Annotated in this window: 104 protein-coding genes and 2 tRNA genes (1 of these 106 only partly in view); 66 read left to right on the forward strand and 40 right to left on the reverse strand. The window is 66.3% G+C overall.

The annotated features are described in order from the left end of the window. The first annotated feature begins 810 nt into the window (after positions 1 to 810). The 6 genes from AC5JDC_RS01590 (at position 811) to AC5JDC_RS01615 (ending at position 5,560) form a co-directional block, all read left to right on the forward strand. Entirely contained in the window at positions 811 to 2,304 is a 1,494-nt protein-coding gene (locus AC5JDC_RS01590; protein WP_495838522.1) for a leucyl aminopeptidase, read from the forward strand. A 14-nt stretch (positions 2,305 to 2,318) separates the two neighbouring features. Next, positions 2,319 to 2,768, forward strand: coding sequence for a DNA polymerase III subunit chi (locus tag AC5JDC_RS01595; RefSeq protein WP_495838764.1), 450 nt, complete (start codon positions 2,319 to 2,321; stop codon positions 2,766 to 2,768). 43 nt (positions 2,769 to 2,811) lie between these two features. Next, positions 2,812 to 3,417, forward strand: a complete 606-nt coding sequence (locus AC5JDC_RS01600; protein ID WP_495838524.1) for a hypothetical protein — start codon at positions 2,812 to 2,814, stop codon at positions 3,415 to 3,417. Further along, complete coding sequence (locus AC5JDC_RS01605) at positions 3,414 to 4,271, forward strand: 23S rRNA (adenine(2030)-N(6))-methyltransferase RlmJ (RefSeq protein WP_495838526.1); 858 nt, start codon at positions 3,414 to 3,416, stop codon at positions 4,269 to 4,271. Before AC5JDC_RS01600 ends, AC5JDC_RS01605 begins: the two co-directional genes overlap by 4 nt. A gap of 132 nt (positions 4,272 to 4,403) precedes the next feature. After that, positions 4,404 to 4,841, forward strand: a complete 438-nt coding sequence (locus AC5JDC_RS01610; protein ID WP_495838528.1) for a hypothetical protein — start codon at positions 4,404 to 4,406, stop codon at positions 4,839 to 4,841. An 8-nt stretch (positions 4,842 to 4,849) separates the two neighbouring features. Continuing rightward, the gene (locus AC5JDC_RS01615) at positions 4,850 to 5,560 is read left to right on the forward strand and encodes a ribonuclease T2 family protein (RefSeq protein ID WP_495838530.1); all 711 of its coding nucleotides are present in this window, start codon (positions 4,850 to 4,852) and stop codon (positions 5,558 to 5,560) included. 72 nt (positions 5,561 to 5,632) lie between these two features. On the opposite strand, the gene AC5JDC_RS01620 is transcribed toward AC5JDC_RS01615, so the two are convergent. Further along, complete coding sequence (locus AC5JDC_RS01620) at positions 5,633 to 6,793, reverse strand: acyl-CoA dehydrogenase family protein (RefSeq protein ID WP_495838532.1); 1,161 nt, start codon at positions 6,791 to 6,793, stop codon at positions 5,633 to 5,635. 193 nt (positions 6,794 to 6,986) lie between these two features. On the opposite strand from AC5JDC_RS01620, the gene AC5JDC_RS01625 reads away from it, so the two are divergent. Further along, the gene (locus AC5JDC_RS01625) at positions 6,987 to 7,679 is read left to right on the forward strand and encodes a winged helix-turn-helix transcriptional regulator (protein ID WP_495838766.1); all 693 of its coding nucleotides are present in this window, start codon (positions 6,987 to 6,989) and stop codon (positions 7,677 to 7,679) included. A gap of 112 nt (positions 7,680 to 7,791) precedes the next feature. After that, the gene (locus AC5JDC_RS01630; RefSeq protein ID WP_495838534.1) at positions 7,792 to 8,388 is read left to right on the forward strand and encodes a glutathione S-transferase family protein; all 597 of its coding nucleotides are present in this window, start codon (positions 7,792 to 7,794) and stop codon (positions 8,386 to 8,388) included. 133 nt (positions 8,389 to 8,521) lie between these two features. On the opposite strand, the gene AC5JDC_RS01635 is transcribed toward AC5JDC_RS01630, so the two are convergent. After that, complete coding sequence (locus AC5JDC_RS01635; protein ID WP_106772044.1) at positions 8,522 to 9,190, reverse strand: outer membrane protein; 669 nt, start codon at positions 9,188 to 9,190, stop codon at positions 8,522 to 8,524. 378 nt (positions 9,191 to 9,568) lie between these two features. Between AC5JDC_RS01635 and AC5JDC_RS01640 the strand changes: the two genes are divergently transcribed. From AC5JDC_RS01640 to AC5JDC_RS01660, 5 genes are all read left to right on the forward strand, one after another. After that, the gene (locus tag AC5JDC_RS01640) at positions 9,569 to 10,333 is read left to right on the forward strand and encodes an SDR family oxidoreductase (RefSeq protein WP_495838536.1); all 765 of its coding nucleotides are present in this window, start codon (positions 9,569 to 9,571) and stop codon (positions 10,331 to 10,333) included. 17 nt (positions 10,334 to 10,350) lie between these two features. After that, on the forward strand, positions 10,351 to 12,411 hold the full coding sequence (uvrC, locus tag AC5JDC_RS01645) for an excinuclease ABC subunit UvrC (protein WP_495838768.1): 2,061 nt from the start codon (positions 10,351 to 10,353) through the stop codon (positions 12,409 to 12,411). Between the two features lie 100 nt (positions 12,412 to 12,511). Continuing rightward, a complete protein-coding gene (gene pgsA / locus AC5JDC_RS01650) occupies positions 12,512 to 13,108 on the forward strand; it encodes a CDP-diacylglycerol--glycerol-3-phosphate 3-phosphatidyltransferase (RefSeq protein ID WP_106772047.1) in 597 nt (198 codons plus the stop codon). Then, entirely contained in the window at positions 13,105 to 13,371 is a 267-nt protein-coding gene (gene moaD / locus AC5JDC_RS01655; RefSeq protein WP_495838539.1) for a molybdopterin converting factor subunit 1, read from the forward strand. Before pgsA ends, moaD begins: the two co-directional genes overlap by 4 nt. Positions 13,372 to 13,375: 4 nt before the next feature. Then, a complete protein-coding gene (locus tag AC5JDC_RS01660; RefSeq protein ID WP_495838541.1) occupies positions 13,376 to 13,837 on the forward strand; it encodes a molybdenum cofactor biosynthesis protein MoaE in 462 nt (153 codons plus the stop codon). A 12-nt stretch (positions 13,838 to 13,849) separates the two neighbouring features. Here the strand turns inward: AC5JDC_RS01660 and AC5JDC_RS01665 are convergent, their stop codons facing one another. From AC5JDC_RS01665 to AC5JDC_RS01675, 3 genes are all read right to left on the reverse strand, one after another. Continuing rightward, positions 13,850 to 15,343: a calcium-binding protein gene (locus AC5JDC_RS01665; RefSeq protein ID WP_495838543.1), complete on the reverse strand. Its 1,494-nt coding sequence runs from the start codon at positions 15,341 to 15,343 to the stop codon at positions 13,850 to 13,852. Positions 15,344 to 15,585: 242 nt separating this feature from the next. Next, a complete protein-coding gene (gene ndk / locus AC5JDC_RS01670; RefSeq protein WP_106772050.1) occupies positions 15,586 to 16,008 on the reverse strand; it encodes a nucleoside-diphosphate kinase in 423 nt (140 codons plus the stop codon). Between the two features lie 137 nt (positions 16,009 to 16,145). Next, complete coding sequence (locus AC5JDC_RS01675; RefSeq protein WP_495838545.1) at positions 16,146 to 16,838, reverse strand: glutathione S-transferase family protein; 693 nt, start codon at positions 16,836 to 16,838, stop codon at positions 16,146 to 16,148. 68 nt (positions 16,839 to 16,906) lie between these two features. Between AC5JDC_RS01675 and AC5JDC_RS01680 the strand changes: the two genes are divergently transcribed. Next, positions 16,907 to 17,419 (forward strand): DinB family protein, encoded by a 513-nt coding sequence (locus tag AC5JDC_RS01680; protein ID WP_106772052.1) that lies wholly within the window; start codon positions 16,907 to 16,909, stop codon positions 17,417 to 17,419. 8 nt (positions 17,420 to 17,427) lie between these two features. On the opposite strand, the gene vapC is transcribed toward AC5JDC_RS01680, so the two are convergent. Next, positions 17,428 to 17,829 carry a type II toxin-antitoxin system VapC family toxin gene (vapC, locus tag AC5JDC_RS01685; protein WP_495838548.1) on the reverse strand — a complete coding sequence of 134 codons (402 nt, stop codon included), beginning with the start codon at positions 17,827 to 17,829 and terminating at the stop codon, positions 17,428 to 17,430. Continuing rightward, positions 17,826 to 18,026: a type II toxin-antitoxin system VapB family antitoxin gene (locus tag AC5JDC_RS01690; protein ID WP_495838550.1), complete on the reverse strand. Its 201-nt coding sequence runs from the start codon at positions 18,024 to 18,026 to the stop codon at positions 17,826 to 17,828. The genes vapC and AC5JDC_RS01690 overlap by 4 nt, the downstream gene beginning before the upstream one ends. 104 nt (positions 18,027 to 18,130) lie before the next feature. Between AC5JDC_RS01690 and AC5JDC_RS01695 the strand changes: the two genes are divergently transcribed. From AC5JDC_RS01695 to AC5JDC_RS01710, 4 genes are all read left to right on the forward strand, one after another. Next, entirely contained in the window at positions 18,131 to 20,008 is a 1,878-nt protein-coding gene (locus AC5JDC_RS01695) for an ABC-F family ATP-binding cassette domain-containing protein (RefSeq protein ID WP_495838552.1), read from the forward strand. Between the two features lie 55 nt (positions 20,009 to 20,063). Next, positions 20,064 to 20,189 (forward strand): hypothetical protein, encoded by a 126-nt coding sequence (locus tag AC5JDC_RS01700; protein ID WP_495838554.1) that lies wholly within the window; start codon positions 20,064 to 20,066, stop codon positions 20,187 to 20,189. An 82-nt stretch (positions 20,190 to 20,271) separates the two neighbouring features. Beyond that, entirely contained in the window at positions 20,272 to 20,538 is a 267-nt protein-coding gene (locus AC5JDC_RS01705) for a toxin-antitoxin system HicB family antitoxin (RefSeq protein WP_495838556.1), read from the forward strand. Positions 20,539 to 20,581: 43 nt separating this feature from the next. Next, the gene (locus tag AC5JDC_RS01710) at positions 20,582 to 22,705 is read left to right on the forward strand and encodes a molybdopterin-containing oxidoreductase family protein (RefSeq protein ID WP_495838558.1); all 2,124 of its coding nucleotides are present in this window, start codon (positions 20,582 to 20,584) and stop codon (positions 22,703 to 22,705) included. 36 nt (positions 22,706 to 22,741) lie between these two features. Here the strand turns inward: AC5JDC_RS01710 and AC5JDC_RS01715 are convergent, their stop codons facing one another. The 4 genes from AC5JDC_RS01715 to purM are packed head-to-tail and all read right to left on the reverse strand — an operon-like array spanning position 22,742 to position 26,159. Beyond that, positions 22,742 to 23,257 (reverse strand): SixA phosphatase family protein, encoded by a 516-nt coding sequence (locus AC5JDC_RS01715; RefSeq protein ID WP_495838559.1) that lies wholly within the window; start codon positions 23,255 to 23,257, stop codon positions 22,742 to 22,744. A 58-nt stretch (positions 23,258 to 23,315) separates the two neighbouring features. Continuing rightward, positions 23,316 to 24,347, reverse strand: a complete 1,032-nt coding sequence (locus AC5JDC_RS01720) for a phytanoyl-CoA dioxygenase family protein (protein WP_495838561.1) — start codon at positions 24,345 to 24,347, stop codon at positions 23,316 to 23,318. 46 nt (positions 24,348 to 24,393) lie between these two features. After that, on the reverse strand, positions 24,394 to 25,098 hold the full coding sequence (gene purN / locus AC5JDC_RS01725; RefSeq protein WP_495838563.1) for a phosphoribosylglycinamide formyltransferase: 705 nt from the start codon (positions 25,096 to 25,098) through the stop codon (positions 24,394 to 24,396). Continuing rightward, on the reverse strand, positions 25,095 to 26,159 hold the full coding sequence (purM, locus tag AC5JDC_RS01730; RefSeq protein WP_495838565.1) for a phosphoribosylformylglycinamidine cyclo-ligase: 1,065 nt from the start codon (positions 26,157 to 26,159) through the stop codon (positions 25,095 to 25,097). Before purM ends, purN begins: the two co-directional genes overlap by 4 nt. Positions 26,160 to 26,309: 150 nt before the next feature. Between purM and AC5JDC_RS01735 the strand changes: the two genes are divergently transcribed. From AC5JDC_RS01735 to iolB, 7 genes are all read left to right on the forward strand, one after another. After that, entirely contained in the window at positions 26,310 to 26,867 is a 558-nt protein-coding gene (locus AC5JDC_RS01735; RefSeq protein WP_106772061.1) for a CDP-alcohol phosphatidyltransferase family protein, read from the forward strand. Next, the gene (locus tag AC5JDC_RS01740; RefSeq protein WP_495838568.1) at positions 26,839 to 28,002 is read left to right on the forward strand and encodes an AI-2E family transporter; all 1,164 of its coding nucleotides are present in this window, start codon (positions 26,839 to 26,841) and stop codon (positions 28,000 to 28,002) included. The genes AC5JDC_RS01735 and AC5JDC_RS01740 overlap by 29 nt, the downstream gene beginning before the upstream one ends. A gap of 54 nt (positions 28,003 to 28,056) precedes the next feature. Next, positions 28,057 to 28,755, forward strand: coding sequence for a DnaA regulatory inactivator HdaA (gene hdaA, locus AC5JDC_RS01745; RefSeq protein WP_495838570.1), 699 nt, complete (start codon positions 28,057 to 28,059; stop codon positions 28,753 to 28,755). Between the two features lie 442 nt (positions 28,756 to 29,197). Then, on the forward strand, positions 29,198 to 31,126 hold the full coding sequence (locus AC5JDC_RS01750; RefSeq protein ID WP_495838572.1) for a bifunctional 5-dehydro-2-deoxygluconokinase/5-dehydro-2-deoxyphosphogluconate aldolase: 1,929 nt from the start codon (positions 29,198 to 29,200) through the stop codon (positions 31,124 to 31,126). Between the two features lie 76 nt (positions 31,127 to 31,202). Then, positions 31,203 to 33,053: a 3D-(3,5/4)-trihydroxycyclohexane-1,2-dione acylhydrolase (decyclizing) gene (gene iolD / locus AC5JDC_RS01755; protein WP_495838574.1), complete on the forward strand. Its 1,851-nt coding sequence runs from the start codon at positions 31,203 to 31,205 to the stop codon at positions 33,051 to 33,053. A 96-nt stretch (positions 33,054 to 33,149) separates the two neighbouring features. Next, positions 33,150 to 33,362, forward strand: a complete 213-nt coding sequence (locus tag AC5JDC_RS01760; RefSeq protein WP_495838576.1) for a DUF3329 domain-containing protein — start codon at positions 33,150 to 33,152, stop codon at positions 33,360 to 33,362. After that, a complete protein-coding gene (iolB, locus tag AC5JDC_RS01765; protein ID WP_495838578.1) occupies positions 33,362 to 34,174 on the forward strand; it encodes a 5-deoxy-glucuronate isomerase in 813 nt (270 codons plus the stop codon). The genes AC5JDC_RS01760 and iolB overlap by 1 nt, the downstream gene beginning before the upstream one ends. A gap of 19 nt (positions 34,175 to 34,193) precedes the next feature. Here iolB and AC5JDC_RS01770 read toward each other — a convergent pair whose 3' ends face one another. Then, positions 34,194 to 34,400, reverse strand: a complete 207-nt coding sequence (locus AC5JDC_RS01770) for a hypothetical protein (protein ID WP_106772068.1) — start codon at positions 34,398 to 34,400, stop codon at positions 34,194 to 34,196. Between the two features lie 9 nt (positions 34,401 to 34,409). Beyond that, positions 34,410 to 34,670, reverse strand: coding sequence for a hypothetical protein (locus tag AC5JDC_RS01775; protein WP_106772069.1), 261 nt, complete (start codon positions 34,668 to 34,670; stop codon positions 34,410 to 34,412). Between the two features lie 102 nt (positions 34,671 to 34,772). Between AC5JDC_RS01775 and AC5JDC_RS01780 the strand changes: the two genes are divergently transcribed. Then, positions 34,773 to 34,943 carry a hypothetical protein gene (locus AC5JDC_RS01780; protein ID WP_165816040.1) on the forward strand — a complete coding sequence of 57 codons (171 nt, stop codon included), beginning with the start codon at positions 34,773 to 34,775 and terminating at the stop codon, positions 34,941 to 34,943. 45 nt (positions 34,944 to 34,988) lie between these two features. Here AC5JDC_RS01780 and AC5JDC_RS01785 read toward each other — a convergent pair. The 4 genes from AC5JDC_RS01785 to AC5JDC_RS01800 all read right to left on the reverse strand — a co-directional run bounded on the left by AC5JDC_RS01785 (position 34,989) and on the right by AC5JDC_RS01800 (position 36,146). Further along, positions 34,989 to 35,065: transfer RNA gene (locus tag AC5JDC_RS01785), tRNA-Arg, on the reverse strand. Positions 35,066 to 35,109: 44 nt separating this feature from the next. Next, complete coding sequence (locus AC5JDC_RS01790; protein ID WP_106772070.1) at positions 35,110 to 35,415, reverse strand: ETC complex I subunit; 306 nt, start codon at positions 35,413 to 35,415, stop codon at positions 35,110 to 35,112. 24 nt (positions 35,416 to 35,439) lie between these two features. Beyond that, positions 35,440 to 35,516, reverse strand: a tRNA-Pro gene (locus AC5JDC_RS01795). 405 nt (positions 35,517 to 35,921) lie between these two features. Further along, positions 35,922 to 36,146 (reverse strand): DUF6471 domain-containing protein, encoded by a 225-nt coding sequence (locus tag AC5JDC_RS01800; protein WP_495838582.1) that lies wholly within the window; start codon positions 36,144 to 36,146, stop codon positions 35,922 to 35,924. 98 nt (positions 36,147 to 36,244) lie between these two features. Between AC5JDC_RS01800 and AC5JDC_RS01805 the strand changes: the two genes are divergently transcribed. Next, on the forward strand, positions 36,245 to 36,478 hold the full coding sequence (locus AC5JDC_RS01805; protein WP_495838584.1) for a hypothetical protein: 234 nt from the start codon (positions 36,245 to 36,247) through the stop codon (positions 36,476 to 36,478). Between the two features lie 1,852 nt (positions 36,479 to 38,330). Here AC5JDC_RS01805 and AC5JDC_RS01810 read toward each other — a convergent pair. Then, entirely contained in the window at positions 38,331 to 39,092 is a 762-nt protein-coding gene (locus AC5JDC_RS01810; RefSeq protein WP_495838586.1) for a hypothetical protein, read from the reverse strand. A gap of 305 nt (positions 39,093 to 39,397) precedes the next feature. Between AC5JDC_RS01810 and hsdR the strand changes: the two genes are divergently transcribed. From hsdR to AC5JDC_RS01850, 8 genes are all read left to right on the forward strand, one after another. Next, complete coding sequence (gene hsdR / locus AC5JDC_RS01815; RefSeq protein WP_495838588.1) at positions 39,398 to 42,778, forward strand: type I restriction-modification system endonuclease; 3,381 nt, start codon at positions 39,398 to 39,400, stop codon at positions 42,776 to 42,778. Beyond that, the gene (locus tag AC5JDC_RS01820; protein WP_495838590.1) at positions 42,778 to 44,244 is read left to right on the forward strand and encodes a class I SAM-dependent DNA methyltransferase; all 1,467 of its coding nucleotides are present in this window, start codon (positions 42,778 to 42,780) and stop codon (positions 44,242 to 44,244) included. The genes hsdR and AC5JDC_RS01820 overlap by 1 nt, the downstream gene beginning before the upstream one ends. Continuing rightward, positions 44,241 to 45,686: a restriction endonuclease subunit S gene (locus AC5JDC_RS01825; RefSeq protein ID WP_495838592.1), complete on the forward strand. Its 1,446-nt coding sequence runs from the start codon at positions 44,241 to 44,243 to the stop codon at positions 45,684 to 45,686. Before AC5JDC_RS01820 ends, AC5JDC_RS01825 begins: the two co-directional genes overlap by 4 nt. Next, complete coding sequence (locus AC5JDC_RS01830) at positions 45,683 to 45,952, forward strand: winged helix-turn-helix domain-containing protein (protein ID WP_495838594.1); 270 nt, start codon at positions 45,683 to 45,685, stop codon at positions 45,950 to 45,952. The genes AC5JDC_RS01825 and AC5JDC_RS01830 overlap by 4 nt, the downstream gene beginning before the upstream one ends. Positions 45,953 to 46,671: 719 nt before the next feature. After that, complete coding sequence (locus AC5JDC_RS01835; RefSeq protein ID WP_495838596.1) at positions 46,672 to 47,163, forward strand: hypothetical protein; 492 nt, start codon at positions 46,672 to 46,674, stop codon at positions 47,161 to 47,163. 19 nt (positions 47,164 to 47,182) lie between these two features. Next, entirely contained in the window at positions 47,183 to 47,668 is a 486-nt protein-coding gene (locus tag AC5JDC_RS01840; protein WP_495838598.1) for a hypothetical protein, read from the forward strand. Between the two features lie 13 nt (positions 47,669 to 47,681). Continuing rightward, positions 47,682 to 48,911, forward strand: a complete 1,230-nt coding sequence (locus tag AC5JDC_RS01845) for an ImmA/IrrE family metallo-endopeptidase (protein ID WP_495838600.1) — start codon at positions 47,682 to 47,684, stop codon at positions 48,909 to 48,911. A gap of 3 nt (positions 48,912 to 48,914) precedes the next feature. After that, complete coding sequence (locus tag AC5JDC_RS01850) at positions 48,915 to 49,415, forward strand: DUF4411 family protein (RefSeq protein ID WP_495838602.1); 501 nt, start codon at positions 48,915 to 48,917, stop codon at positions 49,413 to 49,415. 309 nt (positions 49,416 to 49,724) lie between these two features. On the opposite strand, the gene AC5JDC_RS01855 is transcribed toward AC5JDC_RS01850, so the two are convergent. The 3 genes from AC5JDC_RS01855 to AC5JDC_RS01865 form a co-directional block, all read right to left on the reverse strand. Beyond that, positions 49,725 to 52,256, reverse strand: a complete 2,532-nt coding sequence (locus AC5JDC_RS01855) for a calcium-binding protein (protein WP_495838604.1) — start codon at positions 52,254 to 52,256, stop codon at positions 49,725 to 49,727. Then, complete coding sequence (locus AC5JDC_RS01860) at positions 52,223 to 52,816, reverse strand: hypothetical protein (protein ID WP_495838606.1); 594 nt, start codon at positions 52,814 to 52,816, stop codon at positions 52,223 to 52,225. Before AC5JDC_RS01860 ends, AC5JDC_RS01855 begins: the two co-directional genes overlap by 34 nt. A gap of 307 nt (positions 52,817 to 53,123) precedes the next feature. Further along, on the reverse strand, positions 53,124 to 54,293 hold the full coding sequence (locus AC5JDC_RS01865; protein ID WP_495838608.1) for a cystathionine beta-lyase: 1,170 nt from the start codon (positions 54,291 to 54,293) through the stop codon (positions 53,124 to 53,126). A 367-nt stretch (positions 54,294 to 54,660) separates the two neighbouring features. Between AC5JDC_RS01865 and AC5JDC_RS01870 the strand changes: the two genes are divergently transcribed. The 5 genes from AC5JDC_RS01870 (at position 54,661) to AC5JDC_RS01890 (ending at position 59,673) form a co-directional block, all read left to right on the forward strand. Beyond that, positions 54,661 to 55,689, forward strand: coding sequence for an amino acid ABC transporter substrate-binding protein (locus tag AC5JDC_RS01870; protein ID WP_495838610.1), 1,029 nt, complete (start codon positions 54,661 to 54,663; stop codon positions 55,687 to 55,689). Positions 55,690 to 55,747: 58 nt separating this feature from the next. Beyond that, complete coding sequence (locus AC5JDC_RS01875; RefSeq protein ID WP_495838612.1) at positions 55,748 to 56,938, forward strand: amino acid ABC transporter permease; 1,191 nt, start codon at positions 55,748 to 55,750, stop codon at positions 56,936 to 56,938. Then, on the forward strand, positions 56,939 to 58,096 hold the full coding sequence (locus tag AC5JDC_RS01880; protein ID WP_495838614.1) for an amino acid ABC transporter permease: 1,158 nt from the start codon (positions 56,939 to 56,941) through the stop codon (positions 58,094 to 58,096). A gap of 16 nt (positions 58,097 to 58,112) precedes the next feature. Beyond that, positions 58,113 to 58,916 (forward strand): amino acid ABC transporter ATP-binding protein, encoded by an 804-nt coding sequence (locus AC5JDC_RS01885; protein ID WP_106772075.1) that lies wholly within the window; start codon positions 58,113 to 58,115, stop codon positions 58,914 to 58,916. Positions 58,917 to 59,004: 88 nt separating this feature from the next. Then, on the forward strand, positions 59,005 to 59,673 hold the full coding sequence (locus AC5JDC_RS01890; RefSeq protein WP_495838617.1) for a TIGR02117 family protein: 669 nt from the start codon (positions 59,005 to 59,007) through the stop codon (positions 59,671 to 59,673). Positions 59,674 to 59,682: 9 nt separating this feature from the next. Here the strand turns inward: AC5JDC_RS01890 and AC5JDC_RS01895 are convergent, their stop codons facing one another. Both AC5JDC_RS01895 and AC5JDC_RS01900 read right to left on the reverse strand, forming a co-directional pair. Then, positions 59,683 to 60,909 carry an FAD-dependent monooxygenase gene (locus AC5JDC_RS01895; protein WP_495838619.1) on the reverse strand — a complete coding sequence of 409 codons (1,227 nt, stop codon included), beginning with the start codon at positions 60,907 to 60,909 and terminating at the stop codon, positions 59,683 to 59,685. 22 nt (positions 60,910 to 60,931) lie between these two features. Further along, the gene (locus AC5JDC_RS01900) at positions 60,932 to 61,180 is read right to left on the reverse strand and encodes a zinc-finger domain-containing protein (RefSeq protein ID WP_495838621.1); all 249 of its coding nucleotides are present in this window, start codon (positions 61,178 to 61,180) and stop codon (positions 60,932 to 60,934) included. Positions 61,181 to 61,330: 150 nt separating this feature from the next. Between AC5JDC_RS01900 and AC5JDC_RS01905 the strand changes: the two genes are divergently transcribed. Beyond that, the gene (locus AC5JDC_RS01905) at positions 61,331 to 63,553 is read left to right on the forward strand and encodes an RNA degradosome polyphosphate kinase (protein WP_495838623.1); all 2,223 of its coding nucleotides are present in this window, start codon (positions 61,331 to 61,333) and stop codon (positions 63,551 to 63,553) included. Continuing rightward, on the forward strand, positions 63,553 to 65,067 hold the full coding sequence (gene ppx / locus AC5JDC_RS01910) for an exopolyphosphatase (protein WP_495838625.1): 1,515 nt from the start codon (positions 63,553 to 63,555) through the stop codon (positions 65,065 to 65,067). The genes AC5JDC_RS01905 and ppx overlap by 1 nt, the downstream gene beginning before the upstream one ends. Before the next feature lie 42 nt (positions 65,068 to 65,109). Here ppx and AC5JDC_RS01915 read toward each other — a convergent pair whose 3' ends face one another. From AC5JDC_RS01915 to add, 7 genes are all read right to left on the reverse strand, one after another. Beyond that, a complete protein-coding gene (locus tag AC5JDC_RS01915; protein ID WP_133170082.1) occupies positions 65,110 to 65,349 on the reverse strand; it encodes a hypothetical protein in 240 nt (79 codons plus the stop codon). A 190-nt stretch (positions 65,350 to 65,539) separates the two neighbouring features. Next, positions 65,540 to 65,941: a DoxX family protein gene (locus AC5JDC_RS01920; protein ID WP_495838628.1), complete on the reverse strand. Its 402-nt coding sequence runs from the start codon at positions 65,939 to 65,941 to the stop codon at positions 65,540 to 65,542. 110 nt (positions 65,942 to 66,051) lie between these two features. After that, positions 66,052 to 66,987 carry an ABC transporter permease gene (locus AC5JDC_RS01925; RefSeq protein WP_495838630.1) on the reverse strand — a complete coding sequence of 312 codons (936 nt, stop codon included), beginning with the start codon at positions 66,985 to 66,987 and terminating at the stop codon, positions 66,052 to 66,054. Positions 66,988 to 66,994: 7 nt separating this feature from the next. After that, positions 66,995 to 68,047 carry an ABC transporter permease gene (locus AC5JDC_RS01930; RefSeq protein WP_495838632.1) on the reverse strand — a complete coding sequence of 351 codons (1,053 nt, stop codon included), beginning with the start codon at positions 68,045 to 68,047 and terminating at the stop codon, positions 66,995 to 66,997. Positions 68,048 to 68,049: 2 nt separating this feature from the next. Further along, the gene (locus tag AC5JDC_RS01935; RefSeq protein ID WP_495838634.1) at positions 68,050 to 69,642 is read right to left on the reverse strand and encodes an ABC transporter ATP-binding protein; all 1,593 of its coding nucleotides are present in this window, start codon (positions 69,640 to 69,642) and stop codon (positions 68,050 to 68,052) included. Between the two features lie 23 nt (positions 69,643 to 69,665). After that, positions 69,666 to 70,781, reverse strand: coding sequence for a BMP family ABC transporter substrate-binding protein (locus AC5JDC_RS01940; RefSeq protein ID WP_495838636.1), 1,116 nt, complete (start codon positions 70,779 to 70,781; stop codon positions 69,666 to 69,668). A 26-nt stretch (positions 70,782 to 70,807) separates the two neighbouring features. Then, on the reverse strand, positions 70,808 to 71,848 hold the full coding sequence (gene add / locus AC5JDC_RS01945; RefSeq protein ID WP_495838638.1) for an adenosine deaminase: 1,041 nt from the start codon (positions 71,846 to 71,848) through the stop codon (positions 70,808 to 70,810). Between the two features lie 258 nt (positions 71,849 to 72,106). Here add and AC5JDC_RS01950 point away from each other — a divergent pair, with 258 nt between their 5' ends. The 13 genes from AC5JDC_RS01950 (at position 72,107) to AC5JDC_RS02010 (ending at position 86,809) form a co-directional block, all read left to right on the forward strand. Continuing rightward, positions 72,107 to 72,382, forward strand: coding sequence for a hypothetical protein (locus AC5JDC_RS01950; protein WP_495838640.1), 276 nt, complete (start codon positions 72,107 to 72,109; stop codon positions 72,380 to 72,382). 2 nt (positions 72,383 to 72,384) lie between these two features. Next, on the forward strand, positions 72,385 to 73,098 hold the full coding sequence (locus tag AC5JDC_RS01955; RefSeq protein ID WP_495838642.1) for a Rieske 2Fe-2S domain-containing protein: 714 nt from the start codon (positions 72,385 to 72,387) through the stop codon (positions 73,096 to 73,098). After that, positions 73,098 to 73,730, forward strand: a complete 633-nt coding sequence (locus AC5JDC_RS01960) for a glutathione S-transferase family protein (protein ID WP_495838644.1) — start codon at positions 73,098 to 73,100, stop codon at positions 73,728 to 73,730. Before AC5JDC_RS01955 ends, AC5JDC_RS01960 begins: the two co-directional genes overlap by 1 nt. A 64-nt stretch (positions 73,731 to 73,794) precedes the next feature. Further along, positions 73,795 to 75,597: an adenine deaminase C-terminal domain-containing protein gene (locus tag AC5JDC_RS01965; RefSeq protein ID WP_495838646.1), complete on the forward strand. Its 1,803-nt coding sequence runs from the start codon at positions 73,795 to 73,797 to the stop codon at positions 75,595 to 75,597. Between the two features lie 3 nt (positions 75,598 to 75,600). Further along, positions 75,601 to 76,521, forward strand: a complete 921-nt coding sequence (locus AC5JDC_RS01970; RefSeq protein WP_495838648.1) for a LysR family transcriptional regulator — start codon at positions 75,601 to 75,603, stop codon at positions 76,519 to 76,521. A 110-nt stretch (positions 76,522 to 76,631) separates the two neighbouring features. Continuing rightward, positions 76,632 to 77,132 (forward strand): thiamine pyrophosphate-binding protein, encoded by a 501-nt coding sequence (locus AC5JDC_RS01975; RefSeq protein ID WP_106772090.1) that lies wholly within the window; start codon positions 76,632 to 76,634, stop codon positions 77,130 to 77,132. Next, complete coding sequence (locus tag AC5JDC_RS01980; protein WP_495838651.1) at positions 77,129 to 77,737, forward strand: thiamine pyrophosphate-dependent enzyme; 609 nt, start codon at positions 77,129 to 77,131, stop codon at positions 77,735 to 77,737. The genes AC5JDC_RS01975 and AC5JDC_RS01980 overlap by 4 nt, the downstream gene beginning before the upstream one ends. 23 nt (positions 77,738 to 77,760) lie before the next feature. After that, positions 77,761 to 79,368, forward strand: a complete 1,608-nt coding sequence (locus AC5JDC_RS01985; RefSeq protein ID WP_495838653.1) for a GMC family oxidoreductase — start codon at positions 77,761 to 77,763, stop codon at positions 79,366 to 79,368. After that, positions 79,365 to 80,762, forward strand: coding sequence for an amidohydrolase family protein (locus tag AC5JDC_RS01990; protein ID WP_495838655.1), 1,398 nt, complete (start codon positions 79,365 to 79,367; stop codon positions 80,760 to 80,762). The genes AC5JDC_RS01985 and AC5JDC_RS01990 overlap by 4 nt, the downstream gene beginning before the upstream one ends. Then, entirely contained in the window at positions 80,759 to 81,625 is an 867-nt protein-coding gene (locus AC5JDC_RS01995) for an aromatic ring-hydroxylating oxygenase subunit alpha (RefSeq protein ID WP_495838657.1), read from the forward strand. Before AC5JDC_RS01990 ends, AC5JDC_RS01995 begins: the two co-directional genes overlap by 4 nt. After that, positions 81,622 to 84,771: a molybdopterin cofactor-binding domain-containing protein gene (locus tag AC5JDC_RS02000; protein ID WP_495838659.1), complete on the forward strand. Its 3,150-nt coding sequence runs from the start codon at positions 81,622 to 81,624 to the stop codon at positions 84,769 to 84,771. Before AC5JDC_RS01995 ends, AC5JDC_RS02000 begins: the two co-directional genes overlap by 4 nt. Then, on the forward strand, positions 84,771 to 85,304 hold the full coding sequence (locus tag AC5JDC_RS02005; RefSeq protein ID WP_495838661.1) for a (2Fe-2S)-binding protein: 534 nt from the start codon (positions 84,771 to 84,773) through the stop codon (positions 85,302 to 85,304). The genes AC5JDC_RS02000 and AC5JDC_RS02005 overlap by 1 nt, the downstream gene beginning before the upstream one ends. Continuing rightward, positions 85,304 to 86,809 carry an aldehyde dehydrogenase family protein gene (locus AC5JDC_RS02010; protein WP_495838663.1) on the forward strand — a complete coding sequence of 502 codons (1,506 nt, stop codon included), beginning with the start codon at positions 85,304 to 85,306 and terminating at the stop codon, positions 86,807 to 86,809. Before AC5JDC_RS02005 ends, AC5JDC_RS02010 begins: the two co-directional genes overlap by 1 nt. An 80-nt stretch (positions 86,810 to 86,889) precedes the next feature. Here the strand turns inward: AC5JDC_RS02010 and AC5JDC_RS02015 are convergent, their stop codons facing one another. The 6 genes from AC5JDC_RS02015 to AC5JDC_RS02040 all read right to left on the reverse strand — a co-directional run bounded on the left by AC5JDC_RS02015 (position 86,890) and on the right by AC5JDC_RS02040 (position 93,994). Then, the gene (locus AC5JDC_RS02015; protein WP_495838665.1) at positions 86,890 to 87,309 is read right to left on the reverse strand and encodes a DoxX family protein; all 420 of its coding nucleotides are present in this window, start codon (positions 87,307 to 87,309) and stop codon (positions 86,890 to 86,892) included. 101 nt (positions 87,310 to 87,410) lie between these two features. Then, the gene (fumC, locus tag AC5JDC_RS02020; RefSeq protein WP_106772098.1) at positions 87,411 to 88,808 is read right to left on the reverse strand and encodes a class II fumarate hydratase; all 1,398 of its coding nucleotides are present in this window, start codon (positions 88,806 to 88,808) and stop codon (positions 87,411 to 87,413) included. Positions 88,809 to 89,182: 374 nt separating this feature from the next. After that, positions 89,183 to 90,826: a chaperonin GroEL gene (gene groL / locus AC5JDC_RS02025; RefSeq protein WP_106772099.1), complete on the reverse strand. Its 1,644-nt coding sequence runs from the start codon at positions 90,824 to 90,826 to the stop codon at positions 89,183 to 89,185. A 63-nt stretch (positions 90,827 to 90,889) separates the two neighbouring features. Beyond that, on the reverse strand, positions 90,890 to 91,186 hold the full coding sequence (groES, locus tag AC5JDC_RS02030; protein ID WP_106772100.1) for a co-chaperone GroES: 297 nt from the start codon (positions 91,184 to 91,186) through the stop codon (positions 90,890 to 90,892). 318 nt (positions 91,187 to 91,504) lie between these two features. Beyond that, complete coding sequence (locus tag AC5JDC_RS02035) at positions 91,505 to 93,376, reverse strand: pilus assembly protein TadG-related protein (RefSeq protein ID WP_495838669.1); 1,872 nt, start codon at positions 93,374 to 93,376, stop codon at positions 91,505 to 91,507. Positions 93,377 to 93,571: 195 nt separating this feature from the next. Next, complete coding sequence (locus AC5JDC_RS02040; RefSeq protein ID WP_106772101.1) at positions 93,572 to 93,994, reverse strand: hypothetical protein; 423 nt, start codon at positions 93,992 to 93,994, stop codon at positions 93,572 to 93,574. A 184-nt stretch (positions 93,995 to 94,178) separates the two neighbouring features. On the opposite strand from AC5JDC_RS02040, the gene AC5JDC_RS02045 reads away from it, so the two are divergent. From AC5JDC_RS02045 to AC5JDC_RS02055, 3 genes are all read left to right on the forward strand, one after another. Beyond that, a complete protein-coding gene (locus tag AC5JDC_RS02045; RefSeq protein ID WP_495838671.1) occupies positions 94,179 to 95,030 on the forward strand; it encodes a TIGR01459 family HAD-type hydrolase in 852 nt (283 codons plus the stop codon). A gap of 12 nt (positions 95,031 to 95,042) precedes the next feature. Continuing rightward, positions 95,043 to 96,029, forward strand: a complete 987-nt coding sequence (locus AC5JDC_RS02050) for a bifunctional riboflavin kinase/FAD synthetase (protein WP_495838673.1) — start codon at positions 95,043 to 95,045, stop codon at positions 96,027 to 96,029. A 114-nt stretch (positions 96,030 to 96,143) separates the two neighbouring features. After that, on the forward strand, positions 96,144 to 96,962 hold the full coding sequence (locus AC5JDC_RS02055) for a MipA/OmpV family protein (RefSeq protein WP_495838675.1): 819 nt from the start codon (positions 96,144 to 96,146) through the stop codon (positions 96,960 to 96,962). 24 nt (positions 96,963 to 96,986) lie between these two features. Here the strand turns inward: AC5JDC_RS02055 and AC5JDC_RS02060 are convergent, their stop codons facing one another. Both AC5JDC_RS02060 and AC5JDC_RS02065 read right to left on the reverse strand, forming a co-directional pair. Further along, entirely contained in the window at positions 96,987 to 97,421 is a 435-nt protein-coding gene (locus AC5JDC_RS02060) for an RES family NAD+ phosphorylase (RefSeq protein WP_495838677.1), read from the reverse strand. Positions 97,422 to 97,423: 2 nt separating this feature from the next. After that, positions 97,424 to 97,876 (reverse strand): Xre family toxin-antitoxin system antitoxin, encoded by a 453-nt coding sequence (locus tag AC5JDC_RS02065; RefSeq protein WP_245428378.1) that lies wholly within the window; start codon positions 97,874 to 97,876, stop codon positions 97,424 to 97,426. 290 nt (positions 97,877 to 98,166) lie between these two features. On the opposite strand from AC5JDC_RS02065, the gene ileS reads away from it, so the two are divergent. Both ileS and AC5JDC_RS02075 read left to right on the forward strand, forming a co-directional pair. After that, on the forward strand, positions 98,167 to 101,265 hold the full coding sequence (ileS, locus tag AC5JDC_RS02070) for an isoleucine--tRNA ligase (RefSeq protein ID WP_495838680.1): 3,099 nt from the start codon (positions 98,167 to 98,169) through the stop codon (positions 101,263 to 101,265). A gap of 172 nt (positions 101,266 to 101,437) precedes the next feature. Continuing rightward, positions 101,438 to 102,103 (forward strand): hypothetical protein, encoded by a 666-nt coding sequence (locus AC5JDC_RS02075; protein WP_245428379.1) that lies wholly within the window; start codon positions 101,438 to 101,440, stop codon positions 102,101 to 102,103. On the opposite strand, the gene AC5JDC_RS02080 is transcribed toward AC5JDC_RS02075, so the two are convergent. Continuing rightward, positions 102,104 to 102,556, reverse strand: coding sequence for a nucleoside deaminase (locus AC5JDC_RS02080; protein ID WP_495838682.1), 453 nt, complete (start codon positions 102,554 to 102,556; stop codon positions 102,104 to 102,106). Between the two features lie 73 nt (positions 102,557 to 102,629). Here AC5JDC_RS02080 and AC5JDC_RS02085 point away from each other — a divergent pair, with 73 nt between their 5' ends. From AC5JDC_RS02085 to AC5JDC_RS02105, 5 genes are all read left to right on the forward strand, one after another. Then, complete coding sequence (locus AC5JDC_RS02085; RefSeq protein ID WP_495838684.1) at positions 102,630 to 104,870, forward strand: pseudouridine synthase; 2,241 nt, start codon at positions 102,630 to 102,632, stop codon at positions 104,868 to 104,870. Next, a complete protein-coding gene (gene rsmD, locus AC5JDC_RS02090; protein ID WP_495838686.1) occupies positions 104,871 to 105,425 on the forward strand; it encodes a 16S rRNA (guanine(966)-N(2))-methyltransferase RsmD in 555 nt (184 codons plus the stop codon). Between the two features lie 97 nt (positions 105,426 to 105,522). Further along, positions 105,523 to 106,893 (forward strand): M16 family metallopeptidase, encoded by a 1,371-nt coding sequence (locus AC5JDC_RS02095; protein ID WP_495838688.1) that lies wholly within the window; start codon positions 105,523 to 105,525, stop codon positions 106,891 to 106,893. A 22-nt stretch (positions 106,894 to 106,915) separates the two neighbouring features. Continuing rightward, positions 106,916 to 108,259, forward strand: coding sequence for a M16 family metallopeptidase (locus tag AC5JDC_RS02100; protein ID WP_495838690.1), 1,344 nt, complete (start codon positions 106,916 to 106,918; stop codon positions 108,257 to 108,259). After that, positions 108,259 to 109,101, forward strand: a complete 843-nt coding sequence (locus AC5JDC_RS02105; protein WP_495838692.1) for a patatin-like phospholipase family protein — start codon at positions 108,259 to 108,261, stop codon at positions 109,099 to 109,101. Before AC5JDC_RS02100 ends, AC5JDC_RS02105 begins: the two co-directional genes overlap by 1 nt. Positions 109,102 to 109,109: 8 nt before the next feature. On the opposite strand, the gene AC5JDC_RS02110 is transcribed toward AC5JDC_RS02105, so the two are convergent. Continuing rightward, on the reverse strand, positions 109,110 to 110,540 hold the full coding sequence (locus tag AC5JDC_RS02110; protein ID WP_495838694.1) for an MATE family efflux transporter: 1,431 nt from the start codon (positions 110,538 to 110,540) through the stop codon (positions 109,110 to 109,112). 212 nt (positions 110,541 to 110,752) lie between these two features. Here AC5JDC_RS02110 and AC5JDC_RS02115 point away from each other — a divergent pair, with 212 nt between their 5' ends. Next, positions 110,753 to 111,750, forward strand: the 5' portion of a protein-coding gene (locus AC5JDC_RS02115; protein ID WP_495838696.1) for a TldD/PmbA family protein. It continues 379 nt past the right edge of the window; only the first 998 of its 1,377 coding nucleotides appear in the window; it begins with the start codon at positions 110,753 to 110,755; the stop codon falls past the right edge of the window.

The raw sequence follows: 111,750 nt of genomic DNA on the forward strand, positions 1-111,750 counted from the left end.
ATGTGAGTTGTATCGGAGCGGCAGACAGCTCTGCGTCGTCATTCCGGGGCCGCGCCGCGGAACCCGGAATCCAGAGTGCCGACGCTGCTCGAAATTCCTGGATATTTGCGAGGTTTCGCTTTTCCTTCGACACCAACGCTATGGATTCCGGGTTCCGCTGCGCGGCCCCGGATTATCATCGGCATATGCGATTTGCCCTGGCACGTAAGGGGATGGAAAAACCGCACAGTCCAGGACAAACCCTGTCTTTTCAGCCTTTTGCAGCTTTCGCGACGAAAATCCCGTCTATTTTATCCCCATCCCCTCCGCCTCCCTTATCCTTGCCGGCAGTCCCTCTTGCGGGAACGCCGATCATGACGGTGGTCTGCGGGGAGGGGCCGGTGTCCGGAAGGTAGCGGCTAACGTGGCCGCGAGGGCCGGCGCTGCTTCAGAGTTTCCAACGATCCCGCCTTTGAGCGGGACGGGGCTCCGGTATGGCCTCAGGAGCCGTCATGAGCGGGATATCGCCGGCGTCACTTAAGCCGGAGTAGCGAGTACGATCCCATGACCCGGAAATGAAGCGGCGAAGAAGCACCGGACGGGCGGCCGAAAGGTCGCATATAAAATTTAGATGAGCGATCTCGCGGCCGCCCGTCTTCCCATCGAATCCAACCCGACCGGCAAACCGGCCGGAGGGCGAGTCATGCGCGGGGGAAGCCGCATGGCCGGCCGCGGCGAGGCGCCAGGCAGCCCCTTCGGCTTGCCAAACCGGCTCAAACCGGCGAAATGTCGTTCGGGGGACCACGTCACTCGGCTGGAATTGGGGCATAGATGACTTCTCGACCGACCATCACCTTCGCCAGGTTCGCCGCTCCGAAGAAGGGTATGGCCATCGTGCTGGCCCCGGAGGCGGGCGACCTCGGTGCTGCCGCCAAGGCCTGCGATCCCGGCAACGTGCTTCCCCGCGCCTTCGCGGTTGCGGAGTTTCGCGGCCGCTTCGGCAGCGCCGTCGACGTGATCGCGCCGGAAAAATCGCCGCTCGACCGGCTGATCGCCGTCGGTGTCGGCAAGACCGCCACGCTCGTCGAATCGAGCTGGCTTCGCCTCGGCGGCACCATTGGGGCGCAGCTCAGGCGGGCGCGGGACGTGATCGTCGTGGCCGAACTGTCCGGTTTCGCCATCGGTGCGGCTGAGACCGCCGACATTGCGGCCGGCATCCTGCTCCGGAGCTACAGTTTCGACACCTACAAGACCCGCAAGGACGAGGCCGATGGCGGCGCGCCAGACAAGCCGGCGCGCATCGTCGTCCAGTGCGCCAATCCGGCGGCGGCCAGGAAGGCGTTCGTGCAGGCGGAGGCCGTGCTCGACGGCGTCCTGCTGACGCGCGACCTGGTCAACGAGCCTGCCAACGTGCTCGGGCCGGTCGAGTTCGCGGCGCGCGCCATCGAGCTGCAGACGCTCGGCGTCAAGGTCGAGGTGCTGACCGAGCGCGAGATGCGCAAGCTCGGCATGAACGCGCTGCTCGGCGTCGCCCAGGGCGCGGCGCGGCCGCCGCGGCTCATCGTCATGCACTGGAACGGCGGCAAGCCGAAGGACAAGCCGGTCGCCTTCGTCGGCAAGGGCGTCGTCTTCGATTCGGGCGGCATCTCGATCAAGCCGGCGGCGGGCATGGAGGACATGAAGGGCGACATGGCCGGCGCCGCCGCCGTCCTCGGCCTGATGCGTGCGCTGGCGTCGCGCAAGGCGAAAGCGAATGTGATCGGCATCGCCGGCTGCGTGGAGAACATGCCCGATGGCAATGCGCAGCGGCCCGGCGACATCGTCACCTCCATGTCCGGCCAGACCATCGAGGTCATCAACACCGACGCGGAGGGGCGGCTCGTGCTGGCTGATGCGCTCTGGTACTGCAACGACCGCTTCCAGCCGCGCTTCATGGTTGACCTGGCGACGCTCACCGGGGCGATCATGGTCAGCCTCGGCAATCATTATGCCGGGCTGTTCTCCAACAATGACGAACTGGCGCAGCGCCTGTTCACCGCCGGCCAGATCACCCAGGAACGCGTGTGGCGCATGCCGCTCGGCAGCGAATACGACAAGCTGATCGACACCAAGAACGCCGACATGAAGAACACCGGCGGACGCAATGGCGGCGCCATCACCGCGGCGCAGTTCCTGCAGCGCTTCGTCAAGGAAACGCCCTGGGCGCATCTCGACATCGCCGGTACCGCCATGGGCTCGCCGGCGACCGAGATCAACCAGTCCTGGGCCTCCGGCTTCGGCGTCCGCCTGCTCGACCGGCTGGTGCGCGATCACTACGAGGCTTGAAGATCGCAGCGGGCATGGCCGAGATCCTCTTCTACCACCTGACCGAATCGACGCTCGAGGACGCGCTGCCGGCGCTGCTGGAGCGGACGCTGCAGCGCGGCTGGCGTGCCGTGGTGCAGGCCGGCAGCCCCGAGCGGCGCGACAGCCTCGACAGCTATCTGTGGACCTATCGCGACGATTCCTTCCTCGCCCATGGCAGCGACCACGAACCGCATGCCGAGGCCCAGCCGGTGCTGCTGACCACCGGCCAGGACAACGGCAACCAGGCGACCGTGCGCTTCGTCGTCGACGGCGCCAGCCCGCCGCCGGCCGAAAATTACGAGCGCATGGTCTTCATGTTCGACGGCCATGACGCCGCCCAGGTCGAGGAGGCCCGCGCCCAATGGAAGACGCAGAAGGCGGCCGGCCACGCGGTGACCTACTGGCAGCAGACGCCGGACCGGCGATGGGAACGCAAGGCATGATGCCGGGCGTCCGCCGCGGGCATGGCGCGGGGGCCGCCGCGCCATGCTGATGCGCATTGCCTTCTTGCTGCTCTTCCTGATCGGCGCCGCCGTCGGCCTCGTCTATCCCTGGGCGATCCGCAATCTCGCCGGCCACGAGATCGGCACCTGGCGCGTCTACGAGGCGGGCAGTGGCTTCCGCGCGATCGATGCGCGGCTCGGCTCGACCGACGCACCGGTGAAGGCGTTCCTCGACATGAGCGCGGCCATGCCGACCGGCGCTTTGCCGGGAGGCCGCGTGCTCACCGTCACCGCCTCGACGCAAGGCCGGACGGTGCTTGCCGAAACCGTCGATCTTTCCGCGGCGGAGCGGCGGGAGGAAGCGCCGCAGGCCCTGCACCAGCGCTGGCGGCTGCCGGCCGGCACGCTTCCGGCGATCGAGGACGGCGACTACAGCTTCGTCGTCGGCCCGGGCGATGCCGAGGGCATCGATATCCGCTCCGTCGACCTGCTGCTGCTCGGCGGCGGTGGTGCCTATGACGAGCGGGCGCAGCCGGTCGGTTTCTCGATCATGGCGATCGGCTTCATCGGCTTCGTCCTGTCCTTCCGCCGCCGCGGCAAGGATGGCGGCCAGCCGCCGGCGCCGCGCTGGGGCCGCGGCGGGACGTGAACTACCGCCACGCCTTCCACGCCGGCAATTTCGCCGACGTCGTCAAGCATGCGGTGCTGGTTCGGCTGGTCGAATACCTGAAGCACAAGGAAAAGCCCTTCCGCGTCATCGACACGCATGCCGGCGTCGGCCTCTACGACCTTTCGGGCGGCGAGGCGCAAAGGACCGGCGAATGGCGGGCCGGCATCGGCAGGCTGCTCGATGCGCCCCTGCCGGGCCAGGCCGCCGCGCTGCTGGCGCCCTATCTCGACGCGGTCGCGGCAGCCAACCCGGGACGGGACCTGCGGCACTATCCCGGTTCCCCGGCGATCGTGCGCCACCTGCTGCGCCGCCAGGATCGGCTGACGGCGATCGAGCTGCACCCAGACGATGCCCGCGACCTCGCCGCGCTGTTTGCCGGCGACCACCAGGTACGCGTCATCGCGCTCGACGGCTGGCTGGCCCTCGGCGCCCATCTGCCGCCCAAGGAGAAGCGGGGCCTGGTCCTGGTCGACCCGCCCTTCGAGCTGGGCGGCGAGTTCGACCGGCTGGCGGCTGGCCTCGCCAAGGCGCACCGGCGCTGGCCGGGCGGCATGTTCGCGCTTTGGTATCCGGTCAAGGATCGTGCGGCGGTGGCGCGTTTCGCCGAGGACCTGCGCGGGGCGGGCATCCCGAGAATCCTCGACATCCGCTTCGCCGTCCGCCCGCCGTCGGCCGAGCCGCGCCTCGACGGCACCGGCATGGTCGTCGTCAATCCGCCCTATACGCTGGAGGCCGAGCTGCGCGTCCTGCTTCCCGCGCTGGAGCCGGTGCTCGCCGAGGCGCCCGGCGCCGGCTGGTCGGTGGAATGGCTGGCCGGGGAGGCGGCGTCCTGATGTCTCATCGCGGCAGGGCGCACCGCTGCGAAGCATCGGCCGAAGGTTGTCGGGTGCTTGACCCGTATCCGGCGATTGCGCCATGGTGGCCGCGGGTGGCAAAGCTCTTTCAGGACCGTTCGCGAGGGACCCATGTCGCATGTCGTCAAAACTCTGGCCGTGGCCGCGCTGGCGCTTGCCGGACTGGCATGGACGTCGGTCGCCGAGGCAGCCGATCCCGCGGTGGGCCTGTACCGGGGCGCGGGGCCCTGCGCCGACCAGCGCTACCTCAACAAGATCGCCTCCCGCTTCGACTATCAGGTCCGGCACGTGCCGAATCTTCCGGACGTCGCGATTACCGATTTCCGCGACATCTACGAGCGCCGCTACCAGCCCGAGAGCGAGGACTGGCCGATCTCGCGCCGCTATTGCGGCGCCACCGTCATTCTCTCCGACGGCCACAGCCGCAACATCTGGTACCTGATCGAGGGCCGCATGGGCTTCGTCGGCATCGGCCACAATGTCGAGTTCTGCGTGTCCGGCTTCGACCGCTGGTACGTCTATAATGGCGGCTGCCGCGTCCTGCAGTGATTCGCCCGATGCCGCGCCGGCCGGCGGGCGTGTTCTGCAGCGCCGCGGCGCTGTTCCTCGTCCTGCTGGCCGCCGGCTGCGAGCAGGAAGCCAAAGCGCCCGAGAACGGCGCGCCGGTCGCGGCGCCGGCGCAAATCCCCCAGGGAAGCGGCTTCGATTTCTACGTGCTCGCGCTGTCCTGGTCGCCGAGCTACTGCGAGGCCGAGGGCGAGAACGCCAACCGCCAGCAGTGCAATACCGGCCGGCCCTACGCCTTCGTCGTACACGGCCTGTGGCCGCAATTCGAGCGCGGCTTTCCGGCCGACTGTCCGGCCGGCGAGCGCGACGTCGCTTCCAACACGATGCGCTCGCTCTACGACCTGATGCCGTCGGCCGGCCTGATCCGGCACCAGTGGCGAAAGCACGGCAGCTGCTCCGGCCTGTCGCAGTCCGACTATTTTCGCGTGCTGCGCTCGGCGCGCGAGAAGGTGATGGTGCCGGCGGAGTTCCGTCGCCTCGACGACTACCGCACGCTGGCGCCGGGCGAGGCCGAGCAGTCGTTCCTGAAGGCCAACCCCGGACTGGCGGCCGACGGCATCGCCGTCACCTGCGACCGCCGCTACCTGCGCGAGGTTCGCATCTGCATGACCACGGACCTGCGCTTCCGCGACTGCCCCGAGGTCGACCGCCGCGCCTGCCGCGCCGGCAAGGTGGTGATGCCGCCCATGCGCGGCGGATAGGTCGGCCGCGATGCCGCGCGTGCCCGAGTCCGCGCGGCATCGCTCCATTGCCCGTCGAATGGTGGCGGACAATCAGAATATCGTCGCCACCGGCAGCCCGAGCGCCATCGCGCCGGCGTATTCGGCCTGCGGGCCGGCCTGCAGCGGATGGAAGCGCGCGCCCTGCACGTCACGAAAGCAGCGCTCCAGGCCGTTGCCACGATAGAAGCTGGCGCCGCCGGCGAGTTCCATCGCCAGATCCACGGTGCGGATCGCATTCTTCGCCACCAGCGAGCGGCCGATCATCACCTCGTTCACCGATTCGGCCGACGGCGCGTTGCGCTCGACGGTCTCGATCATCCAGCGGTGCGCGAGCTGCGCGGCCCTGAGCGTCGTGTCCATCTCGCCGGCGAGCCGCGTTGCGTGCTGCGACTGCCGCTTGCCCTTGGCCATGCCGAGGGCGATGTCGCGGGCGCTGTCGGCGACGCCAAGATAGACCGCGTAGATCAGCGGGAAGGCGATGGTGGCGATGATCTGGAACAGCGGATGCCATTCGCCGCTCTTGCGCGTCACCGCCACGCTGGCGTCGGGCACGAACAGGCCCTCGATCAGCACGTCGTTGGAGCCGGTACCGCGCATGCCGAGGCTGCGCCACGTGTCGAGGACGGTCACGCCGGGCGCCGCCATCGGCACGGGGAAGTGGATGACGGCGTCGGGCTCGCCTTCCTTGTGGACGACGGCACCGGTCATCAGCACATTGCCGGCCGCCGCGCCCGAGGTGAACACCTTTCGCGCCGAGATACGGTAGCCGCCGTCCACCTTCTCCGCCTTGCCCGAGCCGGCGATCCAGTCGGAGCCGCCGCTGGAGAGCAGGACGATACGCTCGCTGGCGACCCGCTTCAGCAGCGGCTCGACCGCGACGGCCTTCTGATGGCGCCAGCGCCAGGCGGGGATCGCCACCTGGTGGGTATGCATGGAGAAGGCGAGGGCCGTCGAGCCGCAGTGCCGGGCAAGCTCGCGCAGCATGGCGGCGAGTTCCCGAACCTCGGCGCCGCCGCCGCCAAGCTCGGCCGGCACGCCGGCTTCCACCAGCCCGGCGGCCTTCAGCGCCTGGTAGTTGTCTGCCACGAACCGGTCGTTTTCATCGACCTCGGCAGCACGCTCGGCGAAATCGGCGCCGAGCCGGCGCACCGTGTCCACCAGATCAGCTCCCCTTGTAGTTGTGACGCTTTCCTTCTGCATTGGATTGGTCATTGCCTGTTTCTCCCTTGGCGGAATGCCATTGGCCGAAGATCATACGGCCTTGGATCGAAGACAAGTTCAGGAACTGTACCAGTCGAGGGGTAAAGAAAAACGATGGCGCAGCGATGCGGCCTCGGCCACAATCAAGTTCTTGGCAGGAGAATGCTTCACCATTATTCTGCGTCGGTTGTTCGATGGAGGTTTTATGGAGGACCGTGGTGGATATGGGCAGTTCTGCCCGGTCTCGATGGCGGCCGAGATTCTGTGCGCGCGCTGGACCGTTCTGGTGATCCGCGAATTGCTGTGCGGATCGCGGCGCTTCAACGATCTCAGGCGCGGGGTTCCGCGCATGTCGCCGGCGCTGCTGTCCAAGCGGCTGAAGGAGTTGGAGAAAGCCGGCGTGATCGCAATCGTCCCGCGGGACGGCGGCGCGCCGGAATACCGGCTCACCCCGGCCGGAGAGGAACTCGAGCCCATCGTTCTATCGATGGGTTTCTGGGGCCATCGCTGGGTGGAATCGCGCCTGTCGCTGAAGAATCTCGATCCGTCGCTGTTGATGTGGGACATCCGCCGCAGGCTCAATCCGCAACCGCTTCCGCCGAAACGCTGCACGATTCAGTTTCAGTACCCCGAACTGCCGGAGGCGCAGCGCAACTGGTGGCTGGTGATCGAGAACGGCACGGTCGACCTCTGCGGCTTCGATCCGGGCTACGAGGTCAACCTGCTGGTGCGCAGCTCGCTTCACACCATGACGGCGATCTGGATGGGGATCACGCTCATCCCCTCCGCGCTTGCGTCGCGGCAGCTCGAGCTGGAAGGCGAGCGGCCGATCGCCAAGGCGATCCAGACATGGCTCGGCCTGAGCGGCTTCGCCAGCGGCCAGAGAGCCGTCGCCTGACCGGCATGGCCACTGTTCTGGCGCAGAGAAAGCCTGTTGCTGGCGCGGTTTGGCATGTTGCCTGCGGCGGTGTCGCGCAATAGCGTCCGCGACAGTCCCCTGGAGAGCCGAAATGCCGAAGGTGCTTTATTCGCCCGCGTCCCCCTACAGCGCCAAGGTGCGCATGGCGGCCGCCTATGCCGGGATACCGCTGGAAGCGGTGAAGGTGGAGACGGGGCCGCAGCCGCCCGAACTCACCTCGGTGAACCCGCTCGGCAAGATCCCCTGCCTGGTCACCGATGACGGGCAGGCGGTCTACGACAGCCGCGCCATCACCCAGCATCTCAACCGGATTTCCGGCAACGCCCTGTTTCCGCGCAACGCGGCAAAGCGGCTCGATGCGGAACTGCTGGAGGCTCTCGCCGACGGCATCTGCGACTGCGCGCTCGCGCATGTCTACGAGCGCCGCATACGCCCGGCCGAGAAGGTGCACCAGCCCTGGCTCGACCTGCAATGGTCGAAGGTCGTGCGGTCGCTCGACCTCTTGAACGGCAGGCTGCCGCGGCTCGGCAAGAAGCCGACCGCCGGCCACATCGCGCTGCGCGCCTGCCTCGGCTATCTCGACCTGCGCTTCGCCGGCCAGTGGGAGCGCGGCCGCGCCAAGCTGAAGCGCTGGGCCGCCCGCTTCGACGAGCGCTTTCCGGAGCTGAAGCCATACCTGCCGGCGTGAGCCCGGCAGGGGATGCAGTTGATTTTGGCCAGGCTGTGCTGATCCTGTCGAAAACTGGCCGCGTCCCGGTGTTTGCTCAAAGAAAAAGGCCGGGCTTGCGCCCGGCCTTTTGCAGTAACCCTGTCGGCTGCGATCAGAACTGCAGGCCGAGACCGACCTGCACGCGGTGGTCCTTGGCATCGACCTTGCCCGAACCCGTACCGGTGGAGAAATCCTCGCTGCCGTAGTCGGTGTAGCGATACTCGACGCGGCCGAACACCTTCTCGGTGATCTTGACGTCGGTGCCGACGCCGGCGGTCCAGCCAAGCTGGGTCTGCGAGTCCTTCTCCCCGCCTTCCTCGACGGACATGCGCTTGGCGGCGCCACCGGCGGTGACGTAGCCGAGCACGTCGGGAGTCAGCGTGTAGCCGAGGCGGGCGCGCAGCGAGCCGTCGACGCCGCCCTTCACCTCGGTGCCGGCATTCGAGCCCTCGACGCCGCTGTAGCCGACGTCGCCCTCGACGCCGGCGACGATGCCGCTGCCGGTGTCAACCTGATAGCCGAGGAATGCGCCGCCGACGAAGCCGTCGGTGTCGATCTTGTTGTTGTTGGTATCGTCATGCGAGCGCCCGGCAAAACCGTAGCCGGCGGTGACGCCCGCATAGGCGCCGCTCCAGCTCGCGACCGGCGCCACTTCCATGGGAACGGCCGGCTGCGGGGCTTCCTCGATGACGTCGGCGGCATTGGCTGCGCCGATGCCCACCAGGGCGGCGAGGCCGAGAGCCGCCGCGACCGGGCGCGCGAATTTGATAGATGCAGACATTCAACTTCTCCTTACCCCACAGGATACTCAGGACACTGTGGTCACGTTCAAGAAGAGCCGGCCCGAGGCGGGAGGAGACGGGCAGGACTCGACGGTCCGAATGTCGTGGGCAAATGCGGCCGCAGCGCACCCTAACTTTGATGATTCCCGGGCGCGAATGCGGCCGAAATCCGACGTGACATTCCGGCAACATGGCCTGTCAGCAGGGTCGCCGCCGCCGGCGCCTGGCCGCTTGGTGCAAGGGGTCCGTAGCCCTATATTGCGGCTGCCGGTGCGCCGGTTGAGCTGCTCGCACCGCCGGACGAGGGTGATTTCGCCACATTCCCGCCCGATGAGCGAACACCTCGTAAACGAATCTGTCTGAGCGGGAAGGTGATCTTGTCTGGAACACGGACCAACGTGCTGGTGACCGGAGGGGCGCGCCGTATCGGCCGCGCCATCGTCGAGGACCTGGCGAGGAACGGCTTCGGCGTGGCGATCCACTGCCACCGCTCGCGCGACGAAGCGGAACGTCTGGTTCAAACGATTCGCGCCGCCGGCGGCGCCGCGGCGGTGGTGACGGCCGACCTGAGCGAGCCGGATGCCGCGGCCGCCCTGGCCGGAGAGGCGGAGGACCGGCTCGGCCCTTTGTCGATCCTGGTCAACAATGCGTCGATCTTCGAGCCGGACACGGTGGCGGATTTCGACTGGGAGCTTTGGGACCGTCACTTCGCCATCCACCTCAAGGCGCCGGTCGCGCTGGCAAGGGCGTTCGCCAAGCGCCTCCCGGCGGAGGCGGAGGGGCTCGTCGTCAACGTCATCGATCAGCGTGTCCTGCACCCCAATCCGCGCTATTTCTCCTACATGCTGTCGAAGTCGGCCCTGTGGACGGCCACCATGACCATGGCGCAGGCTTTGGCGCCGCGCATCCGCGTCAATGCGATCGGTCCCGGTCCCACCTTCGCCAGCAGCCGGCAGCAGGCCGCCGACTTCGCCGCGCAGGTCGACGGGCTGATCCTCAAGCGTCCGCCGGCGCCGGCCGAGTTCGGCGCAACCGTACGCTATCTCTGGGAGGCGCGCTCGATCACCGGCCAGATGATCGCGCTGGATGGCGGCCAGCATCTTGCCTGGGAGACGCCGGACCTGGCAGGCATGACCGAATGAGTGCTCGCCAGCTAAAGATGCCGCCGATCCCGCGCAAGGACAGCGCGGCGGAGGACATTGCCGGCTACCTGCCCGACGCCGAGGCGGACGAGGAAGAGGATATTGTCGTCGAGCCCGCGCCAGCCGAAGGTCCCGATCTGCCGTTCACCGCCATCGACTGGAGCGGGCAGGCTGGAGAGGCTGCCGGCAAGGCGGGCGCCGACGTCATCCAGGCGCTGGTCAAGCGGCTGCCCAACGCGCCCGGCGTCTACCGTATGATGAACGCTGCCGGCGACGTGCTCTATGTCGGCAAGGCGCGCAGCCTGAAGAAGCGTGTCACCGCCTACGCGCAGGGCCGCTTCCACACCAACCGCATCGGCCGGATGGTGCGCGAGACCGTCACCATGGAATTCGTGGTGACGCGCACCGAGATCGAGGCGCTGCTGCTCGAAGCCAATCTGATCAAGCGCTTGCGCCCGCGCTTCAACGTGCTGTTGCGCGACGACAAGTCGTTTCCCTATATCGTCGTCACAGGCGACCATCCGGCGCCCGGCATCTTCAAGCACCGCGGCGCGCGATCGCGCAAGGGCGACTATTTCGGCCCCTTCGCCTCGGCCGGCGCTGTCGGCCGCACCATTAACGCGTTGCAGCGGGCTTTCCTGCTAAGAACCTGCACCGACTCGGTTTTCGAGACGCGCAGCCGGCCCTGCCTGCTGTTCCAGATCAAGCGCTGCTCGGGTCCGTGCACCGGCGAGATCTCGCCGGTCGACTATGCCGAACTGGTGGGCGAGGCGACGGACTTCCTGTCCGGCCGCAGCCAGAAGGTGAAGACGCAGATCGGCGCGGCCATGCAACTGGCCTCCGACGATCTCGATTTCGAGCGTGCCGCAATCTACCGCGACCGCCTCGCGGCGCTGTCGCATGTGCAGAGCCATCAGGGCATCAACCCGCAATCGGTCGAGGAGGCGGACGTCTTCGCCCTGCATCAGGAGGGCGGCCAGAACTGCATCCAGGTGTTCTTCTTCCGCACCGGCCAGAACTGGGGCAACCGCGCCTACTTCCCCAAGGCCGACCCGGCGCTGGAACCGGGCGAGGTACTGGGCTCCTTCCTCGCCCAATTCTACGACGACAAGCCCAGCCCGCGGACGATCCTGCTGGCGCAGGAGGTCGAGGAGCAGGAACTGCTCGCCGAGGCGCTGGCCACCCGGGCCGGCCACAAGGTGTTGATCGGCGTGCCGAAGCGCGGCGAGAAGAAGGACCTCGTCGACCATGCGCTGCAGAACGCGCGCGAGGCGCTGGCGCGGCGGCTGGCCGAGACGTCGACGCAGGCGCGGCTGCTGGAAGGTCTGAAGGAAACGTTCGGCCTGGAAAAGATCCCGACGCGCATCGAAGTCTACGACAACTCGCACATCATGGGCACCAACGCCGTCGGCGCCATGATCGTCGCCGGACCGGAAGGCTTCGTGAAGAACCAGTACCGGAAATTCAACATCCGATCGACCGAGATCACGCCCGGCGACGATTTCGGCATGATGCGCGAGGTCATGGAGCGCCGCTTCTCCAGACTCCTGAAGGAAGAACAGGAGAACGGCGCTTCCGCCGGCGACGACGCGTTGGCCGAGGAGAACGGCAACGGCGCCTTTCCGGCCTGGCCGGACGTCATCCTCATCGATGGCGGGCAAGGGCAGATGTCGGCGGTGCGGGGCATTCTCGACAAGCTCGGCGTCGCCGGACGCGTGACCGCCATCGGCGTCGCTAAGGGCGTCGACCGGGATGCGGGGCGGGAGCGGTTCTTCGTCGCAGGCCGCGAGTCCTTCACCTTGCCGGTGCGCGATCCCGTGCTCTATTTCGTCCAGCGGCTGCGCGACGAGGCACACCGCTTCGCCATCGGCTCGCACCGCGCGCGCCGCAAGAAGGAGATGACGAAGAACCCGCTCGACGAGATCGCCGGAATCGGCCCGGGCCGCAAACGCGCCTTGCTGATGCATTTCGGAACCGCGAAAGCGGTCAGCCGGGCGGCGATGGACGACCTGATGGCGGTCGACGGCATCTCGGAATCGGTTGCTCGCGCGGTTTACAATCATTTTCACGAGAATTGATGCGGCTTCGCCCTAATTGTGCCTTGGTCCAACCGACTTGGCCTGTTGACCCGCTGCAACACCTTCTGATTTGAGTACGCAGATGGCTACGACGGAAAAAATGGCAAAGCGCGCGTTCAACCTCCCGAACATGCTGACCTACGGGCGCATACTCGCTGTGCCGCTGGTCGTGCTGTGCTTCTTTCTGGAGGGCCGGCTGCAATCCAGCGAGTTCGCACGCTGGAGCGCTTTCCTGATCTTCATCGTGGCGAGCCTGACCGACTATCTCGACGGCTACCTCGCCCGCGCCTGGCAGCAGACCTCCAACATCGGCCGCATGCTCGATCCGATCGCCGACAAGCTGCTGGTGGCGACCTGCCTGCTGCTGCTGGCCGCCGACACCGATCATCGCGGCGGCATCGCCGGCTGGTCGCTGTGGGCGGCGATCATCATCCTGTGCCGCGAGATCCTGGTTTCGGGCCTGCGCGAATACCTGGCCGAGCTCAAGGTCAGCGTGCCGGTGACGCAACTCGCCAAGTGGAAGACCACGGTGCAGATGGTGGCGATCGCCTTCCTGCTGCTCGGGCCGGCCGGCGACAATATCGTGCCCTACTGGACGCAGACCGGTCTCGTCCTGCTCTGGGTGGCGGCCCTGCTCACCCTATATACCGGCTACGACTATTTCCGCGCCGGGCTGAAGCACATCGTCGACGAATGAGCGAGCAAACCGTTAAGCTGATCTATTTCGCCTGGGTGCGCGAGCGCATCGGCCGTTCCGAGGAGGATGTGGTCCTGCCGGCGCAGGTCCGGTCTGTGCGCGACCTGCTTGCCTGGCTGCAAGGGCGCGGCGACGAATATGCGAACGCGCTGCGCCATCCCGAGGTGATCCGCGTCGCCATCAACCAGGAGCATGTCGACCACCGCGAGGCTGTCGCCGGGGCGCGCGAGATCGCGCTGTTCCCGCCGATGACCGGAGGCTGATCCGGTGGCCGTCGAGCCGACCGTGCGCATCCAGCGCCGGGATTTCGACGCCGCCGCCGAGAGCGCGCGGCTGACGGCCGGCCGCTCCGATGTCGGTGCCGTCGTCACCTTCACCGGTCTGTGCCGCGACGAGGCGGGCACGCTCGCGGCGCTGGAGCTGGAACATTATCCCGGCATGGCCGAGGCCGAGATCGGCCGCATCGCCAGGCAGGCGGCCGAACGCTGGCCGGTCAGCGGCCTGACGGCCATCCACCGCTTCGGCCGCATCGAGCCGGGCGAGAACATCGTCCTGGTGGTCGCGGCCTCGGCGCACCGCGAGGCGGCGTTCGCGGCCGCCTCCTTCGTCATGGATTACCTGAAGACGCGCGCGCCCTTCTGGAAGAAGGAGCATCGCCGCGACGGCAGCAGCGGCGACTGGGTCGAGGCGAAGGCGGCGGATGACGCCGCCGCCTCCAGATGGAAGTGAGCCTGAGCCGGCTCAGGCGAACAGGAAATCCGAGTTCCATTCGAGCTGCCACAGCTGCAGCCCCGACAGCAGGATCGAGCCCGAGCCGACCTGCAGCAGCACGCCTTCCGACGTCTGCACCGCGCCGGCCTGCACTTGCGCGAGCGTCGCGTCGGTCCAGGTGAAGTCGATGCGGTCGGCGCCATTGCCGAAGTCGGTGATCGTATCGTGGCCGTTGCCGTAGTCGAACCGCACCAGGTCGGCGCCGGCGCCGAGCGTGAAATTGTCGTTGCCGTCGCCCAGCACGACAAAATCGTCGCCGGCACCCGCCTGGATATTGTCGTCCCCGGCTTCGCCCCACAGCACGTCGTTGCCGTCGCCGCCCTCGATATAATCGTTGCCGTTGCCGCCATAGACGATGTCGATGCCGGCCTCGCCGAATAGGCCGTCATTGCCGTCATTGCCGGACAGCGTATCGTTTCCGTCGCCGCCGAAGAGGGCATCGTTGCCGCCATCGCCGGTCAGGGCGTCGTTGCCGGCCTGGCCGAAGATCGAATCGTCGCCCAATCCGCCGGAGATGCGGTTGGCGGCCGCCGATCCGATGATCGTGTCGCGAAAATTGCTGCCGGTCACGTTCTCGATGCTGATGAAGCTGTCGCCCTGGGCGTCGCCGCCGGCGCCCGCTCCCGAGGTGAGGTTGACGTCAACGCCGGCGCTGGAAGTCGAATAGGTCGCCAGATCGGTGCCGGCGCCGCCGTTCAGCACGTCGGCGCCCTTGTCGCCGCGCAGCGTGTCGTTGCCGTCGCCGCCCAGCATGGTGTCGTTGCCCTCGCCGCCGAGGAGCTGGTCGTTGCCGGAACCGCCATCGAGCTTGTCGTGGCCGCCCAGGCCGTAGAGCTTGTCGTTGCCGGCATCGCCGACCAGCACGTTGTTGGCGGCGGAGCCGCTTATCAAATCGGCATGCGCGGAGCCGATGGCATATTCGATCGAGATCAGCTGGGCGTTGGTGCCGGTGCCGGTCGCCGTTCCGGTGGCGAGATTGACGGTGACGGCGGCCGTGTGCCCTCTGAACGAAACCGTGTCCGTGCCCGCCCCGCCATCGACGATTTCACGCGCGCCGCCGGCCGCGTTCGGGCCGGGCAGCAGCGTGTCGTTGCCGCTGCCGCCGAAGAGCTGGTCGGTGCCGTCGCCGCCGAAGAGCTTGTCGTTTCCGATGTCGCCCGTGAGTTTGTCGTCGCCGCCATATCCGTAGATGATGTCGTTGCCGGCCCTGCCGTTCAGGGTGTTGTTGAAGTCGTTGCCGTAGATCGTGTCGTCGCCGGAAAGCACGAGCGGCATGATGTTGGCCAGATTGGCGAGCAGCGTCGCCTTGGCGATCGACAGGCCGCTGACCTGGAACTGCGGAAGCGTCGAGTGAATGTAGCTCGAGGCGTAGCTGAGGGCGGTCACGTTGTTGGCCGCGTCGAGCGTGACCGAGACCTTGCTGGGCACCGTCGTCGGGCTTGACGCGGGTGCCGTGAAGGTCATTCCGCCTGGAAAGGTGGTCGTCGACCACCCCGAAAGGGAAAGCGTTTCGGGAAGAGAGCCCGCCTGGGTTTGGCTGGCCGGATTTGCAACGCCCAACTTCACGACTGCCACGACACATCTCCTGATTGAGTTCAGGAGGCTTCAGTGCAGTATCCGGATGCAGGCGGCAAGAAGATAGTAAAGATAACGTTAACGCGGAACCTCCGACGGCTCCGCGTTAACCATCGCCGTTCGGCTTGGGATCAGCCGACGATCTCGGTGTCGGAGAACCAGTAGCGGATCTCCTGCGCGGCGGTCTCCGCGCCGTCGGAGCCGTGCACGGAATTCTCGCCGATCGACAGCGCATGCACCTTGCGGATGGTGCCCTCGTCGGCATTGGCCGGGTTGGTGGCGCCCATCACTTCGCGATTCCTGGCGATGGCGTTCTCGCCCTCGAGGACCTGCACGATGGTCGGACCGGACGACATGAATTCGACGAGCTCGCCGAAGAACGGCCGCTCCTTGTGCACGGCATAAAAACCCTCCGCCTCGCGGCGGCTCATCCACACGCGCTTCGACGCGACGACGCGCAGGCCGGCCTCCTCGAGCATCTTGGTGATCGCGCCGGTGAGGTTGCGTCGGGTCGCGTCGGGTTTGATCATCGAAAACGTGCGTTCGATCGCCATGATATGTCCTTGTCAAGCGTGAAAGGGGAAGGTGGCGGTGCGTATACAGGCCGTCCGATCCCTTGCCAAGGGGCCGGTTGCCGCGCGGGGCGGGTTACCGGCCAGCTTCCGGGAGCCTGGGCCGGACGCCGAGGTTTTCAGGTTGCCGCGCTGACGCTTCGCCCGAGGCCACCATGAAGGTCGAGGCAGCGCTCGAACCAGACGGCGACCGGGTCATCCGCCAGGAGAACCTGGAACGGCGAGCTGATGCGCATCCACTGGAAGGCGCCGAAGACGATGTAGTCGGCGAAAAGCGGCGAGGCCCCGCCGATGAACGGCTGGTAGGCGAGCATGCTGTGCAGCGGCTCCAGCGTTGCGCGGAAGGCGGCGAGCCGCTCCTCCCGGTCGAGGGGAACCTCCTCCAGCCTTTTGCCGAAACGCTTCTCGCGGCTGTCGCGGAAATAGGCCTGGTCCTCCGCTGCCAGCATGGAATGGATATCGAGCAGCGCCGCCGCGCCGAGATAGGGATGAACGGTGAGTTGCGACCAGCGCTCGATGAAGCGAGCCGTTGCGATGCCGCCCGGCCCGCCGAACAGGCTCGGGCGCGTGGGATAGGTCTCTTCCAGGTAGAGCGCGATCGAAAAGGAATCAGGGACGACCTTGTCGCCGTCGCGGATCACCGGGACGGTTCTGGAGATACCACCCTCGACCGCTCCGACCCGGGTGAACGGCACGGTCCGGCGTTCGAAATCGAGTCCCTTGTGCGCCAGCGACAGCACCGTCTTCCAGCAGTGCGGGCTGAAGGGGCGCGACGTGTCGGCGCCGGCGAGTTCGTAGAGGAGGATGGTCATTGGCGGCCCGTGTCCTTGCGGATAAGAGGAGCGTGACTGTCGCCGCACCGAGCCCGGAAGGGAAGCCGATGAAGCAGCATTTCCAGATGTTCGCCGCCTACAACCGTTGGGCCAATCAGCGCGTCTACGACGCTGTGGCCGAGTTGACGGCGGAGGAGTTTTCACGCGACACCGGCGCGTTCTTCACGTCCGCCATGGGCACGCTCAACCATCTGCTCGCCACCGACCGCATCTGGATGAAGCGTTTTACCGGCGAGGGCGACGCGCCGGCCAGGCTGGACGCGATCCTGCACCGGGATTTCGCGCCGCTGCGCAAGGCGCGGATCGCCGAGGACGACCGCATCGTCGGATGGATCGCCGGCCTGGGCGAAGAGCAGTTCGCCGGCCGTTTCACCTACATCACCGCCACCGACGTGCGCACCATCTCGCAGCGGCTGGCGCCGGCGCTGGCGCATCTGTTCAACCACCAGACCCACCATCGCGGCCAGATGCACACGATCCTGACGGGCCTGGGCAAGCCGTCGCTGACGCTCGACCTCATCTATTTCCAGCGCACCGATGAGGGCAGGGCGTTTGCGTGAGACCGGGGTCACGCCGAACGATTGTAGGCCTTCAGGCCGAGTTCGGATTCCATGGCGATGAAATCGCGGTCGTTGTGCAGCAGCGGCACGTCGTTTTCGATGCACCAGGTGGCGATGACGACATCGACTGTGCCGCGAATGGTTACACCCTTCGCGCGCAGCCTGCGGTAGTTCTCGGCAGCCTTGAGCGCAATCTCCATCCCGCACAGGTCTCTGGACGGAAGGCGCAGCAGCGCTGACGCGACCAGCTTCTCTTCCCTCGCGCCCTTGATGCCTTGCAGGACTTCCGCGGCGATCAGGTCGCCGACGAGAACTTTCTTCGCCGCCAGCAGATCATCCAAAGCGAGAGTATCCGTTGAGGCGTGCTGTCTGAAGAACGCGACCCATACCGACGTATCGACGAGGATCAAAAACGGTCACGCCGCATTGCGTCGAGGTCGCCCTCCCATTCGACCTTGCCCCGCAAGCTGCGCAAAACATCGATGGCGCGCTGCTGCCTCAACTGATCGCGCACGGCGTTGTTGACGGCTTCTTTCATGGTCCTGGCGCCGGTCATGGCCATCAACTCTTTCACAGCCTTCTCGTCGATATCAATGTTCGTGCGCATGCCGGCTCTCGATGTGTATTGTCGTTGCCAGTATACACATCGCACCATATTTGTTCAACGCCCGCCTTGCCCTTGCTCCAGCCTTCGGCCAAAAGCGCCGGGCCATGCTGACCATCACCGATCTTTCGCTCCGCGTCGCCGGACGGCTCCTCCTCGATCATGCCTCGCTCTTCCTGCCGGAAGGCACGAAGGCGGGGCTGGTCGGCCGAAACGGCACGGGTAAGACCACGCTGTTCCGCGCCATCACCGGCGATCTTTCCAGCGAGACCGGTTCGATCGCGCTGCCGAAGAACACGCGCATCGGCCAGGTCGCCCAGGAGGCGCCCGGGACAGAGGAGCCGCTGATCGACATCGTGCTGTCCGCCGACAAGGAGCGCGCCGCGCTGCTGGCGGAAGAGAAGACGGCGACCGACCCGGAGCGCATCGCCGAGATCCACATCCGGCTGGCCGACATCGACGCGCATACGGCCGAGGCGCGCGCCGCTACCATTCTCGCCGGCCTCGGCTTCGACGCCGAGGCGCAGCAGCGGCCGGCCTCGTCCTTTTCCGGCGGCTGGCGCATGCGCGTGGCGCTGGCCGCGGTGTTGTTCTCGGAGCCGGATCTGCTGCTGCTCGACGAGCCGACCAACTATCTCGACCTCGAAGGCACGCTGTGGCTGGAGACCTACGTCGCCAAATATCCGCGTACGGTGCTCCTGATCAGCCACGACCGCGACCTGCTCAACCGCGCCGTCAACTCGATCGTCCATCTCGACCAGCAGAAGCTGACCTTCTGGCGCGGCGGCTACGACCAGTTTGAGCGTCAGCGTTCCGAGCAGCTCGAATTGCAGGAGAAGAGCCGCGTCAAGCAGGAGGCGCAGCGAAAGCACCTGCAGTCCTTCGTCGACCGCTTCCGCGCCAAGGCGTCGAAAGCTAGGCAGGCGCAGTCGCGCATCAAGGCGCTGGAGAAGATGAAGCCGATCGCCGCCGCGATCGACGATACGGTGCGGCCGTTCAACTTTCCCGAGCCGGTGAAGACGGTGGCCTCGCCGATCGTGGCGCTGGACGGGGTTTCGGTGGGCTATCAGCCCGGCAGCCCCATCCTGAAGAAGCTGTCGCTAAGGATCGACGCCGACGACCGCATCGCCCTGCTCGGCGCCAACGGCAACGGCAAGTCGACCTTCGCCAAGCTTCTGGCGGGGCGGCTGAAGGGGGACGCCGGCACGATGACGATCGCGCCCGGGCTGAAGGTGTCGATCTTCGCTCAGCACCAGCTCGACGACCTCAGGCCGGAAGAAAACGCCTACGAGCATGTGCGCCGCATGATGCCGGAGGCGCCGGAATCGAAGGTGCGGGCGCGCGTCGCCCAGTTCGGGCTGACGACGGAGAAGATGAACACGCCGGCCAAGGATCTGTCGGGCGGCGAGAAGGCGCGGCTCCTCATGGGGCTGTCCGCCTTCGACGGGCCGAACCTGTTCATCCTCGACGAGCCGACCAACCACCTCGACATCGACTCGCGCGAGGCGCTGATGCTGGCGCTGAACGACTTTCCCGGCGCCGTCATCCTGATTTCCCACGACCGCCACCTGATCGAGGCGACGGCCGACCGGCTGTGGCTGGTCAAGGACGGCGCGGTGAATCCCTTCGACGGCGACATGGCCGACTATCGGCAGATCGTCACCGGCGTCTCGGCCGACCGGCGCGAGAAGCGCGAGGCGGAGAAGGCGTCGAAGGCCGACCGCCGCCGCGAGGCGGCCGCGCGCCGCGCCGCCGCCGAGCCGCTGGCCAAGGAAATTCGCGCCACCGAGGCGCTGATGGACCGGCTGCGCAAGCGCATCGACCAGCTCGAGGACCGGCTCGCCGATCCGGCCGTCTACGAGAAGGACCCGACGACGGCCACCCAACTCGCCAAGGAGCGCGCGCAGCTTGCCGCGCAACTCGGGAGCCAGGAGGAGCGCTGGCTGGAGATGTCTGCGGAGTATGAGGCGGCGACGGCGGAGTAGGCGACTTTTTGTTGTATATTACCGGCTTCGGGCGGCCGACGATAAGGTCTTCCGAATGGTGGCGAGCGTACCGCTTTTCCTGAAATACGAGGCGGTTCTGACACGGCCCGAGCATTTGCTGGCGACGGGACTGAATGTCGGCGCGGTCGCGGGTTTTCTGGATTATCTGGCTGCATCGTGACCTTCAACTCTGGGCATTTTGCGCCGGCCTCGCGTTTCGGGATCGAGATAGTTACTCCAGCGGAACTGATGAGGAGACTGGCATGACCAAAGCGAACTACGCCCTGCGCCTCCAGCCTTCGCTCAAGAACGCGGCCGAGCGCGTCGCCTCGGCGGAAGGGACGAGCCTCAACCGGTTCATAAACGTGGCGGTCGCGGAAAAGCTCTCTGCGCTGGAGACCGAGGAGTTCTTCGGCAAGCGCGCCGTCCGCGGCGACCGCAAGGCGTTCCTGACGTTTCTCGATGGAGCCGGCGACGAGCCGCCGGAAGACGGGGACGTCTTTGCGCCGCAGCCCGGCAATAAGGAATAGCTGGCCCTACGCACGCCTGCAGAAAATTGCTAAGCGTCGCTTCATGAACCAGCACGCCCGCATCGCGTCAGCAAAACTCAAGATCGGCCATTCGGCCTGTCCGCACGACTGTCCGTCGACCTGCGCGCTCGACGTCGAGCTGATCGACGAGCGCACCATCGGCCGCGTCCATGGCGCCAAGGACAATTCCTACACGGCTGGCGTCATCTGCGCCAAGGTGGCGCGCTATGCAGAGCGCGTGCATCATCCCAGCCGGCTGCTGAAGCCGCTGGTGCGCGCCGGCGCCAAGGGGGAGGGCGCCTGGAAGGAAGCCAGCTGGGAGGCGGCGCTTGATCTGGTCGCCGAAAAATTCGAGGCGGCCGAGGCGAAGTTCGGCAGCGAGACCGTCTGGCCCTATTATTATGCGGGCACGATGGGGCTGGTGCAGCGCGACGGCATCCACCGGTTGCGGCACGCCAAGAAATATTCCGGCTTCTTCGACACCATCTGCACCAATCTCGCCTGGACCGGCTGGGTCATGGGCGCCGGCGCGCTGCGCGGCGCCGATCCGCGCGAGATGGCGAAGTCCGACTGTGTCGTCATTTGGGGCACCAACGCGGTGGTCACCCAGGTCAACGTGATGACCCATGCCGTGCGCGCTCGCAAGGAGCGCGGCGCCAAGATCGTGGTCGTCGACATCTACGACAATCCGACGGTGAAGCAGGCCGACATGGGCCTGATTGTCAGGCCGGGCACCGACGGCGCGCTCGCCTGCGCGGTCATGCATGTGCTGTTCCGCGACGGTCTTGCCGATCGCGCCTATCTGGAGAAATACACTGACGACGCCGGGGGGCTCGAGCAGCACCTGCGGACGAGGACGCCGGAATGGGCTTCGGCGATCACCGGGCTTTCGGCCGCCGAGATCGAGGCTTTCGCGCAACTGGTCGGCACGACGCAGAAAACCTTCTTCCGCCTCGGCTATGGTTTTGCACGCCAGCGCAACGGCTCGGTGAACATGCACGCCGCGCTGTCGGTCGCCGCCGTCACCGGCTGCTGGCAATATGAGGGCGGCGGCGCCTTCCATTCCAATTCGGGCGTGCTGAAGCTCAACACCGAGCTGCTGGACGGCGCGCGGCTGCGCGACCCGAACATCCGCTTCCTCGACCAGTCGCGCATCGGCCCGATCCTGACGGGCGCGCCGGAAGCGCTGAACGGCGGCCCACCGGTGACGGCCATGCTGATCCAGAACACCAACCCCGCCAATGTCTGCCCCGAGCAGCGGCTGGTGAAGAAGGGGTTTCTGCGCGACGACCTGTTCACCTGCGTGCACGAGCAGTTCATGACCGATACGGCAAAACTCGCCGACGTCGTGCTGCCGGCCACCATGTTCCTGGAGCACGACGACATCTACAAGGGCGGCGGCAACCAGCATGTCACGCTCGGGCCGAAACTGATCGAGCCGCCGGAAGGGCCGCGCCCCAACCATTTCGTCATCGAGGAACTGGCCAGACGGCTCGGCGTCGCGCATCTGCCGGGCTTCGGCATGACCGAGCGCGAGCACATCGAGGTGATGCTGGAAAAGAAGGGGCTGGGCACGTTCGACAGCTTCCGAGAGGAGCGCTGGGCCGACCTCCAGCCGGATTTCGAGACCGCGCATTTCCTGAAGGGTTTTGGCCACGCCGACGGAAAATTCCGGTTCCGGCCGGACTGGACCGGCACGGTCGCGCCTAACCGGCCGCCGAGGAGCATCGGCATCCAGGGCGATGTGGCGCGGCTTCCGGAATTCCCCGACCATGTCGAACTGATCGAGGTTCCGGACGCCGGGCACCCGTTCCGCCTGGCGACCTCGCCGGCGCGCTCCTTCCTCAATTCCAGCTTCACCGAGACGCCCGGTTCGCGCCAGCGCGAGGGCCGGCCGGAGCTGCTGGTCCACCCGGAGGACGCCGCGGCGCTCGGGTTCGAAGGCGGCGACCGCGTCGAGATCGGCAACCGGCGCGGCGAGGTGGTGCTGCATGCAAAGCTGTTCGACGGGGTGCGCCGCGGCGTCGTCATCGCTGAAGGCATCTGGCCGAACGACGCGCACGAGCGCGGCGAGGGCATCAACGTGCTGACCGGCGCGGACGCGCCGCCGCCCTATGGCGGTGCGGCGTTCCACGACAACCGGGTGTGGGTGCGCAAGGCGGCGTGAGGCCACGCTTGGTCGCAGTGTTCGCAGCTAAGGCCCCTAGTCCAAATCCTTCGGCCGCAGGCAATGGGTGAGCCGCGCCGTGCCGAGGCGCAGGTCTGCCCACCCTGCATCGAAGACGAGACGGGCGAGGGCGGCCGTCGGAAATTTCTCATCGAGCTGCTTCAGGGCGAGGGCGTCCGACGCGGGGGCGGCGAGCTGCTTTGCCAGATCACCTAGCCCGGGATTGTGGCCGAGCACCAGCAGCGTGCGGACCGCTCCGGCCGTCTTTCGCAGTTCGTCCAGCACCTGCTCCGCCGATGCCTCGTACAGTTCTTTGCAGAATTCGACCTGGGGCGTCTCCGGCAGCTCGGCCGCAACAAGGTCCCAGCTCTGCACGGTGCGTCGGGCAGGCGACACGAGCGCCGCGTCCGGCAGCCAGTCACGCCAGGTGAGTTCGCGCCCCATTCGAGGCGCCGCCTTGATGCCGCGCAGGGCGAGCGGCCGGTCGAAATCGTCGAGCGTGTCGTCGGCCCAGCTCGACTTCGCATGGCGAAGCAGCAGCAGCGTCTTCATGCAGCTGTCCTTTGATGCAGCGCATTTCGCTGCGTCCAGAACGAGGCACCTCGGCCGATCAGGCTCCGGAACGCTGCCACGGACTGACACGTCCGACCTTCTTCCAGATCCGCCGCGTCAGGCCCAGGCTTACGAGAAAGTCCTCCATCCACCAGCCGATCTGTAGCTTCCGCCCGTGCACGAACGGCAGCAGGGCCGTGTCCAGGAAAGTCAGCGGATTGAACGGGTTCGGCCGCATCGAGGCATAGATCTCGACACGCGTCGACGGCCGCAGCGACAGACCGCGTGCATGCAGGCCGAAGGTGTCGGCCACCACCAGCGTGTTTCCGGGGACGGCGAAGACATGCCTGCCCGGCAGTCGCAGGATCGGGAGCTGTTCGTCGGCGACGCGGAATGCGCCTCCCTTGGTGACCTTCCGAGACGCGAGCACGCTCCGGCGCTTGTGCCAGGCCTGACGCCGCTTCGTCGGCCGATGCGAGCCGGGCACGTAAGTGAACGGTCCCTGATCCGGCTCGACGCCATGGAGGAAGAACCAGGCCTTCATCGTCGGGTGGAATGTGTCCATGTGCAGCTTCGTCTGAGGGTCGGACCTGGACCCGCCTGACAGTGCGAAGATCGTCTGGATGCAGACGATCGGCTCGGCGTTGAAGCCGCCGATATAGCGGGTGAGACCGCGCCACTCGGCCGATTCGAGCAGCAGGCGCAGATGCGGCGCCCGCGCCAGGACTGCCGGCGTCACCGCGATGCGCCGGGTCACGGCGTTGCCCTCGATCATGTCGCGGGCGGGTGCCGTGAGCACGCGGATTTCCTCGACCAGCGCGGCATAGTCGGTTTCCTGGAGGAGGTTGCGCTTTTCGACGAAACCGTGTTCGGCAAAGAAGGCCCGATCGACCTCCGGCACGAGCCTTGCCAGCCGGGCACGCCGCATGTCGGCGATGCGATGCGCAAGGCGCATCCGCCAGACATGCAGCCCCCGCCGGTTGAGGCCGGCGTCTCCGATCAGCGGATCGGCGAAGGATTTGTAGCCCGAGACCAGCCTCAGCACCGACAGCGGAAAAAGCAGATAGCCGAGTGGTCCGCGGAGATTCATCAGGGATGCCTCATGACCTCGCGCCTGGTGGATCGCGATTCCATGCTCACGGCGTGAACCGTGCCAGCGCCTCCAGGTCGATCTGGCCGGCCGACGCTACCAGGGAATCGAGCGCGGCCGTCTCCGAGACAACCGGCGTGGAGGGATCGAACACGGTCGCGCCGCTCACCATCCGGGCCTTGCCCTCGGCGACCAGCTTCAATGCCCGCGGATAGAGGCGATGCTCGGCCTTCAGCACCCGAACAGCCAGCGTGTCGGCGTCGTCGCCCGGCAGCACCGGCACGGCCGCCTGCGCTATGATCGGCCCGCCATCCATCTCCGCCGTCACGAAATGCACGGTGCAGCCATGGATACGCACGCCCGCTGCCAGCGCCTTGCGATGCGTGTCGAGGCCCCTGAACAGCGGCAGCAGCGCCGGGTGGATGTTGATCATCCTGCCCTGCCATTCGGCGACGAAGGCGTCGGTCAGGAGCCGCATGTAGCCGGCCAGGCAGACGATCTCGGTACCGAAGGCATGCAGCGTCGCATCGATCGCCTGATCATGCGCTTCCTTGCCGGAATAGTCGGATCGGGGCACGACCCGGATCGGGATGCCGGCGGCCTCGGCAACGAGCAGGCCGGCAGCGTCCGCCTTGTCGGAAATGACGCCGACGATTTCGGCGGGGAAGTCGGCCTCCTTCGCGGCGGCGATCAGCGCCGCCATGTTCGAACCGCGTCCGGAGATCAGGATGGCGACGCGCTTGCGGGTCATAGGTCGAGCGATCCCCGGTAGATGACGCCGGCGTCGCGCCTCGGCACGATGCGGCCGATCGGCGTCACCGTCTCGCCGGCTTCCTGGAGCACCGCCGCGACCTGTGCAGCCTGCCCGGCGGCCACGACGGCGATCATGCCGATGCCGCAATTGAAGGTGCGCATCATCTCCTCCGGTGCCACGCCGCCGGTCTTGGCCAGCCAGGAGAACACCGGCGGCACGTCGATCGAGGCGAGGTCGAGCTCGGCCGAAAAATCCTTCGGCAGCACGCGCGGGATGTTGTCGGGAAAGCCGCCACCGGTGATGTGCGCCAGGGCCTTGATGCCGTGCGTGCCCCGGACAGCCTTGAGGATCGGCTTCACATAGATGCGCGTCGGCTCCAGCAGCGCCTCGCCGAGGCTGGCTCCGTCGGCGAACGGCGCGGGATCGCCCCAGCCGAGGCCGGACATATCGACGATGCGGCGGATCAGCGAAAAGCCGTTGGAATGGGCGCCGGAGGAGGCGAGGCCGAGCAACACGTCGGCCTCGACGATGTCGTCGGTGGGCAGCAGCTGGCCGCGCTCGGCAGCTCCGACGGCGAAGCCGGCGAGATCGTAGTCGCTGCCGTGATACATGCCGGGCATCTCGGCCGTCTCGCCGCCGATCAGCGCGCAGCCGGCCTGCCGGCAGCCGTCGGCGATGCCGGCGACGATCGCGGTCCCCTGGTCGGGATCGAGCTTGCCGGTGGCGAAATAGTCGAGGAAGAACAGCGGCTCGGCACCCTGGACGACGAGATCGTTGACGCACATGGCGACGAGGTCGATGCCGATCGTGTCGTGCCTGCCTGAATCGATGGCGATCTTCAGCTTGGTGCCGACACCGTCATTGGCGGCGACCAGCACGGGATCGGTGAAGCCGGCGGCCTTCAGATCGAAGAGGCCGCCGAAGCCGCCGATTTCGCCGTCGGCGCCGGGGCGCCGGGTCGACCGCACCAGCGGCTTGATCCGCTCCACCATGTCGTTGCCGGCGTCGATGTCGACGCCGGCCTGGGCATAGGTGAGCCCGTTTTTCTGCCCGCTCATCGCTTGCTTCCCGGCTGTTCGCAGACCCGGCTCTTCGCATGAACCGTATCGCCTCGCAAGGCGGCCAGTGCAAGCGCGGCTTCTGGCACTTGCGGGTTGCCGGCCTCTCGACCATGTATGCCAATGGAATGATTTGGGGAGAAACGGTTCGTGACCATCCCGAACCTGATCACCATCCTGCGTTTTCTGCTGGTGCCGGGCGTCGTATACGCCATGCTGTCGGGGCGCATGGACTGGGCCTTCGCGGGTTTTGTCATCGCCGGCGTCTCCGACGCCGTCGACGGCTTCATCGCGCGGCAGTTCAACCAGCGCAGCGAGTTCGGTGCCTATCTCGACCCGGTCGCCGACAAGCTGCTTCTGGTCAGCGTCTTCGTCGTGCTCGGGATGATGGGCGAGCTGCCGCTGTGGCTGGTGATCGCGGCCGTAACCCGCGACGCGCTGATCGTCACCGCGGTCATCCTGTCCTCCGTGATGGCGCGACCGGTGGAGATGAAGCCGCTGCTGGTCTCCAAGGCCAACACGGCGCTGCAGATCGTGCTGGTGATCGTGGTCCTCGCCGAACTCGCCTTCCGGACCGATTTCGGCTGGCCGCTCGACGGCCTCGTCTATCTCTGCGGCCTCTTGACCGTCGCTTCCGCAGCGGCCTATCTCGTCGCGTGGCTGAGGCACATGAACGGCTATGGCGAAAGCACGACAACGCAGCGCTGAGGCTCCCGCCGGGGAAGCACCGTCGGGCACGCTCCAGCGCCAGATACGGTTCTGGATCATCGCCGCCGTAATCGTCGCGCTGTTCCTCTACATCTTCAGCGAGATACTGCTGCCCTTCGTCGCCGGCATGGTGCTCGCCTATTTCCTCGATCCGGTTGCCGACAGGCTGCAGCGGCTCGGCCTGTCGCGCCTCATGGCGACCATCGTCATCCTGATCACCTTCGTCCTCGTGCTGGTGATCGCTCTGGTGATCCTGGTGCCGCTGCTCGCCTCGCAGCTCTCGGACTTCGCCGCCAAGGCGCCGGAATATCTGAGCCGCCTGCAGGCGCTCATCACCAGCTTCGACCCGCAGTGGCTGGAACGCCGCTTCGGCGTCAGCGCAGACGACCTGCGCGAGGGCCTGAATTCGCTGCTCGCTTCCGGCGCCGGCTTCGTGACCACCATCTTCACCTCGATCTGGAGCTCGGGCATGGCGCTGGTCAGCGTCGCCGGCCTGTTCGTGGTGACGCCGGTCGTGGCGTTCTACATGCTGCTCGACTGGGACCGCATGGTCGCCAAGGTGGACAGCTGGGTTCCGCGCGACCACGTCGGCACGGTCCGCCAGATATTTGCCGATATCAACGCTGCGACGGCAGGCTTCGTGCGCGGGCAGGGCACGCTCTGCCTGGTGCTCGGCATCATGTATGCCGTCGGCCTTACCTTGACCGGACTGAATTTCGGCATCCTGATCGGCCTGTTCGCAGGACTGATCAGCTTCATTCCCTATGTCGGCTCGCTGGTCGGCCTGACGCTTTCGATCGGCGTCGCCTTCGTGCAGTTCTGGCCGGACTGGCTGATGATCCTGGCGGTGGCCGTCGTCTTCTTCATCGGCCAGTTCATCGAGGGCAACATCCTGCAGCCGCGGCTGGTCGGCAAGAGCGTCGGCCTGCATCCAGTATGGCTGATGTTCGCGCTGTTCGCCTTCGGCGCGCTGTTCGGCTTCGTCGGTCTGCTGATCGCCGTGCCGAGCGCGGCGGCGATCGCCGTGCTGGTGCGCTTCGCCATCTCGCGCTACCTCGATTCGCCGCTTTATGTCGGCCACTCGCAGGACGAGGCGCCGCCTGTGCGTGCCGGCAGGTCCGAACCCGTGGACTAGCCTGGCCATGGTCGCCCTCGTTCCCGCCGCCGCCCTTCGGGGCGCGTGAAAGACATGCCCATGCCCGACCGCCCGCGGCAATTGCCGCTCGATCTCGGCCACGTCGCCGGCCTCAGCCGCGACGACCTCGTCGTCTCCGCCGCCAACCGCGACGCCCTCGTACTGGTGGAACGCTGGCCCGACTGGCCGTCGCCCGTGGTCGTGCTCGCCGGCCCGCCGGGGTCGGGCAAGTCGCATCTGGCCGCGATCTGGCGCGAGCGCGCCGCCGCCGCGCCGCTCAGCGCCGAAGCCGTCGCCGAGGCGGGCACGCGCGAGGCGAGGCTGGAGTTCCTCGTGGAGGACGCCGACACGCCGCGCCTCGACCAGACCGGGCTGTTCCACCTGATCAACCGCGTGCGCGCCGGCGGCGGTCATCTGCTGCTCACCGCGCCGCGCTTCCCCTCGGCATGGAGCGTGACGCTCCCCGACCTCGCCTCGCGGCTCAAGGCGGCGACCGTGGTCGAAATCCATGAGCCCGACGACCAGTTGCTCGCCGGCGTCATCACGAAACTCTTCGCCGACCGCCAGGTGGAGGTGGAGCCCAGCGTCGTGCAGTTCCTGGAACGGCGCATCGAGCGCTCGCTGTCGGCGGCCATCCGTATCGTCGGCCGGCTCGACGCCATCGCCCTGGAGCGCAAGTCGCGCATCACCCGCGCGCTGGCGGCGGAAGCGCTGGCGGAGATGGAGCACGGCCGCGCGGAGCCGGGTATCTAAACATCCGGCAGTCGGCTCCTCCGGACGGCGGTCCTGCCGATCGGCGCGGCCGCCGCCGGCCGAGCCTGCATTGCCGGTAATTCCCGGCTCAGGCTTTAGCGGCAGCCGGTGGCGAACCGCGCTCTGTCCGCTTCTCCTCGGCATGGAATAAGTCGTGTCGATGTTGTCCGCGTCGGCGCGATGTCCAGCAGCGATCCGCGTGGACAAAGCCGGCAGACCGGACCCGATCGCAACGCGGTCGCGGAGCCATTCTCGACCAGCCGCCCCGTCCGGCGCATCGCCTTGGTCACCAGCCGTCACGAGTCCAACGGGCCGCCTGGCTGGGCGCCCTCGCGTGGGGCCTCTGCTGCAATGGAATATAAATTCCATGTTGACTTGACTAGGGAGTTATCGTTTCATTCTGTTGGTGAGGCAGGGACGGCTGAGCGAACCGGAGGCGATCATGGCGAATCCGCAGGACCAGGCCGCCCTGGACGTCATCACGATCGGCCGCGTCTCGGTCGATCTTTATGGCCAGCAGATCGGCTCGCGTCTCGAGGACATTGCTTCCTTCGCCAAGTCGGTCGGCGGCTGCCCGGCCAACATCGCAATCGGCACGGCGCGTCTCGGCCTGCGCTCGGCGCTGCTGTCGCGCGTGGGCGACGAGCAGATGGGCCGTTTCGTGCGCGAGCAGTTTTGCCGCGAGGGCGTTTCGGTGGATGGCCTCGTCTCCGACAGGGATCGCCTGACGGCTCTGGTTCTGCTGGCGGTGGAGGAGGAGGGCGTCTCGCCGATGATCTTCTACCGCTCCGACTGTGCCGACATGGCGCTCGACGAGCGAGACGTCGACGAGGCCTTCGTCGCCTCCGCCCGCGCGATCGTGGTCACGGGCACGCATTTCTCGCGGGAAAATACCGAGGCGGCCCAGCGCAAGGCGATCCGCATCGCCAAGGCGCATGGCCGCAAGGTGGTCTTCGACATCGACTACCGTCCGAACCTGTGGGGGCTTGCCGGCCATGCCGCCGGCTTCGAACGCTATGTGAAATCCGACCGCGTCTCGGCCCGGCTGAGGACGGTGCTGCCGGACTGCGACCTGATCGTCGGCACCGAGGAGGAGATCATGATCGCCTCCGGCGCCGACGACGTTCTCTCCGCATTGCGGGCGATCCGCGCCGTTTCGCCGGCGACCGTGGTGCTGAAGCGCGGTGCGATGGGCTGCATCGTCTATGACGGGGAGATCAGCGACGACCTGGAGGACGGCATCGTCGGGAAGGGTTTTCCGATCGAGGTGTTCAACGTGCTCGGCGCCGGCGATGCCTTCATGTCCGGCTTCCTGCGCGGCTGGCTGGGCGGCGAGAGCCTGGAGACCGCCGCGACCTGGGCCAATGCCTGCGGCGCCTTCGCGGTCTCGCGGCTGCTGTGCTCGCCCGAATATCCGACCTGGGCCGAGCTGCGGTATTTCCTGGAGCATGGCAGTCCGCATCGGGCGCTGCGCAAGGACGAGACGATCAGCCACATCCACCGCGCCACCACCCGCCGCAAGCACATTCCATCACTGATGGCGCTGGCCGTCGACCATCGGGGCCAGCTCGAAGCTGCCGCCGAGGCGGCGGGAGCCGCGCCGGAGAAGATCGGGCAATTCAAGGTACTGGCTGTGAAGGCCGCCGCGCGAGTCGCGGCCGGACGGGAAGGCTACGGCATGCTGATCGACGAGAAGCATGGCCGCGACGCCATGTTCGAGTTCGCCCGCCATCCCTTCAGCTGGCTCGGCCGACCGGTAGAGCTGCCCGGCTCGCGGCCGCTGCGCTTCGAATTCAGCCAGGATCTGGGCTCGCAGCTGGTCGAATGGCCGGTCGACCATTGCATCAAATGCCTGTGCTTCTATCATCCCGACGACCCGGCCGAACTGAAGGCCGAACAGCAGGACAAGCTGCGGGCGCTCTCGGACGCCGCCCGCAGGGTTGGCCGCGAACTGCTGGTCGAGATCATCGCCGGAAAGCACGGGCCGCTTGCCGAGGATACCGTTCCGCGCGCGCTGGAGGAACTTTACGGGCTCGGCATCAGGCCCGACTGGTGGAAGCTGGAGCCGCAGGTCTCCGCTGCCGCGTGGCGGGGGATCGGCGCGACGATCGAGCGCAACGATCCCTATTGCCGCGGTGTCGTGCTGCTCGGACTGGAGGCGCCGGAGGAAGACCTCATGCAGGCGTTCGCCGCCGTTGCCGACGTCCCGGTGGTGAAGGGCTTTGCCGTCGGCCGCACGATCTTCGCCGCTTCCGCCGAGCGCTGGCTGGCCGGAAGGATCAGCGACGAAGAAGCTATCGACGAGATGGCCGGGCGTTTCGGGCGGCTGACCGAGGCCTGGCTTTCGCAGCGCGAGCGGAAGGCGGCGTAGCAGACCGACTTTGTGGCGGCGGGGCCGCCTAGCCTATCTTCGTCGCTCGCTTCGAGACGGCACGGGAGGAAAAGACATGAGCAAAACCATCCGCCTCACCATGGCGCAGGCGCTGACGCGCTACCTTGCCGCCCAGATGACCGAAATCGACGGCAGCAAGGTGCCGCTGTTCGGCGGGGTATGGGCGATCTTCGGTCATGGCAATGTCGCCGGCATGGGCGAGGCGCTCTATCAGCAGCGCGACAGCCTCCCCACCTTCCGCGCCCACAACGAGCAGGCCATGGCGCATGCGGCGATCGCCTTCGCCAAGGCACATTTCCGCCGCCGCATGATGGCTGCGACCACCTCGATCGGCCCGGGCGCGACCAATCTGGTGACGGCCTGTGCGCTGGCCCACGTAAACCGCCTGCCGCTGCTGCTGTTGCCCGGCGACGTCTTCGCCAACCGCAGGCCCGATCCGGTTCTGCAGCAGGTAGAGGATTTCGGCGACGGCACCGTCTCGGCCAACGACTGCCTGCGGCCGGTGTCGCGCTATTTCGACCGCATCACCCGGCCCGAGCAGATCATCACGGCGCTCGGCCGCACGATGCAGGTGCTGACCGATCCGGCGGAGTGCGGGCCGGTGACGCTGGCGCTCTGCCAGGACGTGCAGGCGGAGGCTTATGACTATCCGGAAAGCTTCTTCGCCGAGCGCCTGTGGCTGCCGCGTCGTCCGCGGCCCGACCGGCGCGAGCTGGAGGCCGCCGTCGCGGCGCTGAAGCGGGCGCAAAAGCCGCTGATCATTGCCGGCGGCGGCGTGCTCTATTCCGGCGCATCGCAAAAGCTCGCCGCCTTCGCCGAAAAATTCGGCATTCCGGTCGGCGAGACGCAGGGCGGAAAATCGTCGCTGCCCGACAGCCATCCGCTCAATATGGCGGCCCTCGGCGTCACGGGTACCACGGCGGCCAACCGTCTGGCCGCCGAAGCCGATCTGGTGCTGGCCGTCGGCACCCGCCTCCAGGACTTCACCACCGGCTCCTGGGCGCTGTTCAAGCGCGACAGCAAGGCGATCGTCGGCCTCAACGTGCAGCCTTTCGATGCCGGCAAGCACCGGGCGCTGCCGCTGGTGGCCGATGCCGCCGAAGGCCTGGACGCGCTGGCCGATGCCCTGGAGGGCTGGAAGGCGCCTGGCGGCTGGGTCGAAACGGCGAAGCAGGGGAAGGCGGACTGGCGTTCCGTGGTCGAGCGCGTCACCGCCTCGACCAACGTTCCGCTGCCGTCGGACGCGCAGGTGATCGGCGCGGTGCAGCGCGCGCTCGGCGAGGAGGTCGTCCTGCTGCACGCGGCCGGCGGCCTGCCCGGCGAGCTGCACAAGCTCTGGCGCGCCGGCTCCCCCGGCTCCTATCACGCCGAATACGGCTATTCGACCATGGGCTACGAGATCGCCGGCGGGCTCGGCGTCAAGATGGCGAAGCCGGCGCAGGAGGTGGTCGTCATGGTCGGCGACGGCTCCTACCTGATGCTGAATTCCGAACTCGCCACCTCGGTCATGCTTGGATTGAAGCTGATCGTCGTGCTGCTCGACAATCGCGGCTTCGGCTGCATCAACCGGCTGCAGATGGCGACCGGCGGCGCCAGCTTCAACAACCTGCTGGGCGACACCCGCCACGAGATCTTGCCCGACATCGACTTCGCCGCCCATGCCGCGAGCCTGGGTGCGATCTCGGAGAAGGTGGCATCGATCGCCGGCCTGGAGGTGGCGTTGGCCAAGGCGCGGGGCAACGACCGCACCACCGTCGTGGTGATCGACACCGACCCGCTGGTATCGACCGACGAAGGCGGCGCCTGGTGGGACGTCGCGGTGCCGGAAGTGAGCGCGCGCGAGCAGGTGGTCGCGCGCAGGCGCGACTATGAGCAGGCACTGGAGCGCCAGGCGATTGGGGATTGAGGCCGGCCGTTCCGCCTTCGGGATTAAGTTATCCGCGGATCGAATCGATGCGCTAGAAGGGACGGCGCGACCTTCTCGATCCGATGGCAGGCCTTGATGACCAAAGACACCGACCACCCTTTCCTCCGCCCCCTCTGGCGCCGCGTCGCGCTGGTGGTCTTCTGCGCCGCCTGGGCGGTCTGGGAGTTCTCCAACGGCGAGACCTTCTGGGGCACGCTGGCCGCCGGCATGGCGGTCTACGGCGCCTGGATTTTTCTCATTTCCTACAAGGCGCCCGTGGACGGGCCGACGGAAGAAAGGAAGGAGTGATGTCGAAACTCCTGGTCAGGCCGAAGGCCGGCAACGGTCTGCTCGCCAAAGTCACGCCGGAAAGCGCCGGCTGGCGCTATGTCGGCTTCGAGTTGCACCGGCTCCGGCCGGGAGACACCGTTTCCGCCGAAACGGCCGGGCAGGAGGCGTGCCTGGTGTTCGTCAGCGGCCGCGGCCGGGCGACTGCCCAAGGCCGGGATTTCGGTCTGCTCGGCGAGCGCATGTCGCCCTTCGACGGCAAGCCGTGGTCGCTCTACGTGCCGCAGGACTGCGACTGGTCGGTCACGGCCGAGACGGATCTCGAGCTTGCCGTCTTGCTGGCGCCAAGCCTGGGCGGCGGCCTTCCGGCCCGTGTCGTCGGCCCCGACGATGTCAGCCAGGAGGTGCGCGGCAAGGGCACCAACACGCGCTATGTCACCAACATCCTGCCGGAGGGCGAGCCGGCCGATTCGCTGCTGGTGGTCGAGGTGATCACGCCGGGCGGCCACACCTCCAGCTATCCCCCGCACAAGCACGACCGGGACGACCTCCCGACCGAATCCTACCTGGAGGAGACCTATTACCACCGCATCAACCCGCCGCAGGGTTTTGCCTTCCAGCGCGTCTATACCGATGCCGACGCGGACGGCAGGCGCTCGCTTGACGAAACGATGACGGTGGAGGACGGCGACATCGTCCTTGTGCCCGAGGGCTATCACCCCTGCGCGGCCTGCCACGGTTACAACCTGTATTATCTCAACGTCATGGCCGGCCCGACGCGCACGTGGAAGTTCCACAACGCGCCCGAGCACGCCTGGATGCTCAAGGCGTAAGGCCGCCGGCCGGCAAAGCTCAGCTCGTGCGGGCTGAGCGGGATGCGGCGCGCGGGGCCGTTCGACGCTTGGCTGCCGGCTTGCGACCATTGCTGCCGGCCCGTGCCGGCCGGCGCGGGGCCTCGGGCACCGGCTCGAAGTCGGACGGGACGGCGTTCAAAAATTCCTTGCCTATCCGGTAGGCCGCATAGAAGGCGGCGCCGGCGATAACGAGACGGATCACCATCGCTTCCTCCTAGCGGTCGACGAACTTGTTGAAGCGGCTCGGCTTGCCGTCGCCGGTCTTGTCCTGGTGCAGGAAAGCCAGCCGGTTCTTGTCGAAGATGTCGAAGAACTCGTCCCATCCGATATGGTCGAAATTCTCCTCCTTCTCACCGAAATCGATCCGCAGCACGCCGCCGCTGCCGCCCGTGCGGACAACGGCGGGTTTGCCGTCGCGCTCCTCGGTCCATTTCCTGATTTCGGCGTGGTCAGTGGTGGTGGTCGCTTCGCTCATCGGAACCTCCATGTCGTGCCCGACTAACGGGTGTCCGCGCCACGGGTTCCGGGAACCGCTGCCGCCCTGCGTCATTGATTCCGAAGCCGAAGGGAGACCGACATGGCCGACATCCTCGATTTCAGCGCCGACCGGGTGTTCGTGAGGCCAGCCGAACGCGGCTGGATGGTGCGCATCGTGGAGGGCGGCCGGAGGATGGACTATGCCTTCGAGCGCAAGGCGTGGGCGGAGATTTTCGCGCGCTACGAGCGGCAAAGGATGTTCGGGAGATGAGCGTGCCGGAGCGACGCTATAACTCATTGAAAAAGAGAACTAATTTGGCGATCCCGGCAGGATTCGAACCTGCGACCATCGGCTTAGAAGGCCGGTGCTCTATCCAGCTGAGCTACGGGACCGTCATGCCTGGGCGCAGCCGCACGGGTACTGCGAAACTCTCCCGTCAATGCGTCCAGGGTATCTTGCGGTCATAGCGGAAATTCTCCGCATAGGAAATCTGCCGCCGCTTGGCTTCCTTGGGCTCCTGCACGCGATAGGCGAGGCCATGCTTCTCGGCGTAAGCCACCGCTTCCTCGCGCGTGTTGAAGGTCAGCCGGATCTGGCTCTTCATGTCGGAGGAGGTGGTGTAGCCCATCAGCGGGTCGATCTTGCGCGGCGTTTCCGGATCGAATTCGAGTACCCAGTAGCCGGTCTTGGCCGTGCCGGACTGCATGGCGGTCTTGGCGGGGCTGAAAATGCGCGCTGACATCGGTTCCCTCATGCATGCTGCCGCTGGTCGGAGTGGCAGGATTCGAACCTGCGACCCCCTGATCCCAAATCAGGTGCGCTACCAGGCTGCGCTACACTCCGCGATCTGCTAAGTACCTGTTCTTACTGCACTCTTCTTGACTAGTGACGCCCCTAACGACTTCGAGTTAGTGGAGTCTGTAACCAAAAATGTGTCCAGCACAACTCTATGACGGCTCCTTATGCCGACTTTAGGTCTCAACGCAAGCACGACCGACACGTATATCGCACGTGCACATGACTTTTCCCGCAATTTGCTGCAACCCATTGTCGCACTGGGCAAAACGGCCTTTAAACGTCGCGTGCTAGTCTGGAGCCCGTCTCGTCACATACGGCACAACTTCCCACGCAGGGCCGCGTTTGTCGTGTGTAGAAAGTGTGCGGCGTCACGACGGCGCCTCAATCTGGCAAGCGCGCTGGCGTGCCTCTTTTGCCACGGCACGAGGTGCAACTTCGACGTGCCGGGCGCTAGTCGAGCCGAAGGCGGTCCGAGCCGATCGCATTGAGAACTTGCGCCAGGAACACTGCTGAAAATCGTCCCCTAGCAAGCTTGTTGGCAATGTTCGCCTCACGCTCCACCACGCCAATCGCTGCCAATTTCGAGACGAGTTCCGCGTAACTCATTCCCTGCCGCTTCAACTCGGCCTTAATGAGATTGCTGAGATCGGCCTCCCAATTTCGCGCGTGCGTCATGACCGTATTTTTTCTCCCTTCCCGTCTTGCAATCGCCAAGACATATCATATATAGTAGAAAAATAACGAAATCAGTATAAAATCAGGATAAACCACTCATGCCTCTCGACCCTATCGCCTCTGCCGTGATCGTTCGGCTTGTCCACGAGCTTTCGACGGAACTCGATCTGCACCATGCTGACGAAGAGATGCCCTTCCTGCACACCACGATGGAAGCTCTTTTCGAGGCTGCCAGCCTGCTCAAACAGAACCATATCGAACTGCCCGAGCCGTTTCTGCACCTGCAGAAACGCGTCGAACCATTTGGTACCGGTTCCGGTTGTCGACACTGAAGATAGGGACTGACTGACTTGCTACAATGGGAGGGTGGGCCAGGCCCGAGGTGCGGGATGACCGCTCGGGAAACACGTCCATCCATCCCCCCACAAATGCCAAGCATGAGATTGCCCGACGTGGCATGACGCGGGATGTCAGTCAAACAGCACGGATAGTTCCGATGGATCCTCGATCGCTCGCGTCAAGAGTGCGGCTGGAGTCTTGGCGCCATATGCGCCGAATTGCCGTGTCTGCTGAGCATGATGATCACACGGAGTGCGGCGGTCAGAGCTAGGCCATAGACCGCCTCCTTGGCCTGGACTATCACCTGAAGGGGCGCTGTGAGCGGGCAGAAAGGTCGGTCAGCTTGTTCGTAGTCTAACTGCAGCGGGGTGGTGTAGGAGCCGGGTGGGGGCCTCACGGGTCACCGCCCGGTATTCGCCCGTGGTGGCGTCCTGGCACTCCATAAGCACGAGGTCACTGTTGCGCGCGGCGGCGCGAGCGAAATTGGTTCGATGTCCACGCAAGAGGGCCATGGTTCAAGTCTCCGGTGAAGGGCGGAGGGGATAGGGTCGGCTTCCCCTGTGGGGGAAACGAGGGAGAGCCAGGGCTGGGCGCAGCATGGCTACGGCTGGGGACCGTGCTGGTGCGGTGTCAGACCGTGGTGTGGGTCACGCGAGGAAAAGCGAAATCGATCTTCCTTGAGCTTTCAATATCCCATACACTTTGAACGGCCTTAACAACCCAGATTTGTTTTTAAATTTTTCTCTTATACCCGCCTCTACGCGAAGAGAGGGAAGGAGTAAAAGGGATATTTATTATAGAGAAGCAAGAAGCGTGCCAATTTGCTTTTGCTGTGTGCAATAAGCCGCTTAGGGCGGCCTCCTCACGTGATTTTTGGTACTTTAAGAAGGGATGACCAGAGGGGGTCGGACCCGATCGCTCGCCAATTCACGGCGAGGTCTGGCCTTGATGACGTTCCCCGACGCCTCTCCCCATGGGGAAAACGCCGGAAAGCCCGTAGTAATAGCACGCTGCCCGTGCGCGGAAGACGCGGTTGTGGGACATCGTTCACCCTCCGTTGACGAGTCAACAGGTATCCGAGCGCATCGCATCCTAGTCGAGCCGACGGGACCAGCCTACAGGCCCGGTATCCCATACACTTCCGCCCAGGTGCTCGGATCAGGACCGCGAAGGCCCGATGATCACGATCCCAACCCTGGGACTGCGTTCCCGCCAATCCATATCGCAGCATTCTGGTCGAACCGAACCCGCACGTTGTCATGCAGGCCGTCCCGAGCGCGAAGTAGCCGACCCCCGGTGGTGCAGAATATTATACCTGACATTCGGGCACACGGCGCCCAGCCAGGGTGCTGCGAAGGGCGTCAGCCTTGACCAGATAGTCACGGTTAGACCACACGGTCCGCAGCCTGGGCCTGAGGATGCCCTTTCATCTGGCGAAATGACTCCAGTGGCAACGCAATGGCGGGATCATTCCGTCGGCTTTCTGAAAAACCTCCGGCTCGCGTTCTCCAGGCGCTGCCCCTCACTCTGATCAGGTGACCTCTGGAGGGCTGAATGGAGGCTCTAATTGTGTCAAGCGGCAAGGAGTATACCATTTTCTGGGAAATTGAGGATGTCACGCGCGCTATGGTCTCACACACGCTCCGGAAAAATTTTCGAGTTTCGTGGTGATATGATAAGGGCTCCGAGGCCTCCATCGTCCTTCGTGCCGGGCGACCGTCACGGCTTTCATCTTTCCTGACGATCTGATTTGCCAAGCCCATTCAAAGCTCACAGCTAGGTGGATTTAAGCGAGTAGTTTGAGCGACCCGCCGATCTTTCTGACAATGCAGTGGCTCGGCGGCCTCAATGGATCGTCCAGCCTCCATCCCCGATTATCCTGAAGCTTAGAAAGCGATCATAGAGAGGCGTCATGCGGTAGCGCCGATCCTCGATCATGACCCGTCGGTCATCGTCGGGATGCTGCTCGATCATACCGAGCCAGAGCAGCGGGCGGATCAGGCGGGAGAACAGGTAAAAGCTCGCATCCTTCACCGGGCTGAACCGATAGCTGGTGATGAGGTCGAGCGGCAGGCACCAGCCCGCCAATTCCGTGAGCGGCACCCAGTCATCGAGCCTGCTCTGCACCACGCCGAGGAAATGCACGATGTCGGCATCGTCATACTCGATGGAAAACCGCTCGTAGCTCCAATGATCTAAAGCGATAAAGAAAGCATCGAATAGCTCGGCTTGCAATGCACCGTAATCGCCGACGATCCGTTTCCCTGCCGGTGACAGCAGCGCCTTGCCCTTGTAGCGGCGGATCAGTCGTGCGCCGATCAGAAGCTCGTGCATTATCGCGAGTGGAAGGAAGTCCGGTTCGTTCAGAACCTTGTTTACGGCGTACAACTGCTCGGCCTCATAGCCGGGCCAGCAGAAATCCGCCGCTGCCCAAGTAACGAATTTGCGATAGAACGCACCGGACTTGGTGAGCGCGATGCCGTGATGATCGCGAATGTACATCAGCACCTTCATGGCGTTCATGGACATAGGGCTGCCGAAAAGCTCGGCCACGCCGAGGCTCTCCTTCAGCATCACGATGGGAGCGATCCTCGACTGGCGGATCATGAGTGCACACCGCCGACAAGTCGCAGCGCCATTGAATAAGCGACCGGATACGGCTTCTCTTGGTTGAAGAGAATACTCGCGGCAATCATGCTGTCCGTTCCAAGTCGCCGCGCCCGCTGCCGATCAATTCCTCAGCGGCGTATAGCATGATGGACGTTCGAGAACACAGCTTGCGGGAACCAGTCCCTAACGTGCGGTAATACCCACCTATCGGAGCCTATGAACGAACCTGCGGCGACCCCGCGTTAGACTTTGTTTTCTCTTTCTGTGACACTGTCCGGTATGATCTCGACCATGGAGGGGCAGTGGGGTCGGCGAGCAATTTCGCCTTTCTTGGCGTTTACGACAAACGGCTGGTGACGCTGGGCGGTCTCGCGGAACGATACTTCCGCGATGATCCCTCGACGGCTATCGTCAAGCTCCGGCAGTTCGCCGAGCTGACCGCCAAGTTGATAGCGGCCAGGCACGGTGCCTATCGCGACGAGCGCGAGACGTTCGAGGAGATGCTGCGGCGACTGGCCTACGACCGGATCATCCCGCGAGAAGTCGCCGACATCTTCCATGCCCTCCGCAAGCTCGGCAACGTCGCTGTGCATGAGGCCAGAGGCAGCCACGACAATGCTCTGACGGCGCTGAAGTTCGCCCGGTCGCTCGGCGTCTGGTTCCATCGCACCTACGGCAGGCAGCCCAACTTCAGCCACGGTGCATTCATCCCGCCGCCCGAGCCAGTTGATGCCACGGCTCAGCTGCGCGAGGAAATCGAGGCCCTGCGCCGAAAGGTTGTGGAGAGCGAGGACGCTGCCGCCGCTGCCCGTCGTGAGGCGGTGGAACATGCTCGTGCTCGCGAGACGATCGGAGATCGGCTGCGACGCGAAGCCGAGGAACGGGCGGCATGGGAGCAGCTTGCTCAGGAGACCGAAGCAGAGAAGATGGCTATTGCAGCCAAGCTGGCGAGCTTGCAGGCCGAGGCGGAGGCTGCACCCCGTGCTGAGTTTATCGAGTTCGTGGAGCGCGGCGAGGAGGCCGCCGCCAAGCTCGATCTGGACGAGGCCGAGACCCGTGCCCTGATCGACCAGCAGCTACGGGACAACGGTTGGGAAGCTGACACCAAGACCCTGCGCCATGGTTCGGGTATTCGTCCCGCAAAGGGTCGCAACATGGCGATAGCCGAGTGGCTGACCGCCAACGGCCCCGCTGACTACGCACTCTTCGTCGGTATGGTGCTGGTCGGCGTGGTCGAGGCCAAACGCAAGCGCAAAAACATCTCTGCCGCAATCGACCAGTCGGAACGATACTCCGGCGGGATCAAGGCTACCGAAGACTTCTTGTTCGCCGGCGGACCATGGGGCGAACATCGCGTCCCGTTCGTCTTCGCCGCCAATGGCCGGTCCTACCTCAAGCAGATCGAGACCGAGAGCGGCATCTGGTTCCGCGACACGCGTCGCAGCGCCAATCACCGTCGAGCACTGGTCAACTGGCCGACGCCGGAAGGCCTGAGCGGCCTGCTGGAGGTCGATCAAGACGCGGCAGACGCGGCGTTGAAGACCCAGCCATTCGAGTTCGGCTTCCCGCTCCGGCACTATCAGGAGGCAGCCATCCGTGCAGTCGAGACGGCGCTGTCAGACGAGCAGCGGTCCATGCTGGTGGCGATGGCGACCGGCACGGGCAAGACCAAGCTCGCCATTGCGCTGCTCTACCGCCTGCTGTCGGCAAAACGGTTCCGCCGCATCTGCTTTGTCGTGGACCGTTCTGCTCTTGGCATTCAAACGGAAGGCGAGTTCTCCACCACCAAGGTCGTGTCGGGAAAGACCTTCGCCGAAATCTTTGGACTGAAGGGGCTGGAGGACGTGACGCCCGAAGCGGAGACCAAGGTCCACATCTGCACGATCCAAGGACTGGTGAAGCGAGTGCTGTATGCCGCAGACACGTCCGAAACGCCGTCCGTCGATCAGTATGATCTCATGGTCATAGACGAATGTCACCGCGGCTACCTCCTCGATCGCGAGATGTCCGATCAGGAACTGAGCTTCCGGGGCCAGGACGACTACATCTCGAAGTACCGGCGCGTGCTGGAATATTTTGACGCTGTGAAGATCGGCCTGACCGCCACGCCCGCGCTGCACACCACTGACATCTTCGGCGAGCCGATCTTCCGCTACTCGTATCGGGAAGCGGTCATCGACGGTTTTCTCATCGACCACGAGCCGCCGGTCAGGATCGAGACCGCGCTTGCCCGGTCCGGCATCGGCTTCTCGGAAGGCGAGCAGGTCGAGTATCTGGCACCGGCCACCGGCGAGATCGACACGGCCATCCTGCCCGACGAAATCCATTTCGAGGTCGAGCAGTTCAACAAGCAGGTCATCACGCCGGAGTTCAACCGCGTCGTCGCCGAGGAATTGGCCAAGCACATCGACCCCGAGCTTGGCGGCAAGACCCTGGTCTTTGCCGCCACCGACGCCCATGCCGACATCGTGGTCAGCGCCATCAAGGAGGCGTTCGCCGACGCCTATGGCGAGATTGACGACGCGGCGGTCAGGAAGATCACCGGCAGCGTGGACAAGGTGCAGACGCTGATCCGCTCGTTCCGCAACGACGCCAATCCCAAGATCGCGGTCACCGTCGATCTGCTCACCACCGGCATCGACGTGCCGAAGATCGTCAATCTCGTCTTCCTGCGCCGGGTCAACAGCCGCATCCTCTACGAGCAGATGATCGGGCGGGCGACCCGCCGCTGCGATGAGATCGGCAAGGAGGTGTTCCGCATCTTCGACGCCGTAGACCTCTATCCGCATCTCCAGAACTTCACCGACATGAAGCCGGTCGTGGTCAATCCATCGATCGGCTTCGAGCAGCTTGTCGGCGAGTTGATCGGGGCGACCGACGACGCCCAGCGCGAGACGATCCGCGAGCAGATCGCGGTCAAGCTGCGGCGGCGGCTGAAGAAGCTGCCCGACGAGGCTCGGCAGCGGTTCGAGGCCGTGGCGGGCGAAACGCCCGAGGCAATGTTACAGCGCCTTCTCTCGGGCAACGCCTCCGACCTTGCGGGGTGGCTGAAGGGTCGTGCTGCCATCGGGCCGATCCTCGACTGGCAGGCAGATGGCGAGAGCCCGCGCTACATCCCGATCTCGCATCATGCCGACGAGGTCGTGGCGGTTACCCGAGGCTATGGCGAGGCCCAAAAGCCGGAGGACTTTCTCGTTAGTTTTGCCGCCTTCGTACGCGACAACATCAACGCCATCGCCGCCTTGAAGCTCGTGGTGCAGCGTCCGCGCGACCTGACCCGTGCCGACCTGAAGGAGCTTCGGCTGGCTCTCGACCGCAAGGGCTACTCGGAGGCGAACCTGCGCCGGGCATGGGCGGACGCCAGGAACGAGGAAATTGCCGCGTCGATCATCGGCTTCGTGCGGCAGGCTGCCATCGGCGATCCACTCGTGCCGTATGAGGATCGCGTCAGGGCGGCCATGCGCTCGATCACGGCCAGCCGCCAGTGGACGGAACCGCAGAAGCGGTGGCTGAAGCGCATTGGCGAGCAGATCGAGAAAGAGGTCGTCGTTGACCGCCAGGCCATCGACAAGGAACCCTTTATCGCCGATGGAGGCTTCAACCGGCTCAACAAGGTGTTCGGCGGCGAGCTTGAGGCTATCCTGGCCGGGATCAACGAAGAAATGTGGAAGAAGACTGCGTGATGACCAGCACGACCGACATCGTCGCCAAGCTTTGGGGCCTGTGCAACGTGCTCCGCGACGACGGAGTCACCTACAACGAGTACGTGACCGAGCTTACCTATCTGCTTTTCCTGAAAATGCTGGAGGAGACCGGACGCGAGAACCGCCTGCCGGATGGTTATCGCTGGGGCATGCTCGCCAAGCGCGAGGGCATGGAGCAACTCAACTACTACAAGGCCATGCTCCTCGACCTTGGCAAGGCAAGGGACGGCCTCGTCGCCGCGATCTTCACCGATGCCCAAACCCGCCTGCGCAAGCCGACCAACCTCAAGGCGCTGACCTCAAACATCGACCAGCTCGACTGGTTCTCCGCCCGCGAGGAAGGGCTGGGCAAGATGTACGAGGGCCTGCTGGAGAAGAACGCGGCCGACAAGAAGTCCGGCGCAGGCCAGTATTTTACGCCTCGTCCGCTCATCGACTGCATCGTGCGGCTCATGCAGCCGCAAGCGGGCGAGACGGTGCAAGACCCGGCGGCGGGCACGGCGGGCTTCCTCGTCGCCGCCGACCGCTATATCAAGGATCACACTGACGATCTCTACAAGCTGCCGGAGGCGCAAGCCTTTTTCCAGCGTCACAGCGCCTTCGTCGGCGCGGAGCTTGTGCCGGACACGCATCGGCTCTGCATGATGAACCTGCTTTTGCACGGCATCGAGGGCGGCGTGGAGCTGGTCGACACGCTGTCGCCGGATGGCGAGGGGCTGCCCAAGGGCGACCTGATCCTGACCAACCCGCCATTCGGCACCAAGAAGGGCGGCGGTCGCCCGACCCGTTCCGACTTCTCGGTGACGGCGGACACGTCGAACAAGCAGCTTGCCTTCGTCGAGCATATCGTCCGCGCCCTGAAGCCCGGCGGCCGCGCAGCCGTGGTCGTGCCGGACAACGTGCTGTTCGAGGACAACACGGGCCGTCGCCTGCGCACGTGGCTGATGGACCTTTGCAACCTGCATACGATCCTGCGGCTGCCGATCGGCATCTTCTATGCACAGGGGGTCAAGACCAACGTGCTGTTCTTCCAGCGCGGCAAGACCGACAAGGGCAACACCAAGGCCGCGTGGGTTTACGACATGAGGGCCAACATGCCCGCCTTCGGCAAGACCCGCCCGCTGACCGTTGCCGATTTTGCCGAGTTCGAGATTGCTTATGGCTCCGATCCGAACGGCAGGGCTGAGCGGAAGGACCAAGGCGAGGAAGGCCGCTGGCGGACGTTCAGCCGCGAGGCGATCAGCGCCCGCAACGACAACCTCGACATCGCTTGGCTGCGCGACACCGAGGCCGAAGCCGAGGAGGCGCTGACCGAACCCGAGGACATCGCTGCCGCCATCATCGGCCACCTCAAGGCCGCGCTGGATGAGATCGAGGCGCTGTCGGAGGAGATCGAGCCGGACAGCGTCGAAGAGGCCGCCGCCATAGCGGAGGCGGCAGAATGAGTGGTCGAGCGGCGTCGGATGCAGTAATCCCTGGTCGTGCCGCGATCTCGGTTGGTGACCCGAATACCGCCCTTCCGTCCGGCTGGGCATGGACACCCCTGACTGCTATCGCCGAGTTAGGAACCGGACATACGCCGAGCCGGAAGCACCCAGAATACTGGGGTGGTGATGTTCCATGGATCGGAATACGCGATGCCGGGGCACACCACGGCGGCGTCATCGACGATACGCTCCAACGCATCAATCAACTCGGGCTGAACAACTCGTCCGCCCGGCTCCTGCCGAAGGACACAATCTGTTTGTCTCGCACTGCTTCCGTGGGCTACGTGGTGAAGATGGGCCGTGACATGGCCACGAGTCAGGATTTCGTCGCGTGGACGTGCACCGACGCCCTCGAACCCGATTTCTTAATGCAGGCACTCCTTGCTGAGGGAGCCGACATCCGGCGTTTTGGCGAGGGTTCGACCCATACCACGATCTATTTCCCTGAAGTGAAGGCGTTTCATATTGCTCTGCCACCGCTTCCCGAGCAGCGGCGGATCGTGGCGAAGATCGACAGCCTCACCGACAAATCCAGACGCGCCCGCGAGCACCTCGACCACATCCCCCGCCTCGTCGAGAAGTACAAGCAGGCCGTGCTGGCAGCGGCGTTCAGGGGGGAGTTGACAAGGGAGTGGCGGGCGGAGCGAGGTGTTACTGCGCTCTACCAGATGGGGCTAATCGGAGATGTCGTGACCGACGTCCGCTATGGCACTGCGAAGAAGTGCGACTATGACGCGGGTTCCACACCTGTCCTCCGTATCCCGAACGTACAGAAGGGCGAGATCGCGCTTGATGACCTAAAGTCTGCCGACTTCGAGGCTGCGGAATTGCGGAAGTTGCGGCTACAAGAGGGTGACCTTCTGGTGATCCGGTCGAACGGTAGTCTTGGTCTGGTTGGGCGGTGTGCAGTCGTGAATGAAGCAGCCGCAGGGATGCTGTTTGCAGGGTATCTGATCCGCCTCCGGCCCGATACCGAAACGGTGTTGCCGCGCTTCGCACACCTTTGGCTTCAATCCACCCCCATGCGCTCGGTCATCGAGGGTCTGGCGAAGTCAACCAGCGGCGTGAACAACATCAACAGTACGCAGATCGAGCAACTGCCGATCAAGCTCACCGGGCTGGACGAACAGAATGAAATCATTCGTCGCATCGACGTTGCATTTGCATGGATCGACCGCCTCGCCTCCGAGGCAACGAGCGCCCGCAGGCTGATCGACCGGCTCGACCAGTCCGTGCTCGCCAAGGCGTTCCGGGGCGAACTCGTGCCGCAAGACCCCGCCGACGAACCCGCCAGCGTGTTGCTGGAGCGGATCAGGGCCGAGCGCGGCACGGCTCCCAAGATGAAGCGCGGGCGGAAGGCAGGCATTACGAGACCCAATGGGGCGGAGACGAGACCATGAGCGCCGCCTCTCGCCAGACCTACTGCAAATGGGTCGTCAACGCGCTTGTCGCTCTCGGGCCCTCCAGACCTGCATCCGTATACGACTGGATCCGCAGGAATGAGACGGTTCCTGCTGCGGACATTCACGGAACTACGACAGACGGCGAAAATCTGTTCGAGAAAAATGTGCGCTGGGCACGGTTCACTCTGGCGAGGGAAGGCACCGTTGCCAGCCCGGCTCGCGGGATTTGGGCACTGGCGGCAAAATCGCCCGGTCGACCATGAGGGTAGCGTGTTGGAATGCCCAATGGCACCGCTCAAATTCTTGGCAGGGCGCAGAAATCCGGGCGAGGCTTGAAGAGACCGGCTCTGAAATCATCTGTTGTCCCGAGGCCCATGAGGACTTCCTGAGCGCCGGATGGCATGGCCTGTTCAGTCAGCCCGACACCGGCTATCCGATAAGGCCCGGTCGACGTAAGGTCACGTTGTGGAGCCGTCAGCCATGGCGAAATGTCGATTGCTTCGGGTCGCTCGAACTTCCCCCTGGCCGGTTCGCGCGCGCCACCACCAACACGACGCTTGGTCCGATCGATGTGTGATCGGCGTATGTGTGCCCTGGCCAGCCTCACATGTGTCAAGCGGCCGACGCGACCGACGACTGTGGGAGGACCACTCACTCTACCTTTCCGCATTGTCGGTTCTGCTGCGAGAGGCAGCGCACGGTCCAAAGATCGTCGTCGGTGATTTCAATCAAGCCGTGCCCCGTCTCAGAGCGCCCCTCAAGGTGTATGCTGAACTCCAGGAGACGCTGAGCAGTCTGGCATTTTGGACCAAGGGCCTGTTGTCAGGTTTAGAAGTTCCTGGCGTCTGCCACGTCGCGGGTTCAACGGATCTGATATTGGAAGGCGTTCGGGGCCTGTCTCGATGCCATGGCGGCAACCGCTTGAGCGATCATGACGGCGTAATGGTAGATCTAGCGGTGCGCTAACACGGACTTACAAACCATGCCGAAGCCCATTGAGGATCACAGCGACCAGCAGTTGCGGAACGTCATCGACAACCACCGAAAAAACGGCAAATTGCACGAGGCATACTATCTCGCCGCAATGGAGGAGCTTACGCGCCGGAAGGGGCAAGGGCTCAACTTTCATAAGTCCTTCGACCTGATCCGCAAGGCGGCAGCCGAAAGGCGGTTTCTGTCCTACAAGGAACTGGCTGACGCCAGCGGATCGGACTGGTCGAAAGTCCGCTATGCCGTCAACACGCATCTCGGCGACCTGATCGACTACGCGCATGGCAAGGGATGGCCGCTGCTCAGCGCCATCGTCGTCAACCAGCAGAACGTTGCGGCCGGTGACATGGAGCCGACCACGCTCAAGGGCTTCATAGAAGCGGCGCGTGGCCTCGGTTACACCGTAACCGACGAGCAGGAGTTCCTCCGCGAACAGCAGCAGCGTGTGTTTGCGTGGGCAGCAGATAGCGTCGCGACCGCGTAGATGCCTTGAGGAGAACTCGATGCCGGATTTCACTGTCATAGAAGGCGGTGGTGAGCCGAGGGCCTGGGAACGCGAAATTGCGCAGCAGCACTTCGAGGGTTTCGTAGTCGTCCTGCTGCGGAGCCTTGCTTCTGGCGACGGGTCGTATCAGTTGACCCAGCAGTTCTTCAGGTTTCTTGAGCATGTCCAACAGAGCCAGGTTCCCATAGGCCCGGTGCTTGACGGCGCTCTGAGGGAACTGCACCAGATGGCGTTCGATACCGAAGGCTTGGACGACTATGACGTCGAGGAGAAAGACATAACTCAGGCCGCATTGCGCGTTATCGCCGAGAGCATGGCGACCGATAATGCGGCTCGTGCTCGACGCTCGAAACGCGAGCAAAGCCTGACACGGGCCATCGAAGAAAAGATACTCAGTTCGGAAACTCGATCGCGAGAACATGGATGGAGCTACGTCGAGAACCTGACCAAACGGCTCGGCAAGTGGCCACCTCGAAAGAAATAGCTACATAGAACCAATGCCGAGTGTGAACCCAGACATCCTCAGGTGGGCACGTGAGACCGCCGGACTGACGCTCGAAGAGGCAGCGGAGAAGCTCAACCTGAACGAGGCACGAGGTCTCTCGGGCGACAAGCGCCTCGCCGCCTACGAGGTGGGTGCGTCCGAGCCTTCCCGACCTCTGCTCGTGCGAATGTCGAAGCAGTACCGCCGTCCCCTGCTTGCATTTTATCTGTCGTCAGTCCCGCGCACTGCCGAACGCGGTGAGGACTTCCGCACGCTGCCACTGGAGCACTCGCGGACGCAAGACGCCCTAGTTGATGCGCTGATCCGTGATGTGCGCGCCCGGCAGGAAATGGTTCGGACGCTTCTTGAGGACGAGGACGAAGCTGTCCACCTGCCGTTCGTCGGCTCGATGTCGATGCGCGATGGCGTTGAGGCTGTGCTCCAGTCGATCCGTGAGACGCTCGATCTCGATCTTGAGCAGTTTCGTGGCCGCAAAGGGCGCAACGGTGGGCCGAATGGCTTCGCCTATCTGAGGGAGCAGGCGGAAAGGGCAGGCGTGTATGTACTCCTCATCGGCAATCTGGGAAGCCACCACACCAGCTTGGACGTGGAGATGTTCCGCGGGTTCGCTCTCGCGGACGAGGTGGCACCGTTCATCGTCATCAACGATCAGGACAGCGAGAAGGCTTGGGCGTTCACGCTGCTGCACGAATTGTGCCACATCTGGCTAGGCCAGACTGGCGTCAGCGGGACGGGTGCGGCGAATGCCGTGGAGCGGTTCTGCAACGACGTTGCTGGCCGCTTCTTCCTGCCTCGGGATGAGATCGCGACCCTGGCTTATCTGCGGGGCCGGTCGTTCGAGGAGGCCGTGACAGCCATCAACGACTTCGCGGAGGCCCGCAACGTCAGCCGCTCGATGGTTGCCTACAAGCTCTTCCGCGAGAACATCATCGACCGCGAGATATGGAGCGGTCTGAGTACGTTGTTCAGGGCGCAGTGGCGGCAGGCTCGCGATGACCGCCGGGAACGGAACAGGGATCGAGATGGAGGACCGAACTATTATGTCGTTCGGCGGCATCGCGTGGGTGAGGCTCTGCTGTCCCTGACGAGACGGATGCTGTCGGCGCAGGCATTAGCACCCTCGAAGGCGGCCAAGTTGCTTGGCGTCAAGCCGTCCAACGTCTACAACATGGTAAGCAGCGACCGAGGCAGCACCGGTCCTCTTCGCTTGGCGCAGGGGTAATGGTTGCTGCACCTGCTCGACGCCAACGTCCTGATCACGGCGAACCGGCTCTACTACCCGCTAGAGCGCGTGCCTGAGTTCTGGGATTGGCTCGTTCACATGGGCCAGACCGGCCAAATCAAGATGCCTCTGGAACTGGTTGAGGAAATACGGGACAGGTCCGACGATCTTGCTGACTGGATGTCGGATCACGATCATCTCGACGCACTGCTACTTGCCAAGGATGCCGATCTCGCCCTGGTCCAGCGCGTGATCGAACAAGGCTATGCGCCCGATCTTGACGACCAGGAGATCGAGATTGTAGGGCGCGACCCGTTTTTGATCGCCGCTGCACTGCGCAATCCAGCCGACCGTTGCGTGGTGACCACTGAGGTGTCAAAGCCGGGCAGACGAAGGGCAAACCGCCATGTACCAGACGTTTGCACGAGCCTCGGTGTCCGCTGTATCGATACATTCGCGGTTATCCGACTTCTTAACTTTACCACGTCATGGCGCCGCCCTTAGCAGGACCACTCCTGGTTGAGGCGCGTCACTATGCGGCCCGCTTGCAGTGAACGCTTTTTGTGTTTCCGAAATGTGCCGAAAAACTCGGCAAGCCACCCTATTTTCCGAAGGCGATTTTGGAGTATGCGGAAGGAAATTCAGGTACTTAGGAGGAAAACGGAGCGTTTCGGATACCAAATCCCAAATCAGGTGCGCTACCAGGCTGCGCTACACTCCGATGGTCGGAACCCCTAGTGAAGCGGACGGCTTCGCGCAAGCGGAAAACCGTCGCAGCGATCTCGTGACTGTCGCAGGCGGCCGAGGCGTCCGCTAGATGATGACGAAGTCGGCCACCGCGACTGTCGGCGCTCCGGTGAGTGTCGCGATCACGATCGCCGCTCCCGCGCCGCTGCCGTCGGCGTCGTAGCGCAGGATTCCGGTGTCGGTCTCGTAGAGGAAGCGATGATCGGCTGTGGTTGCGGTGCCCGTCGTGCTGGCGAGGAACCGGTTGGCTGCCAGTGCGCCGGCAGGCAGCCCGCCGAAGACGGAGCCGGTGAAGCGGAAGTAGTCGTCGTTGCCCGCCCCGCTCGGCGAAAAGTCCCTGATCGTGTCGCCGCCATGGGCCGTCGAGGTGTAGTCGAAGCCGTCATTGCCGCCCCCGCCGGTCAGCGCGTCGGCACCGGTGCCGCCAAGCAGCGTGTCGTTGCCCTCCATGCCTTGCAGCGTGTCGTTGCCGCTGCCGCCGAGGAGCCGGTTGACGGCGGCGTCGCCGCGCAGCACGTCGCCGAATTTCGTGCCGGTGACCCGCTCGATCGACACGATGGTGTCGAGCGCCGCCTCGCCTTCGGCGGCAAAGGAGGCGTCGAGGGCAAGCTTGATGCGCACCGTCGCCACGTTGGCGTAGGTGATGGCGTCGAAATCGTCGCCGCCGTCGAGCGTGTCGGCCCCATCGCCGCCCTCCAGCGTGTCGTTGCCTTCCCCGCCTTCGAGCGTGTCGTCCCCGGTGCCGGCGATCAGCGTATCCGTGCCGTCGAGCCCCGAGAGCGCGAAACCTGCGTCGAGCACCGTCATCACGTCTGCGTGGGCGGAGCCGATCACGGCTTCCACGTTCACGGCGCCGTCGCCTGCCGCGCCGTCGGCGCCCTGCAGGACGGAACCAACCTGCGTGATCGTCACGCCCGTTGCGCTTCCGCTGTAGTCTACGGTGTCGTAGCCTTCGCCGCCGTCGAGAATATCGGCGAAACCGGCGGCCACGAGCGTGTCGTCGCCGCCGCGACCGAACGCCTGGCTGACCGATCCCCAAATCTCGAGCCGGTTGTTGTTGGCGTCGCCGAAGAGATCGGCGCGGTTGGTGCCCAGGTAGCTTACGTTCTCGATCGAATCGAGCGTGTCGCCAGCCGCGGCCTGTCGGTTGAGCGCTGCATCCTCGAGATCGACCAGCAGATCCGTCGTACCGAGTGCGTCGGAATAGAGGACCGTGTCGATGCCTTCATCGCCATGGAAGGCGTTGATGCTGTTGTTGGCTTTGAAGACGTCGTTGCCCGCCTTGCCGTGCGCTTCCGCCCAGTTGTAGAGCGCGTCGTCGCCGCTCCCGGCGATGATGATCTCGACGCTGGTGAGCACGTCGTAGCCGATGTCGTCGCCGTCGGCGATGGTGATGCCGGTCGTGTAGGTGGAAACGACGTCCGCGACCGAGAAGCTGTAATCCACGGTGTCGGTGTCCGCGCCGCCATAAGCGGTGTCGTTGCCTGTGCCGGGCAGCAGGATGTCGTCATTGTCGTCGCCATATAGCGTGTCGGCGCCGTCGCGGCCGGCAAGCGTGTCGTTCCCGTCTTCTCCCTCCAGAATGTTGGCATTGGCGTCGCCCTGGATGATGTCGCCATCATATGTGCCGATGACGTTCTCGATCCCGGAGAGCTGATTGACGTAGACCCCCTGGGTCTGGTCGACCGCGCGCTCCAGATCGACATCCACGCCGGATACCGGAAACTGATAGCTCGCGGTGTCGATGCCGCTGCCGCCGTTGAGCGTATCGCGACCGCTGTCGCCCTGCAGGAAATCGTTGCCGTTGCCGCCATTGAGCACGTCGTCGCCGAGTCCCCCGTAAAGCGTGTCGTCCTCGCCGTCGCCGTACAGCGTATCCATCTCGGTACCGCCGTAAAGTGTATCCTTGTCCTTCCCGCCACGCAGGGTATCGACGCCCTCGCCCCCGTCCAGCGTATCGTCGCCGTTTTCGCCTTGCAGCACGTCGTTGCCGCCGAGGCCGGTCAAGACGTCCTTGCCGTCGCGGCCATACATCGTGTCGCCCTTGCCGGTACCCTCGATGGTGTTGGCGCTCGAATTGCCGGTCGCCTTCATGGCGGCGGTTCCGGTGTAGTCGAGGATCTCGATGTTGACTGGCATGGTGAAGACGGCCAGCGCGGTCTGCACCGTGTCGGTGCCGTCGCTGAGAATCTCGTTGACGAGGTCGCCGCTTTCGACGCCGACATAAATGTCGTCGCCGTCGCCGCCCGCAAGGATATCGGCCTGGCCGCCGCCGGTTAGTGTGTCGTCGCCGTCGCCGCCGGCAAGGCTGTCCGAATCTGCGCCGCCGTCCAGTCTGTCATCGCCGTTGCCGCCGCTCAGCACGTCGTTGCCACCATTGGCTTCTATGAGAAAATGCTCCCAGCCGTGCTGATAAAACGGGCTGTCTAGAGAATCGACGTCGATGTGGTCGGCAAAGGCACCGCCCTCTACATGGACGGTCACGTCGCTGCCGCCGTAATATTTGCTGCTTTCGATGGTCACGTCGTTGACCGCGCTGACCAGGAGCATCGATTCGATGCCGGTCATTGCGAGCGTGAACGTTCCGGCCGACAGCATGACGAGCGTGTCGTAATCCGCACCGCCGTCGATCGTATCGCCGTCAATCTCAGCGACGGAACCGGAAAAATCGTCGTCGTCATCCCCGCCGAGCGCCTCTTCGATGCCGGAACCAAGGTAAAACCGGTCGTCTCCTTCGCCGCCGGTGTACTTGCTGCCGCTGCCGCCGCCGGTAATCTGTCGTTGCCGTCCTCGCCCTCGATCCAGATCGGCAGAGGGGAGGTTACATCGGAGGCGTCGATGGTGTCCCATCCGCCGCCGCCACGCGTGATCAGGCGATAGACCGCCGTGCCGGGTGTCGAGGTCACCATGCTGTCGGGGATCGCGACGATATCGCCGAGATCATCGAAATAGAGGAATTCGACGCTGCTCACATTGGCCAGGGCGTTCCAGCTGCCCCAGGCAAGCAGCTGGCCGCCTGAGAAGTGGATCTCGTCGGCAGCAGTTCCTCCGATAATGACATCGTTCGACGAGAGTTCGCCGGTCTCGAAATAGTAGTAGTTGACCTCGTTCGGCCCGATGAATTTGTCGTCCGAGTTGGTTCCGTAGAATTTCGCCATGATCGCCTCGCAGTGGTCGAATGCGAAAACAATGCGGCATGCAGTTCGAAAATCTGTTTGTGGCTAACCTGCCCTTGCCTTGTTTCTGGACTGTGTCGCCGGAAACGCGGAAAGTCCGCGTTGAGCATTCATGCTGGAACGGAAATGCACGGGAACCCGGCCGGGTGCTGTTCAGTCGTTGCAACGATGACGGACTTCACCGCCGCGCGCGATGGACCACGGCCTGATCCGGGGCCGGTCCTGTTTGTACGCGTTTCCGAAGGTCAGAAAGCCGGCTTGGTGATCGAATGGCGCTCTGGCGCCGCTTCTATACCGCGGCCGCCGCGGCCAGCCCGCACTCCAGATCGGCCTTGAGGTCGTCGACGTCCTCCAGGCCGATCTGCAGGCGCAGCACCGGCCCGTCATACTGGCCGGTGGCGATGGTGCGGTCGGTGAGCCGCACCGGCACGGCGAGGCTTTCGAAGCCGCCCCAGGAATAGCCCAGGCCGAAGATTTTCAGCGCGTCGAGGAAGGCGTGGGCCTGGCGAACGCCGCCGACGAGCACGATCGAGAAGATGCCGCTCGATCCGGAAAAATCGCGCTTCCAGATCGCATGACCGGGATGGCTGGGCAGGGCAGGGTGCAGCACGCGGGCGATGCCGGGCTGTTCCTCCAGCCAGCGGGCGAGCGTCAGCGCGCTCTCCTGATGGCGCTGCAGCCGCACGCCCATGGTGCGAAGCCCCCGCAGGGTCTGGTAGACGTCGTCCGGCCCGGAGCAGCAGCCGAGCGTGTTGAACGTCTCACAAAGCGTTTCCCAATGCGCCTTATTGGCCGAGACCGTGCCGATCAGGACGTCGGAATGGCCGGCCGGGTATTTGGTTGCCGCATGGATCGAGATATCGACGCCGTGGTCGAGCGGCCGGAAAAAGAGCGGCGTCGCCCAGGTGTTGTCCATCATGACCACAGCCCCACGCGCTTTGGCAGTCTTCGCGATCGCCGGGACGTCCTGCATCTCGAACGTGTTGGAGCCCGGGGACTCGGTGAAGACGACCTTCGTGTTGGGCTTCATCAGCCGGCCGATGCCGGCCCCCACAAGCGGATCGTAGTACTCGACCTCGACACCGAGCCGCTTGAGCATTGTGTCAGCGAAGTTTCGGGTCGGGTGGTAGACGGAATCCGTGATCAGGAGATGGTCGCCCGACGAGAGGAAGGCGAGCAGCGGCACGGTCACCGCGGCGAGGCCGGACGGCACGACGATGGTGCCGGCCGAGCCCTCCAGTACGTCGATGGCCGAAGTCAGCGCATCGGTGGTCGGGGTGCCGCGCGTGCCGTATGTGTATTTCTGGTTGCGCTCGGCCATGGTGGCTGCATCGGGAAAGAGCACGGTCGAAGCGTGCACCACCGGCGGGTTGACGAAACCGAAGAAGTCGCGCGGATCGTTGCCGGCATGCGCCAGCTTCGTGTTGATGCCTTGGGGGGTGTCGTCGCGGCCTGCCATTTTCCGTCCTTGTCGTCCGATCGCGCGACCAGCCTTACGGCTGCCGCCCTCCGGGCGCAACCGTGATCGCCCGCCAGTCCGGGGCCAAGCGATTGCGCCGAGGCGCGCCGCTCCCGCCTCGCGGGAATATGTGGTTCGGGAAAGCGTCCTCGGCGCCAAGGCATGCCACGCGGCGGCCGCTCCGCGACAAGTGATTTCCTGACCTTGCGGCATCCGGTCATTCCGCTTGACCTCGCCGAAATTATCGCCTTCGATGCGCAAACGGGGTCAAAGATGCGGCGTTCCGGAGATGGGCCGGAGCGAAAAACGCCACCTCGCAGGGGAAATCGGGATGGAATCCCGCCAAAGCAGAAAAGGGTTCGAAAACATGAAAAACACTGTGAAGGTCATTCTCGGCGCGGCCGCGCTCGGAATGGCGGCCTCTGCCGCGTCCGCCGCCACGCTGGACGACGTGAAGGCGAAGGGCTTCGTGCAGTGCGGCGTGAACACGGCGCTCGCCGGCTTCTCGGCGCCCAACGACAAGGGCGAATGGACCGGCTTCGACGTTGATTTCTGCCGGGCCGTGGCCGCTGCCATCTTCGGTGATCCGACCAAGGTGAAGTTCACGCCGACGAATGCCAAGGAGCGCTTCACCGCGCTGCAGTCGGGCGAGATCGATCTGCTGGCGCGCAACACCACCTGGACGCTGAGCCGCGACACCTCGCTGGGCTTCAACTTCGCCGGCGTGAACTATTATGACGGCCAGGGCTTCATGATCAACGGCAAGAAGCTGCCGGGCGTCAACTCGGCGTTGCAGCTTTCCGGCGCCTCCGTCTGCGTGCAGAGCGGCACCACCACCGAGCTCAATCTCGCCGACTATTTCAAGGCCAACAACCTCGAATACAATCCGGTCGTGTTCGAGAAGCTGGAGGAGGTCAACGCCGCCTACGACTCCGGCCGCTGCGACGCCTACACCACCGACCAGTCCGGCCTCTATTCGATCCGCCTGACGCTGGCGGCCCCCGACGATCACGTCGTGCTGCCGGAGATCATCTCCAAGGAGCCGCTCGGCCCGGCCGTGCGCCAGGGCGACGACCAGTGGTTCGACCTCGTCAAATGGACGCTGAACGCGATGGTGCTGGCCGAGGAACTCGGCATCACCCAGGCCAATGTCGAGGAGATGAAGGCCTCGCCCAATCCCGACATCAAGCGCGTGCTCGGCCAGGAGGCCGACAGCAAGCTCGGCGCCGGCCTCGGCCTGTCCGAGGACTGGGTCGTCAACATCGTCAAGGGTGTGGGCAATTACGGCGAGGTCTTCGAGCGCAACATCGGCCAGGGCAGCCCGCTGAAGATCGCGCGCGGCCTCAACGCCCTCTGGACCAAGGGCGGCATCCAATACGCAATTCCGATCCGCTGAGGCCGGGCGATCCGGGAGGCGGTCCACACCTCCCGGTCTCCATCGAAGGGAGACCATTATGGCCTCGCAAGACGCATTCGGAAGGACGGCCGCGCCGCGGTCGTCGGTCCTCAACGATCCGCGCGTGCGCGGCATCCTCTATCAGATCGTCCTGTTCGTCCTGCTCGTGCTGTTCATCTACTGGATCGTCGGCAATACGGTCGACAATCTGCGACGGCTCAACATTTCGTCGGGCTTCGCCTTCCTGAATCAGCGGGCCGGCTTCGACATCAGCCAGAGCCTGATCGCCTACACCTCCGATTCGCGCTATTCGCGCGCCCTTCTGGTCGGCCTGCTCAACACCCTGCTGGTCGCGGCCGCGGGCATCGTCACCGCCACGGTCATCGGCTTTGTCGTCGGCATCGCGCGGCTCTCCAACAACTGGCTGATCCGCAAGATCGCGCTCGTCTATGTCGAGGTGTTCCGCAATATTCCGCCGCTGCTGGTCATCTTCTTCTGGTATTTCGGCGTCATCTCGGTGCTGCCGGCGGCGCGCGACAGCATCGCGCTGCCCTTCGGCGCCTATCTGAACCAGCGCGGCTTCTATCTGCCCAAGGCGATCTGGGGCGACGGCGCCTGGCTGATCCCGCTCGGACTGACGCTCGCCGTCGTCATGGCGGTATTCGTCGCCCGCCGCGCCCGCCAGCGCCAGGAGGCGACCGGCCAGCAGTTCCCGGTCATGTGGACGAATCTCGGCCTGATCGTCGGCCTGCCGCTGCTTGCCTATTTCGCCGCCGGCATGCCGCTCAGCTTCGACTATCCGCAGAAGCAGACCTTCAACCTCACCGGCGGTTTCTCCGTGACGCCGGAGTTCCTGTCGCTCTATCTCGCTTTGTCCTTCTACACCGCCTCCTTCATCGCCGAGATCGTCCGGGCCGGCATCCTCGGCGTCAGCAAGGGGCAGAGCGAGGCGTCCTTCGCGCTCGGCCTGCGCTCCGGCCAGGCGCTCAGGCTGGTGGTGGTGCCGCAGGCCATGCGCATCGTCATTCCGCCGCTCACCAGCCAGTATCTCAACCTGACAAAAAACTCGTCGCTGGCCATCGCCATCGGCTATCCCGACCTGACGGCCGTCGGCGGCACCATCCTCAACCAGAGCGGCCAGGCCATAGAGATCGTCGCGGTGTGGATGGTGATCTATCTCGGCATCAGCCTCGCGACCTCCGCCTTCATGAACTGGTTCAACGCCAAGATGGCGCTGGTGGAGAGATAGATGCAGGAACACGATCTCTCCTGGGTCCGTACCGAGATGGCGCTGGCGCAAAAGGCGCCGGCGCGCGAGCGCGGAGCCGTCGCCTGGCTGCGCAAGAATTTGGTGGCGACGCCGCTCGACGGGTTGCTGACGCTGGTCGGCCTGATCGTCGTCGCACTGGTGCTGCCGCCGATCCTCAACTGGGTGCTGTTCAGCGCGCAGTGGACCGGCGCCGACCGGGCGGTCTGCGCCACCGTCGCGCAGGGCGGCAGCCAGCCGGAGGGCTGGTCGGGCGCCTGCTGGGCCTTTATCAACGCCAAGTTCGCGCAGTTCATGTTCGGCCGCTATACAGACAGCGAGCGCTGGCGCGTCATCCTGGTGGCGGTGATGTTCGTGGCGCTGCTGGTGCCGCTGATGGTCCCGCGCATACCCCGCAAGGGGCTGAACGCCATCCTTCTCTTCCTAGTCTTCCCCTTCGTCGCCTTCTTCCTGCTGGTCGGCGGTGCCTTCGGCCTGCCCTATGTCGAGACGCAGCTCTGGGGCGGCCTGCTGGTGACGCTGGTGCTGTCGACGGTCGGCATCGCCGTGTCGCTGCCGCTCGGCATCCTGCTGGCGCTCGGGCGCCGCTCGCGCCTGCCGGTGGTGAAGGCGGTCTGCGTCATCTTCATCGAGACGGTGCGCGGCGTGCCGCTGGTGACGGTGCTGTTCATGGCGAGCGTCATGCTGCCGCTGTTCCTGCCGGCCGGCATGACCTTCGACAAGTTCCTGCGGGCGCTGATCGGCGTCGCGCTGTTCGCCTCCGCCTACATGGCCGAGGTGATCCGCGGCGGCCTCCAGGCGATCCCCAAGGGGCAGTACGAGGGCGCGGACTCGCTCGGCCTGACCTACTGGCAGAAGACCGGGCTGATCGTCCTGCCGCAGGCGCTGAAGCTGGTCATCCCCGGCATCGTCAACACCTTCATCGGCATGTTCAAGGACACCAGCCTGGTCTACATCATCGGCATGTTCGACCTGCTCGGCATCGTCCGGCAGAACTTCGCCGACGCCACCTGGGCGTCCGCCCAGACGCCGATGAGCGGGCTGGTCTTCGCCGGCTTCGTATTCTGGATATTCTGCTTCGGCATGTCGCGCTATTCCATCTACATGGAGCGGCGTCTCGACACCGGCCACAAGCGATAACAAGGGACGACTATCAATGGCGATCGAAAACGCTGTCAGCGCCGAAGAGATCAAGGTCGACGTCAAGAAGATGCACGTCTCCGACACGGACGTGGCGATCGAGATCGCCGGCATGCACAAATGGTACGGCGACTTCCACGTGCTGAAGGACATCAACCTCAAGGTGATGCGCGGCGAGCGCATCGTCATCTGCGGCCCGTCCGGCTCGGGCAAGTCGACGATGATCCGCTGCATCAACCGGCTGGAGGAGCATCAGAAGGGCAAGATCGTCGTCGATGGCAAGGAGCTCACCAACGATCTCAAGAAGATCGACGAGGTCCGCCGCGAGGTCGGCATGGTGTTCCAGCACTTCAACCTGTTCCCGCATCTCACCATCCTCGAGAACTGCACGCTGGCGCCGATCTGGGTGCGCAAGGTGCCGAAGAAGCAGGCGGAGGAGGCCGCCATGCACTTCCTGCGGCGGGTGAAGATCCCCGAGCAGGCCAACAAATATCCCGGCCAGCTCTCCGGCGGCCAGCAGCAGCGCGTGGCGATCGCCCGCTCGCTGTGCATGAACCCGCGCATCATGCTGTTCGACGAGCCGACCTCGGCCCTCGACCCCGAGATGATCAAGGAAGTGCTGGAGACCATGGTCGGCCTGGCGGAAGAAGGCATGACCATGCTGTGCGTCACCCACGAGATGGGTTTTGCCAGGAAGGTGGCGAACCGCGTCATCTTCATGGACCAAGGCCAGATCGTCGAGCAGAACACGCCGGCCGAGTTCTTCGACCATCCGCAGCACGAGCGGACGAAACTCTTCCTCAGCCAGATCCTGCACTAGGCGGCCGACGACGGAATTGCCTTGAGCCCGGCGCAATCGCCGGGTTTTTCCTGTGCGGGCCTGCGAATCGCGCGGATAGGAGATGGGAATGAGGCGGCTTTTCCGCATGATGGCGTGGGCCGTCGGCCTGTTCGCGGCGGTGGTCGCGCTGGGCGCGCTGGTGCCGCGGCCGCTGCTCGGGGTGGCGGCCGACGAAGGGCCGAAGACGCGCCGGATTCTTGTGCTGTCCAACCCGATCCACACCGACATCGCCGTGCCGGTGGACGACGAGGTGGTGGAGACGTTCGGCTTCCTCCTGCGCGACGGCATGCCGCTCGACGCGCCGGAGGTCAAGTATCTCGTGTTCGGCCGCGGCAGCCGCGAGTTCTACATCGCCACGCCGACCTGGGATCAGTTGCGGCCGCTGCCCCTGCTGCGCGGCCTGACGCTCGACCGCGCGGCCATGCACATCGACATCGCCGGCGCCATCGCCGAGCCGCATCCCGATGTCGCCGGCTTCGAGGTCGACGAGCGGCAGTTCACCGCGATGCTGGCCTTCATTCGCGACAGCTTTTTCGACGACGCCGAAGGGCCGCTGATCATTCCGGGCGTCGGCTACGGCCGCTTCGACAAGTTCTACGAGGCCGACGGCACTTTCACCGCGCTGCTCGGCTGCAACACCTGGACGGCCCGCGCCTTGCGCGAGGCAGGCATCACCACCGGCCTGTGGAGTCCGTTGCCGGCGACGCTGCGCTGGTCGCTCGACCTGTACAATTGAGGCCGGTGCTCAGCCGGGCTTGTTCTCCGGCCCGTAGAGCCAATCCAGATCGGCCATCAGCTTTTCGGGCGCCCGCAGGGCGAGCGCGAGATCGCGCGCCCGCGCGACCGGCCCAGCCGCATGCCAGACGAAGCGGTTGAAGGCGCCGCGCCGGGCGACGCGGCTGATGCGCGGGCGGCGTGACGCCTCCCAGTCCGCCAGCGCCTCGGCAAGCCTGTCCGGCCGCGCCGCGACGAAGGCGGCAAGCGTGTCCGCATCCTCGATCGCCATAGCCGCCCCCTGCGCGGCGAACGGCGTCATCGCATGCGCCGCGTCGCCGATCAGCGTGAGGCCGCCGGGATCGGTCCAGCGATGGTTGTCGTCGGCGGTATGGATCGGCCACGCCGTCCATGCCGCGTCGTCGTCGGCGAGCGCGGCGAGGGGGCGTGCCGTATGCTCCATCGCCCGGCGCAGCGGCTCCGGGTCGGTTTTGGCGGACCAGTCCTCGGCCAGGCTCCTGCCCGGCGTGAAGGCCACGAGGTTGACTTCGGCGCCGGCCCGCACCGGATAGGCGACGAGGTGAAAGCCCGGATGCAGGAAGGCGTTGACCGCGCTGCCGAGCGACAGGCCGGCGGCCAGCGGATGGTTGGCGGAGAGCGTACGGCGCCAGGCGACATGGCCTGCAAAGCGGCTCATGCCACCCGCCGGGTGCATCTTTTGGCGCAGCCCGGACCACACGCCGTCGGCGCCGACGACCAGCCGGCCCACGACGGTCTGCAAGGGACCGCCGTGCACGGCGTCGCCGGTTTGAACGGACGTCGCCGCGCCATCAGCGCCGGCCGTCATGCCGAGCACAGTGGCGCCGGTCTCGATCCTGATCGTGCCGTGGCGCGCGATCGCCGCCAGCAGTACCGCCTGTAGATCGGCGCGGTGGACGACCAGATAAGGCGCCCCCCAGCGCGCTTCCGCCTGCTCGCCGAGCGGGACGCGGGCGAGTTCCCGCAGATCCCTGGCACGGCGCAGCACGATGGCGGGCGGACGGACGGCGACGGCTTCGATGTCGCCAAGCACGCCCAACCGGCCGAGGATGCGCGTCGCGTTGGGGGAGAGTTGCAGCCCGGCGCCGATGTCGCGCAGTTCCGGCGAGCGCTCGAACACCCGGACGGGAAAGCCGCGTGTGGAAAAGGCGAGCGCCGCGGTAAGCCCGGCGATGCCGGCGCCGGCGACGATGATGTCGGACGGGTGGTCGACGGGCACCGCGGCCCCGCCGGGCCGTGGGTCAGGCTGCCGAACGCTGGTGGTAAAAGCAGCCGTCGGGGCGCGTCTCGGTCGCCTTCAGCGCCGGGTCGTAGCGGAAGAGCGTCGAGCAGTAGGGGCAGACCTTCTCGTCCTCGGCGCCCATGTCGAGGAAGACATGCGGATGGTCGAAGGGCGGATTGGCGCCCACGCACATGAACTCCTTGACGCCGATGTCGATCGCCGCATGCCCCGCGTCGTTCTGGAAATGGGGAATGGAACCGCCGGCCATCGCTGTCTCCTGAAAGTTCTGGCAGCCTCTTATCAGGCTCGATGCCGTCCGCCAATCGTCTTGCGCTTTCTGAAATCAAACTGTCACATTCGCCTGTCAGGAGGTAGGCTTGCCGCGTTAGGTGCGGGCGATAGCCGGGGTTTTGCCGCCATGAACGAACTGAGACCATTGCAGACCGAGTTCGCGACCGCCGAGGTGCCGGCGGGCGACGCGGCCGCGGGCAATCCCGACCGTTTCGTCAACCGCGAGTTCTCGTGGCTGCAGTTCAACCGCCGGGTGCTGGAGGAATCGCAGAACGATCATCATCCGCTGCTGGAGCGCGTGCGCTTCCTGTCGATCTCCGCCGCCAATCTCGACGAGTTCTTCATGGTGCGCGTCGCCGGCCTCGCCGGCCAGGTGCGCGAGGGCATCACGCTGCGCAGCCCCGACGGGCGCACGCCCGAGCAGCAGCTCGAGCAGTTGCTGCTCGAGGTCAGCCGCCTGCAGGAGGACCAGCAGACCAGCCTCGCCGCGCTGATGGTGCTGCTGAAGGCCGAGGGAATAGAGACCCTGACGGCCGAGGCGCTGACCAGGGAGGAGCAGGCCTGGCTGGAGGACCATTTCCAGGAGCAGATTTTTCCGGTGATGACGCCGCTGTCGATCGACCCCGCGCATCCGTTCCCGTTCATTCCCAATCTCGGCTTCTCGATCGCTCTCCAGCTGAGGCATCTGAAGGATCGCGAGGAGATGAACGCCCTGCTGAGGCTGCCGGTGGCGCTGAAGCGCTACATCCGGCTGCCGGACGGCAAGTCGGCCAACGGCAAGTCCAAGGTGCGCTTCATCCCGCTCGAGGAGGCGGTCGGCATCTTCATCGGCCGGCTGTTTCCGGGCTACGAGCTGCAAGGCTCCGGCACCTTCCGCCTCATCCGCGACAGCGACATCGAGGTCGAGGAGGAATCGGAGGATCTGGTGCGGCTGTTCGAGACGGCGCTGAAGCGGCGCCGGCGCGGCTCGGTCATCCGCATCGAGTTCGACGGCCGGATGCCGGCGGAACTGCGCGATTTCGTCGCCGGCGAACTCGGCGTGTCGTCGAGCCGCATCAGCGTCATCGACGGTCCGCTGGCGCTCGGCCAGATCTCCGAGATCGTCGCCGTCGCCCGCGACGACCTGAAGTTCGTGCCGTACAATCCGCGCTTTCCCGAGCGCATCCGCGAGCATCGCGGCGATTGTTTCGCGGCGATCCGCGAGAAGGACATCGTCGTCCACCATCCCTACGAGTCCTTCGACGTGGTGGTGCAGTTTCTGCGCCAGGCCGCCGTCGATCCGGACGTCGTCGCGATCAAGCAGACGCTCTACCGCACCTCCAACGACAGCCCGATCGTGCGCGCGCTGGTGGATGCCGCCGAGGCCGGCAAGTCGGTCACCGCGCTGGTCGAGCTCAAGGCGCGCTTCGACGAGGAAGCCAACATCCGCTGGGCGCGCGACCTGGAGCGCGCCGGCGTGCAGGTGGTGTTCGGCTTCCTCGAGCTGAAGACCCATGCCAAGATGTCGCTGGTGGTGCGCCGCGAGGACGGCCGGCTGCGCAACTACGTGCATCTCGGCACCGGCAACTACCATCCGATCACCGCGCGCATCTACACCGACCTGTCGTTCTTCACGACCGACCCGCGCATCGCCCGCGACGTCGCCCACATCTTCAACTACATCACCGGCTATGCCGAGCCTGCCGAGGAGATGGCGATCGCCATGTCGCCGCTGACGCTGCGCAGCCGCATTCTCAAGCACATAGCCGACGAGATCGAGCACGCCCGCGGCGGGCGCCCGGCGCGCATCTGGATGAAGATGAATTCGCTCGTCGATCCGACGGTCATCGACGCGCTCTACGAGGCGAGTCGCAACGGCGTCGAGATCGACCTCGTGGTGCGCGGCATCTGCTGCCTCAGGCCGCAGGTGCCGGGCCTGTCCGACAACATCCGGGTGAAGTCGATCGTCGGCCGTTTCCTCGAACACAGCCGCATCTTCTGCTTCGGCAACGGCCACGGCCTGCCGGACGACGAGGCCATCCTCTATATCAGCTCGGCCGACATGATGCCGCGCAATCTCGACCGCCGCGTCGAGACCCTGGTGCCCATCACCAATCCCACTGTGCATGAACAGGTGCTGGGCCAGATCATGCTCGGCAACATCATGGACAACCAGCAGAGCTTTGAAGTATTGCCTGACGGCACCTCGCGGCGGATCGCGCCGGACGAGGGCGAGGAACCGTTCAACGCCCAGGAATATTTCATGACCAATCCCAGCCTGTCCGGGCGCGGCGTTGCGCTCAAGAGCCACGCTCCCAAGCAGATCGCTCCGTTCCGTCGTCGCAAGAAGGCGGCTGCGACCGCCACCTGATGCAGTCGCAATCGCAGGGTCGGCTGCAGGATCGCAGTCCGGTCTCCATCATCGACATCGGGTCGAACTCGATTCGCCTCGTCATCTATGAGGGGATCGCCCGGTCGCCCACGGTGCTCTTCAACGAGAAGATGCTGGCCGGTCTCGGTCGCGGCATCGTCTCCACCGGCAAGCTCGATCCCGAGGGCGTCACCCGCGCCGTCGATGAGTTCCGCCGCTTCCGCGCCTTGTCGGAACAGGCAGGGGCGGGTGAGCCCTATGTGATCGCCACGGCGGCGGCGCGCGAGGCCGTCAACGGCCCGGATTTCATCCACCGGGCCGAGGAGATCCTCGGAACCGGCATCCGTGTGCTCAGCGGCCGCGAGGAGGCTCATTATTCGGCTCTAGGCGTGGTCTCCGGCTTCCATCCGGCCCAGGGAATCGCCGGCGATCTCGGCGGCGGCAGCCTGGAACTGGTCGATGTCGACGGCGATCGGATCGGCGACGGCATCACCCTGCCGCTCGGCGGCCTCAGGCTGCAGGACATGGCGAAGAATTCGCTTGCCGCCGCCGCGAAGATCGCCCGCGACGAGCTTGCCAGGGCGAAGCTGCTCAAGGCGGGGGAGGGACGCGCCTTCTATGCGGTCGGCGGCACCTGGCGAAATCTGGCGCGGCTGCACATGAACGCCACCAGCTATCCGCTGGCGGTGATGCACCACTACGAGATGGGCATCGAAAGCTCTCTTTCCTTCCTGCGCCAGGTCGCCAGGGGCGAGGTCGAGAAGATCAAGGGCATCGAGGGCGTCTCGAAGAACCGGCGGGCGCTGCTGCCTTATGGCGCGGCGGTGCTGCTGGAGATCATCGCGGCGATGAAGCCATCGAAGATCGTTGTCTCGGCGCTCGGCGTGCGCGAGGGTTTTCTCTATTCGCTGCTGTCGGCGCAGGAGCAGCGCGCCGACCCGCTCATCTCGGCTTCGGAGGAACTTGCGCTGCTCAGGGCCCGCTCGGTCACGCATGCGCGCGAACTGGCGGAATGGACGGGCTACTCCTTCGCCGCCTTCGGCCTCGACGAGACCGAGGAGGAGACGCGCTACCGGCGGGCGGCGTGCCTGCTGGCCGACATCGGCTGGCGCGCCCATCCCGAATACCGCGGCACCCAGTCGCTCAACATCATCGCGCACGCCTCCTTCATCGGCGTCGACCATCCCGGCCGCGCTTTCCTGGCGCTGACCAATTATTTCCGCCACGAGGGCGTCTTCCAGGATTCCGGAGTCGCCGAGATCGCAAAACTGGCGACGCCGCGCTACCTTGAGCGCGCGCGCCTGCTGGGCGCGATGATGCGTGTGGTTTACCTGCTTTCGGCATCGATGCCGGGCGTCATCCCCCGGCTCAGATGGGAAGCCCGCGCGAACGGCGCCCTGGCCCTGGTGGTGCCGAGGGATCTGGCGGGCCTTGCCGGCGAACGCCCCGCCGGACGGCTCGGCCACCTTGCCCGCGTGACCGGCCGCAAGCTGGAGCTTGCGATCGGGGAGTAGCGGGGCGTCTTGCGGTGGAATGGCGGCCGGGCTGTCGCCCGCCTATGAGGGGCGTTGTGTCCGAGGGCGGGCGGATACCGTCGCGTTGGCTTCGATGATCGCGTCCAGGCCCTCCTCGAGTTGCAGGGGATCGATCGCGCCCTGCCGGAAAAGCTGCATGACCAGGTACGCGATGTGGTCGCGCGCCGGACCGTCTGCAACCCGGTGCTCGCGGCAGTAATCGTCGACGGCTTTCGTCAGGATGCGCAACTCGGCGGAATTCGCCATCCCATTGGCGGTCATGCCATGCCTCCCCACAGTCGGCGAAAGCATGATCTGCTCTTTCAAGCGCCCCGTATGCCACTGGAGACCGGGGCGACGGTCCATTCTATGTAGTTTGCCAAATCGGCACCATGAAAAAGCGACGCAGGCGAGGAAAGTAGCTGCCATTTCCCGGCCGGGCGACTTGAATGTCGTTTGTCTCGGCGCGGGGCTAAGGCCGCGCCGCGTCGATCGAGAACCGCCCGGGGCCGGCCAATGCGAGGGCCAGGAAGCCGCCGGCGAGGCCGATATCCTTGAGCAGCGCCTGCATGTGCATGAAGCCCAGCGCCGGATCGTCGCCGCCTTGGCCGGCATGACCGAGCGCTCCGGCAATGAGGCAGAACGCGGCGAGCAACACTGCCGCGATGCGGGTCTGCAACCCCGCCACCACGCACAGGCCGGCGATCAGCTCGAACAGCCCCGCCGCCCAGGCGAGCGCCAGCGGCGCCGGCAGGCCGAGCCCCGCGAAATAGCCGGCGGTTGCCGGGATGTCCGTGAGCTTCATGATGCCGTTGGGCAGGAATACGCAGGCGAGCAGGAAGCGGGCGATCAGGGCTGCGGCATCGACAGGCATGGCACGGCTCCGGCAGGGAGCGGGATTGTGCGCCATTGCGCGGCGGCTGTCACAGCGAATTTCGATGCCCTTGCCGGGATACCCGCGCGCTTAGTGCATCTTTTCGCCGCTCACCGCACGTCGCGATAATAGGGCGCGCCAAGAGCGGCAGGCGCCGCCATCAGCCGCCTGACCTTGTGCCAGGCGAGCACCGGCACGATGATCAGCGCGATGGTGCCGAGATAGGGCAGCATCGACAGGAAGGGCGCGGCGATCGGCCAGTTGCGCGCTTGGCCGACGAAGCCGAGCGAGGTGATCAGGCCGAACAGCAGGGCCGCGAGCACCGCGTTGAGCGGGCGATATCCGGCGAAGATGACCAGCGATACGGCGATCCAGCCCCGGCCTGCCACCACGCCCTCCGACCAGGACGGCACGAAGGCGAGCGTCAGGTAGGCGCCGGAACCGGCGGCCAGCGCGGCCCCGGCCGACACGTACCAGAACCTGATCTTCTGCACCGGGATGCCGGCGGCATCGGCGGCTGCCGGATTCTCGCCGACCGCCCTGAGATCCAGCCCGTGGCGGGTGCGGAACATCAGATGATGCAGCGCGAACGGCAGGACGATGTAGATCAGGTAGACGAGGATGTTCTGGGTGAACAACGCTCGCCCGACCAGTGGTATGTCGCTGAGAATGGGGATGGCGATGGGCGCGAAGGTCGCCGGCGCCGGCATGCCGGAATAGGCCTTGCCGATGGTGGCTGCCAGCCCGGTGCCGATGAGCGTGAGCGCCAGGCCGCACAGCACCTGGTTGGCGCGGACATGGACCGTCGCCGTCGCGAAGATCATGCCGAAGAGGAGCCCGACGAGCAGCGCCAGCAGGAAGCCGAGCGTCGGGCTCGGCACCGCGACCACCGTGGCGATGCCGGTGATCGCCCCCAGCGCCATCAGCCCCTCGACGCCGAGATTGACGACGCCGACGCGCTCGGCCAGCACCTCGCCGAGCGCGGCGAGCGCCAGCACGCCGCCGGCGAGGATGGAGGTTTGCAGAAGGCCCGCGATCAGATCCATGGTCTTCTCAAGCTCCCGCGGGTCTTGTCCGGATGATCCGGTAATGGGCGAACTCGTCGCCGATGGCGGTGAAGAACAGGATCAGGCCGGTGATCGCCAGGACGGTCGACACGGTGATGCCCTGCGTCTGCAGGATGATCCCCGAATTGAGGATCACCGCCATCAGCGCCGCCCCCGCGAGCACGCCGAGCGCCGAGCCGCGGGCCAGGACCGCGACCATGATGCCGAGATAGCCGAAATTGTTGGAGATGCCGCCCTGCAGCCGGTGCACCGTGCCGGTAACCTCAAACATTCCGGCCACGCCGGCGATGGCGCCCGACAGCAGCATCACCACGATCAGGCGGCGGCGGAAGGGCATGCCGGCATAGTGCGCGGCCTGCGGATTGGACCCGGCGATGCGGACCTCGTAGCCCCAGCGGGTGAAGTTGAGGACGGCGGCAACGAGAACGGTGAGCAGGATGGCGAGCGGAAAGCCCCAATGCACGATGCCCCAGAATTCCGGAATGTCGTGCGACAGCCGCGCCGTCGTCGCCAGTGCATGGCCGCTGGGGTCGAGCCACGGACCGGTGGAGACGTAGTAGACCATCAGCGTGGCGACAAAATTGAGCAGCAGCGTCGTGATCAGTTCGCTGACATCGGCGTAGGCGCGCGCCAGCGTCGGGACAAGGATCCAGACCAGCCCGCCCAGGGCGCCGGCGAGGAACATCAGCGGCAGCATGACCACGCTCGGGCCGGGCACGAACAGCGCAACGGCGGTGGCGGCGAAGGCGCCGGCATAGAATTGCCCCTCGGCGCCGATGTTCCAGGCACCGATCTTGAGCGCGACCGCCACCGACAGGCCGGTGAGGATCAGCGGCGTGACGAGCAGCCCGACATCCTCCAGGCCGAAGCTCGACCCGAAGGTCGAGCCGATCACCTGCGACGCCAGCCTTATGGGATCGGCGCCGCTCGCGGCAAGCACCAGCCCGGCCGTCAGCAGCGCGAGCACGATTGCGGCGGCGCGTGCGCCGAGCGCGGCTGCGGGCGTGGCGGAAGGAATGCGCTGGATGCGAAGTGTCATGATCAGAATCCCGCGGGCTGCGGCGCCTGCGCCTTGCGCTGGCCGCCCATCATCAGCCCGATCTCCTCGATGTCGGCCGTCGCCGTATCGACGACGCCCATGATCGCGCCGTGGAAGAGCACTGCGATGCGGTCGGAGAGGTTGAGCAGTTCCTCGAGCTCTTCCGAGATGACCAGGACGGCGACGCCGGCGTCGCGCAGCTCCACCAGGTAGCGCATCATCGTGTTGATGGCGCCGACATCGAGGCCGCGGCTCGGATAGGCGGCGATCAGCACCTTCGAGGCGATGCGCATCTCCCGGCGGGCGACCAGGCGCTGCTGGTTGCCGCCGGAGAGATTGCGCACCGGCATGCCGAAGTCCGGCACCGCGACGGACGCCGCCTCGGCGATCGAGTGGGCCAGCGCGGTCGCCTCGCGCGGCCGGTAGAGCAGGCCGGCGGAGACGGGCGCCTTGCCGTATTCGCGGATCACGGCGTTGTCGGTGACCGACAGGGCCGGCGCCAGGCCGCTGTGCAGCCGGTCCTCCGGAATGTGACCGACGCCGACGGCGGCGAAGGTGGCGGCATCGGCGGCCGAAAAATCGCGTCCGTCGACGAGAATCTGTCCGGCAATCGCAGGCCGCATGCCGGTGAGCACCTGACTGAGCTCCTTCTGGCCGTTGCCGGCCACCCCGGCGATGCCAAAAATCTCGCCGGCATGGATGTCGAGGCTCACCCGGTCGAGCGCGGCGTGGCCGAGATCGTCACGCGCCGAGACCCCACGCAGGCTCATCACCGGCTCGGCCGAGATTTTCGCGGCGCCGGGGGCGCGGGCGCGCAGGTCGCTGAGCACGATCTCGCGGCCGACCATCAGCCGCGCCAGCATGGTCTCGGTGCAGTCCGCCGTCCGCTCGGTTGTCACCTTGCGCCCGCCGCGCAGCACGGTCACCCGGTCCGATATCTCCAGCACTTCGTCGAGCTTGTGGCTGATGAAGATCACGGCGTTGCCGCGCGCCACGAACTGCTTCAGCGCCCTGAACAGCTCGCGCGCCTCGGCCGGCGTCAGCACCGCGGTCGGCTCGTCGAGGATGAGCACGCGGGCGTTGCGGGCGAGCACCCGTAAAATCTCGACGCGCTGCTGCTCGCCTGTCGACAGGTCGCTGACGCGCGCGCCCGGCCGCACCGCGAGGTTCAACGAAGCGGCGAGTTCCCCGGTGCGCGCCTCGAGCGCGGCGCTGCTGATCCGCTTCGGCGTCTGCGACCAGCCGAGATGAATGTTCTCGGCGACGGTGAAGGCCTTCACCAGCTTGAAGTGCTGGTGGACCATGCCGACGCCGGCGGCGATCGCATCGACCGGCGAGGCGAAATGTTTCGCATAGCCGTCGACGATGATCTCGCCGGCATCGGGCTGATAGATGCCGATGAGGATGTTCATCAGCGTCGACTTGCCGGCACCGTTCTCGCCGAGAAGGGCATGGATCTCCCCCGGCATAACGTCGAGGTCGACGTCCTGGTTGGCCACGACTCCGGGGAAATATTTGGCGATGCCTTTCAGCAGCACCAGCGGCGGCGTGCCTGGGGCAAGCTGCGCGGGGGCGCTGTCGGGCATCGCATCCATGGGCATAGACCTGCGCGAAGCGATCAGAGACCGCTCACGCCCTCGATCGACCAATCCCAGTTGTAGAGCTCTTCCTCGGTCATGGTCTGACCGGCGGCGACGCGCACCGCGCCCTTGGCATCCTTGATCTCGCCGGCGAACGGGCTCCAGCCGCCAAGAATCTTGTCGCGCGCGGCGTCGGCCTGCTTGCGCACCTCCTCCGGCACGCTCTCGCCCCAGGCGTCGCGGTCGACGCCGCCGGTCATCGGCAGGATGTTGCCGCTCGGCACCCACTTGCCCTCCAGCCGCTGGCGCACCTGGTTCACGTAGAACTCCTTGAAGTCGACGATGATGGAGCTGACATAGGCCTTCGGCCCGTAGCGGCGGATGTCGGTGTTCCACATCACCGCCTTGGCGCCGCGCTGCTCAGCGACCTGCAGGTAGCCGGCCTCGTCCATGATGCCGAACAGCAGGTCCGCGCCATTGTCGAGCAGCGCCGTGCCGGCCTGGGTGGCGGCCTGCGGATCGAACCAGGAGTTGATGACGATGGTCTGCAGCGTCGCGTTCGGGTTGACCGAGCGCGCGCCCATCAGGAAGGCGTTGGTGCCGGAATAGACCGACGGCACCGGGAAGGAGGCGACGTAGCCGAGCTTGCCGCTCTTGCTCATCAGGCCGGCGGCGACACCCGTCACGTAGGACGGATACCAGTGGGCGACGTAGTAGGTGCCGAGATTGTCGAGCGGGCTGCGGCCGTCGCATTCGAAGAAGGCGACGTCGGGCGAGCGCTTGGCGACGTCATAGAGGAAGTCGCCGTAGTTGGAGGTGGCGAACACCATGTTGGCGCCCTCCGAGATGAACTGGCGGAAGGTGCGGGTGGCGTCGGCCGAATAGGGAATGCTCTCGACGAACAGCGTCTTCAGCTTGGGGAAGGCCGCCTGCACGGCCTTCATGCCCTGGTCGTGGCTCCAGGTCCAGCCCTCGTCGGTGACCGGGCCGGTGTGGCCGAAGGCGATGACGGCATCCTCCTCGGCGACGGCCGCGAGCGGGGTCTGCGCACGCGCCGGCGTGACCAGGCCGGATTTCGGCAGGAGCAGCGAGGCGCCGGCGGCGGCGCCCATGTTGAGGAAACCTCGGCGGGAGAGATTGCGCAGATCGATCATGCTTCGGTCCTTTGTTCGGTGTCGGTTCAGCTCGGGAGAGGAAGTTCGGTGTCGATGAGGCGGTCGATTTCGGCCGACCAGTCGGCAATCCATGCCTGCTTGACGCCGTCATCGAGCCAAGCGGCCTGGAGGCCGGCGAGCGCGATCGTCTTGAGAGCCTGGGGGGAAAGGCCGAAGTTTTCCGCAACCAGCGCATACTCCCGATCGAGCGTCGTGCCGAACATCGCAGGGTCGTCGGTGTGGATGGTGACGTTGAGCCCGGCCTCGATCATCCGGCGGATCGCATGGTCGGACGCGGCGAGGTTGCGCCAGACGGTGGTCGTCAGCGTGGTGGTCGGGCAGCAGGTGAAGACGATGTTGCGTTCCCGGCAATGCTCGACCAGGGCCGGATCGTCGACGACGTGGTAGCCGTGGTCGACGCGGCCGAGGCCGAGCACGTCGACGCTGTCGCGGACATAGTCCGCCGGGCCGTCCTCGCCGGCATGGTTGGTGACGTTCAGGCCGGCAGCCCGTGCCCGCTCGACGATACCAGCGAACATCGGCGGCGGGTTAGGGCGCTCGTCATAGTCGAAGCCGATGCCGATCACCTCGGCCGGCCGCTCGGCCAGCACCATGTCCAGGAAGCGCTCGCCGCCTTCGACGCCACGCGGCTTGGCATGCGCCGGTATCAGCTTCGCCACGAGGCCGTAGCGCTCCTTCGCGCGGCGAAAACCGTCGAGGATGCCGCTCAGCATGGTCGAGTAGGCCACGCCATGGGCGAGATGCGCGTGCGGGCTGAAGAACATCTCGACATAGCGCGCGCCGCCGAGGGCACAGCGCTCCAGCGTCTCGGAGGTGACGCGCGAGAAATCGTCCGCGGTCCTGATCGAGGCGCAGACGAGATCGTAGACCTTCAGGAAGTCCTGTAGATTGCCGTAGCTGTAGAGTTCCGCAACCGGCTTGCCGGCCGGCAGGGCGACCCCGTTGCGGGCAGCCAGTTCGGCAAAGGTCGAGGCTGAAACCGCACCTTCAAGATGCAGGTGCAGCTCCGCCTTCGGCATGCGCTGTACGAAACTCGCCAAAGACATGATGCTACCCCGTATTGCCGGAAGGAAGCGCCGGGCCAGCCGGCGCGCCATCCCCCGTCCCCTGTGTGTCCGGCCGCCGGCATGTTCGATATTCATGCTCTTTCAAGGCCATCTTGTCCTTCTGTACGCAACACATGTCAGGGAATTTGGGCTTGCACAAGCCTAAAAATGATGCCTAATTAGACAAAGAAATCAAGTTGCACATAGTTTGGGCAAAGGGCTGGAATTGTAGGCAGTGATGCGTCGGGAATGGCAACCGTGGCCGCAGTGACTGAAACGACACGGCTTTCTTTCGTCGGACGGCTGGCGCAGCCCGGCTTCGCCGCCTTCGTTCGCCAGCGCGCCGCCAGGCTCGAGCTGGAGCTCGCGATCCACGGCGCCGGCAGCGGCCGCTTCACCGTCGACGTGTCCGGCCAGCCGGACCTGATCGACGCGTTCGAGATGGCGTGCAGCCTCGGCCCGCTCGACAGCCTCGTGCTCGACTGCGAGCGGACCGCAACTCACCGAACGTCCGGAGGAGACCAGGAGCGATGACCATGACCGGCGGTTGGCATCCGGTGGCGCTATCGACCTCGATCGAGCCCGCGAGTTCGGCCGGCACCCATATCGGCGGAGGCGAGTTCGTGGTGTGGCGCGACGGCAGCGGAGCCGCCCATGTGTGGGAGGACCGCTGCCCGCATCGCGGCATGAAGCTCAGCTTCGGTTTCGTGCGCGGCGACCATATCGCCTGCCTCTACCACGGCTGGCAGTACGACGCGGCCGGCCGCTGCCGTTACATCCCCGCCCATCCCGACCTGGAGGTGCCGAAGACGATCACCGTGCCGGCCTACCGGACGGTCGAGGCGGCCGGCATGATCTGGGCGAGCAGGGATCCGGAGCCGGCAACGGCCCCGGCCGATCCGGGCGAGGTCGTGCCGGTGCGCAGCCTCTATCTGGCCGGCTCCGCCGAGACGGTGCTGCAGGCGGTCGAAAGCTTTCCTCCCCGACCTTTCGCAGGCGGTGCGAGCCCAGCCCGGCTCGGCGGCCTTGGCGCCAATCTCTACCGTCTGGAGGCGGGCACGGACACGCTGCTGCTCGGCCTGCAACGGCTTTCCGACGAGCGCACCGCCCTGCACATCGTGATCGCCGGCCCGGCCGAAACCTATTCGGGGGAAGGCCAGAAACATTTTCTCGCCTGGACGGCGGCGCTGCGGCACCGCCTCGAATCGGCGCCGGCAGCCGACGCCGTCCTGTCGACGGAGGCCGTGTGATGGCGGGGATTGTCCTCCACAACTACGAGCTGGACGAATGCTGCTACAAGGTCCGGCTGGCGCTCTCCATGCTGGGTCTCGAATGGCAGACGGTCGCGGTCGACGCCTTTCCCGGCAACGAGCAGGCCTCGCCGCGTTATCTGACGATGAACCCGCTCGGCAGCCTGCCGATCCTCAAGGACGGCGGCCTCGTCCTCCACGGCGCCGAAGCCATCCTTGCGCACCTGGCTCGCAGCCGCGATCCATCCGGCCGCTGGCTGCCGGCCGACGGCGCCGATTTTGCCGGCGTGATGCAGTGGCTGGTGTTTTCCGCCGCCTCCCTCTCGGTGACGGTCCGCGCGCGCAGCAACGCGCTGTTCGACACCCCTGGCGACGAGCAGACGCTGCGGACATTCGCGGCGAGGATGCTGCGCATCATGGACGACCACATGACCGCCCGCGGCTTCAATGGCCGGGACTGGTTCGCTGCCGGCCACGCGACTATCGCCGACATCGCGGTGTTTCCGGCCTTCGCACTTAGCCGCGACTACGGCGTCGACCACGACGAATATCCGGCGCTGCGCCGCTGGGCTCGACGCTTCCGCGCCGTGCCGGGCTTTATGACGATGCCCGGCATTCCGGACTATCATTGACACGGAATCGATCGCTGCGAGCGCCCCTCGCGAACGCTCGCCCCATCGGAACAAAGGAACTGGCATGAGCCCGCTGACCCGCTTCTCCGTCCAACCGCTGTCGGCCATGACGCGAAGACTGGCCGACGTCGCCTCGGAACGATCCGGTCCCGATCAGGTCATCGCCGGCGCGCGGGTGCTGTCGACCTATTCGGAGCGCATCCTCGACGGCCGGGAAATCTGGCTGTCGGGCGGCCGCATTGCCGCGGTGAAGCCGGCAGACAGCTATAAGGGCGGCGGCGCCAAGATCTACGACGCCAAAGGCGGCCTCGTCGCGCCGGGCCTCGTCGACCCGCACATCCACATCGAATCCTCGATGGTGACGGCCTGCGCCTATGCCGAGGCGGCTCTCCTCAACGGCACCACGACCATCTTCTGCGACAGCCACGAGATCGGCAATGTGATGGACGTCGCCGGCGTCGAGGCGATGCTCGAGGACGCACGCCAGGCGCCCCTGTCGATCTTCCTCACCGTGCCCAGCACGGTTCCGGCGACCTCGCCCCTGCTGGAAACGGCCGGCGGCGACCTGACGGCCGACAAGATCGGCGCGCTGTTCGACAAATGGCCGGAAGCCGTCGCGCTCGGCGAGAAGATGGACTTCGTCCAGGTCGCCATGGGCGACGAGCGCAGCCACGCCATCCTGGCGGCGGCGCTCCGGCGCGGCCGGCCGGTCTCCGGCCATGTCTACGGGCGCGAGTTCGTCGCCGCATACGCGGCCTCCGGCGTCACCGACACGCATGAGGCGATCGACCGCGAGATCGCCGACGACATGCTGGAGGCCGGCATCTGGCTGTTCCTGCGCGGCGGCCCGCCGACCACGCCGTGGCACAGCCTGCCGCAGGCGATCAGGACCATCACCGAGCTCGGCGCCTCGCACAAGCGCATCGCGGTCTGCACCGACGACCGCGACGCCGACGACCTCTTGCTGTTCGGCCTCGACTGGGTGGTGCGCGAGGCGATGAAGGCCGGCATGACGCCAGAGCAGGCCTGGGCGATGGGCTCGCTGCACGGCGCCACCCGCTTCGGCATGGACGGCGAGATCGGCGGGCTGGGCGGCGGCCGGCGCGCCGACCTGGTGCTGCTCGACGATGCCTTCAAGCCGGTCAGCACCTGGTATGGCGGCGAGCTCGTCGTGGAGAACCGCAGAATCACGCCGCTGCTCGACCAGGCCTTGTCCTCCCGCTACCACTATCCGGAGGTGGCCTATCACACCGTGAAGCTGCCGAAGCAGATCCGGCTCACCCCAGATCTCCCCACCGCGACGGTGGTGGCGCATGCCATCCGCACGGAGCTGCCCGGCATCACGCTCGGCCACGAGACGATTACGCTGGAGCCGGCCAACGACTGGCGGAGCCATTTCGACAGGCACGGCCTATGCTTCGTCACGGTGGTGGAGCGGCACGGCAAGTCGGCCGGCAACGTGGCGCACGGCCTGCTCAGCAATTTCACGCTGAAGCGCGGCGCCGTCGCCTCCTCCGTCGGCCACGACAGCCACAACATCATCATCGCCGGCGTCGACGAGAGCGACATGCAGGTGGCGCTGCGCGCCATCGAGGAGACGCAGGGCGGCGTCTGCGTGGTGGTGGACGGCAAGGTGACGGCGATGGTCGAGCTGCCGATCGCCGGGCTGCTGTCCGACAAGCGCGTGACCGAAGTCGCCGAAGAGGTGAAGGCGCTGAAGCGGGAATGGGAAGCCGCCGGCTGCTCCATCCCCTATATGGGCTTCAACCTCATCCCGCTCTCGGTCATCCCGGAGATCCGCATCACCGACAAGGGCCTGGTGCTGGTGCCGGAAATGGAGATCGTGCCGCTGTTCGAGGCGGCCTGAGCGATGGACCTCTACCGGCTCGGCCTGGTCTCCCCGCGCATCCACTATTTCCAGCTGGTCGCGCGGCTAGGCTCGATCCGCCAGACGGCACAGGTGCTCAACGTCGCCCCGTCCTCGATCAGCCGGGTAATCAAGGGCCTCGAGGATGAGATCGGCACGCCGCTGTTCGAGCGCGTTCGGCAGCGGCTGAAGCTGACCAGCGCCGGCGAGCTGCTGCTCTACCATGCCCGTCACAGCACCACCGAGCTGGCGCGCGCCTGGTCGGAGATCAACGATCTGCGCGGCTTGAACCGCGGCGCCGTTTCGGTCACCGTGGTCGAGAGTGTGGCACGCGGCCTGATGCCGGCGGCACTCGCCGAATTCTGGTCGCGCCACCCGCTGATCACCGTCGACGTGCGCGTCGCCGCCTCGCAGCAGGCTTGCGACGCGGTCGCCGAGGGCGATTGCGACCTGGCGCTCGCCTTCGACGTCAGGGTGCCGCGCAGCGTCCGCCGGATCGCTGCCGCGCCGCTGCCGCTGGGGGTGGTCGCCCATCCCGGAAGCCGCTTCGCCGGCCGCAAGGAGTTGAAGCTCTTCGACCTCTCCGGCGAGCAGGTGATCCTGTCCGACGGCAGCCTCGCGCTCGGCCTTTCCGTGGAGGAGGCGATCAGCCGCTCGATCATCGACCTGACGCGGCGCTCGCGCACCAATTCGATCGGGCTGATGATCGAGCTGGCGAGGATGAAGCTCGGTACCGTGCTGCAGACGCGCATCGGCGTCGAGCCGGAGATCGCCGACGGCACGCTGATCTTCGTGCCGCTGCGCGACACGAAGATACCGCCGCGCCGGCTGATGCTGCTGACCCGGCCGGAGCGCGAGATGTCGGACGCGGCCTCGGCATTCGCCGCCCAGCTCGCCCGTACGGTCGAGGGGCTGGCACGGTAGGGGATCGCCGCCGTCCAAGTTGTTGCGTTTGACGCATCACAATCGCGCTGACATTTGTCCTATCCGGAACAGCCTGCTTCTGCGAATCTCAGCCGCATGGAGAGACATCGATGAAGCAGAGCGCAGTCGACGCCGTCATTCGCGGGCTGAAGAAGGCGGGCGTCAGCATCGTCTGCTACCTGCCGGATTCGCTGTTCAAGGAGCTTTATCCCGCGCTCGACGCCGATCCCGACATCCGCACGATCCGCGTCACCAACGAGGGCGAAGGCGCGGCGATCTGCGGCGGCGTGTTCCTGTCGGGCAAGCGGGCGGCGCTGGTGATGGAGAATTCCGGCCTGCGCGCCTCCGTCGAGCCGCTGGCGCGCATGGGGCTCGGCGCCGGCATACCCGTGGTGATGCTGATGAGCTATCGCGGCGAGCTCGGCGAGAACAACTGGTGGGCCATTCCGCACGGCATCACCATGGAGCCGGTGCTCGACGCGCTGCGCATCCCTTACCGCGTCGTGCGCGAGGAAGCCGGCATCGAGCAGGCGATCGCCGATGCCTATTCTTGGTCCTACGCCTCCTACTATCACTCGGCGGTGGCGCTCGGCGGAGAGGTGGTGCGATGAAGCGCTTCGATTGCATGAAGGCGCTGGCCGCCCGGCTGAAGGACGAGCTGGTCATCCTGTCGCTCGGCGGCAGCGTCGACGAATGGTACAACGCCGCCCCGCACATGCGCGAGGCCAGCCTGTTCCAGCAGCAGCTCGGCTGCGTGACGCCGCAGGCGCTGGGTCTGGCGGCCGGCCTGCCGCATCGCCGCATCGTCTCGCTCGACACCGACGGCGGCCTGCTGTTCAACCTCGGCATACTCGCCACGCTCGGTAACGAGCAGCCGAAGAACCTGTTCGTCGTCGTCTGGGACAACGAGTGCTACCAGTCGATCGGCGGGCCGCCCACCCACACCGCCTTCGGCCGGGTGGACCTTGCGGCGATCGCCCGCGGCGCCGGTATCCGCCACGCCCACACGGCCACCACCGTCGAGCAGTTCGACGGCCTGTGCGCCGAAGGGCTGGCGAGCGACGGGCCGTTCGTCGTGGTCGCCAAGGTCTCGGGCACCGTGCAGCCCGACATCAAGCGCAAGCACAGTGACGGCCGTGAGGACAAGTACATCTTCGTGCGCCATGTCGAGGCCACCGAGAGCATCGTCATCATGGGCCCGAGCGAGCACAACTGACCGGAGTGCTCGCGTTGCCGTCCATGCCGCCCCCGCCACTCCTTCCGTCGAGACCGCTGAAGCCCGGCTACGACTACATCGTCGTCGGCTCCGGCTCGGGCGGCGCGGCGGTGACGAGGCGCCTCGTCGATGCCGGCGCAGACGTGCTGCTCATCGAAGCCGGGCCGGCGGGGATCGGCGTCGCCGACATCGACGATCCGGCCCGCTGGACGGCGCTGATCCGCAGCGGCTTCGACTGGGGCTACGACTACGCGCCTTCCCCTCTGGTGGACGGCCGCACGATCGGCATTCCGCGCGGCCGCGTGCTCGGCGGCTCGTCGACCACCAACGCGATGCTGTGGTATCGCGGCCATCCGGCCGACTATGACGCCTGGGAGGCAGCCGGCGCTATCGGCTGGAGCTTTGCCGACGTGCTGCCCTATTTCCGGCGCTGCGAGGACTGGCAGGGCGGAGAAAATGCCTGGCGCGGCGCCGGTGGACCGCTGCGCATCGAGCGCGATCCCGATCCGCATCCGGTGACGCTCGCCCTTGTGGAAGGCGCGCGCGAGCTTGGCGTGCCGGCGGTCGATGACGCCAATGGGGCCGACAACGAAGGCGCCGGTCTTGCCGACTTCAACCTCTCCGGCGGCAGCCGCTTCAGCTCGGCGCGCGGCTATCTCTGGCCGGTCTTCGAGCGCGAAAACCTGACCGTCGCCGTGAACTCACCGGCGGTCGAACTCGGCTTCGATGGCCGGCGCTGCATCGGGGTGAAACACTTGCACGAGGGTACGCTCGTCGAGGCCCGCGCGGCGGAAGGCGTCTTGTTGGCGCTCGGTGCGATCGGCACGCCGCGCCTGCTGATGCTGTCGGGCATCGGCGACCCCGCCGATCTCGGCAGCCTCGGCATCGCCACCCGGCACGCCTTGCCGGGCGTGGGCCGGAACCTGCAGGACCATCCGCTCGTCCAGGCGATCAACTTCCGCGCCAAAAGGCCGCTCGGCCCGGTGCGCGGCAATGGCGGCGGCACCATGGTCAACTGGAAAACGCAGGCGGGCCTGGCGCAGGCCAACGCCCACGCCTTTCCGGTGCAGGGAGCGAGCGCCACGGCGGAAGTGGCGGCCGCGCACGACCTTTCCGGCGACGTCTTCGCCATCGGCACCGGGCTGATGCGCTCGCGCAGCCGCGGCCATCTGCGCCTGCTCGGCGCCGAACCCGACGCGCAGATGGAGATCCAGCCCAATTTCCTCGCCGAGCCCGAGGACGTCGCCGACCTGATCGACGCAGTGGACTTTGTCATGGCGCTCGCCGGCACCGCCGCCTTTCGCGACTGGTTCGCCGGCCACGCCGCGCCGGCGCGCCGCCTCGACCGGCGGGAGACGGTGGCCTTCATCCGCTCCGCCTGCTCGACCTTCTTCCACGCCTGCGGCACCTGCCGGATGGGCGAGGACGAACTGGCCGTTGTCGACAGCCGGCTGGCGCTGCGCGGCATCGACGGGCTGCACGTCGCCGACGCCTCGGTCATTCCCGTCATTCCGACCTGCAACACCCATGCGCCGGCGACCATGATCGGCGAGCGCGCCGCCGACTTCCTGCTCGAACCGGCGCGCAACTTGCATGTCGGACGCCGGACAAGGACGGAGGAACTGCCATGAGTGCCGAGAGCATGATCCTGGCGGGCGATCATTTACTCACCATGGATGCCCGGAACCGCGTGCTCGCCGGCGGCGCGGTCCTGATCGAGCACGGCCGCATCGCTGGGGTCGGCAGGCTCGCAGATCTCGCGCAGACGCATCCCTCGGTGCCGGTCAAGAAAATCGTCAACAGCGTGCTGATGCCGGGCCTGGTCAACGCGCATGCCCATTCCGGTTTTTTGCGCGGTACCGCCGAGCACCTGCCGGTGTGGGACTGGCTGACGCTGCACATCAACCCGATGCACCGGATGCTGCAGGCGCACGAGGCGGAGGCCGCGTCGTGGCTCTGCTATGCCGAGTCCGTGCTCGGCGGCACCACCACTGTGGTCGACATGTGGCGCTTCATGGACGGCAGCGCCAAGGCGGCCGAAGCGATCGGCAACCGCCTCGTCGCCGTGCCTTACGTCGGTGCACATCCCGACTACGGCTATTTCGACACGCTCGACATGAACGAGGCGATGATCGAGACGTGGCACGGCAAGGCCGGCGGGCGCGTCAACGTCTGGGTCGGCCTGGAGCACCTGTTCTACGCCGACGAGGCCGGGCAGCGGCGCGCCGTCGACATGGCGAAAAAGCACCGCACCGGCTTCCACACCCATTGCAGCGAAGCCGAGATCGAACTGGCGGAATTCGACAGGCGCTACGGCAAGCGGCCGATGTTCGTCCTCGACGATCTCGGCTTCTTCGACACGCCGCGCGCCATGATCGCCCACGGGGTGTGGCTCGACTCGGCCGAGATCGAGCTGATCGCCCGGCGGCGCGTGTCGGTCGCCCACAATCCCGTCTCCAACATGAAGCTCGCCAGCGGCATCGCGCGGATCGGCGAGATGCTGGCGGCCGGCGTGCCGGTCGGCATCGGCACCGACGGCGAGAAGGAGAACAATAATTTCGACATGTTCGAGGAGATGAAGGTCGCCTCGCTGCTCGGCAAGCTGAAGGACCTCGACGCCGCCGCCATGGACAGCTGGCAGGTGCTGCGCATGGCAACGATCACCGGCGCGCGGGCGATCGGCCTCGATCACGAGATCGGCTCGATCGAGCCAGGCAAGCGCGCCGACATCATCGCCGTCAGGACCGACACGCCGCGCATGACGCCGGTCTTCGGCGAAGGGCCGTACTTCAACCTCCAGCACAACCTCGTGCATGCGGTGCGCGGCGGCGACGTCGCCATGACCATGATCGACGGCAGGATCGTCGTCGACGACGGCGTTCTGAAGACCGCGGACGTGAACGAGATCATCGCCGAAATCCACATGGTCGCGCCCGGCCTGTTTGCCCGCCGCGCCGCCTGGCTGGCCGAGCATCAAGGCGGCACCCGGCAGTGGACGCAGGAAGCCGAGGGAGGCGATCGATGAAAACGACGGATCGGGCGGCGCTGGACGAGTGGTATGCGGTTGAAACCGGTGCGAAACTGGGAAAGACGCCCGTAAAAACACGGCTTCTGGGTCAGGATATCGAGCTTTTCCGGGACAAATCGGGGATGCCTGTCGCCCGCGAGATCCTCGATCACGGCGCCAGGGGGCCATCTCTGCCAGTGCAGGAGCGCTACGGCTGCCTCTGGACGACGCTCGGCCGGCCGAACAAGGGCCTGTTCGACATCGCCGAAGCCGCCGAGCCGGATCGCCGTTTCGTCCCGTGCGGCTGGGTGAAGATGCGCGCATCCGGGTTGCGGGTGGTCGAGAATTTTCTCGACATGGCGCATTTTCCGTTTGTCCACACCGACATCCTGGGTTCCGAGCCGCACACCGAGGTGCCGTCCTACGTCAGCGAGATCCGCCGCGACGTCGACGAGGTGTGGGCCACCAACTGCACCTTCTTCCAGCCGCGCATCGCCGCCACCGAAAGCGCCGGCGATTTCGTCCATCTCACCTACCGGGTGCCCAGTCCCTTCGTCGTCATGCTCTACCGGGTCTGCCCGACCGCTCCCCGCCGGCTGGACGCGATCGCCCTGTTCATCCAGCCGATCGAGGAGGATCTGTGCCGCGCCCAGCCGGTCATGTATCTCGTCGACGGCACCTCGACCGACACGGCGCTGCTCAATTTCGAGCAGGTCATCTTCCTGCAGGACAGGATCATCGTCGAGAACCAGCGGCCGCTGCGCCTGCCGCTCGAGCCGCGCACGGAGATCCCCACCAGGGCCGACAGCTCGTCCATCGCTTATCGCCGCTGGCTGAAGGAAAAGGGCATACGCTTCGGCACGACGGCGGGAGCCGCATGACCTGCGCCGGCATGCAGGTCGTCCGCCCGGTTACGGCTGCCGAGGCCTTGGCCTGCCTCACGACGGGCAGCGCCCGGCTGGTCGCAGGCGGCACGGCCCTGCAGCTCGACTGGGCGAAGGGCCTGCCGAGGCCGGACCGGCTGATCGACCTCGGCCGCGTCGCCGGGCTGCGCGGGATCGAGCGGTCCGCCGGCGGCATTCGCATCGGCGCGCTGACCTCGCTCGGCGCGCTGGAGCGTGACCGGGCGATCAGCGAGGCACTGCCGCTACTCGCGGCAGCAGTGCGCGTAACCGCCGGCCCGGCGGTGCGCAACCTGGCCACCATCGGCGGCAACGTCGCCGGCCGCACCGGCTGCCTGCTGTCGGCCCTGCTGGCGCTGGACGCGGACCTGGAGATCGCCACCCAAGCCGGGCGCGGCAGGAAACCGCTGTCGCAATGGCTGGCCGAGACCCGTGACCAGCCCGCAATCGTCGAAGCCGTCATCGTGCCTCTCGGCCAGGACACGGCGCGCTGGACGCACCGCAAGGTCGGCTTGCGCGCCGCCTTCACCCCGAGCGTCGTCGGCGTCGCCGGAATGATCGAGACAGCGGACGGCGTCGTGACCGCGGCGCGCCTCGCGGTCGGCGGCGGCGTAGCGCCCACGCGCCTCCACGAGGCAGAGGCGCTGCTTGCGGGCGAGGCGCTCGACGATGTCGACTGGGAGGCGCTGCATGGTGTGATCGAGCAAACCGTCGACGCACCGGACGATGCCTTCCGTTCAGGCCGCTACCGCCGCAAGGTGGCCGCCAACGCTTTGGTGCACGGGCTGGGCGGCAGGCTGCCGGGGCGTGTTCCGCATCGGCCGCGGCCAGTCCCGCGGCCCTGCGAGCCGCCGCTTGGCGAACTCGTCCTGGCGCGGGCGGACGCCGGCGCGCGCTGGCATGTGCGCCCAGACGGACCGGCAAAAATCGCCGGCCGGCTCGAATACCTCACCGACCGCCGCGCGCCGGGCATGCTGGTCGGCCGCATCCTGCGCGCCGGCATCCCGCATGCCCGCATCCTCGGCATCGATACCCGCGCTGCCGAGGCGCTGCCCGGCGTCGCCGCCGTCGTCACCCACCGCGACGTGCCGGGCAGCAACGCCTTCGGCATCGTCGTGCAGGACCAGCCGGCGCTGTGCTCCGACAAGGTCCGCTATCTGGGAGATGCCGTCGCTGCGGTGGCGGCAGTCGACGCCGAGACCGCTGAGCGCGCGCTCGCGCTGATCAAGGTCGACTACGCGCCGCTGCCAGTCGTCGCCGATCCCGAACAGGCGCTGGCCGCCGGCGCTGAATCCGTTCATGAGACGGGCAATCTCCGGCGGTCCCTGAAATTCGTTCGCGGCGACGTCGCGCAAGGTTTTGTGCGGGCGGCGCATGTCGTCGAGGCCCGCTACGAGATGCCGCGCCAGATGCACGGCTTCATGGAGACCGAGGGCGGCTATGCCTTTGTCGACGCCGACGGCACGCTCAAGGTCTACGCCGGCGGGCAGCATGGCCGCCGCGACCGCCTGCAGCTTTCGCGCATCCTCGGCATGGCCGAGGAGAAGATCAGGGTCGTCACCAGCCCGACCGGCGGCGCCTTCGGCGGCAAGGACGAGCTCACCGTCCAGCCGGCGCTGGCGCTGCTCGCCCTGAAGACCAGCCGTCCCGTGCGGCTTCAGCTCGATCGCGCCGAATCCGTCATTGCCGGGACCAAGCGCAATCCGATGACCATCCGAATGCGCACTGCCTGCGACGCCGACGGCCGGCTCGGCGCGCAGCAGGTGGACGTGATCGCCGATGCCGGCGCCTATGCCTCGCTGGGCCCCGGCGTGCTCGAAACCGCGCTGGAGCATGCCTGCGGACCGTATGTCGTCGCCAACGTGCAGACGACCGGCCGGCTCGCCTACACCAACAACGGCGCCTGCGGGGCGTTCCGGGGTTTTGGTGCCAACCAGATGGCCTATGCGGTCGAATGCCAGATGGACCGGCTGGCCGATGCCTGCGGCCTCGATCCGATCGAGATTCGCAGGCGCAACCTGCGCCAGCCGGGAATGCCGGGCTATCTCGGCCAGACGGTGGCGCCGACCGAGCGGCTGCGCGAGATGCTGGACGCGGCCGCGGCCGATCCGATCTGGCTGAAGCCGCGCGGTCTCTCGGGCGACAGTACCGAGATCATCGGTGTCGGCATGGCCATGAACCACCAGGGCACCGGGCTCGGCACGATACCGCCCGATCCGGCCGGCGGCGCCCTGAGGCTGGCGCCGGACGGCGCGATCGAGGCGCTGCTCGGTCTCGACGAGATGGGACAGGGCCTGCTGACCTCCATCCAGTCGGCGGTGGCGGCCGCGCTCGGCTGCGGGCGTGACGACGTCCGGCCGCTGACGGGCGACACGGCGAAGGCGCCCGAATCCGGATCGACCACCGCCGCTCGCGGCGCCCATGTAGTGTGGCGGGTCGCCGAGACGACGGCGCCTGTCCTTGCCGGGAAGATGCTTTCCGCTGCCGGCGCTATGCTCGGCCGCGATCGGCAGGGTGTGGCGATCGGGCCGGGCGGGATCGTGGAGCGGCATTCGAACAGTGGCGAGTTGCTGCTGACCTTCGCCGAGCTCGCTAGGGCACTGCCGCCGGACCAGCTGCCTTCGGCCGCCACGAGTTTCGAATTCCCCAAGAGCGACTATTTCGAGGGCAATGCGCGGCTGATCTTCGCCTTCGGCGCGACGCTGGCGCGCGTCGCGGTGAACCGCATCACCGGCCTGGTCAGGGTGCTCGACCTCCACCAGCATACGGCGGCAGGGCCGGTGATCGACGTCGCCGCCTATCTCGGCCAGATCGAGGGCGGAGGCGTCCAGGGCCTCGGCTTCACGCTGACCGAGGATGCGGCGATGCGCGACGGCCGGTATCTCACCGGCAATTTCGATACCTACATGCTGCCTGGCATCGCCGACACGCCCGAATCCATGGCGACTTTCGCGCTCGAAGACCTCGATCCCGCCGATCCGTTCGGCCCCCGCGGCGTCGGCGAGCTCGGCATCGGCGCGGTGGCGCCGGCGATCGCCAATGCGGTGGCCGACGCCATCGGCCTCTGGCCCGAGCGCCTGCCTTTCGATCCCGAACGGATACTCGACGCCGTGGAGAGGCCTTGATGGCGGCGCCGATCGCCTTTCGCCTGAACGGCGTGGACCGTCGGACAGAGGTGCCGCCGGATACGCGACTGATCGATTTTCTGCGCGACAGGCTCGAACTGACCGCGGCCAAGAAGGCCTGCGGCATCGGCCGCTGCGGCGCCTGCGCGGTGCTGATCGACGGGAGGGCGGTGAACGCTTGCCTCGTCATGGCGTGGCAGATGGACGGCGCCGACATCGTCACGCCGGAAGGCCTTGAAACCTTGCCCCACGCGAAAACCGTCCGGCAGGCGCTCGCCGAGGAGAATGCCTTCCAGTGCGGCTACTGCGCCTCCGGCTTCGTTGTCGTACTCACCGCCTACCTGCGCGACCACCCGGGCGCCCAGGAGCAAGACATCCGCGCCGCGCTGGAAGGCAACATCTGCCGCTGCACGGGCTATCGCTCGATCCTGCGGGGAGCGATGGCCGCGGCCAGGATGCTTGCCGAACCTGACCGGGACGTGCCGTCCGATGGGTCACAATCCGATGCCTCTCAGACCGTCGAAGCGAGCTAATGACCATCGTCATCCGTAACAGCGAGCCCGCCCACCCCGGCGTAAAATCCTTCCTCGCCACGCCGGCCAAGCGGCATCTCATTGCCGGCCGATGGTGCGACGCTTCCGAAGGCGACACCTTCGACAGTTTCGATCCCGCGAGCGGCCGGCATCTCGCCCGGCTGGCGCGCGGCACGACGGAGGACTGCGACCGGGCGGTGGCGGCTGCGCGGTATGCCTTCGAGGATAAGGCCTGGCGCGACATGACGCCATCCGCGCGCGGCAAGCTGCTGTGGCGGGTCGCCGAGCTGATCGATGCGCACGCCGATGAACTTTCCGAGCTTGAGACGCTGGACCAGGGGAAATCGCTGCGCACCGCCCGCTTCGGCGAGGTACCGGCGGCGGCGGAGCAGTTCCGCTATTTCGCGGGCTTCGCCACAAAAATCCTCGGCACGACCATCCCGACCTCGATCGCCCACCAGCCTGCCAGCCGAAAGATCTTCGCCTATACGACACGTGAGCCGATCGGCGTTGTCGCGGCGATCACGCCCTGGAACTCGCCGCTGCTGATGGCCGCCATGAAGCTCGCGCCGGCGCTCGCCGCCGGCTGCACGGTGGTGCTGAAGCCGGCGGAAGAGACTTCGCTCACCGCTCTGCGGCTAGGCGAGCTGATGATCGAGGCCGGCCTGCCGGACGGTGTCGTCAACATCGTCACCGGCTTCGGCGAGACAGTCGGGGCGGCCCTCGCGGCGCATCCCGACGTCGACAAGGTCGCTTTCACCGGCTCGACCGAGGTGGGCAAGCTGATCGTGGCGGCGGCACGGGGCAATCTGAAGAAGCTGACGCTGGAGCTCGGCGGCAAGTCGCCGGCCATCGTCATGCCCGATGCGGAGATGGAGCTTGCCATCGAAGGCGTGGCGCGCGGCATCTTCGCCAATGCCGGCCAGGTGTGTGTCGCCGGGTCGCGTGTCTACGCCCATCGCTCGATTGCCGACCGGCTGATCGAGGGCTTGGCCCGCGAAGCCGCGAAGCTGAAGCTCGGCCACGGGCTCGATCCCGAGACCGCACTCGGTCCGCTGGTCAATGCCGTCCAGGCGCAGAGGGTCGCGTCCTATGTCGAGGAGGGCAGGGCGGCGGGCGCCGACATCGTGGCCGGCGGTACGCGGTCGGGCACCTTCTTCGAGCCGACGGTGGTGACCGGCGTCAGCCAGGACATGCGCATGATGCGCGAGGAGATTTTTGGCCCGGTCGTCGCCGTCTCGCCCTTCGCTGAGGTCGATGAAGCTGTCTCCTGGGCCAACGATTCGCCTTACGGGCTTGCAGCCAGCGTGTGGACGCGCGACCTTTCGGCGGCGCACCGCCTCGCCGCCCGCATCCGCTCGGGCACGGTCTGGATCAACTGCCATTCCTATTTCTCACCCGAGCTGCCCAAGGGCGGCCACAAGCAGTCGGGCTGGGGATACGAGAACGGCGCGCCCGGGCTTGAGAACTATCTGGAGAGCAAGACCGTTTGCGCGCTGATCTAGACTGGACGCGCGTCGACAGTGGCGGGTGAAGACGAAAAAGGCCCGGACGAAGCCGGGCCTTCGAGGAATGTGCGGAAAGATCAGCCGCGCCGGGCGTCGACCGACAGCGATCCGGCGCCGAGGCCGGCAAGCACCAGCAGCCCGCCGGTGACCGACAGGTTCTTCAGGAAGAACAGCTGCTGCACCTGGTCGGCGAGGTTGGTGTGGGCGATCAGCGTCGCGCCGATGGTGAAGGCGGCGATCGCCAGCGCGGCGATGCGCGTCTTGTAGCCGACGAAGATGGCGAGGCCGCCGAAGAACTCGAGCAGGCCGACCAGCACAGCCAGGATCGTCGGCAGCGGCAGGCCGATGCTGCCGAACCAGCCGGCGGTGCCGCCGATGTCGATCAGCTTGCCGAAGCCGGCATAGATGAACATCAGCGACAGCAGTACGCGGCCGACGGCGACGATCGCGCCGGCGGCCGCCGTGGGCTGCGCGGCGACGGAAGAGTTGATGGACATGGGAAGCGCTCCGATGGGTTGAATCCACCGGCAACATAGATCGGCGCCATCGTTCACAGAAGAGACGAAAACGTCGACACATCGTTCATTTTTGGAACAAGTTACCCCGGCCGCGTCATCTCCTCCGGCCGCACGATCCGGTCGTAGTCCTCGCCGCTGACCAGTCCCGTCGCCAGCGCCTCTTCGCGCAGCGTGGTGCCGTTCTTGTGCGCGGTCTTGGCGATCTTGGCGGCGTTGTCGTAGCCGATGGTCGGCGCCAGGGCCGTCACCAGCATCAGCGAGCGCTCAAGTGCCGCCTTGATGTTGTCCTCGCGGGCCTCGATGCCGACCACGCAATTGTCGGTGAAGGAGACCGCCGCGTCGCTCAACAACTGCACGGACTGGAGGAAATTGTAGGCCATCAGCGGATTGTAGACGTTGAGCTCGAAATGGCCCTGGCTGCCGGCGAAGGTGATGGTGGAATTGTTGCCCATCACCTGGATGCAGACCTGGGTGAGCGCCTCGCACTGGGTGGGGTTCACCTTGCCCGGCATGATCGACGAGCCCGGCTCGTTCTCCGGCAGCGACAGTTCGCCGAGCCCCGAGCGCGGGCCGGAGCCGAGCAGGCGGATGTCGTTGGCGATCTTGAACAGCGCGGCGGCGGCCGAGTTGATGGCGCCGTGCGAGAACACCATGGAATCGTGGGCTGCCAGCGCCTCGAACTTGTTGGGAGCGCTGACGAAGGAAATGCCGGTGATGGCGGCGATGCGCTCCGCCACCTTCTCCGCGAAGCCGATCGGCGCGTTCAGCCCGGTGCCGACCGCCGTGCCGCCCTGCGCCAGTTCCTGCAGGCCGGGCAGCGTCGTCTCGATGCGCTTGATCGACGAGGCGACCTGCGCGGCATAGCCGGAAAACTCCTGGCCGAGCGTCAGGGGGGTGGCGTCCTGCGTGTGCGTGCGGCCGATCTTGACGATGTGCGCGAATTCCTTCGCCTTCGCGTCGAGTGCGCCGTGCAGGTGCTTCAGGGCCGGCAGCAGGTCGTGGATGATGCGCTCGGCGCAGGCGATGTGCATGGCCGTCGGATAGGTGTCGTTCGACGACTGGCTCATGTTGACGTGGTCGTTGGGATGGACCGGCTTCTTCGAGCCCATCTCGCCGCCGAGCAGTTCGATGGCGCGGTTCGAGATCACCTCGTTGGCGTTCATGTTGGACTGCGTGCCGGAGCCGGTCTGCCACACGACCAGCGGAAAATGCTCGTCGAGCTTGCCGTCGATCACCTCCTGCGCGGCGGTGATGATGGCGCCGCCGATCTTTGCGTCGAGCTTGCCGAGCGCCATGTTGGCCTCCGCCGCTGCGCGCTTGACGATGCCGAGCGCGCGCACCACCGACAGCGGCTGCTTCTCCCAGCCGATCTTGAAGTTGCCGAGCGAGCGCTGCGCCTGGGCGCCCCAGTAGCGGTCTCCCGCAACCTCGATCGGGCCGAACGTGTCCGTCTCGGTCCGCGTGGATGTCTCGCTCACAGTCGCCTCCGTGCTTTTTGCGCGCGGCATCGCTACCGCGTTGCACAACGGGCTTCAAGGGCGGAGTGGGCAACGGCGGGAACCAAATCGGTTAGATATCGGAAAGGCCTGGGCAGCGGGCAGGGGAGCTTTCGCTGCCGGCACCGGGGAGCTTTATCGGAGCACCATAAAGAACGCCTCCTGCACCTGTTACAGTGCTGGAGGCGCCCTTTTTGTCCTCTGCATTCTTTCGAACTGCTTTGGACACCAGCACAATGCGCAGCCGGCGAAAAGGTTGCAGGCCGGAAACGGACTTTTCGAACTTTTTTTGCCGTACGAAAAAGGGCGGCATCGCTGCCGCCCTTTCCGTATTTCCGAGCCTTGGTCGGCTGGACTTAGAAGTCCATGCCGCCCATGCCGCCCATGCCGCCGCCCGGCATTGCCGGAGCGCCCGACTCCTTCTTCGGAGCCTCGGCGATCATGGCCTCGGTGGTGACCAAGAGGCCGGCGACCGAAGCGGCGTCCTGCAGGGCCGTGCGCACGACCTTGACCGGGTCGACGATGCCCATGGCGATCATGTCGCCATATTCGCCGGTCTGGGCGTTGTAGCCGAAGGTCGCGCCCTTGTTCTCCAGGATCTTGCCGGCGACGATCGAAGCTTCCGCTCCGGCGTTGGCGGCGATCTGGCGGGCCGGAGCCTGCAGCGCGCGGCGCACGATGGCGATGCCGGCCGTCTGGTCGGAGTTCACGCCGGTCGACTTCAGGTTGGCCGAAGCGCGCAGCAGGGCGACGCCGCCGCCGGCCACGATGCCTTCTTCCACGGCCGCGCGGGTCGCGTTGAGGGCGTCGTCGACGCGGTCCTTCTTCTCCTTGACCTCAACCTCGGTGGCGCCGCCGACGCGGATGACGGCAACGCCGCCAGCCAGCTTGGCGAGACGCTCCTGCAGCTTCTCACGGTCGTAGTCCGAGGTGGTCTCCTCGATCTGCTGCTTGATCTGGGCGACGCGGCCCTGGATCTCGGCCTTCTTGCCGGCGCCGTCGACGATGGTGGTGTTCTCCTTGGAGATCGACACCTTCTTGGCGCGGCCGAGCATGTTGAGGCCGACATTCTCCAGCTTGATGCCGAGGTCTTCGGAGATGACCTGGCCGCCGGTGAGGATGGCGATGTCCTCGAGCATGGCCTTGCGGCGGTCGCCGAAGCCCGGAGCCTTGACGGCGGCGATCTTCAGGCCGCCGCGCAGCTTGTTGACGACCAGCGTGGCCAGAGCCTCGCCCTCGACGTCTTCCGAGATGATGACCAGCGGCTTGGAGGTCTGCACGACGGCTTCCAGAACCGGCAGCATGGCCTGCAGGTTGGAGAGCTTCTTCTCGTGCAGCAGGATGTAGGCGTCCTCCAGCTCGGCGACCATCTTGTCCGGGTTGGTGACGAAGTACGGCGAGAGATAGCCGCGGTCGAACTGCATGCCTTCGACGACTTCAAGCTCGGTCTCGGCGGTCTTGGCTTCCTCGACGGTGATGACACCCTCGTTGCCGACCTTCTGCATGGCTTCGGCGATCATCTTGCCGACCGACTCGTCGCCGTTCGCCGAGATGGTGCCGACCTGCGCGACCTCTTCCGAGGTCTTGATCTTCTTGGCGGCCTTGCCGAGATGGGCGACGACCTCGGTCACGGCGAGATCGATGCCGCGCTTCAGGTCCATCGGGTTCATGCCGGCGGCAACCGCCTTGTGGCCTTCCTGGACGATCGACTGCGCCAGAACGGTCGCGGTCGTGGTGCCGTCGCCGGCGATGTCGTTGGTCTTGGAAGCGACCTCACGGATCATCTGCGCGCCCATGTTCTCGAACTTGTCGGAAAGTTCGATCTCCTTGGCGACGGTGACGCCGTCCTTGGTGATGCGCGGGGCGCCGAACGACTTGTCGATGACGACGTTGCGGCCCTTGGGGCCGAGCGTCACCTTGACGGCGTCGGCGAGGATGTTGATGCCGTGCAGCATGCGCTCACGGGCATCGCGGGAGAATTTTACGTCTTTAGCAGCCATTGCTTAGCTCCTGGGCTCGAAGCCCTCGAATGAAGTGGAATGGATGGCGAAAGGGATCGCGGGTCAGCCGATGATGCCCATGATGTCGGATTCCTTCATGATCAGAAGGTCTTCGCCATTGAGCTTCACCTCGGTGCCCGACCACTTGCCGAACAGCACGCGGTCGCCGGCCTTGACGTCCAGCGGCACCAGCTTGCCGCTCTCGTCGCGGGCGCCGGAGCCGACGGCGATGATTTCGCCTTCCTGCGGCTTTTCCTTGGCGGTGTCGGGGATGATGATGCCGCCCTTGGTCTTCTCCTCGGACTCGACGCGGCGAACGACCACGCGGTCATGCAGCGGCCGGAATTTCGACTTTGCCATGTTTGACTATCCTTGAAACGGACGTTGAAAGGGTTCCTCCGTCCGGCATGCCGGACTGCCGTTAGCACTCACTGGTAGCGAGTGCTAACATGGGAGGCGAAATAGGAGTGCCCCGTTTCGATGTCAAGACGATGACGTCGTGGGAAGGCGCATTTTCGTGTTGCGGCGCATCCGGACGGCCTGCGGATCGCATGGGCACGGCCGACTTGTCAAATCATGCTCCGCCGCGCGGCCGACGGAGAAAACCATCCCGCCGGCCGGCGGGATGGTTTGGGCAGCTGCAGCAGGCCCGAGAGGGGCGGGGCTTAGGAGCGTGTTTCAGCCGACGATGCGCAGGTTGGAAAGCTCGTCGCCGATCTTCTTGAAATCGTCGGACAGGGTCTTGCCGGTCGAGTTCCAGAACAGTTTTGCCGGCTTGCTCGGATCGTCCGGGTCCTTGCGGAAGCGGGAATCCGAGGCGCATTTCTTGAGCATCTCGATCTGTGTCTTTTCCGCCGGCTTCGAGCTGCTGAGGTCGAGCGCCACGGTCATCACCATGATCTTCTTCGCCTTGGCGTTGTCGCACAGCTTCTTGAAGTGTTCGTTCATCGCGGCGGTGTAGTTGGCGTTGTCGTAGTTGGTGTTCGAGATCGAGCTGCTGGTGCCTCGGAACATGCGCCCGAGTTCGGTGCTGTTGATCAGCTTGACATAGCCGAGCGCCGAATAGGTGGATTTGTTCCCCGCCTCGTCCGAAGCGCCAAACCAGCCCGGCGTATAGTAGGTATTCGCCCCGTCGGTGACGACGATCACCACCTTGTCGTTGCCCTTCTCCGTCTCGGGACGGCCTCCAGTGAAAGGTTCGCCGCTAGACACCGTGCGCCAGCCCCAAGCCATTCCCTCGGGCACGTTGGTGGCGCCGTCAGGCTGCATGGCGTCTATGGCCGCATTGATTGCGGTTTTGCCCGCCGCAACGGAAACGTCGGTTAGCGGTGTGATGGCCGTGGTCGTGCAGCTATGGTTCGGACCGACGATGACATAATCGTTCGAGCGAACATACTCGCCGGACTGTGATTGGGCCTTGAAGTACTTGGGCATGTATTTCTGCCGGACCGCGGCGTTGCCGGTCGTGTCGTCCGGCCACCAGTTGTTATACGAATTCACGTTTCCGCCTTCGTCCGGCCCGAACATCGGCACGAACAGCGTTGCGGGAGTTGTGGAGGATGGCGGCGTGTCGTCGACATTGTAGGGGCTGGGCCGCGCCTCGACGCAGCCTTTCCAGCTCGCATAGGGCGCGTAGTTCGTCTGATAGTAGCCGACGTCCTTGTAGTAGCCCGAGTAGCATGTGCCCCGGTAGGAATAGGTACATACCCATTCAGTGCCGGTCTTGACGAATGTCGTTCCGGTGATGCGCTTCACGTCATGATACATGCTGAAGCGCGTGATCTTGTTCTCTTCCTCGGCACCCCAGTCCTTTCCTTTTTTACGCCATACCCCGCCTTCCTTTGCGACGTATTTGGTTGAACTGTACGACGTGCCCATCGTCGACCAGTCGAAGTTTTCGTGGTGGATCGGCGAGATGCCGTCCTGATCCATCCAGGACGCGTTTTCATACGTCGACCCGACATTGACGGAGGCGGCGAACGGCACGACCGAGAACTGCACCGGCTTGGACACCTGCTTCATCTGCTCGCCCTGCTTGGCTAGCGTGCTGACCAGTTCCTTGGCCGCCGCCTTCAGCAGGTCGATGCGCAGCTGGTTGGAGCTGCCGCCCTTGTCGAACATCGACCGCGAGTTGTCGAGCACAAGCGCCACCTCCAGCGTGTTCTTGAGCTGGACTTCCGAGAAGGCGCCGAGATCGATTTCCGTGACCGCGTTCTTGCCGAGCAGGCTGGTCAGCACCGGCAGGAAATGCGGGCTGTATTTCAGGTCGGCGGTGAGCTTCACCGTTCCCCCGCCCGTGTCCGCGTTGGGAAGCGCCAGCGTCAGGTCGACCTTGCTCATGTCGAGCCCATTCGAATTGATCCGGAAGAACTCCTCGGCGAAGGCCGGCAGTTGCTCCTCCGGCGTGCCTGCCTGATAGGCGCGCGCCGTTGCCAGCGCGGCGGCATCGAGCGCGTTGAGCGCCTGGCTGCGCTCGCGCGTCATCTCCGAATAGTCGATCGCCACCGCCAGCCCACCCATCAGCGGCACCATGGCGATGGCGGTCAGCATCGCGTAGTTGCCTCGCCGATCCGCCCAGAATTTTCGCAACATCCGATAGCCCCCGAATTTGATCGGCGGCACTGTCGCAGGAAGACCTGAAAATCCCGTCTTTCGCGACGCTTCAAATTGTAGGGAAACGTTCAGTCATGGTTAACCAGCGCGGCCGTGCGCCGCCTGTCGGCGGCAGTTCTCGCCGCGGCGAGCCTAGTGGCGCCGCCCGTTCGGCGCCGCTTTCTCGCCGGGGAGGGCGGCCGCCAGCGCGATGATCTTGGCCTGCACGGCCTGCGCCTCGGCCGCCGCCGCATGGCCGGCCGGCTCGGCGAGCGCGGCATCCGCTGCGGGCGCGCCGATGCTGATGCTCCTGCTGTCGCCAGCGGTCTTGACGGCCTGCATCGCCGCGTCGACCGAGCGCGCCAGCCGGGCGATCTCCTGACGCGCCTGGCGCGCATGCACCAGCGCCAGGACGGCGAAGCCGGTCCCGGCCGCCGCCAGCACCAGCGTCGCGACGGTGGCGGCCAGAACCACGTCCGGCAGGCTCAACCCGAGCCCGGTGATCCGTTTCAACACGAAAAACCCCACGCCGCTTACCACGGCGGCGCCGGCTATGCCGACCAGTCCCCGCTGCATTGTCCCGTCCCCGGTGAGGCGCAGTCCCGTGCGCCGCGACGTGCCCTGTCGCGAGCATGAGTCTCGCACGACGGGGCGACGCTGTTAAGTCAAAGCTGGTGACAGAGTGAAAACTCTCGGTTAATTCCGGTCACCGCGCACGCGACGCGCATTTTTTCACAACAACGACGGGACGTGCCGGGCCTTGGTCAAATTTGTCGGATCCCTCCAGGATATTGCCGCTTCCTATTCTGTGCTGCTGTGCGACGTATGGGGCGTGGTGCACAATGGCGTGCGGCCCTTCGACGATGCGGTCGCCGCCCTGATCGAAGCGAGGCAAAAAGGTGCCGCCGTGATCCTGGTCACCAATTCGCCGCGCCTGACCGCCGGCGTCACCCGGCAGATCCAGGGGATCGGCGTGCCGGACACGGCCTGGGACCGCATCGTCACCTCGGGCGACGTGACGCGCGAGCTGATCCGCCACGGCCCGCGCCGTGTCTGCCACATCGGCCCGGATCGCGAGGAATCGATCTTCGACGGCCTCGACGTCGAGGTGGTCGAGGAATGGGAGGCCGCGGCGGTGGTCTGCACCGGTCTGCACGACGACGAGAGTGAAACGCCCGAGGATTATGCCGAGCAATTGCGCCGGCTGCGCTCGCGCGACCTGCCGATGATCTGCGCCAATCCCGATCTGGTGGCGGAGCGCGGCCACAAGATGGTGTTTTGCGCCGGGGCGCTCGCCCGCGACTATGCCCTGCTCGGCGGCCGCACGCTGATTGCCGGCAAGCCGCATCGGCCGATCTACGATGCGGCGCTCGAGGCGGCTGCGGAGGTGCTCGGACGCCCGGTTTCGGCCGGTGACGCGCTCGCCATCGGTGACGGCATGCTGACCGACGTCAAGGGCGCCGCCGACTACGGCATCGACGTTCTCTACGTGTCGGCCGGCATCCACGCCGCCGACTACGGCGATCCCGACCGGCCCGATCCCGAGCGGCTTGCCGCCTTCCTGGCGCATCATGGCCAGGCGCCGGTCGCCGTGATGCCGCGGCTGTGCTAGGAGAAGACAATCATGGCGGCCAAGGACTTCGTCTGGTGTCGCGACGTGGCGGGGCTGCCGCGGCACCTGCGCGGCGGCGTCGTGGCCATCGGCAATTTCGACGGCATGCATCGCGGCCACCAGGCGGTGCTCGACCGCGCGCTGGCCGAGGCGGCCGCCGCCGGCGTGCCGGCGCTGGTGCTGACCTTCGAGCCGCATCCGCGCTCCGTCTTCCGCCCGGATATCCCGCTGCCGCGCATCACGCCCGCTCCGGTCAAGGCGCGGCTGGTCCGGCTGCTTGGCTTCGACGCCATCGTCGAGCAGGAGTTCACACGCCAGTTCGCTGGCAAATCCGCCGACGACTTCATCGGCGAGACCCTGATGAAGCATCTTGGCGTCAGCCATGTCGTCACCGGTTTCGATTTCCATTTCGGCAGGAACCGGCAGGGCGATCCGGCCTTCCTGGCCGCCGCGGGGCGCAGGCATGGTTTCGGCGTCACCCAGGTGGAGGCGTTCCGCGACGAGGGCGGCGCCGTCGTTTCGTCGAGCCGCATCAGGGCGCTGCTGGGCGAAGGCGATGTGGCCGAGGCCGCCGGGCTGCTCGGCTACCGCTTCACTATCGAAGGCGAGGTCGTGCACGGAAGGAAGCTCGGCCGCACGATCGGGTTTCCGACCGCCAACATGGTCCTGCCGGAGGATGCGGTGCTCGCGCACGGCATCTATGCGGTCCGGCTGCGCCGCGCCGATGGAAGGCTGTTCGACGGCGTGGCGAGTTTCGGCCGCCGCCCGACCGTGGAGAGCGACGGCGTCCCGCTGCTCGAGACCTATGTCTTCGGTTTCGACGGCGACCTCTACGGCGAGGTCTGCGACGTCTCCTTCTTCGGCTTTCTGCGCGGCGAGGAGAAGTTCGACGGGCTCGACGCGCTGATGGCGCAGATCAGGCGGGACGAGGAGGAAGCGCGCGCGCTGCTCTCGGGTGTGCGGCCGCTGTCGGAACTCGACCTGCGCCTGGCCTTCTGAGGTCCGCTGGAAAAGCGCTGCCGGTTCGCGCGAAGTCGCCGGCATTTAAGTCAAACTTTACCGTCCTGGTTGCAAATCCTGCTCGTCCTCATTTGGTCGGAGTCCGGGCACCCCATGGCAAAAGCTCTCCTCGTCGGCAGCGTGAGCGTCTTTCTCGCCGGCGCCACGACAATGGCCGCGGCCGGGGAGAAATCCGGCTTCTTCGACTGGGTGCACGGCGACTGGTATCTGACCGTCGGCGCGGCCGGCTTCGCCGCCCCCGAGTTCGAGGGCGCCGGCGACACGATCTTCCGGGCGACGCCGATGATCTCGCTCGGCAAGGTCGGGCCGGAAGCCCGCTTCGTGTCGCGCAACGACAACATCTCCTTCTCGCTCTACGACAGCGGGGCGTTCCGGACGGGCGCGGTCGGCAAGATCGTCTTTCCGCGCGACGCCGACGACGCCGACGATCTGAACGGCCTGAGCGACGTCGGCTGGGGCGCCGAGCTCGGCGCCTTCGCGGAGGTCTATCCGACCGACTGGCTGCGCGTGCGCGGCGAGCTCCGCCAGGGCGTCGGCGCCCATCACGGCGTCGTCGCCGACGTCGCCGTCGATGCCTTCACCGACGTGACCGAGACGGTGCGGGTGTCCGGCGGGCCGCGCCTGTCGATGGCTTCGGCCGACTATTTCCGCACCTATTACGGCGTCGATGCCGGGGAAAGTGCTGCCTCCGGCCTGAGCGAGTACGACCCGGGTGGCGGCCTGCGGTCGGTCGGCGCCGGCGGCGCCGTCACCTGGAAGACTACGGACAGGATCACCACCAGCGCTTTTGCCGAATATGCGCGGCTGCTCGGGCCGGCGGCCGACTCGTCCCTGGTGGAGGAGCGCGGCTCGAAGAACCAGTTCATGATCGGCATGTCGGCGACCTACCGGTTCGATTTCACGGTTCCCTGAGCCGTATGGTCTGCGGACCGAAACCTATCCAATCAGGCGCGGGTCGATCGGATGCTCCGTCCGGCTGTCGATCGTGATCGAGGTATTCTCGAGCAGTGCCGGGCTGAGCAGGTAGTTTGTGGTGAACGGCGCGACGACCGACGGCACAGCCATCACCGCGTATCGGCCTTCGCTGACGAAGCGCGTGCCGATGTCCTGCGTCAGGCCGAGATTTTCGGCCCAGTCGTCCGGCAGGGACGGTGCGAAGATTTCAGCTCCGTCGGGGACATGGATTCCGAGAAGCTGGTAAGCGGCCGGCGCATCCTCAAGGTCGATATGCACCAGCATCTCGAGGAGTGCGGCCGCCGGATGGTCGGCGCAGTAGACGATCGGGGTCCCCAGCCTGTTCCAGCGCGCCGCCGAAAGCTCGCCGCCTCGACCCGTGAGGTCGGCGTGGCCGGAAATGCGCCAGACGCGCACGATCAGGCGAACATGCCGTAGTCGATGCGGTGCAGTTCCTGCTCGACGATGTGAGCGCCGGTCTCCGAACGCAGCAGGTCGATCGGCCGGGCGTTTTCAAGCGCCCGGCTTTCCTTGCGAAGCCAGCGCTGAGCCTTCTCATGGTTGCCGAAGACCCGGTCCGCCATGTCCGAGATGCGCTCGAGCCGCAGGACGCGATCGGATTCGACCAGGCTCAACCGTTCAGCTTGCTCCTTCCTGCGGGCGAGAGTGCGCCGGGGGCCGACAATGGCGTGGATTTCTGCGTTGGTGAAACCTCGATCGCGCAGGGCTTCGATACTGTCGGGCATCAGCCGGAATTCGCCGGCGCGTATCTCCGAGCCCTGGAATTCGCCTCTGTGCCGTCCGACGTCGATGTAGACGCCGTGGCTCGGCAGCTCTTCCTCGACGATCTTGTTCACCCGGGTTCCGGCCATTGCCGCCTCCAAGCCAATTGCGCTCCAGGATAGGTGCAATTGGCCTTGCCTTCAAGAAAATGCCGGCCGATGCGCACTTTTCAATACACCGCGGCTCCGTTAAAGAGCGTGGCATGACTTTCGCAACGCGTAGCGTCGCCGCCACGATACGAATTACCGGCCCGGCCTTCCGGGCGGCCTGAGGTCGCCGGAAGCCCCGGGAGAATTTTGCCTCGGCGCACTCGCGCTTTTCCCAGATCGTGATAGTTGGACGCCTGGCACCTTGCGGCCGGGCGAGACATGGCAAGACGATGACCGACACCACCGAAAAACGCGACTATTCGAAGACGCTCTACCTGCCGCAGACGAATTTCCCGATGCGCGCCGGCCTGCCGGAGAAGGAGCCGCAGATCGTCGCCCGCTGGCAGGAGATGGACCTTTACAGGAAGCTGCGCGAGGACGCCGCCGGCCGGCCGAAATACGTGCTGCATGACGGCCCGCCCTACGCCAACGGCAATATCCATATCGGCCATGCGCTCAACAAGATCCTGAAGGACGTGATCACGAAATCCTTCCAGATGCGCGGCTACGATTCCAACTACGTGCCGGGCTGGGACTGCCATGGCCTGCCGATCGAGTGGAAGATCGAGGAGGAGAATTACCGGTCCAAGGGCAAGGCCAAGCCCGACCTGTCCGACCCCGCCGCCATGGTCGCCTTCCGCCAGGAATGCCGTGCCTATGCGGAAAAGTGGATCGCCGTGCAGGGCGCCGAGTTCCAGCGCCTCGGCGTCGTCGGCGACTTCAAGGACCCGTACCTCACCATGAGTTTTCACGCCGAGTCGCGCATCGCCGGCGAGTTGCTGAAATTCGCCGCTAGCGGCCAGCTCTACCGCGGCTCGAAGCCGGTGATGTGGAGCGTGGTCGAGCGCACCGCGCTGGCCGAGGCCGAGGTCGAGTATCAGGATTACGAGAGCGATACGGTCTGGGTGAAGTTTCCTGTAAGGTCTTTGACCGGGGATGAGAGGCGTAAGCAACTCTTCGCTGATTTGGTGCATGCAAACGTCGTCATCTGGACCACGACGCCTTGGACGATCCCAGGCAACCGCGCCGTCGCCTTCTCGCCGCGCGTTGCTTACGGGCTCTATGAGGTAACGGCTGCCGAGAACAATTTCGGCCCACAGCCGGGGGAGAAACTGGTCTTTGCCGATGCCTTGGCGGAAGAGTCGTTTGCGAAGGCGAAACTTCAATTCGAACGTCTCCATTCACTAGTCGACATTGATCTTGCCACTTTGGTCTGTTCCCATCCGCTAAAAGGCCTCGGCGGCGGTTACGAATTCCCCGTCCCCATGCTCCCCGGCGACCACGTCACCGACGACGCCGGCACGGGTTTCGTGCACACCGCGCCCGGCCACGGCCGCGAGGACTTCGACGCCTGGATGGACGCGGCGAAGGACCTGCGCGCGCGCGGCATCGACACGGCTATCCCCTTCACCGTCGACGATGCCGGCTTCTTCACCAAGGACGCGCCGGGCTTCGGCCCCGACCGTGAGGGTGGGGCGGCGCGTGTCATCGACGACAGCGGCAAGAAGGGCGACGCCAACAAGGCCGTCATCGACGCGCTGATCGAGCGCAACATGCTGTTCGCGCGCGGGCGGCTGAAGCACCAGTATCCGCATTCGTGGCGCTCGAAGAAGCCGGTGATCTTCCGCAACACGCCGCAATGGTTCGTCTATATGGACAAGCCGCTGCCGCAATTCTCCCCCCTCGGGGGGGAGATGGCCGCGAAGCGGCCAGAGGGGGTGACCTCAGAAGGCACCGCCAGAACGTCGAGCGCTGCCGAGGCTACCCCCACCGCCGCCTTCGGCGGCACCTCCCCCGCAAGGGGGGAGGGAGCGCCGACGCTCCGGCAACTCGCCCTCGCGGCCATCGACGCCACCCGCTTCGTGCCGGCGGCGGGCCAGACGCGGCTGCGCGCCATGATCGCCGAGCGGCCGGACTGGGTGCTGTCGCGCCAGCGCGCCTGGGGCGTGCCGATCTGCGTCTTCGCCGACGCGGACGGCAACGTGCTGAAGGACGACGCCGTCAACCGGCGCATCCTCGACGCCTTCGAGAAGGAGGGCGCCGACGCCTGGTTCGCCGAGGGCGCCAAGGAGCGGTTCCTCGGCAACGCGCACGACGCCGGCAAGTGGACCATGGTCAAGGACATCCTAGATGTCTGGTTCGATTCCGGTTCCACCCACACCTTCACGCTGGAGGACCGGCCGGACCTGAAGTGGCCGGCCGACGTCTATCTCGAAGGCTCGGACCAGCATCGCGGCTGGTTCCATTCCTCGCTGCTGGAAAGCTGCGGCACGCGCGGCAGGGCGCCCTACGACACGGTCGTCACCCATGGCTTCACCATGGACGAGGACGGCCGGAAAATGTCGAAGTCGCTCGGCAATACGGTCGTGCCGCAGGACGTGATGAAGCAGTCCGGCGCCGACATCTTGCGCCTGTGGGTGATGACCACCGACTACTGGGAAGACCAGCGGCTGGGCAAGAACATCCTGCAGACCAACATCGACGCCTACAGGAAACTGCGCAACACCATGCGCTGGATGCTCGGCACGCTGGCGCATGACGACGGCGCGCAGGTGCCTCTGGCCGAGATGCCGGAGCTGGAGCGGCTGATGCTGCACCGGCTTTCGGAACTCGACGAGGTGGTGCGGACCGGCTACGACGCCTTCGATTTCAAGCGCATCGCCAAATCGCTGCTCGACTTCATGGTGGTCGATCTGTCGGCCTTCTATTTCGACATCCGCAAGGACGCGCTCTACTGCGACGCGCCGTCGAGCCTCCGCCGGCAGGCGTCGGTGCAGGTGGTGCGCCATCTGTTCGACCATCTGGCGACCTGGCTGGCGCCGATGCTGCCCTTCACCATGGAGGAGGCTTGGCAGGAGCGTTATCCCGACTGCGTCTCCATCCATCTGGAGCAGTTCCGCGAGGTGCCGGCCGGCTGGCGCGACGATGCGCTGGCGGAGAAATGGCGCAAGGTGCGCAAGGTGCGTTCCGTGGTGACGGCGGCGCTGGAGATCGAGCGCGCGAGGAAGGTGATCGGCTCGTCGCTGGAGGCGGCTCCTGCGGTGTTCGTCGCCGATGCCGACCTCTTTGCGGCGGTCAAGGACGTCGACCTGGCCGAAGTGGCGATCACCAGCGCCATCACGGTGTCGCCGGCGGAAGGTCCGGTGGAGGCGTTCCGGCTCGACGAGGTGGGCAGCGTCGCGGTGGTTCCCGGCCTTGCCTCGGGCACCAAATGCGCGCGGTCGTGGCGCTACACCGACGACGTCGGCTCCGATCCGGAGTTCCCCGACGTGTCGGCACGCGACGCGGCGGCGCTGCGCGAGCTGCGCCAACTCGGCCGGTCTGTGTGAAAAGATGTGGCGGTCGTTGTGAACGGCCGCCGCATGAAGTAGAGAATTAACCATTCTGGCCGACAAACTATCGCCGGATTTGCCGGCCATTGCCGTACCGGGGACATCCGGGCGATTTGAGAGGCTTATCGCGTTGACACTTCTTGGCATGACGGGAAACCGCCGCGCGGGCTTGACCGCCGCAGGTCTGGTGGCCGCCGCAGCGGCGCTTTCGGGCTGCATGAGCGGCCCTACCTATGGCACGGACAAGACCTCGTCCGAGCAGCTCGTTGGCGATGTCAGCAACATCCTGTCGCTGGGCCCGCCCGAGCGCCCGGCGATCGACTACAAGCCGAGGCCGGACCTCGTGAAGCCCGCAAAGGGCGAAGCCAAGGGCGCATTGCCCGCGCCGCAGGAGAGCGTCGCCTCGACCGCCAATCCGGCCTGGCCCGAATCGCCCGAGCAGAAGCGGGCGCGGCTGCGCGCCGACGCCGACGAGAATCGCGACAATCCGTTCTGGAAGCCGCAGATCGAGCCGGACATGGCGCGCGCCAATGCAGGGCCGACCGAGAAGAACCCGGTCATGAACACCCGGCATCTGGAGACCGGCGTCGCGCCGGTCGGCTTCAACACCGCCAAGCAGCAGAACGAGGCGTTCCGCAAGAAGCTTGCCCAGGAGCGCCAGGGCAGCCCGACCACCCGCAGATATCTCAGCGAGCCGCCGCTTGATTATCGCCAGGCCTCCGCGACCGCGCCGACCGGCGACCTCGGCGAGGACGAGATCAAGAAGGAGCGGCGGCTGAAGGCTGCGGCGCGCAAGAAGAACGACCGGAGCTGGGCAGACATCCTGCCCTGGTAGTCAGTCGTCGCGGCGCTCGCGAAAGAAGCGCTTGAGCAGGTCCGAAGCGGCTTGCTCGCCGATCCCCGAATAGATGTCCGGCACGTGATGGCAGGTCGGCGAGGTGTAGAAGCGGACGCCGCTGACCACCGCGCCGCCTTTCTCGTCCGCCGCCCCGAAATACAGCCTCCTGATGCGGGCGAAGGAGATGGCGGCCGCGCACATGGCGCAGGGCTCCAGCGTGACGTAGAGGTCGGCACCGGTCAGCCGTTCGGCGTCGAGCCGGTGCGACGCCTCGCGGATCGCCAGCATCTCGGCATGGGCGGTGGCGTCCTTCAGTTCGCGCGTGCGGTTGCCGGCGCGCGCCACCACCGCGCCGTCCAGGACCACGACGGCGCCGATCGGCACCTCGCCCCGCCCGGCGGCGGCCTCGGCCTCGGCAAGCGCCAGGCTCATGAAATCCGGGCGTTTCACCGGCACATCCTCGGACATTTCCCTCGCACCTAAAGAACGTTACTGCTACACCCCGCCCGGAAAGGCAAAGGCCATGGACGACGAACAAAGAAAACCCCCGCGAAAAGGCGGCCATGGCGGCCCGAAGGGCGCCGGTGCGCGCCCCGGCGGCAAGGGCGGCAAGCCCGGATTTGCCGGAAAGGGCGGCAAGCCGCGGCCGCGCTCCGACGAGGGCCGGCCGGCTTTCGGCGGCAAGGCCGGCAAGCCGTTTCGCGCGGCACCGGCACGCGGCGGGGCCGAGGGCGATGCCGCGCGGCCGCGCGGCGACAAGCCGTTCCGCAAGCCGCGCGAGGAGGGCGATGCCGGTCGCGCCGAGACGCGCGGCGGCTCTCGCGGCGAGCGCAAGCCTTTCAGGCGCTATGATGAGGGCAGACCGCAGGGCGCAGGCAACGCCGGGCCGGGCCGCCGCGAGCGGCGCGACGGCGGCGATACGGCCAAGCCGGAGCGCGCCGACCGGCCGTTCCGTGCCGGCCCGCGCCCCGAGGGAAAGCCATTCGCCAGGCGGCGCGACGACGGCGCTCCCGAGGGCGAACGCCCGCGCCGTTTCGATCGCGACGACCGGCCCCAAGGCGACGGCGAGCGCCCGCGCCGTTTCGAGCGGGACGAACGTCCTCGCGGCGAAGCGGATCGCCCGCGTCGCTTCGACAAGCCTTCCGGCACGGGACCGCGCCCCGAGCGCAAACCTTTCGAAAAACGTCCGGCGGGAACGGCAAAATCCGGCGGAGACAGGAAGCCGTTCGCGCCGTCCGCGAGTTCCGGCGAGGCAGCCGGCGGCGAGCGCCCGCGCCGTTTCGAGCGGGACGAACGTCCTCGCGGCGAAGCGGATCGCCCGCGTCGCTTCGACAAGCCTTCCGGCACGGGACCGCGCCCCGAGCGCAAACCTTTCGAAAAACGTCCGGCGGGAACGGCAAAATCCGGCGGAGACAGGAAGCCGTTCGCGCCGTCCGCGAGTTCCGGCGAGGCAGCCGGCGGCGAGCGCATCGCCAAGCGGCTGGCCCGCGTCGGCATCGCCTCGCGCCGCGACGCCGAGGAACTGATCGCCGCCGGGCGGGTGCGCGTGAACGGAAAGGTGCTGGAAAGCCCGGCCTTCAACGTGTCGACCGACGACGTCATCGAGCTCGACGGCAAGCCGCTGCCGCCGGTCGAGCGCACCCGGCTGTTCCTGTTCCACAAGCCGGCCGGCGTGGTCACCACCAGCCGCGATCCGGAAGGCCGGAAGACCGTCTTCGACGTGCTGCCGGCCGAGCTGCCGCGGTTGATCACGGTCGGCCGCCTCGACATCAACACCGAGGGGCTGCTGCTGCTCACCAATGACGGCGGGCTGGCGCGCACGCTGGAACTGCCGGCGACCGGCTGGCTGCGGCGCTACCGGGTGCGCGTGCACGGCAAGGTCGACGAGAAGGCGCTGGCCGAACTCAAGGACGGCATCGCCGTCGACGGCGTGTTCTACGGCTCCATCGAGGCATCGCTCGACCGCGAGCAGGGCAGCAGCAATGCCTGGCTCACCATCGGGCTGCGCGAAGGCAAGAACCGCGAGGTCAAGAACATTCTCGGCGCGCTCGGGCTCGACGTGACGCGGCTGATCCGGATCTCCTTCGGTCCGTTCCAGCTGGGCGAGCTGCCGGAAGGCCATGTCCAGGAGTTGAAGGGGCGCATGTTGCGCGACCAGCTCGGTGAGCGGCTGATCGAGGAATCGGGTGCCAATTTCGAGGCGGACATCGTCAGGCCGTTCTCCAACAAGCCGACCCGGCGCAGCGTGGACGACAGGCCTGAAGCGGCCGAGCGGGCGGCGGCGCGGCCTCTGAAGATTGGCGAAGGCGGGCTGATCAAGGCGCGGGGACGCGACAAGGATCGCATGCGCGAGGACGCTCTGGGCAGGCTTTCGACCAAACCGCGGGGTGGCGGCTTCGGCAAGCACGGAAAGCCTGAAAGCGGTGGTTTCCCCAAGCCGGAGCGCGGGGCGAAGGATGCGCATGGCGAGCGCCGGCCTAAGCCGGCCTTCGGCGATCGGACACCACGCGGCAAGGGCGAGCGCGAGCAGCGGCCGATCGAGCCGCCGGGGGGCCGCAAGGCCAATGTGTGGATGGCTCCGGGCGCCCGGCCGTTGAGCAAGAACCACGCCCTGGAGGAGGAGAAGTCCGCCAAGCGGACGGAGGGGGGCAGCGCGGGACGCAAGAGGGCGCCGAGTTCGTCGTCGGCTACCTCATCCGCGGCCTCCGGCCGGACCCTCCCCACAACGGGGAGGGATGGCCGCAAGCCGCGCAAGGACGACTAGATGCGCATCGTCGGCGGCGATCTGCGCGGCCGGCCGCTGGCCGCGCCGCGCTCCCAGGACATCCGCCCCACCACCGACCGTGCCCGCGAGGCGGTGTTCAACGTCCTCGCGCACCGCTTCGCCGATCGCCTGGCCGGCGCGCGCGTGCTGGATCTCTTTGCCGGCACCGGCGCGCTCGGGCTCGAAGCCATGTCGCGCGGCGCCGCCTTCTGCATGTTCATCGAGGAGTCGGCCGAGGGCAGGGGGCTGATCCGCACCAATGTGGAAGCCTTCGGGCTGACGGGCCGCACGAAGATCTTCCGGTGCGACGCCACCCGGCTGGGCGAGGCCGGCAACATCCAGCCTTTCGGCCTGCTGTTTGCCGATCCGCCTTATGGAAAAGGTCTCGGCGAAGCGGCGCTGCGCTCGGCGCGCGGTGGCGGCTGGCTGCTGCCCGGGGCGCTCTGCCTGGTCGAGGAGACCGCCGCGGTGCCGTTCGGGCCGGTCGAGGGTTTCGAGCTTCTTGACGAGCGCGGCTATGGCGAGACGGTGATCCGCTTCCTCGAGGTTGCCTGACTTCGGCCTCTTTCAGGGTCAAGATGACGAACAATTCACTTTCCGGTCGCAGCGGACCATCCATATAAGGCCGGACCGACCCGTCTCAGGAGCCTTCATGAGTCTCGCCGCTCAGCCGGTCCGCCATCTCGCAACTGCTCTCCTTCTGCTCCTCCTGTCGCTCGCGCCCGTTTTCGCGGAAGCGCCGCGTCCGCAGGAGCGGGTCGAGAACTTCCTGCTCGGCAACGGCATGGAAGTGGTGGTCATCCCCGATCACCGCGCGCCGATCGTCACCCACATGGTCTGGTACAAGGTGGGCAGCGCCGACGAGCCGCCGGGGAAATCCGGCATCGCGCATTTCTTCGAGCACCTGATGTTCAAGGGCACGACGAACCACAAGCCCGGCGCGTTCGACGCCGCGGTGGCCGAGATCGGCGGTGATCAGAACGCCTTCACCTCCTACGACTACACCGCCTATTTCCAGACGGTGGCGCCGGACGCGCTCGGCGGCATGATGGGGCTGGAAGCCGACCGCATGCGCAATCTCACCCTCACCGACGACGTGATCGCCACCGAGCGCGACGTCGTGCTGGAGGAGCGCCGCTCCCGCATCGAGGGCGATCCGCAGTCGCTACTGTCGGAAGAGGTGCAGGCGACGCTGTTCCAGAACCATCCGTACCGCGTGCCCGTCATCGGCTGGATGCACGAGATGGAGCAGCTCAACCGGGAAGATGCGGTGGCCTTCTACGACCGCTACTATACGCCCAACAACGCCGTGCTTGTCGTCGCCGGCGATGTCGACGCGGCGACCGTCAAGCGGCTGGCCGAGGAAACCTACGGCAAGGTGGCGCGCGGCCCCGACCTGCCGCCGCGCCTGCGCCCGACCGAGCCGGAGCAGAACACCAGCCGCACCGTCACCATGGCCGACCCCAGGGTGACCATACCGGGCTTCGCGAAATACTGGCTGGCGCCGTCCTATCGCACCGCCGAGCCCGGCGAGGCCGAGGCGATGGACCTGTTGTCGGAGATACTCGGCGGCGGTACCCGCAGCCGGCTCTACCAGCAACTGATCGTCAAGAGCGACCTGGCCGCCGGGACCGGCGCCTTCTATGACGGCACGGCGCTCGACGAGACCAGTTTTGTCGTCCACGGCTCGCCGCGCGGCCCCGACGGGCTGGCGAAGCTCGAGGCGGCGGTCGATGCCGAGATCGTCCGCATCCAGCGCGACGGCGTTTCGGCCGACGAGCTGGACCGGGCGAAGAACCGCCTGGTGCGCAGCATGATCTTCGCCCGCGACAACCCGGCCGGCATGGCCAACATGTATGGCGCGGCGCTCACCACCGGCAACACGGTCGAGGACGTGCAGCAGTGGCCGGCCCGCATCGAGGCGGTGACCGCCGAGCAGGTCAAGGCGGCGGCGCTCAAGTATCTCAAGCCGGACCAGTCGGTGACGGCCTATCTGTTGCCGGCCGCCGGCACGTCGAACTGAACGGCAGGACGGGAACCCGGACATGCGAAATCGGCTTGCCTCATCCGCCGCTGCCGCCGCCGCGGCGCTTGCGTTCCTCATGCTGATCGTCAGCCTTCCCGCGCAAGCGGAAGTAAGGATTCAGCAAGTCCGCTCGCCCGGCGGCATCACCGCCTGGCTGGTCGAGGACTATACCGTGCCGATCGTGGCGCTGCGTTTCGCCTTTGCCGGCGGCGTGTCGCAGGACCCGCCCGGCAAGGAAGGCATCGTCAACCTGATGACCGGCCTGTTCGACGAGGGCGCCGGCGATCTCGACAGCGACGCCTTTCAGACGCGCCTCGACGATGCCGGCGCGGAAATGAGCTTCCGGGCGAGCCGCGACAATGTCTACGGCTCGATGCGCATGCTGGCCGACCAGAGGAGCGAGGCGCTGGAGCTGATGCGGCTCGCGGTCACCGCGCCGCGCTTCGACCAGGCGCCGATCGACCGCATCCGCAGCCAGATCGCCGCCGGCATCCGCGCCCAGGAGCGCGACCCCGAGGTGGAGGCTGGACGGCGCTGGCTGGCGGCGCTCTATGGCGACCATCCCTACGCCAGGCCGGACGAAGGCACGGCTCAGTCGCTCGCCGCCATCACCGCCGACGACCTGCGCGTCCTCCACAAGGCGCTGTTCGCCCGCGAGCAGCTCAAGGTGGCGGTGGTCGGCGCCATCGACGCCAAGACCCTGGGTGCCGAGCTCGACCGGCTGTTCGGCGCGCTGCCGGAAAAGCCGGCGCTGCGGCCCGTCCCCGACATCGCGCCGAAGCTGGCGCAGCGCATCGACTATGAATATGCGCTGCCGCAAACCAGGCTGCGCCTCGCCTATCCCGGCGTCGCCCGCAACGATCCGGAGTTCTTTCCGGCGGTTCTCATGAACCATATTCTCGGCGACGGCACCTTCACCTCGCGACTGTTTCGCGAAGTGCGCGAGAAACGCGGCCTGACCTACGGAATCAGCTCGTCCCTGGTGAACTACGAGCATGCCAACGCCCTGGTCATCGGCACCTCGACGCGCGCCGGCAAGGGCGGCGAGACGCTGGGCATCATTCAGGACGTCGTGAAGGGGATGGCCGAGGACGGGCCGACCGAAGCCGAACTGGCCGACGCGAAGAAATATCTGATCGGCGCCTATGCCATCAACAACCTGAATTCGTCGGGTTCGATCGCCTCGACCCTGGTCGAATTGCAGCTCGACGAGCTCGGCGCGGATTACATCGACCGTCGCGCCGACTATATCAATGCCGTGACGCTTGATCAGGCCAGGGCCGCGGCGCGCAGGCTTCTCGGCGCCGAGCCGGCGATCATGCGATTTGGACCGGCGGAGGCCGAGGAAAAAGAGGGCAATTGATGAGCCCGACATTTGCGGTCGCATTCGGCGGCGGGGGCGCAAGGGGCCTCGCCCATATCCATGTGATCGAGACGCTGGACGAGCTCGGCATCCGCCCGGTCGCCATCTCCGGCTCGTCCATCGGCGCCATCATGGGAGCCGGCATGGCTGCCGGCATGTCGGGCCGCGACATCCATCATTATGCCGGCGCGATCCTCGGCCGCCGCGCCGAGGTCGCCAGCCGCATGTGGCGCGCCCGCCCGGAAACGTTCGCGGCGGCGCTGCAGGGCGGCATCCGCGTCAGTCAGTTCAATATCGAGCGCATCCTCAAAGCGTTCCTGCCGGACGCTATCCCCGACAGCTTCGAGGAGCTGAAAATCCCGCTCAAGGTCACTGCCACCGACTTCTACGGCCACAAGCTCGCGGTCTTCGAGGAAGGCGACCTCGTCTCCGCCCTCGCCGCCTCGGCGGCCATTCCCGCCGTGTTCAGCCCGGTGCAGCGCGACGGCGTGCTGTTGATCGACGGCGGCATCTACAACCCCGTGCCCTTCGATCTCGTCTCGGGGCTGGCCGACATCGTCATCGCCGTCGACGTCGTCGGCGCGCCCGAGCCTGGCGGGCGCACGCGGCTCACCTCCATCGACATGATGTTCGGTGCGACCCAGTTGATGATGCAGTCGATCATCGCCGGCAAGCTGGAACACGGCCAGCCGGACATCCTCATCCGCCCGCCGGTCTCGCGCTTCCGCGTGCTCGACTTCATGAAGGTGGAGTCGGTGCTCGCCGAGACGGTCGGCGTCCGCGACGAGCTGAAGCGCGCGGTCGACAAGGCGATCGACCTGCGCGAGAAGCGGCGGGCGTAGGGAGCAACCTATCCCTGCAGCGTCGCCGCCTTGCCGCTGGTGAATGGCGACTGACCGGACGGCGGCGGGTCGGGCATCGGCTGGTCCTTGGGCGGCTCGGCGGCGATCCGGTTGATGACCCGGAAGCAGACGACGACCGACAGCACGCCGAACACCACGGCGCCCAGGCCCCAGCCGGCGATCACGCCGATGGCGCCGTAGAGCGAGGCGCCGGCCCATACGAAGGGGATGACGCCGAGCGTCGAGCGGCCCCAGTTGAACAGCGTCGAATAGGTCGGATAGCCGAGATTGTTGAAGGCGGCACTCGCCACGAACAGCGCGCCGTTGAACAGGAAGCTGCCGGCGGCGAAAAGGCAGAAGAACACGATCAGCTCGCGCGAGAGCCCCTGTGCTCCGAACAGTCCGGCGATCGGACCGGCGAACAGCGCCAGCAGCGCCCAGACGATGGCGACATAGGCGACCGTTACGACAAGGCTGTCGCGCATGGTCGTCACGATGCGGTCGTAGCGCTTCGCCCCGAAATTCTGGCCGAGGATCGGCCCGACCGCGCCCGACAGAGCGAAGACGACGCCGAACGCCACCGGTATGATGCGCCCGATGATCGCCCAGCCGGCCACCGCCTGGTCGCCGAAGGCCGCCATCTCGACGGTGACATAGGTGTTGCCGACCGGCGTCGCGACCTGGGTGAGCACCGCCGGCCAGCCGATGGCGAAGAACGGCCGCGCCGCTTCCCTGAGCCGCGCCCAGTCGGGCAGCCGCACCAGCCGGTGAACGTGGTGGGCGCCGTGGATGCCGATCGCCAGCATGACGACGCGCGCCAGCACCGTTGAGATCGCCGCGCCGTCGAGCCCGAGGCCGAGGCCGAAGATCAGGATCGGGTCGAACACGGCGGCGGCCAGCCCGCTGCCCAGCGTCACATACATCGCCCGCCTGGCGTCGCCGACCCCGCGCAGGATGCCGGTGGCGCACATGCCGAGCGCCACCAGCGGCGTCGACGGCAGCACGATCTGCAGGAAGCGCACCGACAGCGTCAGCGTCTCGCCGCGCGCCCCCATCAGCGCGACCAGCTGGTGCAGGAAAGGCCACACGGCGGCGGTCAGGATCGCCGTCGTCGCCGCCATGAACACGAGCGAGGCGCCGCCCATGCGTGCTGCCTCCTCGCGGTCGCCGCGGCCGAGGCAGCGCGATACCAGCGCGCCGCAGGCGATGGTGAAGCCGATGGCGACCGAGATCGTGAAAAACAGCAGGGTCGAGGCGAAACCGACCGCGGCCGCCAGTTCCTCGACGCCGAGCAGCGAGATGTAGAACAGGTTGAGCGCGTCGACGACGAAGATGGAGATCAGGCCGACCGATCCCGTCGCCGTCATCACCACGACGTGGCGCATCGTCGAGCCGACGGTGAAAGTCGCGGCCTGCGCCTGCCTGGGTGTACCGGTCATGACGTCGGGACGGCCGGGATCTCCGGTCCGGTTACGGTTGGCCGTCTCGCCGGGCCGCGCCGTTCGTCACCTCTTCCCCGTTTGGTAGGGAAGGCGAGGTGGAAAGGCGTCATGGCGTGCTCCCGGAAGTGCTGCCTTGTCTGCCGTCGAAAGCCGGGTGACGGAGCGGCGTGCTGCCGCAAGCCATTGCACAAGCCGGAGCGGAACAATAGATGGTGCAGCACAAAACGCAGGAAAAGTCGGATCGCCGGATGGACATCGAAGCTGCAAGCCTGATCGATCGCGTCTCCGCCCTCGTCGACGCCGCGAAGGCGGCGGGTGCGGATGCCGCCGACGCGGTAGTGGTGCGCGGCCGCTCGACCAGCGTCTCGGTGCGGCTGGGCAAGGTCGAGGCCACGCAGTCCGCCGAGGGCGACGACGTCTCGCTGCGGGTGTTCGTCGGCCAGCGCGTGGCGAGCGTCTCCGCCACCGCCGCTTCTGATCCCAGGACGCTCGCCGAGCGGGCGGTGGCGATGGCGCGGGTTTCGCCGGAGGATCCCTATCAGGGCCTGGCCGACGCCGCGCTGCTGGCAAGGACCGTGCGCGACCTCGATCTTTTCGACCCGACCGAGATTTCCGCCGATCGGCTGAAGGAGGATGCGCTCGCCGCCGAGGCGGCCGCGCTCGGCGTTTCCGGCGTGACCAATTCCGGCGGCAGCGGCGCCAGTGCGGGGCTCGGCGGGCTGGTGCTCGCCACCTCGCACGGCTTTCTCGGCCAGTATGTCGGCACACGCTTCTCGCGCTCGGCCAGCGTGATTGCGGGCGAGGGCACGGGCATGGAGCGCGACTACGATTTTTCGTCGCGCCTGCATTTCGCCGATCTCGATGCGCCCGAAGCGATCGGCCGCAGCGCCGGCGAGCGCGCCGTGCGCCGTCTCAACCCGCGCAAGGCCAGCACCGGCGAGGTCACCGTCGTCTTCGACCCGCGCGTGGCGCGCGGCATCGCCGGCCATCTCGCCGGCGCCATCAACGGTGCCTCGGTGGCGCGCAAGACCAGTTTTCTGCGCGACATGATGGGCAAGCAGGTGGCGTCGAGCGCCATCACCGTCGTCGACGAGCCGGCGCGCCGACGCGGCCAGGCATCGCGCCCCTTCGACGGCGAAGGCGTGGATGGCTCTACCCTGACCATGGTCGACAAGGGGATGCTGCAGCACTGGTTCCTGTCGACGTC

This window comes from Kumtagia sp. (assembly GCF_059502445.1).

Excerpts from the sequence above, each read along its gene's own strand:
- ppx (WP_495838625.1), top strand. The coding sequence starts at position 63,553 with ATGCAGTCGCAATCGCAGGGTCGGCTGCAGGATCGCAGTCCGGTCTCC.
- AC5JDC_RS01900 (WP_495838621.1), bottom strand. The coding sequence starts at position 61,180 with ATGGCCGGCGGTTCCATTCCCCATTTCCAGAACGACGCGGGGCATGCG.
- AC5JDC_RS01965 (WP_495838646.1), top strand. The coding sequence starts at position 73,795 with ATGAGCCCGCTGACCCGCTTCTCCGTCCAACCGCTGTCGGCCATGACG.
- AC5JDC_RS01985 (WP_495838653.1), top strand. The coding sequence starts at position 77,761 with ATGCCGCCCCCGCCACTCCTTCCGTCGAGACCGCTGAAGCCCGGCTAC.
- moaD (WP_495838539.1), top strand. The coding sequence starts at position 13,105 with ATGAGCGAGCAAACCGTTAAGCTGATCTATTTCGCCTGGGTGCGCGAG.
- AC5JDC_RS01865 (WP_495838608.1), bottom strand. The coding sequence starts at position 54,293 with ATGGCAGGCCGCGACGACACCCCCCAAGGCATCAACACGAAGCTGGCG.
- AC5JDC_RS02005 (WP_495838661.1), top strand. The coding sequence starts at position 84,771 with ATGGCGGCGCCGATCGCCTTTCGCCTGAACGGCGTGGACCGTCGGACA.
- AC5JDC_RS01855 (WP_495838604.1), bottom strand. The coding sequence starts at position 52,256 with ATGCTGTCGGCCGGAACGTTCACGCTCGCAATGACCGGCATCGAATCG.
- AC5JDC_RS01740 (WP_495838568.1), top strand. The coding sequence starts at position 26,839 with ATGGCGAAAGCACGACAACGCAGCGCTGAGGCTCCCGCCGGGGAAGCA.
- AC5JDC_RS01875 (WP_495838612.1), top strand. The coding sequence starts at position 55,748 with ATGGCCTCGCAAGACGCATTCGGAAGGACGGCCGCGCCGCGGTCGTCG.
- AC5JDC_RS02010 (WP_495838663.1), top strand. The coding sequence starts at position 85,304 with ATGACCATCGTCATCCGTAACAGCGAGCCCGCCCACCCCGGCGTAAAA.
- AC5JDC_RS01805 (WP_495838584.1), top strand. The coding sequence starts at position 36,245 with ATGCCTCTCGACCCTATCGCCTCTGCCGTGATCGTTCGGCTTGTCCAC.
- purN (WP_495838563.1), bottom strand. The coding sequence starts at position 25,098 with ATGACCCGCAAGCGCGTCGCCATCCTGATCTCCGGACGCGGTTCGAAC.
- AC5JDC_RS01915 (WP_133170082.1), bottom strand. The coding sequence starts at position 65,349 with ATGACCGCCAATGGGATGGCGAATTCCGCCGAGTTGCGCATCCTGACG.
- AC5JDC_RS01920 (WP_495838628.1), bottom strand. The coding sequence starts at position 65,941 with ATGCCTGTCGATGCCGCAGCCCTGATCGCCCGCTTCCTGCTCGCCTGC.
- AC5JDC_RS02040 (WP_106772101.1), bottom strand. The coding sequence starts at position 93,994 with ATGCAGCGGGGACTGGTCGGCATAGCCGGCGCCGCCGTGGTAAGCGGC.
- AC5JDC_RS01970 (WP_495838648.1), top strand. The coding sequence starts at position 75,601 with ATGGACCTCTACCGGCTCGGCCTGGTCTCCCCGCGCATCCACTATTTC.
- AC5JDC_RS02105 (WP_495838692.1), top strand. The coding sequence starts at position 108,259 with ATGAGCCCGACATTTGCGGTCGCATTCGGCGGCGGGGGCGCAAGGGGC.
- AC5JDC_RS01775 (WP_106772069.1), bottom strand. The coding sequence starts at position 34,670 with ATGAGCGAAGCGACCACCACCACTGACCACGCCGAAATCAGGAAATGG.
- AC5JDC_RS01630 (WP_495838534.1), top strand. The coding sequence starts at position 7,792 with ATGCCGAAGGTGCTTTATTCGCCCGCGTCCCCCTACAGCGCCAAGGTG.
- AC5JDC_RS01635 (WP_106772044.1), bottom strand. The coding sequence starts at position 9,190 with ATGTCTGCATCTATCAAATTCGCGCGCCCGGTCGCGGCGGCTCTCGGC.
- AC5JDC_RS01810 (WP_495838586.1), bottom strand. The coding sequence starts at position 39,092 with ATGATCCGCCAGTCGAGGATCGCTCCCATCGTGATGCTGAAGGAGAGC.
- iolD (WP_495838574.1), top strand. The coding sequence starts at position 31,203 with ATGAGCAAAACCATCCGCCTCACCATGGCGCAGGCGCTGACGCGCTAC.
- AC5JDC_RS01830 (WP_495838594.1), top strand. The coding sequence starts at position 45,683 with ATGAGCGCCGCCTCTCGCCAGACCTACTGCAAATGGGTCGTCAACGCG.
- AC5JDC_RS01840 (WP_495838598.1), top strand. The coding sequence starts at position 47,183 with ATGCCGGATTTCACTGTCATAGAAGGCGGTGGTGAGCCGAGGGCCTGG.
- iolB (WP_495838578.1), top strand. The coding sequence starts at position 33,362 with ATGTCGAAACTCCTGGTCAGGCCGAAGGCCGGCAACGGTCTGCTCGCC.
- AC5JDC_RS01610 (WP_495838528.1), top strand. The coding sequence starts at position 4,404 with ATGTCGCATGTCGTCAAAACTCTGGCCGTGGCCGCGCTGGCGCTTGCC.
- AC5JDC_RS01975 (WP_106772090.1), top strand. The coding sequence starts at position 76,632 with ATGAAGCAGAGCGCAGTCGACGCCGTCATTCGCGGGCTGAAGAAGGCG.
- groES (WP_106772100.1), bottom strand. The coding sequence starts at position 91,186 with ATGGCAAAGTCGAAATTCCGGCCGCTGCATGACCGCGTGGTCGTTCGC.
- AC5JDC_RS01705 (WP_495838556.1), top strand. The coding sequence starts at position 20,272 with ATGACCAAAGCGAACTACGCCCTGCGCCTCCAGCCTTCGCTCAAGAAC.
- hdaA (WP_495838570.1), top strand. The coding sequence starts at position 28,057 with ATGCCCATGCCCGACCGCCCGCGGCAATTGCCGCTCGATCTCGGCCAC.
- AC5JDC_RS01700 (WP_495838554.1), top strand. The coding sequence starts at position 20,064 with ATGGTGGCGAGCGTACCGCTTTTCCTGAAATACGAGGCGGTTCTGACA.
- AC5JDC_RS01710 (WP_495838558.1), top strand. The coding sequence starts at position 20,582 with ATGAACCAGCACGCCCGCATCGCGTCAGCAAAACTCAAGATCGGCCAT.
- AC5JDC_RS01695 (WP_495838552.1), top strand. The coding sequence starts at position 18,131 with ATGCTGACCATCACCGATCTTTCGCTCCGCGTCGCCGGACGGCTCCTC.
- AC5JDC_RS02055 (WP_495838675.1), top strand. The coding sequence starts at position 96,144 with ATGGCAAAAGCTCTCCTCGTCGGCAGCGTGAGCGTCTTTCTCGCCGGC.
- AC5JDC_RS01825 (WP_495838592.1), top strand. The coding sequence starts at position 44,241 with ATGAGTGGTCGAGCGGCGTCGGATGCAGTAATCCCTGGTCGTGCCGCG.
- AC5JDC_RS01995 (WP_495838657.1), top strand. The coding sequence starts at position 80,759 with ATGAAAACGACGGATCGGGCGGCGCTGGACGAGTGGTATGCGGTTGAA.
- AC5JDC_RS01595 (WP_495838764.1), top strand. The coding sequence starts at position 2,319 with ATGGCCGAGATCCTCTTCTACCACCTGACCGAATCGACGCTCGAGGAC.
- AC5JDC_RS01925 (WP_495838630.1), bottom strand. The coding sequence starts at position 66,987 with ATGGATCTGATCGCGGGCCTTCTGCAAACCTCCATCCTCGCCGGCGGC.
- AC5JDC_RS01930 (WP_495838632.1), bottom strand. The coding sequence starts at position 68,047 with ATGACACTTCGCATCCAGCGCATTCCTTCCGCCACGCCCGCAGCCGCG.
- AC5JDC_RS01770 (WP_106772068.1), bottom strand. The coding sequence starts at position 34,400 with ATGGTGATCCGTCTCGTTATCGCCGGCGCCGCCTTCTATGCGGCCTAC.
- pgsA (WP_106772047.1), top strand. The coding sequence starts at position 12,512 with ATGGCAAAGCGCGCGTTCAACCTCCCGAACATGCTGACCTACGGGCGC.
- AC5JDC_RS02095 (WP_495838688.1), top strand. The coding sequence starts at position 105,523 with ATGAGTCTCGCCGCTCAGCCGGTCCGCCATCTCGCAACTGCTCTCCTT.
- AC5JDC_RS01760 (WP_495838576.1), top strand. The coding sequence starts at position 33,150 with ATGACCAAAGACACCGACCACCCTTTCCTCCGCCCCCTCTGGCGCCGC.
- AC5JDC_RS01880 (WP_495838614.1), top strand. The coding sequence starts at position 56,939 with ATGCAGGAACACGATCTCTCCTGGGTCCGTACCGAGATGGCGCTGGCG.
- AC5JDC_RS01860 (WP_495838606.1), bottom strand. The coding sequence starts at position 52,816 with ATGGCGAAATTCTACGGAACCAACTCGGACGACAAATTCATCGGGCCG.
- AC5JDC_RS02085 (WP_495838684.1), top strand. The coding sequence starts at position 102,630 with ATGGACGACGAACAAAGAAAACCCCCGCGAAAAGGCGGCCATGGCGGC.
- AC5JDC_RS02000 (WP_495838659.1), top strand. The coding sequence starts at position 81,622 with ATGACCTGCGCCGGCATGCAGGTCGTCCGCCCGGTTACGGCTGCCGAG.
- AC5JDC_RS01800 (WP_495838582.1), bottom strand. The coding sequence starts at position 36,146 with ATGACGCACGCGCGAAATTGGGAGGCCGATCTCAGCAATCTCATTAAG.
- AC5JDC_RS01750 (WP_495838572.1), top strand. The coding sequence starts at position 29,198 with ATGGCGAATCCGCAGGACCAGGCCGCCCTGGACGTCATCACGATCGGC.
- AC5JDC_RS01885 (WP_106772075.1), top strand. The coding sequence starts at position 58,113 with ATGGCGATCGAAAACGCTGTCAGCGCCGAAGAGATCAAGGTCGACGTC.
- uvrC (WP_495838768.1), top strand. The coding sequence starts at position 10,351 with ATGCCGCCGATCCCGCGCAAGGACAGCGCGGCGGAGGACATTGCCGGC.
- AC5JDC_RS01820 (WP_495838590.1), top strand. The coding sequence starts at position 42,778 with ATGACCAGCACGACCGACATCGTCGCCAAGCTTTGGGGCCTGTGCAAC.
- AC5JDC_RS01935 (WP_495838634.1), bottom strand. The coding sequence starts at position 69,642 with ATGGATGCGATGCCCGACAGCGCCCCCGCGCAGCTTGCCCCAGGCACG.
- AC5JDC_RS01665 (WP_495838543.1), bottom strand. The coding sequence starts at position 15,343 with ATGACCTTCACGGCACCCGCGTCAAGCCCGACGACGGTGCCCAGCAAG.
- AC5JDC_RS01980 (WP_495838651.1), top strand. The coding sequence starts at position 77,129 with ATGAAGCGCTTCGATTGCATGAAGGCGCTGGCCGCCCGGCTGAAGGAC.
- rsmD (WP_495838686.1), top strand. The coding sequence starts at position 104,871 with ATGCGCATCGTCGGCGGCGATCTGCGCGGCCGGCCGCTGGCCGCGCCG.
- purM (WP_495838565.1), bottom strand. The coding sequence starts at position 26,159 with ATGAGCGGGCAGAAAAACGGGCTCACCTATGCCCAGGCCGGCGTCGAC.
- AC5JDC_RS01940 (WP_495838636.1), bottom strand. The coding sequence starts at position 70,781 with ATGATCGATCTGCGCAATCTCTCCCGCCGAGGTTTCCTCAACATGGGC.
- add (WP_495838638.1), bottom strand. The coding sequence starts at position 71,848 with ATGTCTTTGGCGAGTTTCGTACAGCGCATGCCGAAGGCGGAGCTGCAC.
- AC5JDC_RS01780 (WP_165816040.1), top strand. The coding sequence starts at position 34,773 with ATGGCCGACATCCTCGATTTCAGCGCCGACCGGGTGTTCGTGAGGCCA.
- AC5JDC_RS01870 (WP_495838610.1), top strand. The coding sequence starts at position 54,661 with ATGAAAAACACTGTGAAGGTCATTCTCGGCGCGGCCGCGCTCGGAATG.
- AC5JDC_RS01600 (WP_495838524.1), top strand. The coding sequence starts at position 2,812 with ATGCTGATGCGCATTGCCTTCTTGCTGCTCTTCCTGATCGGCGCCGCC.
- AC5JDC_RS01955 (WP_495838642.1), top strand. The coding sequence starts at position 72,385 with ATGACCGGCGGTTGGCATCCGGTGGCGCTATCGACCTCGATCGAGCCC.
- AC5JDC_RS02065 (WP_245428378.1), bottom strand. The coding sequence starts at position 97,876 with ATGGCCGGAACCCGGGTGAACAAGATCGTCGAGGAAGAGCTGCCGAGC.
- ileS (WP_495838680.1), top strand. The coding sequence starts at position 98,167 with ATGACCGACACCACCGAAAAACGCGACTATTCGAAGACGCTCTACCTG.
- AC5JDC_RS01675 (WP_495838545.1), bottom strand. The coding sequence starts at position 16,838 with ATGACCATCCTCCTCTACGAACTCGCCGGCGCCGACACGTCGCGCCCC.
- ndk (WP_106772050.1), bottom strand. The coding sequence starts at position 16,008 with ATGGCGATCGAACGCACGTTTTCGATGATCAAACCCGACGCGACCCGA.
- AC5JDC_RS01715 (WP_495838559.1), bottom strand. The coding sequence starts at position 23,257 with ATGAAGACGCTGCTGCTGCTTCGCCATGCGAAGTCGAGCTGGGCCGAC.
- AC5JDC_RS02015 (WP_495838665.1), bottom strand. The coding sequence starts at position 87,309 with ATGTCCATCAACTCTTCCGTCGCCGCGCAGCCCACGGCGGCCGCCGGC.
- groL (WP_106772099.1), bottom strand. The coding sequence starts at position 90,826 with ATGGCTGCTAAAGACGTAAAATTCTCCCGCGATGCCCGTGAGCGCATG.
- AC5JDC_RS01905 (WP_495838623.1), top strand. The coding sequence starts at position 61,331 with ATGAACGAACTGAGACCATTGCAGACCGAGTTCGCGACCGCCGAGGTG.
- AC5JDC_RS01615 (WP_495838530.1), top strand. The coding sequence starts at position 4,850 with ATGCCGCGCCGGCCGGCGGGCGTGTTCTGCAGCGCCGCGGCGCTGTTC.
- AC5JDC_RS01835 (WP_495838596.1), top strand. The coding sequence starts at position 46,672 with ATGCCGAAGCCCATTGAGGATCACAGCGACCAGCAGTTGCGGAACGTC.
- AC5JDC_RS01680 (WP_106772052.1), top strand. The coding sequence starts at position 16,907 with ATGAAGCAGCATTTCCAGATGTTCGCCGCCTACAACCGTTGGGCCAAT.
- AC5JDC_RS01590 (WP_495838522.1), top strand. The coding sequence starts at position 811 with ATGACTTCTCGACCGACCATCACCTTCGCCAGGTTCGCCGCTCCGAAG.
- AC5JDC_RS02110 (WP_495838694.1), bottom strand. The coding sequence starts at position 110,540 with ATGACCGGTACACCCAGGCAGGCGCAGGCCGCGACTTTCACCGTCGGC.
- AC5JDC_RS01845 (WP_495838600.1), top strand. The coding sequence starts at position 47,682 with ATGCCGAGTGTGAACCCAGACATCCTCAGGTGGGCACGTGAGACCGCC.
- AC5JDC_RS02035 (WP_495838669.1), bottom strand. The coding sequence starts at position 93,376 with ATGCTGACCGCCATCGCCATGGTGCCGCTGATGGGTGGGCTGGCGGTG.
- AC5JDC_RS01890 (WP_495838617.1), top strand. The coding sequence starts at position 59,005 with ATGAGGCGGCTTTTCCGCATGATGGCGTGGGCCGTCGGCCTGTTCGCG.
- AC5JDC_RS01620 (WP_495838532.1), bottom strand. The coding sequence starts at position 6,793 with ATGACCAATCCAATGCAGAAGGAAAGCGTCACAACTACAAGGGGAGCT.
- AC5JDC_RS01990 (WP_495838655.1), top strand. The coding sequence starts at position 79,365 with ATGAGTGCCGAGAGCATGATCCTGGCGGGCGATCATTTACTCACCATG.
- AC5JDC_RS02050 (WP_495838673.1), top strand. The coding sequence starts at position 95,043 with ATGGCGGCCAAGGACTTCGTCTGGTGTCGCGACGTGGCGGGGCTGCCG.
- AC5JDC_RS02100 (WP_495838690.1), top strand. The coding sequence starts at position 106,916 with ATGCGAAATCGGCTTGCCTCATCCGCCGCTGCCGCCGCCGCGGCGCTT.
- AC5JDC_RS01960 (WP_495838644.1), top strand. The coding sequence starts at position 73,098 with ATGGCGGGGATTGTCCTCCACAACTACGAGCTGGACGAATGCTGCTAC.
- AC5JDC_RS01625 (WP_495838766.1), top strand. The coding sequence starts at position 6,987 with ATGGAGGACCGTGGTGGATATGGGCAGTTCTGCCCGGTCTCGATGGCG.
- AC5JDC_RS01690 (WP_495838550.1), bottom strand. The coding sequence starts at position 18,026 with ATGCGCACGAACATTGATATCGACGAGAAGGCTGTGAAAGAGTTGATG.
- AC5JDC_RS01720 (WP_495838561.1), bottom strand. The coding sequence starts at position 24,347 with ATGAATCTCCGCGGACCACTCGGCTATCTGCTTTTTCCGCTGTCGGTG.
- AC5JDC_RS01790 (WP_106772070.1), bottom strand. The coding sequence starts at position 35,415 with ATGTCAGCGCGCATTTTCAGCCCCGCCAAGACCGCCATGCAGTCCGGC.